General features: G+C 67.1%; 107 protein-coding genes, 2 tRNA genes, 1 other RNA gene and 1 pseudogene (2 of these 111 cut by a window edge). 61 read left to right on the top strand and 50 right to left on the bottom strand.

Translation table 11 applies throughout. From position 1 onward, the window contains the following. Positions 1–392 carry the 5' portion of a response regulator gene (locus tag F804_RS0104390; protein ID WP_022706534.1) on the bottom strand. It extends 343 nt beyond the left edge of the window, so the window shows 392 of its 735 coding nt (coding positions 1–392); the start codon lies at positions 390–392; its stop codon lies beyond the left edge, outside the window. Between the two features lie 127 nt (positions 393–519). Between F804_RS0104390 and mce the strand changes: the two genes are divergently transcribed. Beyond that, complete coding sequence (mce, locus tag F804_RS0104385) at positions 520–924, top strand: methylmalonyl-CoA epimerase (protein WP_022706533.1); 405 nt, start codon at positions 520–522, stop codon at positions 922–924. Next, entirely contained in the window at positions 924–1,193 is a 270-nt protein-coding gene (locus tag F804_RS0104380) for a DUF1467 family protein (RefSeq protein WP_022706532.1), read from the top strand. Before mce ends, F804_RS0104380 begins: the two co-directional genes overlap by 1 nt. Here the strand turns inward: F804_RS0104380 and F804_RS0104375 are convergent. The 3 genes from F804_RS0104375 to F804_RS0104365 are packed head-to-tail and all read right to left on the bottom strand — an operon-like array spanning position 1,150 to position 2,731. Beyond that, entirely contained in the window at positions 1,150–1,875 is a 726-nt protein-coding gene (locus F804_RS0104375; RefSeq protein ID WP_022706531.1) for an EI24 domain-containing protein, read from the bottom strand. The genes F804_RS0104380 and F804_RS0104375 overlap by 44 nt on opposite strands. Further along, positions 1,866–2,435 carry a nitroreductase family protein gene (locus F804_RS0104370; protein WP_022706530.1) on the bottom strand — a complete coding sequence of 190 codons (570 nt, stop codon included), beginning with the start codon at positions 2,433–2,435 and terminating at the stop codon, positions 1,866–1,868. The genes F804_RS0104375 and F804_RS0104370 overlap by 10 nt, the downstream gene beginning before the upstream one ends. Positions 2,436–2,488: 53 nt before the next feature. After that, positions 2,489–2,731, bottom strand: a complete 243-nt coding sequence (locus F804_RS0104365) for a hypothetical protein (protein ID WP_022706529.1) — start codon at positions 2,729–2,731, stop codon at positions 2,489–2,491. 136 nt (positions 2,732–2,867) lie between these two features. Between F804_RS0104365 and F804_RS0104360 the strand changes: the two genes are divergently transcribed. From F804_RS0104360 to F804_RS16865, 3 genes are all read left to right on the top strand, one after another. Further along, positions 2,868–3,653 (top strand): M48 family metalloprotease, encoded by a 786-nt coding sequence (locus tag F804_RS0104360; RefSeq protein ID WP_028725606.1) that lies wholly within the window; start codon positions 2,868–2,870, stop codon positions 3,651–3,653. A 3-nt stretch (positions 3,654–3,656) separates the two neighbouring features. After that, positions 3,657–4,940 carry a DUF2254 domain-containing protein gene (locus F804_RS0104355; RefSeq protein WP_022706527.1) on the top strand — a complete coding sequence of 428 codons (1,284 nt, stop codon included), beginning with the start codon at positions 3,657–3,659 and terminating at the stop codon, positions 4,938–4,940. 155 nt (positions 4,941–5,095) lie between these two features. After that, entirely contained in the window at positions 5,096–5,470 is a 375-nt protein-coding gene (locus F804_RS16865) for a hypothetical protein (protein ID WP_022706526.1), read from the top strand. Positions 5,471–5,489: 19 nt separating this feature from the next. Here F804_RS16865 and ilvN read toward each other — a convergent pair whose 3' ends face one another. The 3 genes from ilvN to F804_RS0104335 form a co-directional block, all read right to left on the bottom strand. Continuing rightward, positions 5,490–6,050, bottom strand: coding sequence for an acetolactate synthase small subunit (ilvN, locus tag F804_RS0104345; protein WP_022706525.1), 561 nt, complete (start codon positions 6,048–6,050; stop codon positions 5,490–5,492). Positions 6,051–6,093: 43 nt separating this feature from the next. Continuing rightward, entirely contained in the window at positions 6,094–7,848 is a 1,755-nt protein-coding gene (locus tag F804_RS0104340) for an acetolactate synthase 3 large subunit (RefSeq protein WP_028725604.1), read from the bottom strand. Positions 7,849–8,010: 162 nt separating this feature from the next. After that, complete coding sequence (locus tag F804_RS0104335; RefSeq protein ID WP_022706523.1) at positions 8,011–8,850, bottom strand: arginyltransferase; 840 nt, start codon at positions 8,848–8,850, stop codon at positions 8,011–8,013. Between the two features lie 211 nt (positions 8,851–9,061). On the opposite strand from F804_RS0104335, the gene F804_RS0104330 reads away from it, so the two are divergent. Further along, positions 9,062–11,842 (top strand): [protein-PII] uridylyltransferase family protein, encoded by a 2,781-nt coding sequence (locus tag F804_RS0104330; RefSeq protein WP_022706522.1) that lies wholly within the window; start codon positions 9,062–9,064, stop codon positions 11,840–11,842. Here F804_RS0104330 and F804_RS15620 read toward each other — a convergent pair. Further along, positions 11,839–13,872 (bottom strand): glycosyltransferase, encoded by a 2,034-nt coding sequence (locus tag F804_RS15620; protein WP_022706521.1) that lies wholly within the window; start codon positions 13,870–13,872, stop codon positions 11,839–11,841. The two genes, F804_RS0104330 and F804_RS15620, sit on opposite strands and share 4 nt — an antisense overlap. 70 nt (positions 13,873–13,942) lie before the next feature. Further along, a complete protein-coding gene (carA, locus tag F804_RS0104320; protein WP_022706520.1) occupies positions 13,943–15,097 on the bottom strand; it encodes a glutamine-hydrolyzing carbamoyl-phosphate synthase small subunit in 1,155 nt (384 codons plus the stop codon). Positions 15,098–15,248: 151 nt separating this feature from the next. On the opposite strand from carA, the gene F804_RS0104315 reads away from it, so the two are divergent. Beyond that, a complete protein-coding gene (locus tag F804_RS0104315; RefSeq protein ID WP_022706519.1) occupies positions 15,249–15,710 on the top strand; it encodes a GatB/YqeY domain-containing protein in 462 nt (153 codons plus the stop codon). A gap of 40 nt (positions 15,711–15,750) precedes the next feature. Then, positions 15,751–15,939 carry a DUF3008 family protein gene (locus F804_RS0104310; RefSeq protein ID WP_022706518.1) on the top strand — a complete coding sequence of 63 codons (189 nt, stop codon included), beginning with the start codon at positions 15,751–15,753 and terminating at the stop codon, positions 15,937–15,939. On the opposite strand, the gene F804_RS0104305 is transcribed toward F804_RS0104310, so the two are convergent. The 4 genes from F804_RS0104305 to lipB form a co-directional block, all read right to left on the bottom strand. Beyond that, positions 15,940–16,437, bottom strand: coding sequence for a DUF2244 domain-containing protein (locus tag F804_RS0104305; protein ID WP_022706517.1), 498 nt, complete (start codon positions 16,435–16,437; stop codon positions 15,940–15,942). 11 nt (positions 16,438–16,448) lie between these two features. Next, a complete protein-coding gene (gene ctaD, locus F804_RS0104300) occupies positions 16,449–18,125 on the bottom strand; it encodes a cytochrome c oxidase subunit I (protein WP_022706516.1) in 1,677 nt (558 codons plus the stop codon). Between the two features lie 136 nt (positions 18,126–18,261). Continuing rightward, complete coding sequence (locus F804_RS0104295; RefSeq protein WP_022706515.1) at positions 18,262–18,645, bottom strand: c-type cytochrome; 384 nt, start codon at positions 18,643–18,645, stop codon at positions 18,262–18,264. Positions 18,646–18,760: 115 nt separating this feature from the next. Further along, positions 18,761–19,414 (bottom strand): lipoyl(octanoyl) transferase LipB, encoded by a 654-nt coding sequence (gene lipB / locus F804_RS0104290; protein WP_281166810.1) that lies wholly within the window; start codon positions 19,412–19,414, stop codon positions 18,761–18,763. A 117-nt stretch (positions 19,415–19,531) separates the two neighbouring features. On the opposite strand from lipB, the gene F804_RS0104285 reads away from it, so the two are divergent. Beyond that, positions 19,532–19,618, top strand: a tRNA-Leu gene (locus tag F804_RS0104285). 66 nt (positions 19,619–19,684) lie between these two features. Here F804_RS0104285 and F804_RS0104280 read toward each other — a convergent pair. From F804_RS0104280 to F804_RS0104270, 3 genes are read right to left on the bottom strand one after another with little or no spacing between them, the layout of a single operon-like run. Continuing rightward, positions 19,685–21,073 (bottom strand): efflux transporter outer membrane subunit, encoded by a 1,389-nt coding sequence (locus F804_RS0104280; RefSeq protein ID WP_022706513.1) that lies wholly within the window; start codon positions 21,071–21,073, stop codon positions 19,685–19,687. Next, on the bottom strand, positions 21,070–24,174 hold the full coding sequence (locus F804_RS0104275) for an efflux RND transporter permease subunit (protein ID WP_022706512.1): 3,105 nt from the start codon (positions 24,172–24,174) through the stop codon (positions 21,070–21,072). The genes F804_RS0104280 and F804_RS0104275 overlap by 4 nt, the downstream gene beginning before the upstream one ends. Positions 24,175–24,180: 6 nt before the next feature. Continuing rightward, complete coding sequence (locus F804_RS0104270; RefSeq protein WP_245540310.1) at positions 24,181–25,284, bottom strand: efflux RND transporter periplasmic adaptor subunit; 1,104 nt, start codon at positions 25,282–25,284, stop codon at positions 24,181–24,183. On the opposite strand from F804_RS0104270, the gene F804_RS17500 reads away from it, so the two are divergent. Continuing rightward, complete coding sequence (locus F804_RS17500) at positions 25,283–25,447, top strand: hypothetical protein (protein ID WP_169447675.1); 165 nt, start codon at positions 25,283–25,285, stop codon at positions 25,445–25,447. The two genes, F804_RS0104270 and F804_RS17500, sit on opposite strands and share 2 nt — an antisense overlap. Further along, complete coding sequence (locus tag F804_RS16860) at positions 25,444–26,031, top strand: TetR family transcriptional regulator (RefSeq protein WP_022706510.1); 588 nt, start codon at positions 25,444–25,446, stop codon at positions 26,029–26,031. The genes F804_RS17500 and F804_RS16860 overlap by 4 nt, the downstream gene beginning before the upstream one ends. 4 nt (positions 26,032–26,035) lie before the next feature. Here F804_RS16860 and F804_RS15610 read toward each other — a convergent pair whose 3' ends face one another. The 8 genes from F804_RS15610 to F804_RS16855 all read right to left on the bottom strand — a co-directional run bounded on the left by F804_RS15610 (position 26,036) and on the right by F804_RS16855 (position 35,148). Next, positions 26,036–29,449: a chemotaxis protein CheB gene (locus F804_RS15610; RefSeq protein ID WP_051142282.1), complete on the bottom strand. Its 3,414-nt coding sequence runs from the start codon at positions 29,447–29,449 to the stop codon at positions 26,036–26,038. Then, on the bottom strand, positions 29,442–29,990 hold the full coding sequence (locus F804_RS0104255) for a PAS domain-containing protein (RefSeq protein ID WP_022706508.1): 549 nt from the start codon (positions 29,988–29,990) through the stop codon (positions 29,442–29,444). Before F804_RS0104255 ends, F804_RS15610 begins: the two co-directional genes overlap by 8 nt. Positions 29,991–30,096: 106 nt before the next feature. After that, positions 30,097–30,924, bottom strand: a complete 828-nt coding sequence (locus F804_RS0104250; protein ID WP_022706507.1) for an alpha/beta fold hydrolase — start codon at positions 30,922–30,924, stop codon at positions 30,097–30,099. Positions 30,925–30,945: 21 nt separating this feature from the next. Continuing rightward, on the bottom strand, positions 30,946–31,734 hold the full coding sequence (locus F804_RS0104245) for an enoyl-ACP reductase FabI (protein ID WP_022706506.1): 789 nt from the start codon (positions 31,732–31,734) through the stop codon (positions 30,946–30,948). A 21-nt stretch (positions 31,735–31,755) separates the two neighbouring features. Then, positions 31,756–32,985: a beta-ketoacyl-ACP synthase I gene (gene fabB / locus F804_RS0104240; protein ID WP_022706505.1), complete on the bottom strand. Its 1,230-nt coding sequence runs from the start codon at positions 32,983–32,985 to the stop codon at positions 31,756–31,758. Positions 32,986–33,011: 26 nt separating this feature from the next. Further along, on the bottom strand, positions 33,012–33,521 hold the full coding sequence (gene fabA / locus F804_RS0104235; RefSeq protein WP_022706504.1) for a bifunctional 3-hydroxydecanoyl-ACP dehydratase/trans-2-decenoyl-ACP isomerase: 510 nt from the start codon (positions 33,519–33,521) through the stop codon (positions 33,012–33,014). Between the two features lie 122 nt (positions 33,522–33,643). After that, entirely contained in the window at positions 33,644–34,519 is an 876-nt protein-coding gene (locus F804_RS0104230) for a glycosyltransferase family 2 protein (RefSeq protein WP_022706503.1), read from the bottom strand. Beyond that, complete coding sequence (locus tag F804_RS16855) at positions 34,519–35,148, bottom strand: hypothetical protein (RefSeq protein ID WP_022706502.1); 630 nt, start codon at positions 35,146–35,148, stop codon at positions 34,519–34,521. Before F804_RS16855 ends, F804_RS0104230 begins: the two co-directional genes overlap by 1 nt. 256 nt (positions 35,149–35,404) lie before the next feature. Here F804_RS16855 and infC point away from each other — a divergent pair, with 256 nt between their 5' ends. The 4 genes and pseudogenes from infC to F804_RS15600 all read left to right on the top strand — a co-directional run bounded on the left by infC (position 35,405) and on the right by F804_RS15600 (position 39,544). Next, positions 35,405–35,893, top strand: coding sequence for a translation initiation factor IF-3 (gene infC, locus F804_RS0104220; protein ID WP_022706501.1), 489 nt, complete (start codon positions 35,405–35,407; stop codon positions 35,891–35,893). An 87-nt stretch (positions 35,894–35,980) separates the two neighbouring features. Then, on the top strand, positions 35,981–36,475 hold the full coding sequence (gene dut / locus F804_RS0104215; protein WP_040595703.1) for a dUTP diphosphatase: 495 nt from the start codon (positions 35,981–35,983) through the stop codon (positions 36,473–36,475). Beyond that, a complete protein-coding gene (locus tag F804_RS0104210; protein WP_022706499.1) occupies positions 36,475–37,518 on the top strand; it encodes a HesA/MoeB/ThiF family protein in 1,044 nt (347 codons plus the stop codon). Before dut ends, F804_RS0104210 begins: the two co-directional genes overlap by 1 nt. After that, positions 37,519–39,544 (top strand): annotated as a pseudogene (locus F804_RS15600) (M3 family metallopeptidase). 76 nt (positions 39,545–39,620) lie between these two features. On the opposite strand, the gene F804_RS0104200 reads toward F804_RS15600, so the two are convergent. Then, positions 39,621–40,103, bottom strand: a complete 483-nt coding sequence (locus tag F804_RS0104200) for an SH3 domain-containing protein (RefSeq protein ID WP_211214610.1) — start codon at positions 40,101–40,103, stop codon at positions 39,621–39,623. 246 nt (positions 40,104–40,349) lie between these two features. On the opposite strand from F804_RS0104200, the gene F804_RS0104195 reads away from it, so the two are divergent. Together F804_RS0104195 and F804_RS15595 are read left to right on the top strand one after the other, a co-directional pair. After that, positions 40,350–41,336, top strand: coding sequence for a 2-hydroxyacid dehydrogenase (locus tag F804_RS0104195; RefSeq protein ID WP_028725596.1), 987 nt, complete (start codon positions 40,350–40,352; stop codon positions 41,334–41,336). 11 nt (positions 41,337–41,347) lie between these two features. Next, positions 41,348–42,496, top strand: coding sequence for an MFS transporter (locus F804_RS15595; RefSeq protein ID WP_022706497.1), 1,149 nt, complete (start codon positions 41,348–41,350; stop codon positions 42,494–42,496). Here the strand turns inward: F804_RS15595 and panB are convergent. Both panB and panC read right to left on the bottom strand, forming a co-directional pair. Beyond that, positions 42,493–43,302 (bottom strand): 3-methyl-2-oxobutanoate hydroxymethyltransferase, encoded by an 810-nt coding sequence (panB, locus tag F804_RS0104185; RefSeq protein WP_022706496.1) that lies wholly within the window; start codon positions 43,300–43,302, stop codon positions 42,493–42,495. The two genes, F804_RS15595 and panB, sit on opposite strands and share 4 nt — an antisense overlap. Positions 43,303–43,313: 11 nt before the next feature. Then, a complete protein-coding gene (gene panC, locus F804_RS0104180) occupies positions 43,314–44,171 on the bottom strand; it encodes a pantoate--beta-alanine ligase (protein WP_022706495.1) in 858 nt (285 codons plus the stop codon). 174 nt (positions 44,172–44,345) lie between these two features. On the opposite strand from panC, the gene F804_RS0104175 reads away from it, so the two are divergent. Next, positions 44,346–46,838, top strand: a complete 2,493-nt coding sequence (locus tag F804_RS0104175; protein WP_022706494.1) for a GcvT family protein — start codon at positions 44,346–44,348, stop codon at positions 46,836–46,838. Here F804_RS0104175 and F804_RS15590 read toward each other — a convergent pair. From F804_RS15590 to uvrA, 3 genes are all read right to left on the bottom strand, one after another. Continuing rightward, a complete protein-coding gene (locus F804_RS15590; protein ID WP_022706493.1) occupies positions 46,835–47,410 on the bottom strand; it encodes a TetR/AcrR family transcriptional regulator in 576 nt (191 codons plus the stop codon). The two genes, F804_RS0104175 and F804_RS15590, sit on opposite strands and share 4 nt — an antisense overlap. Before the next feature lie 282 nt (positions 47,411–47,692). Continuing rightward, positions 47,693–47,767: transfer RNA gene (locus F804_RS0104165), tRNA-Gly, on the bottom strand. 239 nt (positions 47,768–48,006) lie between these two features. Further along, positions 48,007–50,859, bottom strand: a complete 2,853-nt coding sequence (gene uvrA, locus F804_RS0104160; protein WP_022706492.1) for an excinuclease ABC subunit UvrA — start codon at positions 50,857–50,859, stop codon at positions 48,007–48,009. 229 nt (positions 50,860–51,088) lie between these two features. Here uvrA and F804_RS0104155 point away from each other — a divergent pair, with 229 nt between their 5' ends. The 24 genes from F804_RS0104155 (at position 51,089) to trmB (ending at position 76,296) form a co-directional block, all read left to right on the top strand. Then, positions 51,089–54,523 (top strand): pyruvate carboxylase, encoded by a 3,435-nt coding sequence (locus tag F804_RS0104155; RefSeq protein WP_022706491.1) that lies wholly within the window; start codon positions 51,089–51,091, stop codon positions 54,521–54,523. Between the two features lie 249 nt (positions 54,524–54,772). Beyond that, entirely contained in the window at positions 54,773–55,090 is a 318-nt protein-coding gene (ndhC, locus tag F804_RS0104150; RefSeq protein ID WP_425413861.1) for an NADH-quinone oxidoreductase subunit A, read from the top strand. Continuing rightward, complete coding sequence (locus tag F804_RS0104145; protein WP_022706489.1) at positions 55,081–55,614, top strand: NuoB/complex I 20 kDa subunit family protein; 534 nt, start codon at positions 55,081–55,083, stop codon at positions 55,612–55,614. Before ndhC ends, F804_RS0104145 begins: the two co-directional genes overlap by 10 nt. A gap of 2 nt (positions 55,615–55,616) precedes the next feature. Continuing rightward, a complete protein-coding gene (locus tag F804_RS0104140) occupies positions 55,617–56,237 on the top strand; it encodes an NADH-quinone oxidoreductase subunit C (protein WP_022706488.1) in 621 nt (206 codons plus the stop codon). 44 nt (positions 56,238–56,281) lie between these two features. Then, a complete protein-coding gene (locus F804_RS0104135; RefSeq protein ID WP_022706487.1) occupies positions 56,282–57,523 on the top strand; it encodes an NADH-quinone oxidoreductase subunit D in 1,242 nt (413 codons plus the stop codon). Then, positions 57,523–58,749 carry an NADH-quinone oxidoreductase subunit E gene (locus F804_RS0104130; RefSeq protein WP_022706486.1) on the top strand — a complete coding sequence of 409 codons (1,227 nt, stop codon included), beginning with the start codon at positions 57,523–57,525 and terminating at the stop codon, positions 58,747–58,749. The genes F804_RS0104135 and F804_RS0104130 overlap by 1 nt, the downstream gene beginning before the upstream one ends. 31 nt (positions 58,750–58,780) lie before the next feature. Then, entirely contained in the window at positions 58,781–59,377 is a 597-nt protein-coding gene (locus tag F804_RS0104125; RefSeq protein WP_022706485.1) for a hypothetical protein, read from the top strand. Further along, positions 59,374–59,586 carry a DUF5337 domain-containing protein gene (locus F804_RS0104120; RefSeq protein ID WP_022706484.1) on the top strand — a complete coding sequence of 71 codons (213 nt, stop codon included), beginning with the start codon at positions 59,374–59,376 and terminating at the stop codon, positions 59,584–59,586. The genes F804_RS0104125 and F804_RS0104120 overlap by 4 nt, the downstream gene beginning before the upstream one ends. A 28-nt stretch (positions 59,587–59,614) precedes the next feature. Continuing rightward, on the top strand, positions 59,615–60,910 hold the full coding sequence (gene nuoF / locus F804_RS0104115; RefSeq protein WP_022706483.1) for an NADH-quinone oxidoreductase subunit NuoF: 1,296 nt from the start codon (positions 59,615–59,617) through the stop codon (positions 60,908–60,910). A 128-nt stretch (positions 60,911–61,038) separates the two neighbouring features. Beyond that, complete coding sequence (locus tag F804_RS0104110) at positions 61,039–61,446, top strand: DUF5333 domain-containing protein (RefSeq protein WP_022706482.1); 408 nt, start codon at positions 61,039–61,041, stop codon at positions 61,444–61,446. Positions 61,447–61,456: 10 nt separating this feature from the next. Then, positions 61,457–63,478 (top strand): NADH-quinone oxidoreductase subunit NuoG, encoded by a 2,022-nt coding sequence (gene nuoG / locus F804_RS0104105; protein WP_022706481.1) that lies wholly within the window; start codon positions 61,457–61,459, stop codon positions 63,476–63,478. A 4-nt stretch (positions 63,479–63,482) separates the two neighbouring features. After that, positions 63,483–64,235, top strand: coding sequence for a hypothetical protein (locus tag F804_RS0104100; RefSeq protein ID WP_022706480.1), 753 nt, complete (start codon positions 63,483–63,485; stop codon positions 64,233–64,235). 18 nt (positions 64,236–64,253) lie between these two features. Then, positions 64,254–65,285 carry an NADH-quinone oxidoreductase subunit NuoH gene (gene nuoH / locus F804_RS0104095; protein WP_022706479.1) on the top strand — a complete coding sequence of 344 codons (1,032 nt, stop codon included), beginning with the start codon at positions 64,254–64,256 and terminating at the stop codon, positions 65,283–65,285. 3 nt (positions 65,286–65,288) lie between these two features. Next, positions 65,289–65,780 carry an NADH-quinone oxidoreductase subunit NuoI gene (gene nuoI / locus F804_RS0104090; RefSeq protein ID WP_022706478.1) on the top strand — a complete coding sequence of 164 codons (492 nt, stop codon included), beginning with the start codon at positions 65,289–65,291 and terminating at the stop codon, positions 65,778–65,780. Further along, positions 65,777–66,190: a carboxymuconolactone decarboxylase family protein gene (locus tag F804_RS0104085; RefSeq protein WP_022706477.1), complete on the top strand. Its 414-nt coding sequence runs from the start codon at positions 65,777–65,779 to the stop codon at positions 66,188–66,190. The genes nuoI and F804_RS0104085 overlap by 4 nt, the downstream gene beginning before the upstream one ends. Then, positions 66,187–66,786, top strand: coding sequence for an NADH-quinone oxidoreductase subunit J (locus F804_RS0104080; RefSeq protein ID WP_022706476.1), 600 nt, complete (start codon positions 66,187–66,189; stop codon positions 66,784–66,786). The genes F804_RS0104085 and F804_RS0104080 overlap by 4 nt, the downstream gene beginning before the upstream one ends. A gap of 57 nt (positions 66,787–66,843) precedes the next feature. Then, complete coding sequence (gene nuoK / locus F804_RS0104075; protein ID WP_022706475.1) at positions 66,844–67,149, top strand: NADH-quinone oxidoreductase subunit NuoK; 306 nt, start codon at positions 66,844–66,846, stop codon at positions 67,147–67,149. A gap of 7 nt (positions 67,150–67,156) precedes the next feature. Further along, the gene (gene nuoL / locus F804_RS0104070) at positions 67,157–69,247 is read left to right on the top strand and encodes an NADH-quinone oxidoreductase subunit L (protein ID WP_022706474.1); all 2,091 of its coding nucleotides are present in this window, start codon (positions 67,157–67,159) and stop codon (positions 69,245–69,247) included. A gap of 1 nt (position 69,248) precedes the next feature. Continuing rightward, on the top strand, positions 69,249–70,799 hold the full coding sequence (locus F804_RS0104065; RefSeq protein ID WP_022706473.1) for an NADH-quinone oxidoreductase subunit M: 1,551 nt from the start codon (positions 69,249–69,251) through the stop codon (positions 70,797–70,799). Between the two features lie 10 nt (positions 70,800–70,809). Continuing rightward, positions 70,810–72,279 carry an NADH-quinone oxidoreductase subunit NuoN gene (nuoN, locus tag F804_RS0104060; protein WP_022706472.1) on the top strand — a complete coding sequence of 490 codons (1,470 nt, stop codon included), beginning with the start codon at positions 70,810–70,812 and terminating at the stop codon, positions 72,277–72,279. After that, complete coding sequence (locus F804_RS0104055; RefSeq protein ID WP_040595682.1) at positions 72,272–73,042, top strand: biotin--[acetyl-CoA-carboxylase] ligase; 771 nt, start codon at positions 72,272–72,274, stop codon at positions 73,040–73,042. Before nuoN ends, F804_RS0104055 begins: the two co-directional genes overlap by 8 nt. Positions 73,043–73,045: 3 nt before the next feature. Then, on the top strand, positions 73,046–73,825 hold the full coding sequence (locus F804_RS0104050; RefSeq protein ID WP_022706470.1) for a type III pantothenate kinase: 780 nt from the start codon (positions 73,046–73,048) through the stop codon (positions 73,823–73,825). After that, positions 73,818–75,497 (top strand): ribonuclease J, encoded by a 1,680-nt coding sequence (locus tag F804_RS0104045; RefSeq protein WP_022706469.1) that lies wholly within the window; start codon positions 73,818–73,820, stop codon positions 75,495–75,497. Before F804_RS0104050 ends, F804_RS0104045 begins: the two co-directional genes overlap by 8 nt. An 85-nt stretch (positions 75,498–75,582) precedes the next feature. Then, positions 75,583–76,296, top strand: a complete 714-nt coding sequence (gene trmB / locus F804_RS0104040; protein ID WP_022706468.1) for a tRNA (guanosine(46)-N7)-methyltransferase TrmB — start codon at positions 75,583–75,585, stop codon at positions 76,294–76,296. Positions 76,297–76,329: 33 nt separating this feature from the next. On the opposite strand, the gene glmS is transcribed toward trmB, so the two are convergent. Next, positions 76,330–78,147: a glutamine--fructose-6-phosphate transaminase (isomerizing) gene (gene glmS / locus F804_RS0104035; RefSeq protein ID WP_022706467.1), complete on the bottom strand. Its 1,818-nt coding sequence runs from the start codon at positions 78,145–78,147 to the stop codon at positions 76,330–76,332. Further along, positions 78,147–79,490, bottom strand: coding sequence for a bifunctional UDP-N-acetylglucosamine diphosphorylase/glucosamine-1-phosphate N-acetyltransferase GlmU (glmU, locus tag F804_RS0104030; RefSeq protein ID WP_022706466.1), 1,344 nt, complete (start codon positions 79,488–79,490; stop codon positions 78,147–78,149). Before glmU ends, glmS begins: the two co-directional genes overlap by 1 nt. Positions 79,491–79,604: 114 nt before the next feature. Here glmU and F804_RS0104025 point away from each other — a divergent pair, with 114 nt between their 5' ends. Next, the gene (locus F804_RS0104025; protein ID WP_022706465.1) at positions 79,605–80,279 is read left to right on the top strand and encodes an HAD-IA family hydrolase; all 675 of its coding nucleotides are present in this window, start codon (positions 79,605–79,607) and stop codon (positions 80,277–80,279) included. A gap of 31 nt (positions 80,280–80,310) precedes the next feature. Here F804_RS0104025 and bfr read toward each other — a convergent pair whose 3' ends face one another. Beyond that, complete coding sequence (bfr, locus tag F804_RS0104020) at positions 80,311–80,808, bottom strand: bacterioferritin (protein ID WP_022706464.1); 498 nt, start codon at positions 80,806–80,808, stop codon at positions 80,311–80,313. Then, positions 80,756–81,049 (bottom strand): (2Fe-2S)-binding protein, encoded by a 294-nt coding sequence (locus F804_RS17105; protein WP_084686448.1) that lies wholly within the window; start codon positions 81,047–81,049, stop codon positions 80,756–80,758. The genes bfr and F804_RS17105 overlap by 53 nt, the downstream gene beginning before the upstream one ends. Before the next feature lie 116 nt (positions 81,050–81,165). Between F804_RS17105 and queA the strand changes: the two genes are divergently transcribed. From queA to lpdA, 3 genes are all read left to right on the top strand, one after another. Further along, complete coding sequence (queA, locus tag F804_RS0104010) at positions 81,166–82,233, top strand: tRNA preQ1(34) S-adenosylmethionine ribosyltransferase-isomerase QueA (protein ID WP_022706462.1); 1,068 nt, start codon at positions 81,166–81,168, stop codon at positions 82,231–82,233. 81 nt (positions 82,234–82,314) lie between these two features. Beyond that, positions 82,315–83,679, top strand: a complete 1,365-nt coding sequence (locus F804_RS15585) for an MFS transporter (protein ID WP_022706461.1) — start codon at positions 82,315–82,317, stop codon at positions 83,677–83,679. A gap of 89 nt (positions 83,680–83,768) precedes the next feature. Further along, a complete protein-coding gene (gene lpdA / locus F804_RS0104000; protein WP_028725594.1) occupies positions 83,769–85,163 on the top strand; it encodes a dihydrolipoyl dehydrogenase in 1,395 nt (464 codons plus the stop codon). A gap of 52 nt (positions 85,164–85,215) precedes the next feature. On the opposite strand, the gene F804_RS0103995 is transcribed toward lpdA, so the two are convergent. After that, entirely contained in the window at positions 85,216–87,633 is a 2,418-nt protein-coding gene (locus F804_RS0103995) for a penicillin acylase family protein (RefSeq protein WP_022706459.1), read from the bottom strand. Positions 87,634–87,769: 136 nt separating this feature from the next. Here F804_RS0103995 and F804_RS0103990 point away from each other — a divergent pair, with 136 nt between their 5' ends. Next, positions 87,770–88,645, top strand: coding sequence for an NAD(P)-dependent oxidoreductase (locus F804_RS0103990; protein ID WP_022706458.1), 876 nt, complete (start codon positions 87,770–87,772; stop codon positions 88,643–88,645). A gap of 3 nt (positions 88,646–88,648) precedes the next feature. Here the strand turns inward: F804_RS0103990 and F804_RS16850 are convergent, their stop codons facing one another. From F804_RS16850 to ectA, 11 genes are all read right to left on the bottom strand, one after another. Continuing rightward, the gene (locus F804_RS16850) at positions 88,649–89,464 is read right to left on the bottom strand and encodes a CHAD domain-containing protein (RefSeq protein ID WP_169447677.1); all 816 of its coding nucleotides are present in this window, start codon (positions 89,462–89,464) and stop codon (positions 88,649–88,651) included. 83 nt (positions 89,465–89,547) lie between these two features. Continuing rightward, positions 89,548–89,784, bottom strand: a complete 237-nt coding sequence (locus tag F804_RS0103980; RefSeq protein WP_022706456.1) for a ribbon-helix-helix domain-containing protein — start codon at positions 89,782–89,784, stop codon at positions 89,548–89,550. Continuing rightward, a complete protein-coding gene (locus F804_RS0103975) occupies positions 89,777–89,965 on the bottom strand; it encodes a DUF4169 family protein (RefSeq protein ID WP_028725592.1) in 189 nt (62 codons plus the stop codon). Before F804_RS0103975 ends, F804_RS0103980 begins: the two co-directional genes overlap by 8 nt. Positions 89,966–90,050: 85 nt before the next feature. Continuing rightward, on the bottom strand, positions 90,051–91,445 hold the full coding sequence (gene fumC / locus F804_RS0103970) for a class II fumarate hydratase (RefSeq protein ID WP_022706454.1): 1,395 nt from the start codon (positions 91,443–91,445) through the stop codon (positions 90,051–90,053). Positions 91,446–91,541: 96 nt separating this feature from the next. Then, positions 91,542–92,414 carry a dihydrodipicolinate synthase family protein gene (locus F804_RS0103965; protein WP_245540309.1) on the bottom strand — a complete coding sequence of 291 codons (873 nt, stop codon included), beginning with the start codon at positions 92,412–92,414 and terminating at the stop codon, positions 91,542–91,544. Between the two features lie 5 nt (positions 92,415–92,419). Beyond that, the gene (locus F804_RS0103960) at positions 92,420–92,902 is read right to left on the bottom strand and encodes an SspB family protein (RefSeq protein ID WP_022706452.1); all 483 of its coding nucleotides are present in this window, start codon (positions 92,900–92,902) and stop codon (positions 92,420–92,422) included. Positions 92,903–93,003: 101 nt separating this feature from the next. After that, positions 93,004–93,358, bottom strand: a transfer-messenger RNA (tmRNA) gene (gene ssrA / locus F804_RS17100). A gap of 57 nt (positions 93,359–93,415) precedes the next feature. Continuing rightward, positions 93,416–94,849 carry an aspartate kinase gene (locus F804_RS0103955; RefSeq protein ID WP_040595681.1) on the bottom strand — a complete coding sequence of 478 codons (1,434 nt, stop codon included), beginning with the start codon at positions 94,847–94,849 and terminating at the stop codon, positions 93,416–93,418. Positions 94,850–94,852: 3 nt separating this feature from the next. Further along, positions 94,853–95,245 carry an ectoine synthase gene (locus F804_RS0103950; RefSeq protein ID WP_022706450.1) on the bottom strand — a complete coding sequence of 131 codons (393 nt, stop codon included), beginning with the start codon at positions 95,243–95,245 and terminating at the stop codon, positions 94,853–94,855. 23 nt (positions 95,246–95,268) lie between these two features. Beyond that, positions 95,269–96,543 carry a diaminobutyrate--2-oxoglutarate transaminase gene (ectB, locus tag F804_RS0103945; protein WP_022706449.1) on the bottom strand — a complete coding sequence of 425 codons (1,275 nt, stop codon included), beginning with the start codon at positions 96,541–96,543 and terminating at the stop codon, positions 95,269–95,271. 55 nt (positions 96,544–96,598) lie between these two features. Next, the gene (gene ectA, locus F804_RS0103940; RefSeq protein ID WP_022706448.1) at positions 96,599–97,132 is read right to left on the bottom strand and encodes a diaminobutyrate acetyltransferase; all 534 of its coding nucleotides are present in this window, start codon (positions 97,130–97,132) and stop codon (positions 96,599–96,601) included. 224 nt (positions 97,133–97,356) lie between these two features. Between ectA and F804_RS0103935 the strand changes: the two genes are divergently transcribed. Then, positions 97,357–97,860, top strand: coding sequence for a MarR family winged helix-turn-helix transcriptional regulator (locus F804_RS0103935; protein WP_022706447.1), 504 nt, complete (start codon positions 97,357–97,359; stop codon positions 97,858–97,860). A gap of 49 nt (positions 97,861–97,909) precedes the next feature. Here F804_RS0103935 and gndA read toward each other — a convergent pair whose 3' ends face one another. The 3 genes from gndA to F804_RS0103920 form a co-directional block, all read right to left on the bottom strand. Continuing rightward, positions 97,910–99,313 carry an NADP-dependent phosphogluconate dehydrogenase gene (gndA, locus tag F804_RS0103930; RefSeq protein WP_022706446.1) on the bottom strand — a complete coding sequence of 468 codons (1,404 nt, stop codon included), beginning with the start codon at positions 99,311–99,313 and terminating at the stop codon, positions 97,910–97,912. 111 nt (positions 99,314–99,424) lie between these two features. Then, positions 99,425–99,859, bottom strand: coding sequence for a PaaI family thioesterase (locus F804_RS0103925; RefSeq protein ID WP_028725589.1), 435 nt, complete (start codon positions 99,857–99,859; stop codon positions 99,425–99,427). Positions 99,860–100,008: 149 nt separating this feature from the next. Further along, positions 100,009–100,554 (bottom strand): biotin transporter BioY, encoded by a 546-nt coding sequence (locus tag F804_RS0103920; RefSeq protein ID WP_022706444.1) that lies wholly within the window; start codon positions 100,552–100,554, stop codon positions 100,009–100,011. A gap of 240 nt (positions 100,555–100,794) precedes the next feature. On the opposite strand from F804_RS0103920, the gene F804_RS15575 reads away from it, so the two are divergent. The 9 genes from F804_RS15575 (at position 100,795) to F804_RS16845 (ending at position 108,774) form a co-directional block, all read left to right on the top strand. Beyond that, complete coding sequence (locus tag F804_RS15575) at positions 100,795–103,095, top strand: putative monovalent cation/H+ antiporter subunit A (protein WP_051142281.1); 2,301 nt, start codon at positions 100,795–100,797, stop codon at positions 103,093–103,095. A 1-nt stretch (position 103,096) separates the two neighbouring features. Next, positions 103,097–103,516 (top strand): Na+/H+ antiporter subunit B, encoded by a 420-nt coding sequence (locus tag F804_RS0103910; RefSeq protein ID WP_022706442.1) that lies wholly within the window; start codon positions 103,097–103,099, stop codon positions 103,514–103,516. A 1-nt stretch (position 103,517) separates the two neighbouring features. Beyond that, positions 103,518–103,892, top strand: a complete 375-nt coding sequence (locus tag F804_RS15570; RefSeq protein ID WP_022706441.1) for a Na+/H+ antiporter subunit C — start codon at positions 103,518–103,520, stop codon at positions 103,890–103,892. After that, a complete protein-coding gene (locus tag F804_RS0103900; RefSeq protein ID WP_022706440.1) occupies positions 103,889–105,388 on the top strand; it encodes a Na+/H+ antiporter subunit D in 1,500 nt (499 codons plus the stop codon). The genes F804_RS15570 and F804_RS0103900 overlap by 4 nt, the downstream gene beginning before the upstream one ends. After that, a complete protein-coding gene (locus tag F804_RS0103895) occupies positions 105,385–105,861 on the top strand; it encodes a Na+/H+ antiporter subunit E (protein ID WP_022706439.1) in 477 nt (158 codons plus the stop codon). The genes F804_RS0103900 and F804_RS0103895 overlap by 4 nt, the downstream gene beginning before the upstream one ends. A 4-nt stretch (positions 105,862–105,865) precedes the next feature. Beyond that, positions 105,866–106,156, top strand: coding sequence for an MrpF/PhaF family protein (locus F804_RS0103890; protein WP_022706438.1), 291 nt, complete (start codon positions 105,866–105,868; stop codon positions 106,154–106,156). Beyond that, a complete protein-coding gene (mnhG, locus tag F804_RS15565; protein WP_022706437.1) occupies positions 106,153–106,512 on the top strand; it encodes a monovalent cation/H(+) antiporter subunit G in 360 nt (119 codons plus the stop codon). Before F804_RS0103890 ends, mnhG begins: the two co-directional genes overlap by 4 nt. Before the next feature lie 107 nt (positions 106,513–106,619). Continuing rightward, positions 106,620–107,789, top strand: a complete 1,170-nt coding sequence (rnd, locus tag F804_RS0103880) for a ribonuclease D (RefSeq protein ID WP_028725587.1) — start codon at positions 106,620–106,622, stop codon at positions 107,787–107,789. A gap of 7 nt (positions 107,790–107,796) precedes the next feature. Beyond that, the gene (locus F804_RS16845; RefSeq protein WP_169447676.1) at positions 107,797–108,774 is read left to right on the top strand and encodes a GNAT family N-acetyltransferase; all 978 of its coding nucleotides are present in this window, start codon (positions 107,797–107,799) and stop codon (positions 108,772–108,774) included. Here F804_RS16845 and F804_RS0103870 read toward each other — a convergent pair. Beyond that, the gene (locus tag F804_RS0103870; RefSeq protein WP_022706434.1) at positions 108,771–109,490 is read right to left on the bottom strand and encodes a PAS domain-containing protein; all 720 of its coding nucleotides are present in this window, start codon (positions 109,488–109,490) and stop codon (positions 108,771–108,773) included. The genes F804_RS16845 and F804_RS0103870 overlap by 4 nt on opposite strands. Before the next feature lie 251 nt (positions 109,491–109,741). On the opposite strand from F804_RS0103870, the gene gmk reads away from it, so the two are divergent. The 4 genes in view from gmk to rpiA are tightly spaced (at most 60 nt apart) and all read left to right on the top strand, a layout consistent with a single transcriptional unit that may run on beyond the window. Then, complete coding sequence (gene gmk, locus F804_RS0103865; RefSeq protein WP_028725585.1) at positions 109,742–110,374, top strand: guanylate kinase; 633 nt, start codon at positions 109,742–109,744, stop codon at positions 110,372–110,374. After that, positions 110,371–110,898: a gamma carbonic anhydrase family protein gene (locus tag F804_RS0103860; RefSeq protein ID WP_022706432.1), complete on the top strand. Its 528-nt coding sequence runs from the start codon at positions 110,371–110,373 to the stop codon at positions 110,896–110,898. Before gmk ends, F804_RS0103860 begins: the two co-directional genes overlap by 4 nt. Next, positions 110,898–112,010: a sensor histidine kinase gene (locus tag F804_RS0103855; protein WP_022706431.1), complete on the top strand. Its 1,113-nt coding sequence runs from the start codon at positions 110,898–110,900 to the stop codon at positions 112,008–112,010. The genes F804_RS0103860 and F804_RS0103855 overlap by 1 nt, the downstream gene beginning before the upstream one ends. 60 nt (positions 112,011–112,070) lie before the next feature. Continuing rightward, positions 112,071–112,804: the 5' portion of a ribose-5-phosphate isomerase RpiA gene (rpiA, locus tag F804_RS0103850; RefSeq protein ID WP_022706430.1), read on the top strand. Its footprint extends 22 nt past the window's final position; only the first 734 of its 756 coding nucleotides appear in the window; it begins with the start codon at positions 112,071–112,073; its stop codon lies beyond the right edge, outside the window.

Below are 112,804 nucleotides of genomic sequence, written 5' to 3'. Positions count from 1 at the left end.
CTTTCGACCGGCTTGGCAAGGAACCCGTCGGCCCCCGCGCCGATGGCGGTATCGCGCCCGTCGGGATCGCCCGACATGCCGAGGATGACCGGAATGCGCGGCTCGGCCGCGGTCAGCGTGGCGATCAGGTCGGCGCCGTTCCCGTCGGGCAGCCCCAGGTCGACGATGGCCACCATCGGGCTGTAGCTGCGCAGATGGCGCGCGGCCGATCGCAGGCAATCCGCGCGCCTGATCCGCGCGCCTGATCGCAGGCACAGAAGGCGCACGGCCTCGCTCGCGAATCTCGAATCCTCGATCACCAGCACGGTCAGGCCCGTCAGCGGGCGGTCGGGCTGCATCAGCCGCCATTTCGGCAAGGGCTGGGCGGTGTCGGCCTTCTGTTCCGTCAGCATGTCGCAATCCCCCTTGGGCTTCTTCGTCCGGACTAGCAAGGGAATCGCTAAGGATCGGTTAATCGCGCAGCTTTTCCTTTCACCCATCCGCCGTTCGCCCTAGTAATCGGTGCAAACGGAGGATGAGATGATCGGTCGCCTGAACCATGTCGCCATCGCGGTGCCGGACCTCGACGCTGCCGCCGCGCAATACCGCAACACCCTTGGTGCCAAGGTCGGCGCCCCGCAGGACGAACCCGATCACGGCGTCACCGTGATCTTCATCGAACTGCCCAACACCAAGGTCGAGCTGCTGCATCCGCTTGGGCAGGACAGCCCCATCCAAGGCTTTCTGGACAAGAACCCCTCGGGGGGGATCCATCACATGTGCTTCGAGGTCGAGGACATCATCGAGGCCCGCGACCGCCTGAAATCCGAAGGCGCCCGCGTCCTCGGCACCGGAGAGCCGAAGATCGGCGCCCATGGCAAGCCGGTGCTGTTCCTGCACCCCAAGGATTTCAACGGCTGCCTGATCGAACTGGAGCAGGTCTGATGAACCTGACCGGCGGCATCGTCCTGTTCACCGTCCTGTGGTTCCTGACCCTGTTCGTCGTCATGCCCATCGGGCAGCGCAGCCAGGCCGATGACGGAGAGATCGTTCCCGGCACCCATGCAGGCGCCCCCTCGGGCACCCCCTGGCGGCGCAAGCTGATCGTGACGACCCTGATCGCGGGCGCGATCTGGGCCGTCATCGCGGGGGTGATCCTGGGCGGGTTCGTCACCCGCGCGGATATCTCGAACCTGGACGCGCTGATCCGCTGACCATGTGGAACAGATGCGTGAACGACGCCGCCGCCAGCAGCGGGACGGCGATGTTCACGACCGGGATCGACAGCGCGATCGCCGTCAGCACGCCCGTCACGGTGACCGCGACCCCGCGGCTGCGGCGCAGCGCGTGGGCGTCCTGGTCGGACAGGTGACGGCGCGCGGCCATCTGGAAGAACTCTCGTCCCAGAAGCCAGCCATTCGCACCGAAGAACAGCACCGGCGCCAGAGGCCCAAGGAACGGCGTCAGGATCAGCGACAGCACCGCGACGCCAAGCACCGCCGCCATCACGGCCAGCGATTCCAGCAGCCCGTCCAGGAAATCGGGCGAGGCCCCCTGCCTGCGGGGATAGTGCATCCTCTCGACCGCGGCGGCGACGTTTTCGGCGAACAGCCCCGAGAAGCCCGCCGCGACCGGTGCCATCAGGAAGATCCCCATGACCGGCAGCAGCGCAAGCGAGGTCCAGGACAGCGCCTGCCCCAGGTCCAGCGTCCCGATCCAGGGCAGCGTCAGCCCGCCCGGCAGCCAGATCCGGATCGCCCAGAAGATCGCGGCCTGCAGCGCGACGAACAGCAGCAGGGTCAGCGCGATGCCCAGGATCACCAGCTTCAGGACCGAGGGGCGCAGCAGGTCGGCCCACCCCCTCAGCATGGCCCGGACGGGCAGGGTCACAGCCATGTGGTGATCGCGTCGATGTCGGGGCGGGGTCGTTCGGGCGGCGTGCTGCCGCGCGTGCCGATATGGATCAGCCCCGCGATCCGTTCCTGCGGCCCGACGCCCAGATGCGTGCGCCCGAAATCGTGGTTCAGCGCCGCGAAGCCCGTCAGCCAGCACGCCCCCCAACCCGAGGCCAGCGCCGCGTTGACCAGCCCGAGGCACAGCGCGCCCGCCGACAGCTCCTGTTCCCAGGCGGGCACCTTGGGGCTGTCCTTGGGGCTGAAGACGACCGCGACCACGACGGGCGATGCCAAGGCCGAGGCCGCCTTGTCGGCCTGCGCCGGATCCTGGCCATCCGCCAGCACCGCGTCGCGCAGCAGGGGCGCCAGCATGTCCAGACGCTCGCGACCCAAGACGACGAAGCGCCAGGGTTCCAGCTTGCCGTGATCGGGCACGCGGGCGGCAAGGGTCAGCAGGTCCTGCAGGGCCGCCCGGTCGGGGCCGGGGGCGGTCAGCAGCTTGGGGGGGTGGGAACGGCGCGTCGCCAGGAATTCCAGCGCGGCCTCGTTGCGTTCGGGCATGGCATTCTCCTTCGCGGGATCTGTCGCCGATCGCGGTTTGGGCCGCAAGGGCGCTATTCCCGCTCCAGCCGGTAATTCCCCTCGGGCAGGTTCAGCGCCAGCCGCAATTCGGACAGTTGCTGCATGGTGAAGGTGACGCGCACCACCTCCGAGCCGTCATGGCTCATCTGTTCGACCACCACGCGGTCGTCGAAATTCAGGATGACGACATCCTCGTTCAGGGGGCGGGTATTCGGCTCGGCCTCGTCGATCAGGGTGATGACGGTCGCGTCGAAGTCATGCTCGATGGTGAACATCCGATTCTCCTTTGGCCTGACTGCGACAATTGCGCGTCGGGGTCGCGGCGGCAAGCGCGCGGTCTTGCTGACCTGAGGCGCGGCAAGGTAGGTTGGGCGCAACAGGCGCGTTCGGACAGCGAAGGACAGGGCGGCGATGGGCAAGACGTGGGCAAGGGGATGGATGCGGGCCGCGATGGCGCTGGCCGCGCTGGCGGTCGCGGGCTGCGCCCAAGGGCCGGTGACGCCCGCCATCACCCAGTCGCCCGCCGCGCAGACGCCGCCCGCGCCGGTGGTCCTGCCCGCGCCCAGCAGCCGCCATGACGGCACCCCGCAGGGCGCGGCCCGCAGCTTCATGCAGGTCATGTCGCGGATGGAGCCCGCGGTCGAACGCGAATGCGTCGAGCGTCGCAGCCGCGCGATCAACTGCGATTTTGCCTTCGTCGTGGACGACCGCGCCGGGCTGGAGCCCAACGCATACCAGACCGTCGACCGCACGGGTCGTCCGGTCGTGGGCTTCACCCTGTCGCTGATCGCGCAGACGCAGAACCCCGACGAGATCGCCTTCGTCGTCGGCCACGAGGCCGCGCACCACATCCTCGACCACCTGGACCGCAAGAGCGGGGCCGCGACGGCGGCGGCGGTGGTACTGGGCTCGCTCGCCTCGGCCTATGGCGGCGACACCGCCGCGATCGAGCGCGCGCAGTCCATCGGCGCATCGGTCGGGGCCCGCTACTACAGCAAGGAGTGGGAGCTGGAGGCCGATTACCTGGGCGCGATCATCACGATGAACGCGGGCTATAACCCGCTGACGGGGGCGGGGCTGTTCACGCGCATCCCCGATCCGGGGAACCACGTCCTTGGGACGCACCCGTCGCGGGCGCAGCGCATCACGCAGGTCCAGCGCGCGGTCGCGGACGTGCAGGCCGGACGCGCGCGCTGACGGATGGCTGAACATGGCAGCGTCGGCAGGATAAGGTTCCAGCTGCGGCAGCTGCTGCGCAAGCTGTGGGTCAGGGTCAGCTGCTTTGCCGCACTCGGTTTGGGAACGGCGATCGCGGGCTGGGCGCTGCGCGGGGCCATTCCCGACGACCTTGCGGGCTGGATCGGCGCGGATGCCATCGGGACGATCCTGCAGATCATCGCCTCGTCCATGCTGACGGTCACGACCTTCTCGCTGTCGATCCTGACGGCGGCCTATGCCACGGCCAGCAGCGGCACCACCCCGCGATCCGTGCGCCTGATCGCGCAGGACGGGGTCAGCCAGACGGTGCTGGCGACCTTCATCGGGGCCTTCGTCTTCAGCCTTGTCGGGCTGATCATGCTGCAGACCAAGCTGTATGGCGAAGGCGGGCGCGTCATCCTGTTCCTCGTGACGCTGATCGTGATTCTGGTCGTCATCGTGTCGCTGCTGCGCTGGATCGACCGCCTGGCGACACTGGGCCTGGTCGGCGATACCGTCACCCGAGTCGAGGAGGCGACGGCCAACGCGCTGGAACGGCGTCTGAAATCGCCCTGGATGGGGGCGAACCCCCTGCGCGGCGCCCCCCCGCCCGAGGCGGCGGCCCTGCATCCCGACCGTGTGGGGCATGTCCAGAACTGCGACATGCAGGCGCTGTCGGACCTGGCGGGCGAACATGATCTCCGCATCTATCTTGCCGCGATACCGGGCGATCTGGCGCATCCCGCGCAGCCGGTCTGCCATGTGGTCGGGCGCATCGACGACGCCGTCGCGGGCGATCTGCGCGACTGCTTCACGCTGGCGGCCGAGCGCAGCTTCGACCAGGATCCGGGCTTCGGCTTCCGCGTCCTGTCCGAGGTCGCGCAGCGCGCGCTGTCGCCTGCCGTCAACGATCCGGGCACGGCCGAGGTCGTGCTGACGCGGATGCTGCGCATCCTGTCGCCCTGGACCGGACAGGTCAGGCCCGATGTCAGTTTCCCGCGGCTCTATTCACCCGGGCTGGACCCTGCGGCGCTGCTGGGCGACAGCCTGCGCCCGATCATGCGCGACGGTGCAGGGGTGGCGCAGGTCCATCTTGCGATCCAGCGGATGCTTCACATGCTGCTGCTGCAGAACCCCGAGGTCTTTGCCGGACCCGTGCGTGACCTTGCCGCCGAATCGCTTCTTCTGGCCGATGCGCATGTCGCGCTGGACAGCGAAAAGGCCCGCATCAGGGCGCTGAGCGATCAAATGATGCACGATTTGGATTTGGTTGTGGTTACTGGGTGACAGCGCAACCAGCGAGTGAAAAAATCTCCCGATAACTTGAGAAAACTCTAGCTAATCGGCGGAAACCTGCTTTAGTCGGCAAAGATTTGCACAAAATCACCGCCCGCTGATCGAAATCAGGTAACCGGGGCAGGCGATAAGAAGAAAGGACGACCATGATCGGGGTTGTCGTATGGAGCTGCGCCTCTCGGGAAAAGGCGATCATCTGGTGCGAGGATCAGGCAAACCTCGCCTATCTGGAAGGCACCGCGGGGCTTGCCGAGGCGATGCGCTGGCCCGAAGCCGGCGACCTGGTCGAGCTGGAGACGCGCACCAAGGGTGAACTGCGCCACGCCTTCGACCTGCGCATGCTGTCCGAGAAGAGCTGCCCGGAACTGCCCGAGCTGCTGGCCGCCGCCGACGGAGCACCGTCACGCCCCCAGCACCTTCGCGTGGTCTCGTCGCAGCCGGGATCGCGCGAAACACCGGAAAATCGTGCCAAGAAACAGAAACCGGCCTTCGCATGGCCGCGTAGCGGCGCCGCCTGCTAAGGGCAGCGCCGAACGGCGTTCAGGCGCCGCGGGCCAATGCGGCCACGCCCGTGCGGGCCATGTCGATCAGGCCCAGGGGGCGCATCAGGTCGGCGAATGCATCCAGCTTGCTGGGCGCGCCCGACAGCTCGAAGACGAAGCTTTCCAGCGTCGAATCCACCACGTTCGCCCGGAAGATCTCGGCGATGCGCAGCGCCTCGACGCGCTTGTCGCCCTGGCCCTGCACCTTGAACAGGCCCAGCTCTCGTTCGACCGAAGGCCCCTCGACCGTCAGGTCGTGAACGTCGTGTACGACCACGATACGGCCCAGCTGAGCCTTGATCTGTTCGATGACCGAAGGAGTTCCGCGCGTCACCACCGTGATCCGCGAACGGTGGCCCGCATGGTCCACCTCGGCCACGGTCAGGCTGTCGATGTTGTAGCCGCGCCCCGAGAACAGGCCGATCACGCGCGCCAGCACGCCGGGCTCGTTCTCGACCATGATGGCCAGGGTGTGGCTTTCCTCGGTCTGGGCATGCGGGTCGCGCAGGTCATAGGCCGAATGGCTCGACATGCCCTTTTGGATGTTCAGTGCGTTCATATCATTGCCCTGTTGGAGATGTCTGGAAGGGGGGCGGGGCCGGTCAGACCAGCACCGCACCCTCGGATTCGATGACGCCCTGCGTCTCGGCCTCGCCCAGAAGCATCTCGTTATGCGGCTTGCCCGACGGGATCATGGGGAAGCAGTTCTCGTGCTTCTCGACCAGCACGTCCAGGATGAACGGACCGTCATAGTCGATCATCTGCTGGATCGCGTCGTCCAGGTCGGCGGGGTCGCGGACCTGCGCGCCCTTGCAGCCGAAGGCCTCGGCCAGCTTGACGAAATCGGGCAGGCTGTCGGACCACGATTGGCTGTAGCGTTCGCCGTGCAGCAGCTGCTGCCATTGGCGGACCATGCCCAGACGTTCGTTGTTCAGGATGAACTGCTTGACCGGCAGGCGGAACTGGACCGCCGTGCCCATCTCCTGCATGTTCATCAGCCAGCTCGCATCGCCCGCGACGTTCACGACCAGCGCGTCGGGATGGGCCATCTGCACGCCGATGCTGGCGGGCAGGCCATAGCCCATCGTGCCCAAGCCGCCCGAGGTCATCCAGCGGTTGGGCTCGTCGAAGTCGAGATATTGCGCGGCCCACATCTGGTGCTGGCCCACCTCGGTCGTGACATAGCGGTCGCGCCCCTTGGTCAGTGCCTCCAGGCGCTGCAGCGCGTGCTGCGGCTTGATGATCGTGTCGCTCGGGCGATAGAACAGGCAGTTCTTGGCCTTCCAGCCCTCGATCTGCGCCCACCACTGCTTCAGCCCCGCGGTGTTGACCTTGCGGCCCCGCGATTTCCAGACCTTCAGCACGTCTTCCAGGACATGGCCCACATCGCCGATGATCGGCACGTCGGCCCGGATCACCTTGTTGATGCTGCTGGGGTCGATGTCGATATGCGCCTTGATCGAGCCGGGGCTGAAATCGGCCACGCGGCCCGTGATGCGGTCGTCGAAGCGGGCGCCGACATTGATCATCAGATCGCAGCCATGCATCGCCAGGTTCGCCTCGTACAGGCCGTGCATCCCCAGCATCCCCAGCCAGCCCTTGCCCGATGCCGGATAGGCGCCGAGGCCCATCAGCGTCGAGGTGACGGGGAAGCCGGTCGCGTCGGCCAGTTCGCGCAGCAGCTGGCTGGCGGCGGGGCCGGAATTGATCACGCCGCCGCCGGTATAGAAGATCGGGCGCTCGGCCTGTTCGATCAGCTCGACCAGGCGGGTGATCTGGGCCAGATCGCCCTTGCGCACCGGCTGATAGGACCCGGTATCGGTCTGCTTCGGCCCGGCATAGCTGCCGGTGGCGAACTGCACGTCCTTGGGAATGTCGATCAGGACCGGACCGGGCCGCCCCGAGGTCGCCACATGGAAGCCCTTGTGGATCGTCTCGGCCAGCTTGTCGGTGTCCTTGACCAGCCAGTTGTGCTTGGTGCAGGGGCGGGTGATGCCGACGGTATCGGCCTCCTGGAAGCCATCCGTGCCGATCATGAAGGTCGGGACCTGGCCCGACAGGACCACCAGCGGAATGCTGTCCAGCAGCGCATCGGTCAGGCCGGTGACGGCATTCGTCGCGCCCGGCCCCGAGGTGACGAGCACGACGCCCGGCTTGCCCGTCGCCCGGGCATAGCCTTCGGCCATGTGGACCGCGCCCTGTTCGTGGCGGACCAGCACATGGGTGATGTCGTTCTGCTGGAAGATCTCGTCATAGATCGGTAGCACAGCCCCGCCCGGATAGCCGAATACGGTATCGACGCCCTGATCGCGCAGCGCTTCGACAACCATTCTTGCACCCGTCATCATTCGGGACATGTTCTTGCTCCACTTTCGTCCAGATCCCGCCGCAGGCTGGAAAATTCCGCCACGGCGTCGGCGCAAACTAGGGGGGCTTCAGAACGGGGTCAATGGGGTCGCGCGGTTAAAATGACGCAATCGACGCGCGGATTGAAACTTTGTTTCGCGATGCGACGGGCGCTATCGGTTCGATTGCGGCAGGGCGATGCGGGCGACCTGTTCGACGATGGGATCGACGGACAGGGGATGGGCCTCTTCCTCGTGGTCGGCGGGGTCGCCGATATCCTGCCACGCGCCGCCCTTGTAGATCTCCAGCGCCGAGAAGCGGGCCTTGTAGTCCATCTTGCGGCTGCCCGGCACCCAGTATCCCAGATAGACATAGGGAAGCCCCGCCGCGCGCGCGATCTCGATATGGTCGAGGATCATATAGGTCCCGAGGCTGGCGTGATGCAGCGTCGGTTCGTAGAAGCTGTAGACAAGGCTGAGCCCGTCATCCAGCACGTCGGTCAGGCAGACCGCGATCAGGTCGTCATCGGCGTCGCCGGGCGTGGACAGGTCCGACAGGTGGCCGCGATATTCGATCACGCGGGTCTTGATCGGCGTTTCCTCGATCATGGCGGCGAATTCGAAGATGTCCATGTCGGCCATGCCGCCATCGGCGTGCCGGCTGTCGAGATAGCGGCGGAACAGCTCGAACTGCTCCTCGGTCGCCCAGGCGCTGGTGGCGACGCGGCGCAGCCCGCCATCCTTGCGCGCGACCCGGCGCTGTGTGCGCGACGGCGCGAAATCCGCCACCCGGATGCGTGCCGACATGCAGGCCACGCAGCTTTCGCAGCTGGGACGATAGAGCACGTTCTGCGACCGCCGGAAGCCCTGCCGCGACAGCGCGTTGTTCAGCATCGCCGCGTTGTCGCCCTGAAGCGCGGTGAACAGCTTGCGTTCCGCGCGGCCATGCAGATAGGGGCATGGCTGGGGCGCGGTGACATAGAACTGCGGCGCGTGCGGAACGGTGTGGCGCATCCTGCCACCTCGGCTGTTGGGCGGTTGAACGGGGGTCGGGTCGTTCGGCAGCGCGGTGCGATCCGGACGAGCGACGTCGAAAGTCCGGCAAAGCCTAGCAACCTTTGGATGGCAGGCCAAGCATCGAAAAGGGATAGGTCGACTTATCCCCTTGCGCGTCGACGCACGGGCCGCGTTGACTGTTCCGGCGGCTGTCGCGAACATGCCGCCCATGACAATGGCCAGCCGCATCACCCGCATTCCGATCCCCGTCGACACCACGCGCGCGCAGGACGCTGCGGCGCTGTTTCCCGACGCGGACCCGCCGCTGCGCGACCTGATCGCGGGCGCGGCGGGGTCCAGCCCCTATCTGGCCGGGCTGATCCGGTCCGAGGCCGACTGGCTGGCCGCGGGCCCGCGCCCCGAAGGCATCGTCGCCGCCGAGACCGAGGGCTTCGAGGACCTGGACCCCGACGCGCTCGGGGTGGGGCTGCGGCGGGCCAAGCGGCGGGTCGCGCTGCTGGTCGCGCTGGCCGATCTGGGCGGCATCTGGCCGCTCGAGGATGTCACCGGCGCGCTGTCCGATCTTGCCGATCGCGCGGTGGACCTGGCCCTGCGCGCCCATGTCGCGACCGAGCGGCGTCGCGGCAAGCTGCCCGCGACCGAAGCCGATGCGGGCGGCATCTTCGCGCTGGCGATGGGCAAGGGCGGCGCGCGCGAACTGAACTACAGCTCGGACATCGACCTGATCGTGCTGTTCGACGAGACCGCCTATGCCGAAGCCGACCAGATGGAGGCGCGCGCCGCGCTGATCCGGGCGACCCGGCGCATGGCCGCGACGCTGTCGGACGTGACCGAACACGGCTATGTCTTCCGCTCGGACCTGCGGCTGCGGCCCGATGCCTCGGTGACGCCGGTCTGCATCTCGACCGCCGCCGCGCTGGCCTATTACGAGGCCGAAGGCCGGACATGGGAACGCGCGGCCTTCATCAAGGCCCGCGCCGCTGCGGGCGATATCGCGGCCGGCCAGCGGTTCCTACGCGAGTTGCGTCCCTTCGTCTGGCGCAAGCACCTGGATTTCGCGGCCATCCAGGACGCCCACGACATGCGGCTGCGCATCCGCGACCACAAGGGCCTGGGCGGCAAGCTGGAGGTCGCGGGCCACAACCTGAAGTTGGGTCGCGGCGGGATCCGGGAAATCGAGTTCTTCACCCAGACCCGCCAGCTGATCGCGGGCGGGCGCGACCGCGACCTGCGCCAGCGCGACACGGTGGGCGGGCTGCGCGCGCTGGCCGCCAAGGGCTGGGTCCCCCCGGAGGTGGCCGAGGAACTGATCGACCATTACCGCCAGCATCGCGACATCGAGCATCGCATCCAGATGGTGAACGACGCGCAGACCCATTCGCTGCCCAAGGACGACCAGGGGCTGCGCATCATCGCGGCCCTGTGCGCGCAACCCGATCCGCAGGCGTTCCGCGACGGGCTGCGCGACCGGCTGGCCCGCGTCCACGAACTGACCGAGGAGTTCTTCGCCCCGTCGGAACCTGCCGCCCCCGCGCCCGAACTGTCGGACGAGGCCCGCGCGATCATCGACCGCTGGCAGGGCTATGCCGCGCTGCGATCGGACCGCGCCCAGCAGATCTTCCGCCGGATCGAGGCGCCGTTGCTGGACCGGATGGCGCGTTCGGGCCACCCGACCGAGGCGTTGTCGCGCTTCGACAGCTTCCTGTCCGTGCTGCCGGCGGGGGTGCAGCTGTTCTCGTTGTTCGAGGCAAATCCCCAGCTGATCGACCTGATCGTTGATATCTGCGGGACCGCGCCGGGGCTTGCGACCTATCTGGCGCGGCATCCCGCGGTTCTGGATGCGGTGCTGGGGGGCAGCTTCTTCTCGGCCTGGCCGGGCGAGGGGGCGCTGCGCGACGAGCTGTCGCGCGTGCTGGCCCGCGCCGCCGACGCCCCCGGTGGCGGATATGAGCGCGCGCTGGATGCCGCGCGCCGTTGGGCGCACGAGTGGGAATTCCGCATCGGTGTCCACCACCTGCGCGGCCTGATCGACGCAGACGAGGCCGCCGTCCAGTATGCCGATCTGGCGGGGGCCTGCGTCGCGGCGCTGTTCCCGGTGACGGTGCAGGACTTCTCGCGGCGTCACGGGCCACCGCCGGGGCGCGGGGCGGTCGTGGTGGGGATGGGGTCGCTTGGCGCAAGGGCGTTGAACGCGGGCTCGGACCTGGATCTGATCGTGATCTATGACGCGGACGGGGTCGAAGCCTCGGACGGGCCGCGCCCGCTGTCGTCGCGGCCCTATTACGCGCGGCTGACGCAGGCGATGATCACGGCCCTGACCGCGCCCACCGCCGAGGGGCGGCTGTATGAGGTGGACATGCGGCTGCGTCCCTCGGGGCGGCAGGGGCCTGTCGCGACCTCGGTCCAGAGCTTCGAGAGCTATCAGCTGTCCGAGGCCTGGACCTGGGAGCATCTGGCCCTGACCCGTGCCCGCGTCGTGGCGCAGGGCGGCGCCGATCCCGGCCTGGCGGACCAGGTGGAAACGCTGCGGATGCAGGTGCTGCGCGAATGCGGCGGGGCCGAGCGGGTCATGGGCGATCTGGCCGACATGCGCAGGCGGCTGTTCGCGGCCAAGGCGCCGACCGGCGATTTCGATGCCAAGCGCGGTGAGGGGCGGTTGCAGGATATCGACCTGTTCGCCCAGTCCTGCGCGCTGCGCGCGGGCGACCCCGCGCGGGCCACGTTGGCGCAATTGCGGGCGGGCCGCCGCGCCGGGCTGATCGACGCCGACACCGCCGAGGCGCTGTCCTCGGGCTGGCGAAGGCTGTGGCGGCTCCACGCCTCGGGGCGGCTTCTGACCGATGCGCCGCTGGCCGCCGCCACGATCGGCAAGGGCGGACAGGAGTTCCTGCTGAGAGAGACCGGCGCCGAGACGCTGGAGGCACTGGCAGGCGACATGGCCACCCGCGCCGCCGCGATTGCCGCCCTGATCGAAGGTCGGCTGCCCTAGCTTGCGACCCGGTCCCGGTTCGCGCGTTGGGCCTGATCCTGCATCTCGGCGGCGACTTCGGACAGGGACCGCCCGCCGATCTTGCCCAGGACGGGGATCTGGACCAGCCCCTCGGGCAGGGCGGGGGCTTCGGGTTCCTGCGTCTCGACGAACAGGCCATGGGCGGTCTTGTCCCAGTAGAAGGGCTTGGTCACCACCTCGTAGATGGCCTTCCAGCCGGCAAGACAGCCGAGCGGAAAGTAGATGTGCAGCGTCGGCACCCATGCCAGCAGGTGGCGGTGCTTGGGGCCGCGAACGGCGCGCATGCCCACGAAGATCGACAGCAGTTCCGACGCGACGAACAGGCCGAACAGCGCGGGCATGACCCATCCGCCCAGGAACCCCTCCAGCGGGCCGCGCATCGGGTGGGGCAGCCCCGCCGTCAGCAGCCAGAAGCTCCAGAGCACGGGCGCGAGCAGGTATTGCGACAACGAGCCGAAGAACTGGACCTGGAACCCCCAGAAGCGGCGCGGTCCAAGGTCGCGCCACAGCGCGACGGGATCGCGCATATGGACCCCCCATGTCATCGCATACCCCTTGAGCCAGCGCGACCGCTGCTTGACCCATGGCAGGGCGCGGCAGTTCGCCTCTTCATCGGTGGTCGTCTCGATGATCTCGGTCCGGTAGCCGCGACGCGCAAGGCGGACGCTCAGATCGGCATCCTCGGTCACGTTCCAGGCGTCCCAGGCGCCCACCTTTTCCAGCACGTCGCGCCGGAAGAACAGCGTGGTCCCGCCAAGCGGCACGACCAGCCCCAGCTGCGCGACGCCCGGAAGCAGCACGCGGAACCAGGCGGCGTATTCGATGGTGAAGCAGCGCGCGAGCCAGTTGGTGCGCGGGTTGTAGAAATCCAGCGCGCCCTGAAGGCAGGCCACGTCCGCGGGGGCCTCGTGAAAGCGGCGGGCGACCTTGTGAAGCTGGTCGGGGTCGGGGCGATCCTCGGCATCCCAGATGCCCACGATCCGGCCGCGACAGAAGTTCAGCGCATAGTTCAGCGCGCGGGGCTTGGTCTTGATCGGGCCGTCCGGCACGCGGACCACGCGGATCCAGTGGGGCAGGGTCGCGCCCTTCAGCGCGGCCTCGGTCACGTCGTCGCTGGCCTCGATCACCAGCAGCAGGTCGGTCAGGTGGCGCGGGTAATCCAGCCGCGCCAGCCGCGCGACCAGCTTGCCCGCGACGTCGCTCTCCTTGAACAGCGGCACCATGACCGAAATGACCGGCAGGGGCGCGTCCTGCGACATGGCGCCCGGAACGTGCCGCCGAGCCGCGAGGAAGGCCAGCAGCTTCAGCCCGCTTTGGGTGACCAGCGTCAGCGTGGCCCAGATCGTCAGCAGCACCGCGACGGCCACGGGTTGCAGCAGCAGGCCCGCAGCCAGCACCGCGATCGCCCCGATCGCAAGGCGGCTGGTTCGCGCCTGGTCCTGCGTCCGGCAGCTTTCGGCGGCGGGGACCGTCGCCTCGGCCTGGCGGACAAGGCGGGTGCCGCGCAGCGCCAGCACGCTGCGGTGGATCTGATCCTCGCTGCACAGAAGCATGCGGACATGGCCGAAACCCTGCGGCAGCAGCGGCAGGATCGCGTCGAAGCGTTCGGGATGGGCCGTTGCGATCCAGGTGACGCCGCCGATGCGCCGCCAGGGCAGCACCGAATGCGTCAGGCAGAAACCGGCGCCCACCGCGTCGATCAGGCGCGGATCGGGCGGTGTCAGCTGCGGGTCGATGGATGAGGTGCGCCACCTGCGCGACAGCGCGCGCGCAAGCGCCTCGGGGGCGACGAGGTTCTCGGACAGAAGCACCTGCGGCAGGTCGGCCGAGCGCTGCTTCTGCAGGACCGTGGCGCGCAGAAGGTCCGCCGGGTCCAGTGCCCCATCCTCGAGCAGGATCTGCCCGAGCGTGCGGCGGTCCTGCGGCGCGGCGGTCGGGCCACGCAGGACGACGCCCATATCGGGGGCGGGAAGATTTGCGGGCTTGGGCAGCAGGGCGGTCAGGGCCATGGGCGAATCCCTTCTGGAACGCCCTTTCCTGACACGCCCTGGTTAACGGCGGGTTAACCCCGATCCGGGATCAGCCCTTGGCGCGACGGTCGCGCATCGAATCGGCAAAGCGCTTGAACAGGTACAGGCTGTCCTGCGGACCCGGCGCGGCCTCGGGGTGGTGCTGCACCGAGAAGACCGGACGGTCGTTCATGCGGATGCCGCAATTGCTGCCGTCGAACAGGCTGATATGGGTTTCCATGACGCCTTCGGGCAGCGACTGGCTGTCCACCGCGAAACCGTGGTTCATCGAGGTGATCTCGACCTTGCCGGTCTCGTTGTCGCGGACGGGATGGTTCGCGCCGTGATGGCCGTGGCCCATCTTGACGGTCTTGGCGCCAAGCGCCAGCGCCAGCATCTGGTGACCAAGGCAGATGCCGAAGATCGGCATGTCGCGGTTCAGCAGTTCCTTGATCATCGGCACGGCATATTCACCGGTCGCCGCCGGATCGCCGGGGCCGTTCGACAGGAACACGCCCTCGGGCTCGTGGGCCATGACTTCTTCCGCGGTGGCGGTGGCGGGCAGGACGGTGACATCCGCGCCGAAGGCCACCAGCGAACGCAGGATGTTGCGCTTTGCGCCGTAATCCAGCGCGACGACCTTGAAGGGCTTGGGCTCGGGGGTGGTGCCGAAGCCCTGGCCCCATTCCCACGCGCCTTCTTCCCAACGATAGCTTTGGGCGCAGCTGACGGTCTTGGCCAGATCCAGCCCGACAAGGCCGGTCCATTCGCGGGCCTTGGCGACCAGCGCCTCGATGTCGAAATTGCCGTCCGGATCATGGGCCAGCACGACATGCGGGGCACCCAGCTGGCGGATGGCGCGGGTCAGGCGGCGGGTATCGACGCCGCCGATCCCGATGCGGCCGCGGCGGGCCATCCAGTCCGACAGCTCGTCGGTGGCGCGCCAGTTCGACGGATCGGTCGGGTCCCACCGCACGACGATGCCGCTGGCGACGGGGTCCTGTGCCTCGTCATCCTCGGTGGTGACGCCGGTATTGCCGATATGGGGGAAGGTGAAGGTGACGATCTGGCTGGCATAGGAGGGATCGGTCATGATCTCCTGATAGCCGGTCATGGCGGTGTTGAAGACCAGCTCGGACACCACCTCGCCCGGGGCGCCGAAGCCCTGGCCATAGAAGATCGTTCCGTCGGCAAGCGCCAGGCAGGCGGTCGGTTTCTTGGCCATCTTGGCACCTCTGGTCTGAAATCGGTCGACAATTACGGGTCATGGGCCGCAAGGTCAAGCGGGTTGGCGCGCTTGTTATTCATCGAACCACGCCCTAGAAGATCAGCTTTCCGGTGCGACCCTTCCGTCGCCCGCCCCGATGGAGAGCCAGATGGATCTGCGAGCCAAGCTGCAAGCCGCGACCAAAGATGCCATGAAAGCAAAGGACAGCGACCGCCTGTCCACCCTTCGCCTGATCGGTGCCGCCGTGAAGGACCGCGAGATCGCGGCCCGCACCGGCGACGGCGACGGCACCCTGACCGAGGCCGATCTGATCCAGATCCTGTCCAAGATGGTCAAGCAACGCCAGGAATCGGCCCGCGCCTACGAAGAGGGCGGCCGCCTGGAACTGGCCGCCAAGGAGGAGCAGGAGATCACGATCATCCAGGAGTTCCTGCCCCGCCAGATGACCGAGGAGGAGACGCGCGCCGCCATCGACGCTGCCGTGTCCGAGACCGGCGCCGAGGGCCTGCGCGACATGGGTCGCGTCATGGCCGTGCTGAAGGAACGCCACGCGGGCCAGATGGATTTCGGTGCCGCCGGCGGCATGGTCAAGGCGCGGCTGATGAACTGACGCGCCTCCTTGCGCGTTCGGGCGGGCAGGAGGTGACATCATGCCCGCCAGATCCAAGGCCCAGCAACGCGCCGCCGGAGCGGCGCTTTCGGCGAAACGAGGCGAGACGAAGGTCAAGGACCTTCAAGGCGCCTCGAAGGACATGTATGACAGCATGTCCGAGGACGAGCTCGAGGATTTCGCCTCGACCGACCATGACGACCTTCCCGACAAGGTGGATGACGACTGATCAGCGCAGGGCGGCAAGCCGTCGCGTGATCTGATCCGACAGGGCGCGGCGTTCCTCAGGGGTCAGGAACGCGCCCAGCTCCAGTTCGCGGCGCCCGTCCGTCAGCACCAGATAGCTTTCGACCGGGCCGGGGCGGATCAGGGCGCGCACCCAGAAGCTGTTGGCCGTCCAGTCGCGCGCGGCACGGCCCGGGTCGCGGCGAACCAGCGACAGGCTGCGCGCGTCGAAGCGCAACACCTCGTGGACGTGGCCGCTGCGATAGGTCAGGTGCAGCGCGAACCACACCCCCGCCACCGCGATCGCCACGAAGACCAGCAGCGGCCACAGCGCCGCCGTCCCGATCACCGCGATCAGGGGCAGGCTGACCAGCGCCATGGTTGCCCCGATGAACCAGACGAAGCCGCGACGCGGCAGCGACCGGTGCGGCCACAGGACAAGCCGATGAGATACGGCCCCGGAATCATCCGGGGCCGTATCTTCTGTCCAGCGATATGGCATGTGCCGTCCGCTCAGTGGGCCGGGGTGCGGTCCCACTCCTCGCGCTTCGGCAGCTGCTCGAAGGTGTGCTCGGGCGGGGGGCAGGTCAGCGTCCACTCCAGCGTGTCGGCATATTCGTTCCAGTAGTTGTTCTGCGTCACGCGCTTGCCCGCGAACAGGGTGTAGAAGACGACCCCGATGAAGAACAGGAACGACGCGAACGAGATATATGCACCGATCGAGCTGATGTTGTTCCAGAACGCGTATTCGACCGGATAGTCGATATAGCGGCGCGGCATGCCCTGGCGACCCAGGAAGTGCTGCGGGAAGAAGGTCAGGTTCGCGCCGATGAACATCGCCCAGAAGTGCAGCTTGCCCGCCCATTCCGGGTACTGGCGGCCCGACATCTTGCCGATCCAGTAATACACGCCCGCGAAGATCGCGAAGACCGCGCCGAGCGACATCACGTAGTGGAAATGCGCCACGACATAGTAGGTGTCGTGATAGACGCGGTCCAGCGGTGCCTGGCTCAGGACCACGCCGGTGACGCCGCCCACGGTGAACAGGAACAGGAAGCCGAAGGCCCACAGCATCGGGGTCTTGAACTCGACACTGCCGCCCCACATCGTCGCGATCCAGCTGAAGACCTTGATGCCCGTGGGCACCGCGATCGTCATGGTCGCCAGCATGAAGTAGCTCTGCTGGGTCAGCGACATGCCGACGGTGTACATATGGTGCGCCCAGACGACGAAGCCCAGGATCCCGATCGCCGCCATCGCCAGGACCATCGGCAGGTAGCCGAAGATCGGCTTGCGCGCGAAGGTCGCGATGACGTGGCTGATGATGCCGAAGCCGGGCAGGATGATGATGTACACCTCGGGGTGGCCGAAGAACCACAGGATGTGCTGGTACAGCACCGGGTCGCCGCCGCCCGCCGGGTTGAAGAAGTTGGTGCCGAAGTTGCGGTCCATCAGCAGCATGGTGATCGCGCCGGCCAGCACGGGCAGGGCCAGAAGGATCAGCCAGGCGGTGATGAAGACCGACCATGCGAACAGCGGCACCTTGAACAGCGTCATGCCGGGGGCGCGCATGTTCAGGAAGGTCGTGATGATGTTGATCGCGCCGACGATCGAGGACGCACCCGAGACGTGGACGGCGAAGATCGCCAGGTCCATCGAGTAGCCCTGTTCGTTGGTCGACAGCGGCGGATACAGCACCCAGCCCACGCCCGAGCCGGACTGCTGGCTGCCGCCCGGCGCCAGAAGCGAGGCGATGCCCAGCAGCAGGCCCGCGACATACAGCCAGTAGCTGAGGTTGTTCATGCGCGGGAAGCTCATGTCCGGCGCGCCCAGCTGCAGCGGCATGAAGTAGTTGCCGAAGCCGCCGAACAGGGCCGGGATCACGACGAAGAACATCATCAGCACACCGTGATAGGTGATCATGACGTTCCACAGGTGACCGTTCGGGGTGCATTCGGCGGCGGCATCCGCGAAGAAGCGCGCGCCCTCGGTGCACATGTACTGCACGCCCGGTTCCTGAAGCTCCATCCGCATGTACACGGTGAAGGCCACCGAGATCAGGCCGGCAAGGCCCGCGGTGAACAGGTACAGGATACCGATATCCTTGTGATTGGTGGACATGAACCAGCGGGTGAAGAATCCGCGGGTGTCATGATGGTCTTCGTGGCCGTGCGAGGCTGCGTCTGCCATACCCGAACTCCCTCAAGATGTCGTCAGTCCGGCCCGGCAGCCGGCGTATCACGCATTCTTTAGACCAGCCTCGCGCTTCGGGCAATGCGTCACGAAGGCGCGAGGTCACGTTCGCTCACGACCGCGCGACGTGGACCTAGGGGGCGTCGGGGCTGTTCTGGGCAAGGAACGCGGCAAGATCGGCCTGGTTCGCGTTCAGCTTGAAGGTCATCTTGCTGCGCGCGCGATCGTCGCCCGATTTCTCGCGGACCCAGGCGGTCGGGTCGGTGACATAGGCGATCATCTCCTCCTCGGTCCAGACGAAGTCGGGATTGGCCTCGCGGACCGCCAGCAGGCCGTCGCCATAGCGATAGTCCTCCTGATGCGCGGCCGGGCTGCCGATGATGTTCCACAGATTCGGCGCGATGCGCCCGCCGCGCACGATGTCGTTGCCCTGATCGTCCTGGATCATGTGGCAGGACCGGCACTTGCGAAACTCGGATTCGCCGGCCTCGGGGTCGCCCGCCTGCGCGTGGGCCATGGCTGCGGATGCAAGAAGGATGGCGGTGGCTGCCTTTGGCATCTGAAATCTCCGGATGGTTCGGCGGCAGCCTAGCGCCCATGCGGGCGGCGTCCAGCGGTCCCTTGGTCGCAGGTCAGCCGAAGACCTGCTCGAACCCCTTGCGCAGCGCGACATCCAGGTCGCCCATCTCGACGGGCAGGCCCAGATCGACAAGGCTGGTGACGCCGTGCCCGCTGATCCCGCAGGGCACGATCCCGCCGTAATGCGACAGGTCCGGATCCTGGTTGATCGAGATGCCGTGGAAGCTGACCCAACGGCGCAGCTTCACGCCGATCGCGGCGATCTTGTCCTCTCGCGCTGTGCCGTCGAACAGGGGCGGGCGGTCGGGGCGCGGCACCCAGACGCCCACGCGCCCCTCGCGGATCTCTCCTCGGATGCCGAACTCGGCCAGGGCGGCGATGACCCATGCCTCGAGATTGGCGACGAAGGCGCGCACGTCGCGCCCGCGACGGTTCAGGTCCAGCATGACATAGACGATGCGCTGTCCCGGCCCGTGATAGGTGAACTGCCCGCCGCGCCCGGTCTCGTGGACGGGGAATCGCGCATCCAGCAGGTCCTGCGCCCGCGCGCTGGTTCCCGCCGTATAGAGCGGGGGATGCTCGACCAGCCAGACGGCCTCGTCGGCCTCGCCGCGATGAATGGCGGCGACGCGCGCCTCCATGAATGCCACCGCATCCTCGTATCCGGTCAGGCCGGTGCTTTCGATCCATTCCACCATGGGGGCGATGTGGCGCGTGGCGGCGCTTTCGTCAATCGCCAAGCTTGCATGACGGGATGCGCTTTTTTGCATTATACCTCTTTTCAAGGCACGAAGGCTCGGCTAAGACGCCCGCACTGCCCGGATGCGGTCGTGGCGGAATTGGTAGACGCGCAGCGTTGAGGTCGCTGTTCCTTAACCGGAGTGGAAGTTCGAGTCTTCTCGACCGCACCAACATCTTCCTGAAAAATCGGAACGAACTGTCGGGGAACCGGGCCTTTGCGGCCCGGCCCCTGTTCGTCATTCGGCGATGCGCGTCACTGCGGCGCCCGCGCCGGTCGCGATCTGCAGCACGGCCCATTCCTGGGCCGCATCGTTTCGCGCGCTTGCCGCCGACAGCCGCGCCGAGGCACGCTGGCGGTCCGCATCCAGCAGGTCCACCAGGGGCAGGGCGCCCGCCTCGAAGTTCTGGCGTGCCAGGTCGTAGGCGCGATCATACGAGGACGCCGCCCCCTCCAGGGTCGAGACCCGCTGGCGATAGCGGCGCAGGTTCGACTGGCTGGTCTGCACGTCCTCGACCGCGGCGGCGACATCGGAGCGCCATTCCAGATCGGCCTGCCGGGCCTCGGAGATGCGGCGGTTGCGCGTCGCGTTCAGCACGCCCTGGTTGGTGATCGGCAGTGACACGCGGGGGCCGAAGCTCCAGCCGTCGGTGCCGTCGCTGTCCGAAACCGACCCCGTCAACGAGATCGAGGGCAGCATGTCCGCCGTCGCCACCCCGACCTGCGCCAGGGCCTGGCCCAGTTCGGCGCGGGACTGGCGGATGTCGGGACGGTTCTGCAGCAGTTCCGCCGGAACGCCGGTGCCGGGACCCGCCGGGATGCGCAGCGCCCCCGAGCCCGAGGACATGCGCGCCATCAGCGGCCGCGCCTGAACGTTCAGCAGCGTGGACAGCCGGAAGACCTGAGCGTTGAACTGCGCCTCGTAGGACGGCAGGTCCGCGCGGGCGGTCTGCAGCAGGGCCTCGGTCTGGGCGATGTCGTAATCGGTCGCAAGACCGAGGGACTGCATTTCGCGGGTGACCGACAGCGTGCGTTCGCGCGCGCTGATCGTGTCGCGCGTCAGGGCCAGCGCCTGCTGCTGATAGCGGGCGTCGGCATAGGCGGCGATCACCTCGGCGAGCCAGGCGAGGCGCACGACCTCGGCCTCGGCCTCGGCGGCGTCCAGCGCGGATTGCGCCGCCTCGCGTTCACGGCGCGCGCCCCCGAACAGGTCGAAGACGAAGCTGGCCGACAGGCTGGAATTGGTGCTGTAGCTCGTGGTCGTCGCATCGCCGCCCGACTTGCTGCGGGTGACGGTCGCGTCGCTGCCCGATACCTGCGAGGCCCAGGGCCGCGTCGCCTGCGCATCGGCCTGCGCCGCGCGGATGCGTTCGTACGCGGTCAGGATGTCCAGGCTGTTCGTCAGCCCCTGCGCGATCAGGTCGGACAGGACCGGATCGCGATAGTCCGACCAGAAGGCCCGCGCGCCCACCTGCCCGACGGGGGTGTTGTCGCCCTCTTCGAAGGCGGGCTGGACCTTGGGGTCGGGGATGGCCGTCGGCTCGGGGCCGACCGCCGCGCAGGCCGAGATCAGAAGCAGCGCCGTCAGCGACAGGGCCGCGCGCTTGGGAATTGCCCGAACAGTCACGTCGTCTTTTCCTTTCGGGTGAAGATCCGCCGCACGGTCAGCACGGCGACATAGAAGACCGGCACCAGGAAGATCCCGATGACGGCGGACGAGGCCATGCCGCCCAGAACCCCGATACCGATCGAGTTCTGCGCCCCCGCACCCGCGCCGGATGCGATGGCCAGGGGAAGCACGCCCAGCATGAAGGCGAAGGTGGTCATCAGGATCGGGCGAAGACGCTGGCGCGACGCGATGGCGGCGGCCTCCAGCATGTTCTTGCCCTCGGCGATCTGTGCCTCGGCGAATTCGACGATCAGGATGGCGTTCCTGGCCGCAAGGCCGATGGTCGTCAGCAGGCCGACCTTGAAGTAGACGTCGTTCGACTGCCCGAAGACCAGCGCCGCCGCCAGCGCGCCCAGGATGCCCACCGGAACGGTCAGCATGACCGCCAGCGGCACCGACCAGCTTTCGTACAGCGCGGCAAGCGCCAGGAACACGACCAGCGCCGACAGCGCGAACAGGATCGGCGCCTGGTTGCCCGACAGCCGTTCCTGGTAGGACAGCCCCGTCCAGGCCGCGCCGTATCCGCCGTCCATCTCCGCGACCAGCTCCTCCATCGCGCTCATCGCCTCGCCCGAGGACAGGCCCTGCACGGCGGCGCCGCTCAGTTCCAGCGCACGGGTGCCGCCGAAGCGGGCCAGCGCCTGCGGTTCCTGTTCCCAGGACCGGGTCGAGAACGCGCCGAAGGACACCATCTCTCCGTCCGAGTTGCGGGCATACCAGCGGTCGATGTCGTCGGGCTGGCTGCGGGTGTCGGCCTCGCCCTGCACGATCACGGGGCGCAGGTCGTTGCCAAGCGCGAAGTCGTTCACCTCGCGGCCCGCGAAGATCACGGACAGCATGGCGTTCACCTCGCTGATGGACAGGCCGAAGGCCGCGGCCTTCTGCTGGTCGATGTCCAGCTGCAGCGCCGTCTGGGTGGCGGCGTCGTTGCCGCGAAGGCTGGTGACGCGGCCGTCCTCCTGCGCGGTGGCGACCAGCTGGTCGGCGGCCGCCGACAGCGCGTCTTGGCCCTGACCGGTCTGGTCCACCAAGTACATGGTGAACCCCGACGAGGTGCCCAGACCCTGGATCGCGGGCGGTTGCAGCGTGAAGATCTGCCCCTGCCGGTTCGTCGTGAAGAAGAACCCGTTGGCGCGGTTCACAAGGTCCGCCACCCCGTCGCCGCGCGCGTCATAGTCGCGCAGCTTGACGAAGACGATGGCGTTGTTCTGGCCGGTGCCCTGGAAGCTGAAGCCCAGAGCCGCGAAGACGGATTCCACCGTCTCGGTCTCTTGGGTCAGCATGTAGTTCTCGACCTTCTCGACCAGCGCCCTGGTCTGTTCCGTGGTCGAGCCGTCCGGCCCCTGGATCATCACGATTGCCACGCCCTGATCCTCGTCGGGCAGGAACGAGCCCGGCAGCCGGTCGAACAGCGCCGCGATCCCGAAGCCGATGATGACCAGCACGATCAGCGACCGCAGCGGGCGCCGGATCAGGCGCGTCACCGTCCCGACATAGCCGTCGGTGGCGCGGTCCATGTTGCGGTTGAACCAGCGCGCGGGCGCGATGCCGCCCTTGTGGTCGCGCGGCTTCAGCAGGCTGGCGCACATGGCGGGGGTCAGGATGACAGCCACGCCAAGGGACAGCACCATCGCCGTGATGATCGTGACCGAGAACTGGCGATAGATCACGCCCGTGGCCCCGGTCATGAAGGCCATCGGCAGGAACACCGCCGACAGGACCAGCACGATGCCGACCAGCGCCGAGGTGATCTCGTCCATGCTCTTCTCGGTGGCCTCGACGGCGCTCAGGCCGTCCTCTTCCATGACGCGTTCGACGTTCTCGACGACCACGATGGCGTCGTCCACCAGAAGGCCGATGGCGAGCACCATGGCGAACATCGTCAGCGTGTTGATGGAAAAGCCCGCGAAGGCCAGCATCGCGAAGGTGCCCAGCAGCACGACCGGGATCGCGATGACCGGGATCAGCGTCGCGCGCCAGCTTTGCAGGAAGACCAGGATCACCAGGAAGACCAGCACCACGGCCTCGGCCAGGGTGTGATAGACCTGCTCGATGGATTTCTCGACAAAGGGCGAGGTGTCGTAGGGATAGACGATCTCGACGCCCTCGGGCAGCGATCCCTCCATGCCGTCGATGACGTGGCGCACGCGTTCGGCGGTGTCGACCGCGTTCGCGCCGGTGGCAAGGTTCACGGCAAAGCCCGCGGCGGGGTTGCCGTTGTGGCGCGATGCCCCGCCATAGCTTTCCTGACCGATCTCGATCCGGGCGACATCGCCCAGGAACACGGTCGAGCCGTCGGTGGCCACGCGCAGCAGGATGCGCTCGAACTCCTCGGCGGTGGACAGCTGCGACTGCGCCGAGACCGGCACCGTGATCTGCTGACCCTGCGCACTGGGCTGCGCACCCAGATCGCCCACCGTGACGTTGGTGTTCTGTTCCGCGACCGCGGCGGTCACGTCCGAGGGCGTGACCTGGTACTGGACCATCTTCATCGGGTCCAGCCAGATGCGCATGGCATAGCCCGAACCGAAGGTGTTGATGGAGCCCACGCCCTCGGTCCGCTTGACCGGATCCTCGATCAGCTGCGCGACCAGATCGCCCAGTTCGACGGAATCGTAGCCGCCATCGGGCGCGGTCAGCGCGCCCACCAGCAGGATCGAGCTGGTCGAGCGTTCGACCTGCACGCCCTGCTGCTGCACCACGTCCGGCAGCTGCGAGGTCACCAGCTGCAGCTTGTTCTGGACCTGCACCTGCGCGATGTCGGGGTCCACGCTGTCGTCGAAGGTCAACGAGATCGAGGTCGAACCCGGCGTCGAGTTCGAGGTCATGTAGGTCAGCCCGTCGATGCCGGTCATCGCGTCCTCGATCACCGTGGTGACCGAGCTTTCGACGATTTCAGCCGACGCGCCGGTATAGGTCGCGCTGACACGCACCGTGGTGGGCGCGATCTGCGGGTACTGCTCGATCGCGAGGCTGTTGAGGCCCATGACCCCCACCAGCATCGTGACCAGCGCCAGCACCCATGCGAAGACGGGGCGGTGGATGAAGAAACGTGCCATCTGGCCTTACTCCGCTTCGGGCTGCGCGACGTCGCGGACGACCCCGGCCTCGTCGACGGTGACGGGTGCGGTCTGGACCTCGGCGCCCTCGGACAGGCCGGACATGCCGTCCACGACCAGCGTCTCGCCGTTCGCCAGCCCCTCGGTCACGATCCACTGGTTGCGATAGCTGCCATCGGCGGTCAGGTCGCGCTTCGAGGTCTTGCCGTCCTCGACCACCCATGCTGAAAGCTGGCCGATCTTGTCGCGGCTGGCGGCGGTCTGAGGCACCAGGATCGCGCGGGTCACGCCCAGTTCGACCTGCCCGCGCAGGAACATGCCGGGCAGGATCAGCTTGTCGGGATTGTCGAAACGGAAGCGCGTGTCGATGGACCCGGTCGAGGTCGAGACCGTGACCCCCGGCGCGATCAGCTCGCCCACCGCCTGGTAGGTGCGGCCATTCTCCAGCGTCAGGGTCGCGCGCAATTCGTCGTTCAGGCGCAGGCGCCCGTCATTGATGTCGTCCAGCACCGACAGGAAGCGCGACGAGGGTTCGTACATGTCCACCTCGATCGGGTCCAGCTGGGTGATCGTGGCCATCGCATCCGACTGGTTCGCCGTGACCAGATCCCCGATCGAGGCCTCGGCCACGCTGGCGATGCCGTCCAGCGGGCTGGTGACGGTGGTCCAGTCCAGCTCGGCCTGCGCCTGCACCAGCGCGGCCTCGGCGGCGCTGACCTGCGCCTGCGCCTGATCGCGGGTCGCCTGCGCGCTTTCGACCTGGGCCTGGGTCGTCCCCGATCCCAGCAGCGCCTGGTTGCGCCGCAACGAGGATTCGGCCTCGGTCAGCTGGGCGCGGGCCGATGCCAGGTCGGCCTCGGCGGCGGCGACGCTGGCCTGATAGGTGGTGTCGTCGATACGGAACATCGGCGTGCCGCGCGCGATCTCCTGCCCGGGTTCGTACAGCAGCTCGGTCACGATGCCGCTGACGCGGGGGCGGATCTCGGCTGCATTGGCGGCCACGGCGCGGCCGGGCAGGGTGAAGATCCGGGGAACGTCCTGTTCCTCGATCTGCATCACGCCGACGGTCTTGGGGGGCATCCCTTGGGCCGCCACGCTGGAAGCAAGCATGAGCGATGCGCCAAGCGCCGCGCCCGTCATTCGCAAGAAGTCGCGCATCTGTGTCTCCGATTGCGGCCGGACGCTGCGTCGGCCCTTGCGCGGCTCATTGCACGGAATTGCCGACTATGCAATATTTGCCGGAAACGCAAATTCGGAACTGCTGCAAGAATGAACACAAGCCTTCGTGATCGGCGCCGCCGCCAGACCGCCCGAGAGATCCAGACCACCGCGCTGAAACTGGTGATGGAACAGGGGCTGCACGCCGTGACGACGGATGCCATCGCGCATAAGGCAGGGATCAGCACCCGGACCTTCTTCAACTATTTCCCGAACAAGCAGGCCGCGCTGGTCGGCCCGCTGCCTGTGCTCGAGCCCGAGGATTGCGCCTTCATCGCGACTTCGCAAGAACCGGTGCTCGAGGATCTGACCCGCGCGGTGACGGCGCTTCTGGAAACCAGCCCGCCCGATCGCCCGACGCTGCTGATGCTCGAGACGATGCTGGACCAGCTGCCCGAGGTCACCTGCACCTTCCGCGACACGCTGGACACCATCGCCATGTCGATCAGCGGTCACCTGCAGGCGCGGCTGGGGCCGGGGTCGCAATGGCAGGCGGACATGATGGCGCATATGACGATGCATGCGCTTGGCAACGCGGTCCGGCAATGGGCCTCGACCGAGGACATGCCCGAGGACCGCATCCCCGCGATGGTGCGCGAACAGCTTCTGGCGGTCTGCGAGACGCTCTCGGCGCGATGAGCCGTCAGCCGGCGCCGCCCTGCCATTCCAGCCGCGTGTGGCGCCGGGTCTCGGACTGATCCACCTCCAGCTCGGCGCCGATCTGCGCGGCGGCACCCTCCAGCAGGACCGAGCCGAAGCCGCGATCGGGCTGGATGTCGGCGCGCGCCACGTCGTAATCCTCGGTCCAGTTCAGGATCAGGTCGCGGTCTTCGGTCTGCCAGCCGATGCGCAGCGCGCCCTGCACCGGACCCAGCACGCCGTATTTGAAGGCGTTGGTGGCCAGTTCGTGCAGGATCAGCGACAGCGGCACCACGTTCACGGGGCGGATCTGCGTCTCGTCGCCCTCCAGCGTGATGCGCGCCCCGCGATAGGGGGCCAGCGAGGTCTCGATCAGCTGGCGCAGGGGCAGTTCCTCGGACTTGCCCTTGGCCGTGGTCAGGCTGTGCGAGCTGGCCAGCGCCGAGATGCGCGAGGAGACCTCGTCCACGACCTCGCGCGCGTCGTCGGTCTCGCGCGCGGCCATCCGCAGCATGGCCGAGATCTGGGTGAAGAGGTTCTTCACCCGGTGATCCATCTCGCGGATGACGGCTTCGCGCAGCTCGGCCGCCGATTGCGCGGCGGTCACGTCCACCATGACGCCCAGCACGCGGGCATTCGCACCCGTGCCGACCCGTTCGCCCGATGCCTCGAGCCAGGTGCCCGCGCGTTCCCTGGCTGACGGGCGCAGCACCCGGCGGAAGCCCTGTCCGTCGGCGCAGGCCCGCAGGTCCGTCAGCAGATCCTCGCGGTCGTCGGGCGCGATCAGCGCGGCGAATGCCTGCATCGGCAGCTGCGCGGTCTGGCCCACGCCCAGAAGGTCCGAGCTGTCGTCGATGGTCAGGCTGCGCGTGTCCGCGTCGAACTGCCAGACCGCGATCCGCGCCAGGTGGCGGACAGAGTTCAGGCGATCCTCCTGCCGCTCGATCTGGATGCGCAGGTCGCGCAGGGCGGTCACATCCTCGAAGACCAGCATGGCCCCTTCGAGGTTCCCCTCGGGGCCGCGATAGGCTTTGGCGTCGATCCGCCAGACGCGGTCCGAACCGGCCTCGGTCAGCTCGGTTCCCTGCGCCTCGCCCTGGCGGATGACCTCTCGGGCCATGTCCTCCAGCGCAGGGCTGTTGAAGGCGTTCGACACGTCGGCCAGCGGGCGTCCGTAATCGGACCGCCGCAGCGGGAATATCTGCAGGGCGGCATTGGTGAAGTTGCGGACCTTCACCTCGCGATCGACGACCAGCAACGGGATCTTGGTGGCCGAGAAGAAGTTCTGCAGGTCGCTGTTGGCGGCGGTCAGATCGTCGATCTTGGACTTCAGCTCGTCGTTGACGGTGCTCAGTTCCTCGTTGGTGGACTGAAGCTCCTCGTTCATCGACATCATTTCTTCGTTCGAGCTTTTCAGCTCCTCGTTCGCCGTCTCCAGTTCCTCGACCGCGCCATGCAGCTCGATCTGGGTCAGGCGCAGCTCCTCCTCCAGCAGGTCGGCGCGGGATTCGGTGATGCTCAGCTCGTCGGTATCGGCATCGGTATCGGCCTGCTGCTGCGCGGCCTCCTGGAAGACCAGGAGGATGCTGCGGTCGGGCAGGGGTTCGGCGAACAGCGACACGGCCTGAGAGCCGATATCGGATCGAGCGACGAGATCGCGCACGATGACGGCGCGGCCGCTGTTGCCGACCTGGTCCAGCGCGGCGGTCACGGCCTCTTTCAGGCCGGGATGCACGATCTGCTGGGCCAGCACGGGCTTGCGGGCGGTCGGTTCGACCGACAGGAACCGCGACAGGCGGCCCGCGGACCACAGCACCTCGCCCGCGCGGGACACCTGCAGCGAGGCGGGCGCGAAACGGTCCAGCACGCGGCGCTGCGCGGCGGCGACGGCGTGACGGCTGCCGGTCGCCTCGGATCGCTGATCGCTGCGATCGGTCGCGGCGGGCCTGCGGAAGGGCAGGTCCAGCGGCAGGCGGGCGGTCGTCTCGTCGCGCTGGAACAGGCGGGCAGGGCGGTCCAGTTCGTTGAAATGCACCGATTCCCGGCGCACCCCCTCGGACGGCCCGAGGAACAGGAAGCCGCCGGGCCGCAGCGCGTAATGGAACAGCGGCAGCACGCGGGACTGCAGTTCCTCGTCCAGATAGATCAGCAGGTTGCGGCAGGAAATCAGGTCCACCCGCGCGAAGGGCGGATCGCGCAGCACGCTGTGGATCGAGAAGCGCACCCGGTCGCGCAGCTGCGGCGTGATCTGCATCAGCGCGTCGCGATGGGTGGTGTATTCGCCGCGCAGCTCCTCGGGGATGTCGGCCAGCGCGCTGATGGGATAGCTGCCGGTCCGCGCGACCTCGATCATCTTCTTGTCGATATCCGAGGCGAAGACGGTGAAGCGCGGGCGCATGCCCGCCGCGCGCATCTCGGCGTCGATCAGCATGGCGATGCTGTAGGCTTCCTCGCCCGACGAGCAGCCGGGAACCCAGATGCGCAGCTCCTCTCCGTCGCTGTCGCGGACCATGGGGCGGATGGCGCGGTCGCGCAGCGTGCGGAACAGTTCGGGGTCGCGGAAGAAGCGCGTGACGTTGATCAGGAACTCGTTCTGCAGGGCGTCGCATTCGTCGCAGTCGCGTTCCAGATGCGCCAGGTAGGCGCGCGCGGTCTGGATGCCCAGGACCTGCATCCGGCGGCGGATCCGGCGCACCAGCGTGGACATCTTGTAGCCGCCGAAATCATGGCCGCATTGTTCGTGCAGCACCTCGCAGATCCTGCGGGCGTCGGCCATCATGGATTCCTCGGCCACCTCGTCGTCGCGGCTTTCGAAGAATTGCAGGATCGCGGGGACGATGCGGTCGGGCGGCAGCACGAAATCCACGAGCCCCGTCGATTCCGCCGACAGCGGCATCCCGTCATAGCGGGCGGTGCGCGGTTCCTGCACGACGCAGACCCCGCCATGCTCCTTGATCGCCCGCAGCCCCAGGGTGCCGTCCGCGCCGGTGCCCGACAGGATCACGCAGGCCGCGGCCGAGCCCTGCTGCTGGGCGAGGCTTTCGAAGAAATCGTCGATGGGGCGGCGCAGGCCGCGCGGCTGGTCGAATTCTGTCAGGACCAGCTTGCGCCCCTCGATCAGCATCCGTGCGCCGGGGGGGATGGTATAGACGTGTCCGGGGCTGAGTTCGGTCCCGTGTTCGGCCTGCCGGACGCTCAGCGCGGTGCGGCGGTCCAGAAGCTCGGCCAGGACGCTGTCATGCGTGGGATCCAGGTGCTGGATGATGACATAGGCCGCCGGATCGTCGCGGCTGGCATCGCGCAGCAGGTCCTGCAGCGCCTCGAGGCCACCGGCCGAGGCGCCGATCGCCACGACCGCGAAATCGCGCCGCGCGCCGGTGGGCGACATCTCGTCCTTCTGGGGGCTGGCGTCATTCATCGCGGATCGCAAGCCTCGCCAAGGTCGAGATGGACCGCGCGATGATGGCCGAACTGTCGGACATGATCAGCCCGAACTGGCTTGCCGCCTTGCGCACATCCTCCATCCTGGTCTTCAACTCCACGTCGTTGGTCAGCAATTCGTCCTTGCTGCCATGTCGTCCCATGTCGAACTGCGAGGCGATGACGAAGCGAAGCTGTCCGGCACCGTCGCGCAGCTTGGACATGAACACCAGGTTGGCGAAGCTGGATCCATCCGCGCGGTAATTCAGCACGGGAAACCGCCCATCTTCCGAGGATTGATGCGCCAGAAACACGGACATGGCGGTCACCTGTTCGCGCGGCGTGTCCGGACCCTGAAGAAAGCGGCAATTGTGCCCGACGACATCGTCGATGCCATAGCCGGTCAGCTTCAGGAACCCGTCATTGACCATGCACAGCGGCATGTCGCCCGTGCCATGCGCCAGCGCAAGCGGGATCCGCGACCGACTGAACTGGGCGGTCAGGGCCTCGGGCGGGTCGTGAAACTTGGCGCGGTGCATGAAGCTCCCATCTGCCTGGCGAACAGGCGGTCTGGGCCGAGACTATGCCTTCGTCGCAAGCGTCACAAGCTAACTTTTGTTTTCCCGCCCGGGCGATAACCAAGCGTTATGATGCCCGGCAGGCCTCGATCCAGGCGTTCAGGACGGCCAGGGATTCCGGCTCGTCCAGCCATGGGATATGCGCGCGTCCCGGCACGTCGGCCATGATCAGGTCGGGGCGCATCTGGGCCATCCGCTGCGCGGTCGCGCTGGACAGGAGGTCCGAATTCGCGCCCCGGATCAGCGCGACGGGCATGCCTTGGGTCGCGGTCCACAGCGGCCACAGGTCGGGGGCCTCGCCCTCGAACGCGGCAAGGAACGCCTCGCGCAGGGTGGGGTCGTAGTTGATGCGCAGGCCGCGGTCGGTTTCCGTGTAATGGGCGCGCACATCCTGCAGCCAGCGCCCCTGGGGCACGTCCGAGAAGCCGGCCATCATGGCGGGCAGGCGTTCCGCCAGTTCGGCATGGCTGCGCGCGGCGGGGTTGCGCCCGACATAGTCGAAGATCTTGTGCAGCCCGTCGCGTTCGATCACCGGCCCGACATCGTTCAGGCACAGCCCGATCATGCGGTCCCGCGCGGTCGCGGCCATGAACAGCCCGTTCAGCCCGCCGCGCGATGTCCCAAGGATCGCCGCGCGGTCCAGCCCAAGGTGATCCAGCAGGTTCAGCGCATCGCGGCTTTCGCGCGGAACGGTATAGGTCGCGGCGCCGGTGAAATCCGATGCGCCGCGGCCGCGGTAATCCATGCGGATCAGCCGCACGCCGGACAGATGCGGGGCGACATGGTCGAAATCGGCCATGTTGCGCGTCAGCCCGGCAAGGCACAGCAGGGGCAACCCGCGGCCTTCGTCGCGAAACGCGATCCTCGCGCCATCATCCGCAACGAAATGCTGCATGGTTGCCCCCCTTGCGGTTGCTTACAGGTTCTCGCTCTGGGGCATGCCCAGCACGTGATAGCCGCCATCGACGGTCACGATCTCGCCGGTGGTGTAGGCGCCCCAGTCCGACAGAAGCCAGACGGCGGTGCCGCCGATGGCCTCCAGCGTCGCGTTCGCGCGCATGGGGGCATTGGCCTCGGTATGGCGGAAGGTCTTGCGCGCGCCGCCGATGGCGGCACCGGCCAGCGTCTTCATCGGGCCGGGGCTGACCGCGTTCACGCGGATGCCGTCCGGGCCAAGGTCGTTGGCAAGATAGCGCACGCTGCTTTCCAGCGCGGCCTTGGCAACGCCCATGACGTTGTAGAAGGGCGTGACGCGGTTCGATCCGCCATAGGTCAGCGTGATGATCGACCCGCCCTCGGACATCATGGGATGCGCGCGGCGGGCAACCTCGATCAGCGAATAGCAGCTGATCTCGAGGCTGTGCTTGAAGTTCGAGCGGCTGGTATTGATGAACCGGCCCGTCAGCTCGTCCTTGTTGGAATAGGCGATGGCATGGACCAGGAAGTCCAGCTTGCCCCATTTGTCCTGGAGCGAGGCGAAGGCCGCGTCCAGCGATGCGTCGTCGGTGACGTCCACGTCCAGAAGCGTGTCCGACCCGACCGAGGCGGCAAGCGGTTCGACCCGCTTGCCGAAGGCCTCGCCCTGATAGGTAAAGGCCAGTTCGGCCCCCTCGGCGGCGGCCGCCTTGGCGATCCCCCACGCGATGGAGCGGTCATTGGCGACCCCCATCACAAGCCCGCGCTTGCCCTTCAGAAGATCGCCCATGATGTCCTCGTTCTTTCGTAATCAGTCGCGGAAGCGCGACATCAGCAGAGAGGCGTTGGTGCCCCCGAAGCCGAAGCTGTTCGACAGGATCGAATCCAGCCCTGCATTGTCGACGCGGTCGGTCGCAATCTCGCCCGGCTTGATCTCGGGGTCCAGAGTCTCGACATTCGCCGAGGCCGCGATGAAGTCATTCTGCAACATCAGCAGGCTGTAGATCGCCTCGTGGACGCCGGTCGCGCCCAGGCTGTGACCGGTCAGGGACTTGGTCGAGCTGACGGGCGGGGTCGAACCCTCGCCGAAGATGCGGCGGATGGCCTGGATCTCGCCCAGGTCGCCGACCGGGGTCGAGGTGCCGTGCGCGTTCACATAGCTGACCTTGCGGCCTTCGGGCAGGGTGTCCATGGCGACGCGCATCGCACGCTCGCCACCCTCGCCCGAGGGGGCGACCATGTCGTAGCCGTCGCTGGTCGCGCCGTAACCGGTGACCTCGGCATAGATCTTGGCACCGCGCGCCAGGGCGTGGGACAGTTCCTCCAGCACGACGACGCCGCCGCCGCCCGCGATGACGAAGCCGTCGCGGGTCGCGTCATAGGGGCGCGAGGCGGTTTCGGGCGTGTCGTTGTATTTCGACGACATCGCGCCCATCGCGTCGAAGAGGCAGGACAGCGTCCAGTCCAGTTCCTCGCCGCCGCCGGCGAAGACGATGTCCTGCTTGCCCATCTGGATCTGCTCGACCCCGTTGCCGATGCAATGCGCCGATGTCGCGCAGGCCGAGGTGATCGAGTAGTTCACGCCCTTGATCTTGAAGGGCGTCGCAAGGCAGGCCGAGTTCGTGGACGACATGCAGCGCGTGACCATGAAGGGGCCCATGCGCTTGGGTGCGCCCTTCTCGATGACGATCTGGTGGGCGTCGAAGAAGTTCGACGTCGACGGCCCGCCCGAGCCCATGATCAGGCCCGTGCGCGGGTTCGAGATCTCGCCATCCTCGAGGCCGCTATCCTTGATCGCCTGTTCCATGGCGATGAAGTTGTAGGCCGCGCCCGGACCCATGAAGCGCAGGTTGCGCTTGTCGATATGGTCCTCCAGCTTGATCTGGGGCATGCCGTGAACCTGGCTGCGGAAGCCGTGTTCGGCATATTCGGGGGCGAAGACGATCCCGGAACGCCCGTTGCGCAGGCTTTCGGTGACTTCTTCTGCATTGTTACCGATGGGCGAAACGATGCCCAGGCCGGTGATGACGACGCGCCGCATTGGGGTGCCTCCTCGGGTAAATTTCATCAGCTGGTCGACAGGGCGACCTTCATGTCCTTGACCTGGTAGATCAGTTCGCCATCCGCCTCGACGCGGCCGTCGGCCACGCCCATGGTCAGGCGACGGGTCTGCACGGCCTTCGTGAAGTCCACGTGATAGCGCAGCATCTTGCGGTCGGGGCGGACCATGCCGGTCAGCTTGACCTCGCCCACGCCCAGGGCATAGCCGCGGCCTTCCCAGCCGCGCCAGCCCAGGTTGAAGCCGGTCAGCTGCCACAGGCCGTCAAGACCCAGGCAGCCCGGCATGATCGGGTTGCCGGGGAAGTGGCAGCCGAAGAACCACAGGTCGGGATCGATGTCGAACTCGGCCACGACGTGGCCCTTGCCGTGTTCGCCGCGATTCTCCGAGATGTCGGTGATGCGGTCCATCATCAGCATCGGCGGTTCGGGCAGCTGGGCATTGCCGGGGCCGAACAGCTCTCCGCGCGCGCAGGCAAGCAGGTCGTCGCGATCGAAGCTGGTCTTGGTCATCGCCATGCGTGTGGTGCCTTCCATTCCGGCCCGCCCCGATGGGGGACGGGCGTTTTCAAGTTGCCGCACGGTCTATCATCTGGGGTCGGAAAGGCGCAAGCGAAAGGCGGTGCCGCAACGTAAGGCGGTCAGAACCACTGTCCGGGTTCCATCAGGCCCAGATCCATCAGCTGCTGGCTGTTCCATCCGAAGGGGTGCGAATTGCGCCAGACCATGTCGCCCACCTGGTCGCGCGACCCCGGATTGGTCGCCAGCGCCTTGGCCACGCGGAAGGACGCGATGGTCGCGGTCAGATTGTGGTGCCAGGGGCAGGAATAGGTGTTGTATTCCTCGAGGTTGAAGCGGTGGTCGGCGGTGATCCGCAGCCCCGCCTCTGCCCGGAACAGCGCGATGCGGTCGATGCGCCGCCGGTCGGGCGGCAGCAGTTCCTCGTATCGCCAGCGCAGGCCCCCGTGGAAATCCAGCTGCCTGTCGCGGGGATGCCCGTCCGGACCCTTGCGGCCAAGCGCGTAATACCCGGTGCGGTCGAACATCGGGTTGTCCAGATCGACCGCGTCCGGGAACCGCCCCAGGTCGCCCGCATAGAGGTCGATCACATAGGTCAGCATCGCGCCGCGGCGTTCCTCGGTGTGGAAGGCCAGCATCTCTCCGACGCTCCGGCTCTCTCCGAAGGGGTGGAACAGGAATTCGGCGTTGAAGCAGTAATACAGCCAGGTGCCCGCGGGCACGGCGGCGATCACGGCGTTCACCCCGTCCACATGGGCGTCGGGACGGCGCGAATCGTGGCGCAGCTGCGTCACCCGCGCAGCCAGGTCGGGCGGCAGCGAGATCTGCAGCTCGGACATGATCAGGATGTGGCGAAAGCCGCGCGCGACGTGATGGGCAACGGTCTCGGTGACGGCGACGCCATCCTCGACGAAGAGGATGGCGATCGGGCCCTTGGCCAGCTGCGCGCGGGGGCGGGACAGGAATTCCTGCCGGTCGGTGACGGGCAGGACCGGCATCAGCGCATCACCGCCTTCACCTGGTCCAGCGCGGCGCGCAGCAATTGCGGGTTGTCGCTGGCCGACTGGACCAGCCGCTTCAGCGTGGCCTTCTGCGCGTCGGGGATGTCGGCGCCCTCGATCATCTCCTCGATCCGGGCGGCGTCGAAGCCCTCGGGGGTCAGAAGCGTCTCGATCCGGGCGGCGACGGCGGCGGCATTTGCCGTTTCCTCGGCATGTTCGGCGGCGGTCTCGGCAGCGTCGGCGGCCTCCTCGACGGTGGCGGCCTCGGGTTCGGTGGCGGCGGCCTCGGCTGCGCGGTCGGCGGCGGCGATGGCGGCCTCGGCTGCGGCCTCGGCCTCGGCCGCGGCATCCGAGGCGGGGGGAACGCCCGCATCCTCCGAGGCGCGAACGGCCTCGGCTGCGGCATCGGCGGCGATGGCGGCGGCATCCGCTGCGGCGTCGGCTGCCGCATCGGCGGCTTCGGCAGCCTCTTCCTCGGCCGGGTCGGGCGCTGCTTGCAGCGCAGGCTCCGGCTGGGCGGGGGCCTCGGCCAATTGGGTGTCCTGCGGTGCCTGCGACTGGTTCCAGAACCATGCACCCCCCGCCGCCAGCAGCAGAATCACGACGATCAGCCCAAGTTTCTTCATCCGGCACCCCCGGCCATCAAGTTGTCCTTGGGCCATCTATGGCACAGCCCTTCGGGACCGAAAAGCCGCGCGCCCCCCGGATACGGGCGCAGATGCGCCCAAATGCGCAATTTGCACCGTGAAACGCATCAAATCCGGTTGAAAACGCGGGCCGCTCGCCTTAATTTCCCTTCACTTCCGACTTGGCTGCATAAGGAGTATCGCCATAGCTCGTCGACCGCATAACGCACCGCCCACCCGTGACACCGGCCCCCGCGTGAACGAACGCATCCGCGTGGCCGAAATCCGCCTGATCGGCCCTGACGGAGAGAATGTCGGCGTGGTGCCGCCCTCGGTCGGATTGCAGATGGCGCAGGACTCGGGGCTGGACCTGGTCGAGATTTCGCCGAACGCGGCCCCTCCGGTCTGCAAGGTCATGGACCTCGGCAAGTACAAGTACGAACAGCAGAAGCGCGAGGCCGAGGCCCGCAAGAAGCAGAAGGTCATCGAGGTCAAGGAGATCAAGTTCCGTCCGGGAACCGACATCCACGACTATGACGTCAAGATGCGCAACGTGCTGAAGTTCCTCGAGGCCGGCGACAAGGTGAAGGTCACCCTTCGCTTCCGTGGCCGCGAGATGGCCCACCAGGACCTGGGCCTGGAACTGCTGAACCGCGTCAAGTCCGACGTGGACGAGATCGGCAAGGTCGAATCCATGCCGAAGCTTGAAGGCCGCCAGATGGTCATGATGATCTCGCCGCGCTGATCGCCGCGAGATTGCACCGAACTTGGACCGAACTTGGGCCGCGCAGGCATTGCCGCGCGGCCTTTGCTTTTGCAGGATGCGCCCATGATGAACGATCCGCGAATCCTGCCGCCCCCCGCCATCCGGCTGAAAGCCCTGCCCGATGCCGATCCCGTCCTTCCCGCGCCGCGCTATGAAAGCGCGGGCGCTGCCGGTGCCGACCTGCGCGCCAACCTGCCCGCCGCGATCCGCGACGCGGGCATCGTGCTGCCGCCTGGCGGTCGCGCGCTGATCCCGACGGGGTTCGCCATTGCCGTCCCCGCGGGGTGGGAGGCGCAGGTCCGCGCCCGTTCCGGCCTTGCGCTGAAGCACGGCATCGCGCTGCCGAACGCCCCCGGCACCATCGACAGCGATTATCGCGGCCCCTTGGGCGTCATCCTGATCAACCTGGGCGATGCCGATTTCCACGTGGCGCATGGCGACCGCATCGCGCAACTGGTGATCGCGCCCGCCCCGCAGGCCGCGTTCGATCTGGTCGAGGAACTGGACGACACGCAGCGCGGGCAGGGGGGGTTCGGCTCGACCGGAACGGGGCGCGAGTGATGCTGGGCCTGTGGCTGATCGTGGCGCTGCTGATCCTGGGCCGGGTGCTGCGCGCGCCCGGGCGGGTGGTGCTGGCCATGATCGGCACGCTGCTGGCGGCGATGGTGCTGATCCAGCTGGCGGTCCCCGGATCGGCGGTCGCGGATGCGATCGGCGGGTCGGCGGCGGGCTGGCTGGTGCTGGGCGCGGCGATCGCGCTTGGCTGGGGCTATCGCGCGGGCCTTCGCCGCCTGCGCGCCCGCGCCGCACCGCCCCCCGAACCCGAACGTAGTCCCGATGCCGGCCTTACAGACCCCGAGATCGACCGCTATGCCCGCCACCTGGTCCTGCACGAGATCGGCGGGCCGGGGCAGATGCGGCTGAAGGGCGCGCGCGTCCTGATCGTCGGTGCGGGGGGGCTCGGCGCGCCGGTCTGCCTCTATCTTGCGGCGGCGGGGGTCGGGCGGATCACGCTGGCCGATGACGATACCGTCGCGCTGTCGAACCTGCAGCGGCAGGTGATCTTCCGCGACGACCTGCAGGGCGAACCCAAGGCCTATGCCGCCGCCGAGGCGATGCTGCGCCTGAACCCGCATCTGGACGTGACGCCCCTGACGCGCCGCATCACCGAGGACGATATCGACCTGATCGGCCAGCACGACCTGGTCATCGACGGGACCGACAGCCACGCCACCCGCAGTGCGATCAACCGCGCCTGCGTCGCGGCGGGCGTTCCGCTGGTCTGGGGCGCCATCGGCCGGTGGGAAGGTCAGCTGACCCTGTTCGATCCGGCCCGTGGCGGTCCCTGCATGAACTGCGTCTTCCCCGAGGCCCCCGTCCATGACGCCCCCTGCGCCGAGGCCGGCGTGGTCGGCGCGCTGCCCGGCGTGATCGGGTCGATGATGGCGCTGGAGGCTGTCAAGGAGCTGACCGGCGCAGGGCAGGGGATGCGTGGCCGCCTGATGATCCACGACGCGCTCTATTCCGAGACGCGGGTGATCCGCACCTCGGCCGATCCGGCCTGTACCGTCTGCGGCCCCGCCCGCACCGAAAAGGAACACTGAATGAACCCCGAACTGACCCGCTGGACCGGCCCCGAGGGGCTGCCGCGCTTCGACCTGATCGCGGATGCGGATTTCGCCCCGGCCTTCGACCGCGAACTTGCCGCCGCCGAAGCCGCGCACGAGGCGATCGCCGCCAACCCGCAACCCCCGAGCTTCGAGAACACCATCGCCGCGATGGAATTGGCGGACGAGGGGCTGGGGCGGATGCTCTCGATCTTCTATACGCTGGCGGGCGTCGATTCGAACCCCGCGCGAGAGGCGCTGAGCCGCGACTTCGCGCCGCGCCTTGCCGATTACGGCAGCCGCATCAGCATGGATCCCGCGGCTGTACGACCGCGTCAAGGCGGTGGCCGAGGGCGCCGATGCGCTGCCGCCGCAGGATGCGCGGATCACCCGGCTGGCCCTGCGCGACCTGACGCGCGCGGGCGCGGGGCTGGCACCCGAGGGCCGCGCCCGCATGGCTGCGATCCGGGGGCGGCTGGCCACGCTGACGACGCAGTTCACGCAGAACGTGCTGGCGGATGAACGCGACTTCGTGATGCCGGTCGCCGACGACCGGCTGGACGGGCTGCCCGACTGGCTGCTGCGCGCGATGCGGGCCGCGGCGCGCGAACGCGGGCTGCAGGGGCAGGTGGTGACGTTGAACCGCTCGTTGATCGTGCCCTTCCTGGAACATGCGGGCGACCGCGCCCTGCGCGAGGATGCCTTCCGCGCATGGGCCGCCCGCGGGTCGGGGCAGGGTGCGGGCGGGCAGGCGACCGACAACCTGCCGCTGATCCACGAGATCCTTGCCCTGCGCCATGAACGCGCGCAGCTGCTGGGCCATCCCGATTTCGCCTCGTGGAAGCTGGAGACCCAGATGGCGGGCACGCCTGACCGCGTGCAGGACCTGCTGGGTCAGGTCTGGACGGCGGCCAGCGCCCGCGCGGCGCAGGATCAGGCCCGCCTGACCGAGATGCTGCGCGCCGATGGCGTGAACGACAGGCTGCGCGGCTGGGACTGGCGGCTCTATGCCGAACGGCTGCGGCAGGCGGAACATGACGTCGATGCGGACCGTGTCGTGCCCTATCTGACGCTGGATGCGATGCTGGGCGCGGTGTTCGACGTGGCCCACAAGCTGTTCGGGCTGGAATTCGCGCCGATCGACGCGCCCTTGTGGTCGCCCGACGTGCGGGCCTTCCGCGTGACGCGCAATGGGCGGCTGATGGCGATCTTCCTGGGCGATTTCTATGCCCGTCCGGGCAAGCGCTCGGGGGCCTGGTGTTCGTCGCTGCAATCGCAGCACCGGATCGGGGAAGGGCAGCGCGCCATCGTGGTCAATGTCTGCAACTTCACTCCGCCCGAGGCGCCGGGCGCGCCCTGTTTCCTGTCCTGGGACGACGCGCATACGCTGTTCCACGAATTCGGCCATGCGACGCACCACATCCTGTCCGAGGTGGACTGGCCCTCGATCTCGGGGACGTCGGTGGCGCAGGACTTCGTCGAGCTGCCAAGCCAGCTTTACGAGCACTGGCTGGAACAGCCCGAGGTGCTGGATGCCCATGCCCGCCACCACCAGACGGGCGAGGCGCTGCCCGCCGACCTGCGCGACCGCGTGATCGCGGCGGGAAATGCGGACGCGGGATTCTCGACGACAGAGTACCTCGAAAGTGCGCTGGTGGACCTGGCCTTCCATCGCGGCACCCCGCCCGATGACGCGATGGCCGCGCAGGCGCGGGTGCTGGCGGATCTGGGCGCCCCCGAGGCGATCCCGATGCGGCATGCGACGCCGCATTTCGCGCATGTCTTCGCGGGCGACAGCTATGCCGCGGGGTATTACAGCTACATGTGGTCCGAGGTGATGGACGCCGACGCCTTTGCCGCCTTCGAGGAGACGGGCGACATCTTCGACCCCGCCACGGCGAAACGGCTGGAAGAGACGATCCTGTCCAAGGGCGGATCGGCGCCTGCGGATCAACTGTGGATGGATTTCCGGGGCCGCATGCCGGGGGTCGAGCCGCTGTTGAAGGGGCGCGGGCTGTCGTGAGACGTCAAGGGGGTGCCGACCGTCGGTCGGCGCCCTGCCGGGCAGGCCGGGGGCGCGCCGCTGTCGCGGCGCGCGGTCAGTCCCTGACCTCGGCCGGGTCCACGCCCCAGATGGCGGTCTTGGGCACCCAACCGCGCTGACCGCCGCCCGAGACGCGGCACCATTGCGGCTCGCATTCGTTCAGGCGCAGGATCGCCCCGATCTCGGCCCGCGCGACGACATCCGCATCGGTCCGGGGGCGCGTGCGCAGTTCCGTCATGTCCTGCGTGATCAGCGCGGTGCGCACCCCCGACAGCAGCGCGTAATGCACCCACCCGCCCGCGCCGTCCTTGTCCTCGACCCGGCGCCAATGGCCGAATTCGGCCACCACGCGCAGGGGCATCCCGGCATGGCGGAATACCCAGTCGATCCGGTGCGACAGGCTGGGCCCGCGCCTTGCATTGCCCTCGTTGCCCTTCAGGCTGACATAGCGCGGCAGCGGCAGGTTCGTGACCGGCCCGCGCATCTGTTCGGCCTGCGCCTGCTGCGCGGGATCCTGTGCCGCGGCGGGCGCCGCCATGAGCGCCACCCCGATCATCGCGGCCCCGATCATCGCGGCCTGCATCAGCCGCCGCGCCTTGCCCTGTTGGCGTTGAACTGTCGTCATGCGGATGGTTCCCGTCCTGCCTGTCCCGATGGCCTTCGCCTTGGGGTCTTGTGCATGCCCCGTATCGCGGGCAGTTTGCCAAAAGCCACCCTGCAAGGGAAGTGCGCCCCCGACACGAGTTCGAGAAAGTGAGGTCTGCCGATGCCCGCAAACCCGTCCTTGGTCCGTCAGAAGCTGCGCGTGGCCGTCACGCGCCGTCTGCCCGAGGCGGTCGAGACCCGCATGTCCGAGCTGTTCGACGTGATCCTGCGCGAAGATGACCGCAAGCTGACCGAGGACGAGCTGGTCGCCCTGATGCAGGGGGCCGACGTGCTGGTGCCCACCGTCACCGACCAGATCACGGCCAACATGCTGGCGCGCGCGGGCGAGCGGTTGAAGCTGATCGCGAATTACGGGGCGGGGATCGACCACGTGGATGTCGCCTCGGCCCGGCAGCGCGGGGTGCTGGTCAGCAACACGCCCGGCGTCGTCACCGAGGATACGGCCGACATGACCATGGCGCTGATCCTTGCGGTGACGCGCCGCATCCCCGAGGGGCTGGCCGAGATGCAGGCGGGCCGCTGGCAGGGCTGGTCGCCGACGGCGCATCTGGGCGGGCGGCTTGGCGGGCGCCGGCTGGGGATCCTGGGGATGGGACGGATCGGGCAGGCGGTCGCGCGCCGGGCCAACGCCTTCGGGATGCAGGTCCATTACCACAACCGCCGCCGCCTGCGCCCCGAGATCGAGGACGAGCTGCAGGCCACCTGGTGGGAGAGCCTCGACCAGATGCTGGCGCGGATGGACATCGTCAGCGTGAACGCGCCGCACACCCCCTCGACCTTCCACCTGCTGAACGCGCGTCGGCTGAAGCTGATGAAGCCCTCGGCCGTGGTGGTGAACACCTCGCGCGGCGAGGTCATCGACGAGAACGCGCTGACCCGGATGCTGCGCGCGAACGAGATCGCGGGCGCGGGGCTGGACGTGTTCGAGCACGGCCACGAGATCAACCCCCGCCTGCGCGAACTGACCAATGTCGTGCTGCTGCCCCATATGGGCAGCGCAACCGTCGAGGGCCGCGCCGAGATGGGCGAGAAGGTCCTCATCAACATCAAGACCTTTGCCGACGGGCACCGTCCGCCGGACCTGGTCGTTCCCTCCATGCTGTAGGTTCCATGCGAATGTCATCCGAACGCGCCGCGGTCTCGGCGCTCTTTCTGCTGAACGGGTTGCTGGTCGGCGGCTGGTCCCCGCGCATTCCGGCGCTGATGGAGCGGCTGGGGATCGCGGAATCCCGCGCGGGCCTTCTGGTGCTGTGCCTGGGGCTGGGCTCGATCACGGTGATGCCGCTGTTCGGGGCGATGACGGCACGGGCGGGGTCGCGCTCGGCGGTCTGGCTTGCGGCCTGGCTGACGGCGCCCTCGCTTCTGTGGATATCGCTTGCGCCGGGCTTCTGGTCGGTCGCGGCGGCGGTCTTCCTGTTCGGCGGCACGATGGGCGGCATGGATGTGGCGATGAACGCCAATGCCGTCGCGGTCGAGCGGTCGCGCGCACGGGCGATCATGTCGTCCTGCCACGGGTTCTGGAGCCTTGGCGGCGTCATCGGCGCGGGGCTTGGCGGGATCGTGCTGGAGCTTGCGGGCGAACTGGGGCAGGGCTTGGCCGTCACGGCGGTCTTTGCGGCGGGGCTGGTCTGGGCCGGGCCGCGCCTGCTGCGCGACCCTCCGGCGCCCGATCAGCCGCGTGCGCCCCTGCGCCTGCCGCGCAGCCCGCTGCCGTTCCTGCTGGGCATCGTCGCGCTGGCCTCGATGATCCCCGAAGGGGCGATCCTCGACTGGGCGGCGGTCTATCTGCAGAAGGAGATGGGCGCGCCGCTCTCCGTCGCGGGCTGGGGATTTGCGGGCTGCGCGGCGACGATGGCGGTCCTGCGCTTTGCGGGCGACGGGCTGCGCAACCGCTTCGGCGCGGTCCGCACCATGCGGATCAGCGCGCTGACGGCGATGTCGGGCCTTGCGGTCGCGGGGTTCGCGCCTTCGGCCGGGGTGGCCATCGCGGGCTTCGCGCTGGCGGGGATCGGCATCGCGAACCTGATGCCGATTGCGCTGTCGGCGGCCGGAAACCTGCCCGGCATGGCCGCGGGCGTCGGGCTGTCGGTCGTGACGATGATGGGCTATTCCGGCATCCTTCTGGCGCCCGCCGCGATCGGCTGGCTGGCCGAGAGCTTCAGTCTCGGCGCGATCTACCTGGGGCTGGCGCTGCTGCTGCTGGTGCCGCTGGCCATGTCGCGCCTAGCCGCCGCCGCCGATTTCGGCAGCGACACGGCCCCCTAGCGATAGACCTGCGCGTCCTCGGGGAAGCTGCGGTCGCGGACGGCTGCGGCATATTCCGCGATCGCCGCGTCGGCGCGCGGGCCCAGATCGCCGAACTTGCGCACGAAGCGCGGGACGCGGTCGGTCAGGCCCAGCATGTCGTCGACCACCAGGATCTGCCCGTCGCACCGCGCCGAGGCGCCGATGCCGATCACCGGCACCGGCACGGATTGGGTGATGCGGTCGGCCAGCCCCTCCATCACGCCCTCGGCCACGATCGAGAACGCGCCCGCATCGGCCACGGCCTGCGCGTCGGCGACATGGGCGGGCCAGGTATCCTGGTCGCGGCCCTGCGTGCGGAAGCCCCCCATCGTCAGCGTGGATTGCGGGGTCAGCCCGACATGGCCCATGACCGGCACGCCGCGTTCGGTCAGGAAGCGGATCGTGGGCGCCATGCGCGCGCCGCCCTCCAGCTTGACGGCGCCGCAGCCGGTTTTCATGAGGATGCGGGTCGCGTTGCGGAAGGCCTGCTCGGGGCTTTCCTCGTAGCTGCCGAAGGGCATGTCCACCACGACCATCGCGCGTGCACTGCCGCGCATCACGGCCTGCCCGTGGAGGATCATCATCTCGATCGTGACGCCCACGGTCGAGGGCAGGCCGTGCACCACCATGCCCAGGCTGTCGCCCACCAGGATCACGTCGGAATGCGCGTCCACCATCCGCGCCATCGGCGCGCTGTAGGCGGTCAGCGCCACGATGGGCGTGCCGCCCTTCATGGCCATGATCTGCGGGGCGGTGATGCGCTTCTGCGGGGCTTGTGCGGACATGGGGTCCCCCTTCAGGGCCGGACGACGCGCTGGTCGATCAGCAGGACATCGCCGAAGGCGACGGCCAGCAGGATCACGGCGGGTCGGGCCAGTTTCGTGACGCGGGTCAGGTCGTCCGCGTCGCGGATGTCGATCGAACGGATGGTGGCGCGCGGCTCGGACGCGATGATGCCGCGGATGCGCGCCCGCATCGCGGCGGTCGTGACGCCTGTCGCGGCCATTTCCTGCGCGGCAGCCAGCGCGCGCGGAAGGACGGGGGCGGCGGCGCGATCCGCTTCGGTCAGGCGCTGGTTCCGCGATGACATGGCAAGGCCGTCATCCTCTCGCATCGTGGGGACGGGCAGGATCTGCACGGGAATGTCCAGGTCGGCCACCATGCGGCGGATCAGGGTCAGCTGCTGATAGTCCTTTTCCCCGAAGGCCGCCGCGTCGGGCTGCACGATGTTGAACAGCTTGGTCACGACCGTGGCCACGCCGCGGAAATGGCCCGGGCGCAGGCGGCCCATCAGCATGCGGCCCAGACCCTCGACCTCGACATGGGTCTGCGCGCCGGGGCGATAGATATCCTCGACCCGTGGCAGGAACACCGCGTCGCAGCCGGCCTGCGCCAGCTTCCGGCGGTCGCCTTCCTCGTCGCGGGGATACCTGTCCAGATCCTCGTTCGGGCCGAATTGCGTGGGGTTCACGAAGATCGAGGTCACGACCCGCCCGCCGCCCTGCGCATCCACCCATTCGCGGGCGCGTGCGACCAGCGACATGTGCCCCGCATGCAGCGCCCCCATGGTGGGCACCAGCGCCACGGCCTGTCCGGCACGCCGCCATTCGCGCGACAGGTCGCGGATTTCGCCCGTGCTGCGGCAGATCTGCATGTGGGCGGTCCCTTCGCCGGAAAAACTCAGGTCCGGAAATTACCCGCCCCCCGGAGGCGCGGCAAGTCTTGCGGCATGTCGTTTTTCGCCCGCCGATGGTCGGGGCCATTTGACGTTGCGTGCCACGGATGGGGCAACGATGGGCGAACGGGCCACGCAAACGGAGCAGCGGCAATGAAATCTCATGTGAAGGTTCTGATCGTCGGTGGCGGCGCCGTCGGATGCGGGATCGCCTATCACCTGGCACGTGCGGGGTGGCAGCCGATGCTGGTCGAACGCGACGAGCTGACGGCAGGATCGACATGGCATGCGGCGGGCCTGCTGCCGCTGTTCAACATGGGATACGCGACCAGCCATATCCACGACTACTCGGTCAAGCTCTATGCCGGGCTCGAGGCCGAGACGGGCCTGAACGCGGGCTTCACCCGCTGCGGCAACCTGCGCATGGCCCAGACCGATGCGCGGATGGACGAATACATGCTCTATTCCTCGACCGCCGAGACGATCGGGATCGAGCACGAGTTCCTGACCCCCGCCCAGATGAAGGAGCGCTGGCCGCTGCTGCGCACCGACGATCTGAAGGGCGCGCTGTTCCACCCGACCGACGGCTATATCAACCCCGCCGACGTGACGCAGGCGATGGCCAAGGGCGCACGGATGGCAGGCGCCACGATCGAGCGCAAGATCCAGGTGAACGCCTATCGCTGGACGGGATCGGAATGGGTCGTCACCTGCGAACGCATGGCCGAGAAGGGCGGCAACCTGGTTCCCTCGGGCGAGGTGTTCGAGATCACGGCCGAGCATGTCGTGACCGCGACGGGCAACCATTCGCAGCGCACGGCGCGGCTTCTGGGCATCCGCATCCCGGCCATCCCGGTCGAACACCAATTCATCGTGACCGAACCCGACCCCGCGCTGCTGAAATGGCGGGCCGAGGGCAATCCCGAACATCCCGTGCTGCGCGATGCCGATGCCAAGTGGTATGTCCGCGAGGAACGCGGCGGCTGGATCCTCGGGCCGTACGAACGCGGTGCGCCCGCGCGCTTCCCCTACGAGGTGCCCGACAGCTTCCGCGCCGACCTGTTCCCGCTGGATCTGGACCGCATCGAAGAGGAATACATGTCCATGATCCACCGCCTGCCGACATCCGAGACGGTGGGCCTCAAGGACGATTTCAACGGGCCGATCTGTTACACCCCCGACGGCAATCCGCTGGTCGGTCCCGCACCCGGCCTGCGCAACATGTGGCTGGCCGAGGGCTTCAGCTTCGGCATCACCGCGGCGGGCGGCGTCGGTCATTACCTGACGCAGATGATGACCGAGGGCGAGGCCGAGATCGACATGGCATCCCTCGACCCGCGCCGCTTCGGGTCCTGGATGACCACCGAATATGCCGTGAAGAAGAACGAGGAAGCCTACGAGCACGTCTTCATCCTGCACCATCCCGACGAGGAACGAGAGGCCGCCCGCCCGCTGCGCACCTCGCCCGCCTATGACCGGCAGGCCGCGCGCGGCGCGCAATTCGGGCAGGTGAACGGGTGGGAGCGTCCGAACTATTACGCGCCCATGGGCTTCGACGATCACGCCTCGCGCAGCTTCCGTCGCGGCGGCTGGTGGGAATATGCGAAAGCCGAGGCCGAGGCCGTGCGCAATGCCGCGGGCCTGATCGACGCGACGGCCTTCGCCAAGCATCGCGTGACGGGGCCGGGGGCGACGGCCTTCCTAGACTGGCTGACGACGAACAGGCTGCCGAAGGTCGGGCGGATCAACCTGACCTATGCCCTGACCGAGGCCGGAACGACGCGCACCGAATACACCATCGTCCGCCACGCCGAGGACGACTATTACCTGGTGTCGGCAGGCGCCTGGACCGATTACGACGCAGACAACCTGATCCGGGCGGCGCAGGATTTCATGGCCGAAGGCGGCGGCTTCGTCGGCATCCAGGACGTGACGACGCAATGGGGCGTCTTCGCCATCGCGGGGCCGCAATCGCGGGCGATCCTGTCCAAGCTGATCCGCGACCCGCAGCCGGAAACCGCCCTGTCGAACAAGCGCTTCCCCTGGCTGTCGGCCCGCCGGATCGAGCTGGGCATGGTCCCCGTGAACGCGATCCGCGTCGCCTATACGGGCGAGCTGGGCTGGGAGCTGCACCACCCGATCGAGATGCAGAACCACCTGTTCGACCGCCTGATGGAGGCCGGCGAACCGCTTGGGCTGAAGCTGGTGGGTGCGCGCGCGCAGAACTGGCTGCGGCAGGAGAAGTCCTATCGCGCCTTCGGGACCGAACTGGGGCGCGATGCGACCCCGCTCGAGGCCGGGCTGGACCGCTTCGTGGACCTGTCCAAGGATTTCCGGGGCAAGGCCGCGATGGAGGCCAAGGGCATCCGCAGCAGATGCGTGACGCTGCTGATCGACGGGCCTGCCGATGCCGACCCCTGGGGCCGTGAGGCGCTGTTCCTGGACGGGCAGAAGGTGGGTCGCCTGACCTCGGGCGGGTATTCCGCGGCCTTCGGCAAGCAGATCGGGATGGGCTATGTCCGCCCCGACCTGGCCCAGCCCGGCACGCGCCTGAAGGTCCGGATGTTCCGCGAGCTGTGGGACGCCGAGGTGACCGAGGACAGCCCCTACGACCCGCAGAACGCCCGGATCAGGATCGACGGCTAGGCGTCCTCGGGGCGCAGCAGAAGGCGCAGCAGATCGTCGAAGGGTGCGGCGGTCTGCGGCGCGTTCGGGCGCGGCTCGTTCAGGCCCAGCACGGCATAGCCATGCGTCATCGCCCAGATCGCGGTGCGGACGGTTTCCTGCGCGTCGGGGGGAATGAACGCCGCGGTGGCGCGTTCCAGCACGGCCCATGTCTCGGACGCGGCCTGCTGCAGCGCGGGATCGACATGGCGCGCGCGGCTGAACATCATCCGGAACAGCCCCGATTGCGCGGTCGAGAAATCGAGATAGCCCTGGTTGATCCGTGACAGCCTCTCATAGGGGGGGATGTCGCCGGGCAGGGATTCCTCGATCAGCAGCAGGTTGTCGCGCAGGCGGACGAAGCCCCGGATCGCGATGGCGTCCTGCAGCCCGGCCAGCGACCCGAAGTGATGGGCCGGTGCGGCATGGGACACACCCGCACGGGCGGCGACGCGGCGCAGGGTCAGTTCCTCGATCCCGTGTTCGTCCAGGATCTCGAGGCCCGCGGCGACAAGGCGGTCGCGCAGGGACACGCGGCAGAGTTCGCCCGTCATGCGATGCTGCACCGCAGAAGCTTGACACTGTCAAGGCGTGCTGACATTTTAGGCATGGGTGGCCAGCTGCCGCAGCTTCCGATCGGCCCTTCACGATCGTCGGAATGCCGGTACCCCCTGGCGGGCGGCCCGTATGCGGCCTTGGTATTGGATTTCATTCGTCCTGCTTTCCCTCGTACTTGCCAAGGCCGCTTCTGCGGCTCTTCGTGGTAAACGGCTTGTCTGGAAAAGGTCTGGATCAAATACAAAAGGCCGAGCACATGGCCCGGCCTTTTTGTTTTTTGGAGCGGGCGAGGCGATTCGAACGCCCGACCCTAACCTTGGCAAGGTTATGCTCTACCCCTGAGCTACGCCCGCTCCGTTCCGTCTGCGATCCGTTTCCGTTTCCGGTGACCGTCTCGCCTTCGGTGAGTGGGGATTTACGGAACTGAGCCGGGGGCCGCAAGAGGAAAAACGCACCTTCGGGTCGATTTTTCGGAAATTTCTTGTAAGTCATTGAAATTGCTTGATCGGAAAATGAGACTTTTCGCGTGCCCGACAGCTTCCCGTGGGGCCGGAACAGAATCGCCGCCCCAAAGGGCGGCGATCATGGCGGTCTATTCGGCGGCGCGGATGCGCGCGGTCTCCAGCATGGGCTTCAGATAGCGGCCCGTATGGCTGGCCTCGACCTCGGACACGTCCTCGGGGGTGCCGATGGCGACCATCGTCCCGCCGCCATCCCCGCCCTCGGGGCCGATATCCAGAAGCCAGTCGGCGGTCTTGATCACATCGAGGTTGTGTTCGATCACCACGACGGTGTTCCCCTGGTCCACCAGCTCGTGCAGCACCTCCAGAAGCTTGCGCACATCCTCGAAATGCAGGCCGGTCGTCGGCTCGTCCAGGATGTACAGCGTCTTGCCCGTCGATCTGCGCGCCAGCTCCTTGGACAGCTTCACGCGCTGCGCCTCGCCGCCCGACAGGGTCGTCGCCTGCTGGCCCACCTTGATATAGCCGAGGCCGACCTGCATCAGCGCGTCCATCTTCTCGCGGATCGAGGGGACGGCGCCGAAGAACTGCTGCGCATCCTCGACCGTCATGTCCAGCACATCCGCGATGGACTTGCCCTTGAAGGTCACCTCCAGCGTCTCGCGGTTGTAGCGGGCACCCTTGCAGGTCTCGCATTCGACATAGACGTCGGGCAGGAAGTGCATCTCGATCTTGATGACGCCGTCGCCCTGGCACGCCTCGCAGCGGCCGCCCTTGACGTTGAAGCTGAAGCGGCCGGGCTTGTAGCCGCGCGCCTTGGCCTCTGGCAGGCCCGCGAACCATTCGCGGATGGGGGTGAAGGCCCCGGTATAGGTCGCGGGATTCGATCGCGGCGTGCGGCCGATCGGGCGCTGGTCGATGTCGATGACCTTGTCCAGATGCTCCAGCCCCTTGATCTGCTCGCAGGGGGCGGGGGTCTGGCGCGCGCCGTTCAGGCGCAGGCTGGCGGTCTTGAACAGCGTCTCGATGGTCAGGGTGGACTTGCCCCCGCCCGACACGCCGGTCACGCAGACGAACTTGCCAAGCGGGAAATCCGCGCTGACCTTCTTGAGGTTGTTGCCCGTCGCGCCGATCACGCTGATCTTCTTGCCGTTCCCCTTGCGGCGGGTCTGCGGCACGGCGATTTCGCGTTGGCCCGACAGGTACTGCCCCGTCAGGCTGCCCGCATCCGCCGCGATCTGGTCGGGCGTGCCCTGGCTGACGACCGTGCCGCCATGCACACCCGCGCCGGGACCGATGTCGAAGACGTAATCGGCATGCCGGATCGCGTCCTCGTCATGTTCGACCACCAGGACCGAGTTGCCCTGGTCGCGCAGCCCCTTCAGCGTGCCCAGCAGGCGGTCGTTGTCGCGCTGGTGCAGCCCGATGGACGGTTCGTCGAGGACATAGAGAACCCCCGTCAGCCCGCTGCCGATCTGGCTGGCCAGGCGGATGCGCTGGCTCTCGCCGCCCGAAAGGGTGCCCGCCGCGCGCGAGAGGGTAAGGTAATCCAGACCCACGTTGACGAGGAAGCCGAGCCTCTCGCGGATCTCCTTGAGGATGGCGGTCGCGATCTCGTTCTTCTGGCGCGACAGGTGGTTCGGGGCATCCTCGACCCAGGCCAGCGCCTCCTTGATCGACAGCTCGACCACGTGGCCGATATGGCTGCCCGCGATCTTGACGGCCAGCGCCTCGGGTTTCAGGCGATAGCCGTTGCAGGCGCCGCAGGGGCGGTTGTTCTGGTAACGCTCGAACTCCTCGCGGACCCAGGCGCTGTCGGATTCGCGCAGGCGGCGCTCCATGTTCGGGACCACGCCCTCGAAGACGCGGCTGATCTCGTAGATGCGGCCCGCGTCGTCGAAGCGGAACTTGATCTCCTCTCCGCCGGAACCGCGCATGAACAGGTCGCGCACGTCCTGCGGCAGGTCGCGCCATGCGGTCTTCTTGTCGAATCCGTAATGCTTGGCCAGCGCGTTCACGGTCTGCGTCAGATAGGCCGATTTCGACTTGGCCCAGGGCGCGATGGCCCCCTTGGCGATGGACAGCGTGGGGTCCGGCACGATCAGGCGTTCGTCGAAGAACAGCTCGACCCCAAGGCCGTCGCAGACCGGGCAGGCGCCGAAGGGCGCGTTGAACGAGAACAGCCGCGGCTCGATCTCGGGGATGGTGAAGCCGCTGACGGGGCAGGCGAAGTTCTCGCTGAAGGTGATGCGCTCGGGCTCGTCCGTGGCGGTTTCCAGAACCGCGATGCCGTCGGCAAGGTCCAGCGCGGTGCGGAAGCTGTCGGCCAGGCGCGTCTCGAGCCCCTCGCGGACGACGATGCGGTCCACGACCACGTCGATGTTCTGGCGGAACTTCTTGTCCAGGGTGGGCGGCTCGTCCAGCTCGTGGAACTCGCCGTTGACCTTGACGCGCTGGAAGCCCTGCTTGCGCAGCTCCAGGAATTCCTTGCGGTATTCGCCCTTGCGGTCGCGCACGATGGGCGCCAGCAGATAGGCGCGCGTGCCCTCGGGCATGGCCATGACCTGATCGACCATGTCCTGCACCTGCTGCGCCTCGATCGGCAGGCCGGTCGCGGGGCTGTAGGGCGTGCCCGACCGCGCGAACAGCAGGCGCAGGTAATCGTAAATCTCGGTCACGGTGCCCACGGTCGACCGCGGGTTCTTCGACGTGGTCTTCTGCTCGATGCTGATGGCGGGCGACAGGCCGCTGATATGGTCCACGTCGGGCTTGCCCATCATGTCGAGGAACTGCCGCGCATAGGCCGACAGGCTTTCGACGTAACGTCGCTGCCCCTCGGCATAGATGGTGTCGAAGGCCAGCGAGGACTTGCCCGATCCCGACAGGCCGGTGATCACCACCAGCTGGTCGCGCGGGATGTCCAGGTCGACGCCCTTGAGATTGTGTTCGCGCGCACCGCGCACCGATATGAACTTCTGTTCCATTGATACCCCCGGTGGCCCAAGCGCATGAGATAGGCAAAGCGTTCCGAAACGCAAGTTCGAGCGGGAACATTCAGCGAACGAAAAGGATTCTGCACCTGCGGCATTGTGTCTGCCGCATCGCGGCGCAATAGTCGTGCGCGAGGAAGGGTGCGCGTGAAATGTTATCGCTCGCACTTGCGCGACTGGCGGCCACCGCTAGGATGCGGAAATTCGAGGAAGGGGGCTTGGTATGTTCAACAAGATTCTGGTTGCCAACCGTGGCGAGATCGCGATCCGCGTGATGCGCGCCGCGAACGAGCTGGGCAAGCGAACGGTCGCGGTCTATGCCGAGGAGGACAAGCTGGGCCTCCATCGCTTCAAGGCCGACGAGGCATACCGGATCGGCGAGGGGCTGGGCCCGGTCGCCGCATACCTGTCCATCCCCGAGATCATCCGTGTGGCCAAGGAAAGCGGCGCGGACGCGATCCATCCGGGCTATGGCCTGCTGTCCGAGAACCCCGAATTCGTCGATGCCTGCGCGGCTGCCGGCATCACCTTCATCGGCCCCCGCGCCGAGACGATGCGCGCGCTTGGCGACAAGGCCAGCGCGCGGCGCGTCGCCATCAAGGCGGGCGTTCCCGTCATCCCCGCGACCGAGGTTCTGGGCGACGATTTCAACGCCATCAAGGCCGAGGCCGCCGAGATCGGCTATCCGCTGATGCTGAAGGCCAGCTGGGGCGGCGGCGGTCGCGGCATGCGCCCGATCAACGGCCCCGAGGAGCTGGTCGAGAAGGTCCGCGAGGGCCGCCGCGAGGCCGAGGCCGCCTTCGGCAACGGCGAGGGTTACCTGGAGAAAATGATCCTGCGTGCCCGCCACGTCGAGGTGCAGCTGCTGGGCGACACGCATGGGGGCCTGTATCACCTGTTCGAACGCGACTGCACGGTCCAACGCCGCAACCAGAAGGTCGTCGAACGCGCCCCCGCCCCCTATCTGACCGAGGAACAGCGGGCCGAGGTCTGCGGCCTTGCGCTGAAGATCGGGCAGGCGGTCGGCTACGAATGCGCAGGCACGGTCGAGTTCCTGATGGATATGGACAGCGGCCAGTTCTACTTCATCGAGGTGAACCCGCGCGTGCAGGTCGAACATACCGTCACCGAAGAGGTGACCGGCATCGACATCGTGCAGTCCCAGATCCGCATCATGGAGGGCGAGACCCTGGCCCAGGCCACGGGTCATTCCAGCCAGGACCAGATCACCCTGTCGGGGCACGCGCTGCAATGCCGCGTCACGACCGAGGATCCGCAGAACAACTTCATCCCCGATTACGGCCGCATCACCGCCTATCGCAGCGCGACCGGCATGGGCATCCGCCTGGACGGGGGGACGGCCTATTCGGGCGGCGTCATCACGCGCTTCTACGATTCGCTGCTGGTCAAGGTGACGGCCTGGGCGCAGACCCCCGATCAGGCGATCAAGCGCATGGACCGCGCCCTGCGCGAATTCCGCGTGCGCGGCGTTTCCACGAACATCGATTTCGTCATCAACCTGCTGAAGCATCCGACCTTCCTCGACGACACCTATACGACGAAGTTCATCGACACGACGGACGACCTGTTCGACTTCAAGAAGCGCCAGGACCGGGCGACCAAGATCCTGACCTATCTGGCCGATATCAGCGTGAACGGTCACCCCGAGACCGCGGGCCGCGCGCTGCCGCCCGCCCAGGCCCGCCCGCCGGTTCCGCCGCTGCCGAAGGCCGCCCCCGCGCAGGGCACCCGCCAGATGCTTGAAGCCCAGGGCGCGCAGGCCGTGGCCGACTGGATGGCCGCGCAGAAGCAGCTGCTGATCACCGACACCACCATGCGCGACGGGCACCAGTCGCTGCTGGCCACCCGAATGCGGTCGATCGACATGATCCGCGTGGCGCCCAGCTATGCCGCGAACCTGCCGCAGCTGTTCAGCGTGGAATGCTGGGGCGGCGCGACCTTCGACGTGGCCTATCGCTTCCTGCAGGAATGCCCCTGGCAGCGCCTGCGCGACATCCGCGAGAAGATGCCGAACCTGATGACGCAGATGCTGCTGCGGGCCTCGAACGGGGTAGGCTATACCAACTATCCCGACAACGTGGTGCAGTTCTTCGTGAAGCAGGCCGCCGAGACCGGCGTGGACGTGTTCCGCGTCTTCGACAGCCTGAACTGGGTCGAGAACATGCGCGTCGCGATGGATGCGGTGATCGACAGCGGCAAGATCTGCGAAGGCACCGTCTGCTATACCGGCAACATGCTGGACCCCGACCGGGCGAAATACGACCTGAAATACTATGTCGGGATGGCGCAGCAGCTGAAGGATGCCGGCGCGCATGTGCTGGGCCTGAAGGACATGGCGGGCCTGCTGAAGCCCGCCGCCGCACGCACCCTGATCAAGACGCTGAAGGAAGAGGTCGGCCTGCCGATCCACTTCCACACCCATGACACCAGCGGAATGGGCGGCGCGACGATCCTGGCCGCCGCCGATGCGGGCGTGGATGCGGTCGATTGCGCGATGGACGCGCTGTCGGGCAATACCAGCCAGCCGACCATGGGATCCGTCGTCGAGGCCCTGGCCCAGACCGACCGCGACACGGGCCTGGACATCGAGGCCATCCGCGGCATCAGCAACTACTGGGAACGCGTCCGCGAAAGCTATGCCGCCTTCGAATCGGGCCTGCAATCGCCCGCCTCCGAGGTCTATCTGCACGAGATGCCGGGCGGGCAGTTCACCAACCTCAAGGCGCAGGCGCGCTCGATGGGGCTGGAGGATCGCTGGCACGAGGTCGCGCAATCCTATGCCGATGTGAACCGGATGTTCGGGGATATCGTGAAGGTCACGCCGTCCTCGAAGGTGGTGGGCGACATGGCGCTGATGATGGTGGCGCAGGGCATGACGCCCGAACAGGTCGTCGATCCTGCCGTCGATGTCAGCTTCCCCGACAGCGTCGTGGACATGATGCGCGGCAACCTGGGCCAACCCCCCGGCGGCTGGCCCGAGGCGCTGCAGAAGAAGATCCTCAAGGGCGAGACCCCGATCACCGACCGCCCCGGCGCCCACCTGGAGCCGGTGGACCTGGAGGCCGTCCGCGCGAAGCTGTCCGCCGAACTGGGCGACATCGAGATCGACGACGAGGATCTGAACGGCTACCTCATGTATCCCAAGGTCTTCACCGACTACATGCAGCGCCACGAGACCTATGGCCCGGTGCGCACCCTGCCGACGCGCAGCTTCTTCTATGGAATGGAGCCGGGGCAGGAGATCAGCGTCGAGATCGACCCCGGCAAGACGCTGGAGGTCCGCCTGCTGACCATCGGCGAGACGGACGACAAGGGCGAGGTGAAGGTCTTCTTCGAACTGAACGGCCAGCCGCGCCAGGTCCGCATCCCGAACCGCAAGGCGGGCGGCGGCAGCGCCGCGCGGCCCAAGGCGGATCCGTCGAATGACGGCCATGTCGGTGCGCCCATGCCGGGCGTCGTCGCCTCGGTCGCCGTGACGCAAGGTCAGACCGTCGCGCAGGGCGACCTGATCCTGACGATCGAGGCCATGAAGATGGAGACCGGCATCCACGCCGACCAGGACGGAACCGTCAAGGCCATCCACGTCACGCCAGGCGCACAGATCGACGCCAAGGATCTGCTGGTCGAAATCGAATGATCGGATGGGCGCACCCCGCGCGGGGTGCGCCTGCACGAACTGCAGGCAGCCTTCGTCCACCGGGAAAAATGCTTCGATAGGCCGCAGCCCAAGCCCGAAACCGAGCGTTGACCCTCGGACGCCGTAGGTCTACATCGCAACCAGCCAACCCGTCGCGGGGACAGCCACAGGTGTTTCCGCGACCCGAAAGGGGATCAGCTCGTGGATAACCTTCTGCAGGACTATCTTCCAATTCTCGTCTTTGCGGGCATGGCCTCGGCGCTGGCCCTGATCCTGCTGCTGTCCGCGATCGTCATCGCGGTGCGCAATCCCGACCCCGAGAAGGTCAGCGCCTACGAATGCGGCTTCAACGCCTTCGACGACGCGCGGATGAAGTTCGACGTGCGATTCTATCTCGTGTCGATCCTGTTCATCATCTTCGACCTCGAGGTCGCGTTCCTGTTCCCCTGGGCGGTCAGCTTCCAGTGGATCAGCACCACGGCATTCTGGTCCATGATGGTGTTCCTGGGCGTGCTGACGGCGGGCTTTGCCTATGAATGGAAGAAGGGGGCGCTGGAATGGGCGTGATGACCGGAGCGAACACCGCCGGGGCCGATCGCGAACACGCGACCCGCGCGCTGAACTCGGAACTGCAGGACAAGGGCTTCCTGCTGACCACGACCGAGGACATCATCAACTGGGCGCGCAACGGCAGCCTGCACTGGATGACCTTCGGCCTGGCCTGCTGCGCCGTCGAGATGATGCAGACCTCGATGCCGCGCTATGACCTCGAACGCTTCGGGACCGCGCCGCGCGCATCGCCGCGCCAGTCCGACCTGATGATCGTCGCGGGCACGCTGACCAACAAGATGGCCCCCGCGCTGCGCAAGGTCTATGACCAGATGCCGGAACCGCGTTACGTCATCAGCATGGGCAGCTGCGCGAATGGCGGCGGCTACTATCACTACAGCTATTCCGTGGTGCGCGGCTGCGATCGCGTGGTGCCCGTGGACATCTATGTCCCCGGCTGCCCGCCGACCGCCGAGGCGCTTCTGTATGGCATCCTGCAACTTCAGCGCCGCATCCGGCGCACCGGCACGCTGGTGAGGTAACGATGGCCGTCTATCCCGACATCGACGCGCTGGAACAGCTGGCCGAACATATCGCGCTGCGCCGCCCCAACGCCGTGGCAAGCACGCAGGTCGAACATGACGAGCTGACCGTGACCGCCACGGCGGCGGGCATCATCGACCTGATCGACTTCCTGCGCTCGGACAGCTCGTGCCGCTTCTCGACGCTGGTGGACATCACGGCGGTGGACTGGCCACAGCGCGCACAGCGCTTCGACGTGGTCTATCACCTGCTGTCGATGTACCAGAACCAGCGCATCCGCGTGAAGGTCGCCATGCGCGAGGACGAGATGCTGCCGACCCTGTGCGGCGTCTTCCCCTCGGCCAACTGGTTCGAGCGCGAGATATTCGACATGTTCGGCATCCTGTTCACCGGGCATCCCGACCTGCGCCGCCTGCTGACGGATTACGGCTTCGACGGGCATCCGCTGCGCAAGGATTTCCCGACCACCGGCTATGTCGAGGTCCGCTATGACGAGGCCGAGAAGCGGGTGATCTACGAGCCCGTCAAGCTGACGCAGGAATACCGTCAGTTCGACTTCCTCTCGCCCTGGGAAGGGGCCGAATACGTCCTGCCGGGCGACGAGAAGGAAGGCGCGAAATGACCGGGGCCAAGCACGCGGCCCGCATCGGGCAGGAGGGTTGAGAGATGATGGATGGCGATATCCGCAACAACCAGTACGATGACGGCAGCCAGGACCGCCTGACCGGCGAGCAGCGCATCCGCAACTTCAACATCAACTTCGGTCCCCAGCACCCGGCGGCGCATGGCGTGCTGCGCATGGTCCTGGAGCTGGACGGCGAGGTGGTGGAACGCGCCGACCCGCATATCGGCCTGCTGCATCGCGGCACCGAGAAGCTGATGGAGAGCCGGACCTACCTGCAGAACCTGCCCTATTTCGACCGGCTGGACTATGTCTCGCCCATGAACCAGGAACATGCCTGGTGCCTGGCGATCGAGCGTCTGACCGGCACCGTGGTTCCGCGCCGCGCCAGCCTGATCCGCGTCCTCTATTGCGAGATCGGCCGCATCCTGAACCACCTCTTGGGCCTGACGACCGGTGCGCTGGACATCGGCGCGCTGACGCCGCCGCTCTGGGGGTTCGAGGCCCGCGAAGAGCTGATGATCTTCTATGAACGCGCCTGCGGGGCGCGTCTGCACGCGGCCTATTTCCGTCCCGGCGGCGTCCACCAGGACCTGCCGCCCGACCTGCTGGACGATATCGAGGCCTGGTGCGAGCGTTTCCCGAAGCTGCTGGACGATCTGGACACGCTGCTGACCGAGAACCGCATCTTCAAGCAGCGCCTTGTCGGCATCGGCGTCGTCAGCGAACAGGACGCGCTGGACTGGGGCTTCTCGGGCGTCATGGTGCGTGGATCGGGCATGGCCTGGGACCTGCGCCGCGCGCAGCCCTATGAATGCTATGACGAATTCGACTTCAAGATCCCGGTCGGCACCAGCGGCGACTGCTATGACCGCTTCCTCTGCCGGATGCAGGAGATGCGCGAGTCGACCGGCATCATGAAGCAGGCCATCGAGAAGCTGCGCGCCGAGCCTGCGGGCGACGTGCTGGCCCGTGGCAAGCTGACTCCGCCCCGTCGCGGCGACATGAAGCGCGACATGGAAAGCCTGATCCACCACTTCAAGCTGTATACCGAGGGCTTCAAGGTTCCGGCGGGCGAAGTCTATGCCGCGGTCGAGGCGCCCAAGGGCGAATTCGGCATCTATCTCGTCAGCGACGGGACCAACAAACCCTATCGCGCGAAGCTGCGCGCGCCGGGCTTCCTTCACCTGCAGGCGATGGACTGGATGTCGCGGGGCCACCTGCTGGCCGACGTTCCCGCCCTGATCGCCACGCAGGACATCGTTTTCGGAGAGGTTGACCGCTGATGCTGCGCCGCCTTCACCCCGTCCAGCCGGACAGTTTCGAATTCACGCCCGCCAACCTGGAATGGGCGCGCGCGCAGATGACCAAGTACCCCGAGGGTCGCCAGCAATCGGCGATCATCCCGGTCCTGTGGCGTGCGCACGAACAGGAAGGCTGGCTGTCGCGCCCGGCGATCGAATACTGCGCCGAGCTTCTGGGCATGGCCTATATCCGGGCGCTGGAAGTCGCGACATTCTACTTCATGTTCCAGCTGCAACCCGTTGGAACCGTTGCGAACATCCAGATCTGCGGCACTACCAGCTGCATGATCTGCGGGGCCGAGGACCTGATCGAGGTCTGCAAGCGCCGCATCGCCGCGACCCCGCACACGCCTTCGGCCGATGGCAAGTTCAGCTGGGAAGAGGTCGAGTGCCTCGGCGCCTGCGCGAACGCGCCGATGGCCCAGATCGGCAAGGATTACTACGAGGACCTCACGCCCGAGATCCTCGAGAACCTGATCGACCGCATGTCCGCGGGCGAGGTTCCGGTGCCCGGTTCGCAACAGGGCCGCTTCGCATCCGAGCCGGCATCGGGCGCGACCAGCCTGACCGAGACGGCGGGCGGGTCGTCCAGCAATGCCAGCGTGTCGCTTGCGACCGACCTGGGCGAGACGCTGAAGCGCATCGACGGGACCGAGGTTCCGATCCTCACGAAATGGCTGCGCCGCGACCGTCCCGAACCCGCGATCGACCAGCAGGAAGGCGTGGACGAGACGCCGGATGACGAACCGCGTCCCGCCGCCGGCAAGCCTGCCGACGAAACCGGCGTGACCGAGCAGGAGGCCGAAGCCGCCAGCGCCGCGCGTCCGCGTTCCGACCGTGAACCCGAAGGCTCGCGCGATGCCGAGGCCCGCGGGGACGACGTGGCCCCTGGCGCGACCGCCGACGCGGGCCGCCGTCCCGAGGGGCTCGATGCCCCGAGGGAAGGCACTTCGGACGATCTCAAGATGATCCGCGGCATCGGGCCCAAGCTCGAGCAGATGTTGAACGGCATGGGCTTCTGGCATTTCGACCAGATCGCCGCATGGGACGAGGAAGAGCTTGCCTGGGTCGATGCCAATCTGGAAGGGTTCAAGGGCCGGGCCTCGCGCGACGAATGGGTCGCGCAGGCGAAGATCCTGGCCTCGGGCGGCGAGACCGAATTCGCAAGCCGCGCGGGCAAGGATGGCCGGTATGACGAAGAGGAGTGAGCCGACACTCGCCTGAGCAGGGGATCTGGGAATGAACGCGACGGATTGCAGCAGGAAATGCTGGATCACCGGGGGCATCATCGGCCTTCTGGTCTGGATCTGCGTGTCGGGCATCGGCTCGATGCGCTGGTTCGAGGGGCTTTTCCTCGGTCTCGTTGCAGCGGCCCTGATGGGGGCGATCCTGGTCTGGCTGATCTGCAGCGGTCATCCCGCGCAGGACGGTTCGGAATGGCATCCCGCCCCGTCGCGTCCCGCGCCCAAGGAACCCGAAGCGATGGTCGCGGCGGATCCCGTGGCACCCGAACCCGTCGCGCCCGGTACGTCCCAGGCGCCGCGCGGGGCGGAACGGAACGACATCTATTCCGGCACTGCGGCCCAGCCCGACGATCTGAAGCTGATCCGCGGCGTCGGCCCCAAGCTGGAAGAGATGCTGCACGAACATGGCGTCACCCGCTTCGCCCAGATCGCGGAATGGGATGACGCCGAGATGGATCGCTTTGCCGAGATCATCGGCCGCATGGGCGGCCGGATCCGCAGCGACGACTGGGTCGGCCAGGCGCAGGTGCTGGCCCGGGGCGAGGAAACGGAATTTTCGAAGCGCGTCGAGGAAGGCAGTGACCACGGATGACGACCAGGCAGGAACAGGACGCCGCCCAGATGCGGCTGGTGGGTGCGGTGATCGCGCTGACCATGCTGTCCTGGCTGCTGGTCCAGTGGCTCGGCGCGCGCTACGACTGGCAGGCCCGTTGGGCCTTCCTGGCGGATCTGGCCGCCATCGGTGCATTTGTCTGGTCGCTGATCGTGACCTGGCGCGTCTGGCGTCGCCGCAACGCGTGACGCTTGGATAAGAGGATCGGATAACGAGATGCTGAAGGACCAGGATCGCATTTTCACCAACCTTTACGGGATGGGTGACCGCAGCCTGAACGGCGCGAAGAAGCGTGGCCATTGGGATGGCACCGCCGAGATCATCGGCCGCGGCCGCGACAAGATCGTCGAGCAGATGAAGGCGTCCGGTCTTCGCGGGCGGGGCGGCGCAGGCTTTCCGACGGGTCTGAAATGGTCCTTCATGCCGAAGGAATCGGACGGTCGCCCGGCCTATCTGGTCATCAATGCCGACGAATCCGAACCCGCGACCTGCAAGGACCGCGAGATCATGCGTCATGATCCGCACACCCTGATCGAGGGTGCGCTGATCGCCAGCTTCGCGATGAATGCGCATGCCTGCTACATCTATATCCGCGGCGAATACATCCGCGAGAAGGAGGCCCTGCAGGCCGCCATCGACGAATGCTACGATTCGGGCCTGCTGGGCGCGAATGCCGCCGGTTCGGGCTGGGATTTCGACCTCTATCTGCATCACGGGGCAGGGGCCTATATCTGCGGCGAGGAGACGGCGCTGCTGGAAAGCCTGGAAGGCAAGAAGGGCATGCCGCGCATGAAGCCGCCCTTCCCGGCGGGGGCGGGTCTGTATGGCTGCCCGACGACGGTGAACAACGTCGAATCCATCGCGGTGGTGCCTACGATCCTGCGTCGCGGTCCGGAATGGTTCGCGGGCTTCGGGCGTCCGAACAACGCGGGCGTCAAGCTGTTCGGCCTGACCGGGCATCTGAACACCCCCTGCGTGGTCGAGGAAAGCATGTCGATCAGCATGAAGGAGCTGATCGAGAAGCATGGCGGCGGCATCCGTGGTGGCTGGAAGAACCTCAAGGCGGTGATCCCCGGCGGCGCGTCCTGCCCGATCCTGACGGCCGAGCAGTGCGAGGACGCGATCATGGATTACGACGGGATGCGCGACCTGCGCTCCAGCTTCGGCACCGCCTGCATGATCGTGATGGATCAGCAGACCGACGTCATCAAGGCGGTCTGGCGCCTGTCCAAGTTCTTCAAGCACGAGAGCTGCGGCCAGTGCACGCCCTGCCGCGAAGGTACCGGCTGGATGATGCGCGTCATGGAACGCCTGGTCACCGGCGAGGCCGAGGTCGAAGAGATCGACATGCTGTTCGACGTGACCAAGCAGGTGGAAGGCCACACGATCTGCGCGCTTGGCGATGCGGCGGCATGGCCGATCCAGGGCCTGATCCGCAATTTCCGCGAGGAGATCGAGGACCGCATCAAGGCCAAGCGCACGGGCCGCATGGGCGCGATGGCGGCGGAATGATCGCACGAACCGTCATATCGGCCAGGATGCCAATGGCGTGGCCTCACGCCGGGGTGAGCGGGTGTGACACCACCAAACGGCCTTCGGGTGGTTATGTCCATGGACATGCCACCACGAAGGAGAAGACCATGACCACCATCCGCACGATGCTTGCAGCCCTGTCGATCAGCCTTGCCACCGGTCCCGCCCTTGCGCTGGAACCGCTGAGCCAGGAGGCCTATGTCAACGACCGCCTGAAGCAGGCGCGCGTGGCAGACCTCGTGCGTCGCGGCTGCGGCAGCATCGACGCGCGGCTGATCCGGGCCTTCAACGAGGCCCGCAAGCTGAAGCGTTATGCGCTGGACAAGGGCTATACCGAAGAGCAGATCGAAGCCTTCCTCGACAGCGATGCCGACCGGGATCGGATCTATCGCGATGCCGACCGCTACATGCGCGAGAACGGCGTCGAGAACGGGAACGAGGAAAGCTTCTGCCGCCTCGGGCGGAACGAAATCGCACGGCAGACGGTCGCGGGATCGCTGCTCAGCGCCAGGTAAGGATTGAAACATGGCCGAATTGCGGACAATCAAGATCGACGGCAAGGAAATCGAGGTCGATCCCAACCTGACCCTCATCCAGGCATGCGAGCAGGCCGGGATCGAGATCCCGCGCTTCTGCTATCATGAACGCCTGTCGATCGCGGGCAACTGCCGCATGTGCCTGGTCGAGGTCGTGGGCGGTCCGCCCAAGCCCGCGGCCAGCTGCGCCATGCAGATCAAGGACCTGCGGCCGGGGCCCGAAGGCGCCCCGTCCGAGATCCGCACCAACAGCCCGATGGTGAAGAAGGCCCGCGAGGGCGTGATGGAATTCCTGCTGATCAACCATCCGCTGGACTGCCCGATCTGCGACCAGGGCGGCGAATGCGACCTGCAGGACCAGGCGATGGCCTATGGCGTCGATTTCAGCCGCTATCGCGAGCCCAAGCGCGCCGCCGAGGAGCTGAACCTTGGCCCGCTGGTCGAAACCCACATGACCCGCTGCATCAGCTGCACCCGCTGCGTGCGCTTCACCACCGAGGTCGCGGGCATCAGCCAGATGGGCCAGACCGGCCGCGGCGAGGACAGCGAGATCACCAGCTATCTCAACGAGACGCTGGCCTCGAACCTGCAGGGCAACATCATCGACCTTTGCCCGGTGGGCGCGCTGGTCAGCAAGCCCTATGCCTTCACCGCCCGCCCGTGGGAACTGACCAAGACCGAGACCATCGACGTGATGGACGCGCTTGGCAGCAGCATCCGCGTGGACACCAAGGGCCGCGAGGTCATGCGCATCCTGCCGCGCAACCATGACGGCGTGAACGAGGAATGGATCAGCGACAAGACCCGCTTCGTCTGGGACGGCCTGCGTCGTCAGCGCCTGGACAAGCCCTATATCCGCGAGAACGGCAAGCTGCGTCCGGCCACCTGGCCCGAGGCGCTGACCGCCGCGACCCGCGCGATGTCGGGTCGCAAGGTCGCGGGCCTGGTGGGCGACCTGGTCCCGGTCGAGGCCGCCTACAGCCTGAAGACCCTGATCGAGAGCATGGGCGGCAAGGTCGAATGCCGCACCGACAATGCCCGCCTGCCCATCGGCAATCGCGGCGCCTATGTCGGCGATGCCACGATCGAGGATATCGACAGCGCCCAGTTCATCCAGCTGATCGGCACCAATCCCCGCGAAGAGGCCCCCGTCCTGAACGCCCGCCTGCGCAAGGCCTGGGCGCGCGGCGCACAGATCGGGCTGGTGGGCGAGGCGGTCGATCTGACCTATGACTATGCCCATGTCGGAACCGATCGCGCCGCGCTGGCCGGTCTGGCTGACCGCGAGATCGGCGATGAGACGCGCGAGGCGCCGTCGCTGGTGATCGTGGGGCAGGGCGCCATCCGCGAGGCCGATGGCGAGGCCGTGCTGGCCCATGCGATCAAGCTGGCCGAGAACAGCAACTCGAAGCTGCTGATCCTGCACGGGGCCGCGTCGCGCGTCGGCGCGATGGATGTCGGTGCCGTGACCGAGGGCGGCCTGGCTGCCGCAATCGACGGGGCCGAGGTGATCTACAATCTGGGGGCCGACGAGGTCGAGATCGACGCGGGCGCCTTCGTGATCTACCAGGGCAGCCACGGCGATCGCGGGGCGCATCGCGCCGACCTGATCCTGCCCGCCGCCTGCTATACCGAGGAAAACGGCCTGTTCGTGAACACCGAAGGCCGCCCGCAGTTGGCGATGCGCGCGAATTTCGCGCCGGGCGAGGCCAAGGAGAACTGGGCCATCCTGCGCGCCCTGTCCGCGGAACTGGGTCAGCGCCTGCCCTGGGACAGCCTTGCGCAGCTGCGCGCGCGGCTGATCGCCGAGGTGCCGCATCTGAAGCAGATCGACCAGGTCCCGCAGAACGACCGGCAGCCGCTGGAGCTGCGCGACATGGGCAAGGCCGCCTTCGTGAACCCGGTCAAGGATTTCTACCTGACGAACCCGGTCGCGCGGTCCTCGCCGCTGATGGCCGAGCTGTCGCGCATGGCCGCGGCACGCCGGACCCAACCGATCGCGGCGGAGTGATCCGATGGTCCGGTTGCCCATCCTGAAGACCCTGGCGATGGCGGCGATCCTGCCGCTGACCGCCTGCGGCGATGCCGAGGATGACGCGCGCCCCAAGGCCAAGCCGGCCCAGATGCAGGCCCGCATCGCCAGCCCCGGCACCAAGGTGGGCGAGGCCCCGCTGAGCCTTGCGCGGGTCTCGACGAAATCGGGAGAGATCCTGATCCTCGAACCCGATGGGACGGTGACCGAGATGGACTTGGACACCCCCGCGGGCCGCGACGCCTTCGCGGTGACCGAGGCCGACCTTGCGGCGCTGAACGCGAACCTGGATCTGGATCTGGGCGGCTTGGTGGCAGCCGCCGCCCCGCCCGAGAAGACCGCGCAGGAAAAGGCGCTGGAGGAATTCGCCGCCCGCACGCAGCCCGCGCTGCCGGTGCTGCGCGAGGATGCCGAGATCGCGCCCGGGATGTTCATCGCGGCCAAGGTCGACGCCCTGGGCGACGCGAACGGCCTGGTCGAGGTGACCGCCAACCTGCAGCAGGGGGTGGACGCAGATATCGCCTTCTCGTATGCCACCTGCGCATTGGCCGGCTGGGCACGCGAGAACGGGGCGGCCTATGGGCGGCACATCCGCACGCTGCAGGCGGAACGCAACGGAAAACTGCTGATCGGATCGGCCTTCACGATGTCGCAGGACAAGCCCCTGGGCCTGCGCGTGATGGAAACGGAACAGACCCTGCGCGATTGCAGGGCACGCGGCATCCCGGTCGCGTGATAATAAGGGACGGGCATCATGGCTGAATTCTGGGCATCTTCCTGGGGCATCGCGATCATCCTGCTGGCGCAGGGTCTGGCCGTCATCGCCTTCGTGATGCTGTCGCTGATCTACCTGGTCTATGGCGACCGCAAGATCTGGGCCGCCGTGCAGATGCGGCGCGGCCCGAACGTGGTCGGTCCCTGGGGCCTGCTGCAGACCTTTGCCGACGCGCTGAAATTCGTCGTCAAGGAAGTGGTGATCCCGGCAGGTTCGGACAAGTTCGTGTTCTTCCTGGCGCCGTTCCTGTCGATGACGCTGGCGCTTCTGGCCTTCGTGGCGATCCCCTTCGCGCCGGGCTGGGTGATGGCCGACATCAACGTGGGCATCCTGTTCATCTTCGCCGTCTCCTCGCTCGAGGTGTATGGCGTGATCATGGGCGGCTGGGCCTCGAACTCGAAATACCCGTTCCTCGGCTCGCTCCGGTCCGCGGCGCAGATGATCTCCTACGAGGTCAGCCTGGGCCTGATCATCATCGGGGTGATCATCTCGACCGGGTCGATGAACCTGACCGCCATCGTCGAGGCCCAGAGCGGGGCGGGTCTGCTGTCCTGGTACTGGCTGCCGCATCTGCCGATGGTCGTGCTGTTCTTCGTCAGCGCCCTGGCCGAGACCAACCGCCCGCCCTTCGACCTTCCCGAGGCCGAATCCGAGCTGGTCGCGGGCTTCATGGTCGAGTATTCCTCGACGCCCTACCTGCTGTTCATGGCGGGCGAATACATCGCCATGTGGCTGATGTGCGCGCTGATCACGCTGCTGTTCTTCGGCGGCTGGCTGTCGCCCATTCCCGGCATCCCCGACGGGGCGCTGTGGATGTTCCTGAAGATGGTCTTCTGGTTCTTCATGTTCGCCATGGTGAAGGCCATCGTGCCGCGCTACCGCTACGACCAGCTGATGCGGATCGGCTGGAAGGTGTTCCTGCCGCTGTCGCTGGCATGGGTCGTGATCGTGGCATTCCTTGCCAAATTCGAAGTCCTGGGCACCTTCTGGGCCCGTTGGGCAGGAGTCTGACAGATGGCATTCGACGTCGTTCGCGCCACCAAGTATTTTCTGATGGTGGATTTCATCAAGGGCTTCGGCCTGGGCCTGCGCTACTTCTTCGCGCCCAAGCCGACGCTGAACTATCCCCATGAAAAGGGCCCGCTGTCGCCCCGCTTCCGCGGCGAACACGCGCTGCGCCGCTATCCCAACGGCGAGGAACGCTGCATCGCCTGCAAGCTGTGCGAGGCGATCTGCCCCGCGCAGGCCATCACCATCGATGCCGAACCGCGCGAGGATGGCAGCCGCCGCACGACGCGCTATGACATCGACATGACCAAGTGCATCTATTGCGGGTTCTGCCAGGAGGCATGCCCCGTCGATGCGATCGTCGAGGGGCCGAATTTCGAGTTCGCCACCGAAACGCGCGAGGAGCTGTTCTACGACAAGGACAAGCTTCTGGACAACGGCGCCCGTTGGGAGGCCGAGATCGCGCGCAACCTTGCCATGGATGCGCCCTACCGATGACCGATGCGTTCCAGCAGATGTTCCAGCAGATGCTTGCCCAGGGGCAGGAAATGGCGCGGGCCTTCAATCCCGCGCTGGAACATTTCGACATGCGCGCCTACGAGAAGATGTTCCCGACCATGCCGGCCGACATGCTGGAGATGTGGTTCGGCAAGACCTTCAACCGCGACGGCCTGGACGCAAGGACGCGCCTGCTGATCACCATCGCGGCCATGACCGTGCAGGGCGCCCATGCCGAGCCGCAGCTGCGCATGACCATCCGCCACGCCATCGAGGCCGGGGCCACCCCGCGCGAGGTGGCCGAGACGATCTATCAGATGGGGGTGTTCGGCGGCATCCCCGCGATGCAGAAGGCGCTGGAGATTGCCCAGGCCGTCTTCACCGAATCCGAGGGGACCGATCAGTCATGACTTTTGCCTTCTACCTGTTCGCGATCTCCGTCTGCACGGCGGGCTTCATGGTCGTGCTGGCGCGCAACCCGGTCCATTCGGTGCTGTGGCTGATCCTGGCGTTCCTGTCGGCGGCGGGGCTGTTCGTCCTGCTGCAGGCGGAATTCGTCGCCATGCTGCTGGTCATCGTCTATGTGGGCGCGGTCGCGGTCCTGTTCCTGTTCGTCGTGATGATGCTGGATGTCGATTTCGCCCAGCTCAAGGGCGAGCTGGCGCAGTACCTGCCGCTGGCGGGGCTGATCGCCGTCGTCCTGCTGGCGCAGCTGGGCATCGCCTTCGGGGCATGGGAAACCGCCGACGGCGCGCAGGCGCTGCGGGCCGTCCCGGTCGAGGGGCAGCAGCTGAACACCAACGCCATCGGGCTGGTGATGTACGACCGCTACATGCTGCCGTTCCAGCTGGCGGGGCTGATCCTGCTGGTCGCCATGATCGGGGCCATCACGCTGACCATGCGCCACCGCCGCGACATCAAGCGGCAGGACGTGATCCAGCAGATGCACCGCGACCCGGCCAAGGCGATGCAGCTTCGCGACGTGAAGCCGGGACAGGGCTTGTGATCCGCGTGCGCGCGGACCTGAAATTCAACGGGTGACCGACCCGGAGGGACAGATAAGATGATCGGATTGACACATTTCCTTGTCGTGGGGGCGATCCTCTTCGTCGCCGGGATCTTCGGCATCTTCGTGAACCGCAAGAACGTGATCGTCATCCTGATGTCGATCGAGCTGATGCTTCTGGCGGTCAACATCAACTTCGTCGCCTTCTCGTACCATCTGGGCGATCTGGGCGGGCAGATCTTCACAATGTTCGTGCTGACCGTCGCCGCCGCCGAGGCCGCGATCGGCCTTGCGATCCTGGTGGTGTTCTTCCGCAACCGCGGCACGATCGCGGTCGAAGACGTCAACGTGATGAAGGGGTAAGGACGACATGACGCAATTCATCCTCTTTGCCCCGCTGATCGGCGCGCTGATCGCAGGCTTCGGCTGGCGGCTGATCGGGGAACGCGGCGCGCAGGTGCTGACGACCGCGATCCTGTTCGCGGCGGCGCTCGCCTCCTGGATCGTGTTCCTGGGCTTCGACGGGCAGCTGCGCCAGTACCCGGTGCTGGACTGGATCGTCTCGGGCGATTTCACGACCGAATGGGCGATCCGCCTGGACCGCCTGACCGCGATCATGCTGATCGTGATCACCTCGGTCTCGGCGCTCGTGCATCTCTACAGCTTCGGCTACATGGCCCATGACGAGAATTTCGGCGATGACGAGCCCTATCGCGCGCGCTTCTTCGCCTATCTGTCCTTCTTCACCTTCGCCATGCTGATGCTGGTGACCGCCGACAACCTGCTGCAGATGTTCTTCGGCTGGGAGGGCGTGGGCGTCGCGTCCTATCTGCTGATCGGCTTCTACTTCAAGAAGCAGTCGGCGGGCGCTGCGGCGATGAAGGCGTTCATCGTGAACCGCGTCGGCGATTTCGGCTTCCTCCTGGGGATCTTCGGGCTGTGGTGGCTGACCGGCTCGATCCAGTTCGACGAGATCTTCGCCCAGGTCCCGATGATCGCCGAGACGCAGATGCATTTCCTGTGGACCGACTGGAACGCGGCGAACCTTCTGGGCGTGCTGCTGTTCATCGGCGCGATGGGCAAGTCGGCGCAGCTGCTGCTGCACACCTGGCTGCCCGACGCGATGGAGGGTCCGACGCCCGTGTCGGCCCTGATCCACGCAGCGACCATGGTCACGGCGGGCGTCTTCCTGGTCTGCCGGATGTCGCCGCTGTTCGAATTCGCGCCGCAGGCCAAGATGTTCATCGTCATCGTGGGCGCAAGCACGGCCTTCTTCGCGGCGACGGTGGGTCTCGTGCAGAACGACATCAAGCGCGTCATCGCCTATTCGACCTGTTCGCAGCTGGGCTACATGTTCGTGGCGGCGGGCGTCGGTGTCTATTCCGTGGCGATGTTCCACCTGTTCACGCATGCCTTCTTCAAGGCGATGCTGTTCCTGGGCGCCGGTTCGGTCATCCACGCGATGCATCACGAACAGGACATGCGCAATTACGGCGGCCTGCGCCACAAGATCCCCGTGACCTTCTGGGCCATGATGATCGGCACGCTTGCCATCACCGGCGTCGGCATTCCACTGACCCATATCGGCTTCGCGGGCTTCCTGTCCAAGGACGCCGTGATCGAGAGCGCCTATGCCTCGGGGAACGGCTATGCCTTCTGGATGCTGGTCGTGGCGGCGCTGTTCACCAGCTTCTACAGCTGGCGCCTGATCTTCATGACCTTCTTCGGCCAGCCGCGCGGCGATCATCACGCGCATGACCACGCGCATGAGAGCCCGCGCGTCATGCTGATCCCGCTTGGGGCGCTTGCGCTTGGCGCGGTCTTCTCGGGGATGGTCTGGTACAACAGCTTCTTCGAGGAAGAGGGCGTCCAGCGCTTCTTCGGCCTGCCCGAGATCGCGGCCTCGCATGACGCGGGCCACGGCGACGACCACGCCGAACCCGCGAAGGACGAGGCCCATGGCGACGAGCACGCCGAGGGTGGCGCGACCCATGTTGATCCCGCGACCGTGGGGCAGGGGGCGATCTACATGCATCCCGACAACCACGTGATGCACGATGCCCATTACGTCCCGGCATGGGTCAAGATGTCGCCCTTCTTCGCGATGCTGATCGGCCTGGGGCTGGCATGGGTCATGTATATCCGTCGCCCCGAGGCGCCTGCGCGACTGGCGGCACAGCAGCCGGGCCTGTACCAGTTCCTGCTGAACAAGTGGTATTTCGACGAACTGTATGACGTGGTCTTCGTCCGCCCGGCGCGCTGGATCGGCGCGCGGCTGTGGACGCGGGGCGACGGAGCGATTATCGACGGCGCCATCAACGGGGTCGCCCTGGGAATCATTCCGCGCCTGACCCGCTTCGCGGGCCGTGTGCAGTCGGGCTATCTGTTCCACTACGCCTTCGCGATGGTCATCGGCATCGTGGGCTTGCTGATCTGGGTGATGATGCGGGGCGCGCACTGACATGACGAACCTTCTTTCGATCATCACCTTCCTGCCGATCGTGGCAGCGGGCATCCTGGCCCTGTTCCTGCGCGGCGACGACGCGGCCGCGCAGAAGAACGCCAAGTTCCTCGCCCTGATCGCGACCGGCGCGACCTTCCTGATCTCGCTGTTCCTGCTGGCGGGCTTCGAGCCGTCGCAATCCGGCTTCCAGTTCGTCGAGGATCACGCCTGGATCATGGGCCTGCGCTACAAGATGGGCGTGGACGGCATCTCGATCCTGTTCATCCTGCTGACGACCTTCCTGATGCCGCTGACGATCCTGTCCACCTGGGACGTGACCACGCGGGTCAAGGAATACATGATCGCCTTCCTGGTGCTGGAGGGGCTGATGATCGGCGTCTTCGCGGCGCTGGACCTGATCCTGTTCTACCTGTTCTTCGAGGCCGGTCTGATCCCCATGTTCCTGGTGATCGGGATCTGGGGCGGGGCGAACCGCATCTATGCGGCGTTCAAGTTCTTCCTCTATACCTTCATCGGGTCGGTCCTGATGCTGGTCGCGATGATCGCGATGGCCCGCACCGCGGGGACCACCGACATCGTGGCGATGCTGGATTACGACTTCCCCTCGCAGACCATGACGATCCTCGGGATCACGGTGATGGGCGGCATGCAGACGCTGCTGTTCCTTGCCTTCTTCGCCAGCTTCGCGGTCAAGATGCCGATGTGGCCGGTCCATACCTGGCTGCCCGATGCGCACGTGCAGGCACCGACCGCGGGTTCGGTCGTGCTGGCCGCGGTCCTGCTGAAGATGGGCGGCTATGGCTTCCTGCGCTTCAGCCTGCCGATGTTCCCGGTGGCGGCCGACCTGCTGCAGGGGCTGGTCCTGTGGATGTCCGCGATCGCCATCGTCTATACCTCGCTGGTGGCGCTGGCGCAGTCCGACATGAAGAAGCTGATCGCCTATTCCTCGGTTGCGCATATGGGATACGTGACGATGGGGATCTTCGCGGCGAACCAGCAGGGGCTGGACGGCGCGATCTTCCAGATGCTGTCGCACGGCTTCATCTCGGGGGCGCTGTTCCTGCTGGTGGGCGTGATCTACGACCGGATGCACACGCGGGAAATCGACGCCTATGGCGGGCTGGTGAACCGGATGCCGGTCTATGCGCTGGTCTTCATGTTCTTCACGATGGCCAATGTGGGCCTGCCCGGCACCTCGGGCTTCGTGGGCGAGTTCCTGACGCTGATGGGCACGTTCCGCGCCAATACCTGGGTGGCCTTCGTGGCCGCGACGGGGGTGATCCTGTCGGCGGCCTATGCGCTCTGGCTCTATCGTCGCGTGACCATGGGCGCGCTGATCAAGGAGAGCCTGCGCGGCATCGCCGACATGACCCCGCGCGAGCGCTGGCTGTTCGTGCCGCTGGTCGCGATGACCCTGATCCTTGGCGTCTATCCGCGCCTCGTGACCGACATCACCGGCCCCTCGGTCGAGGCGCTGCTGGTGAATTACAACGACGCGCTGCCCGAAGCGCCCGAAGACGAGATGGCGGCGGCTGCCGCCAGCCATTGAGGAAGGCAAGATGACCGGACTTGATCTCTCGACCGTCCTGCCCGAGTTGTGGCTTGCGATCTATGCGCTGGCGGCGCTGATGGCGGGGGCCTATCTGGGCAAGGACGCCATCGCGCGCCCGATCCTGTGGACCAGCGTCGCGGCCATGCTGCTGACGGGGCTGTACCTGGGCGTGGCGGACCGACCCGACCAGACGGCGTTCTCCGGCATGTTCACCGACGATGCGTTTGCGCGCTTTGCCAAGGTGACGATCCTGCTGTCGGGCGCCGCCGTCCTGGCCATGAGTGCGGATTACATGCAGCGCCACAAGCTGATGCGCTTCGAATACCCGATCCTGATCGTGCTGGCTTCGCTGGGGATGATGGTGATGGTGTCGGCGGGCGACCTGCTGACGCTGTATATGGGGCTGGAGCTGCAATCCCTCGCGCTCTATGTCGTGGCCGCCATGCGCCGCGAGAGCGTGAAATCCTCCGAGGCCGGTCTGAAGTACTTCGTGCTGGGCGCGCTCAGCTCGGGGCTGCTGCTCTATGGTGCGTCGCTGGTCTACGGCTTTGCGGGCACGACCAGCTTCGCGGGCATCATCGAGGTCGTGCAGGCGGGCAGCCTGCCCCTGGGCCTGCTGTTCGGCCTGGTCTTCCTGCTGGTGGGCCTGGCCTTCAAGGTCAGCGCGGTGCCGTTCCACATGTGGACGCCCGATGTCTACGAGGGCTCGCCCTCGCCGGTGACGGCGTTCCTGGCGACCGCGCCCAAGGTCGCCGCGATGGCGCTGATCGCGCGCCTGATGTTCGACGCATTCGGCAACGTTCCCGGCGACTGGAGCCAGATCATCGCGGCCCTTGCGGTCCTGTCGATGTTCGTGGGGTCCATTGCGGGGATCGGCCAGCGCAACATCAAGCGCCTGATGGCCTACAGCTCGATCGCGCATATGGGCTTCGCGCTGGTGGGCCTGGCCGCGGGCAGCGCCTATGGCGTGCAGGCGATGCTGCTCTACATGGCGATCTATGCGGTGATGAACGTGGGCACCTTCGCCTTCATCCTGTCGCTGGAACGCGACGGGCAGCCGGTCGTGTCGCTGGACAGCCTGAACCGCTTTGCGATCAGCAACCCGCTGACCGGCGTGGCCGTGCTGTTCCTGATGTTCAGCCTTGCGGGCGTGCCGCCCTTCCTGGGCTTCTTCGCGAAATACGGCGTGCTGTCGGCCGCGGTCGATGGCGGCAAGGCGTGGCTGGCGGTCGCGGGCGTCATCGCCTCGGTCATCGGGGCGTTCTACTATCTCCGCATCGTGTACTACATGTTCTTCGGTGCCGATACCGACCATGCCGAGAGCCGCATGGGCCTTGTGCAATGCGGGTCTCTGCTGGTGCCCGCGGCTGCGCTGCTGCTGGGCGCGGTGACGATGCTGGGCATCGACGATGCGGCGGCGACGGCCGCGCAATCGCTTGTGGGCGGGGCCGAGGCCGCGACCGTGGCGGGTGAGTAATCCGTCGACCGAAGCATGGCCCGAGGGCGTGGCACGCCACGTCCTCGACCGTGTGGACAGCACCAATGCGGAAGCGTTCCGGCGCGGCCCCGACCTGACGGGGCCCGCTTGGATCATGGCCTATCGCCAGGAGGCCGGTCGCGGCCGCCGCGGGCGTGCCTGGCGCGACCCGCAGGGCAATTTCGCGGCGACGCTGGTCCTGCGTCCCGAAGGTGGGGCGGGGGACGCGGCGCGGCTGTCCTTCGTGACGGCGCTGGCGGTCCATGACGCGTTGCGCACCCTTTGCGGTCCGCAGCCGGGCTTCGCGCTGAAATGGCCGAACGACGTGCTGCTGAACGGCGGCAAGCTGTCGGGCATCCTGCTGGAGAGCACCGGCGCGGGCGATCGGCTGGGCCTGCTGGCCATCGGCATCGGCATCAACCTGTCCGAGGCCCCCGACACCGCCGAGGTCGAGGCACAGGCCATGCGCCCCGTCAGCCTTCTGGCCGAGACGGGCATGACCGTGACCCCGGACGAGATGCTGGACGCGCTGGCCCCGGCCTTCGACCACTGGCACCGCCAGATGCGCGCATACGGCTTTGGGCCGGTGCGCAATGCGTGGCTGGCCCGTGCCGCCAAGTTGGGCGAGACCATCGTGGCCCGCACCGGCACGGCCGAGTTCACGGGCCGCTTCGACGGCATCGACGACAGCGGCGCGCTGATCCTGACCGGCCCGCGCGGGCGTCATGCGATCCCTGCCGCCGACATCCATTTCGGGGGCTGAGACATGCTTCTCTGCATCGACACGGGCAACACGAACACGGTCTTCTCGGTCTGGGACGGCACGAAGTTCCTGGCCCATTGGCGCATCCGCACCGATCACCGCCGCACGGCGGACGAATACTATGTCTGGCTGTCCACGCTGATCGCCGTCCAGCGGTTCGAGCTGCAGATAGACGCCTGCATCATCAGCGCCACCGCACCGCGCGTGGTGTTCAACCTGCGCGTCCTGTGCAACCGCTACTTCGACACGCGCCCGCTGGTCGTGGGCAAGCCCGACTGCCTGCTGCCCGTGCCGCCGCGCGTCGATCCGGGCACGACGGTGGGGCCGGACAGGCTGGTGAACACGGTCGGCGCCTATGACCGCCACGGGCCGGACCTGATCGTGGTCGATTTCGGCACCGCCACGACGCTGGACGTGGTGGATGTGGACGGCGCCTATATCGGCGGCGCGATCGCGCCGGGGGTGAACCTGTCGCTGGAGGCGCTGCACATGGGGGCCGCGTCACTGCCGCATGTGGACATCACCATGCCCACGCAGGTCATCGGCACGAATACCGTCGCCTGCATCCAGTCGGGCGTGTTCTGGGGATATCTGGGCCTGGTCGAAGGCATCGTCGCGCGTATCCGCGCCGAACGCGACCGCCCCATGAAGGTCATTGCAACCGGGGGGCTTGCCCCGTTGTTCGATCAGGGATTTGACCTGTTCGACGCTATCGAAGACGATCTTACAATGCATGGGCTTCGGCTCATCCACGATTACAACAAGGAGATGGGCAATGGCTGACCGCCTGATCTATCTGCCGCTTGGCGGCGCGGGCGAAATCGGCATGAACGCCTATGTCTACGGATATGGCGCGCCGGGCAAGGAACGGCTGATCCTGGTCGACCTGGGCGTCACCTTCGGGGACATGGAAAGTGCACCGGGCATCGACCTGATCATGCCGGATATCGCCTGGCTGGAGAAGAACAAGCACCGCCTCGAGGCGATCTTCGTGACCCACGGCCACGAGGATCACCTGGGCGGGCTGGGCCACCTGTGGTCCCGGCTGGAGGTTCCGATCTATGCCCGCCGCTTCACCGGATCGCTGATCCGGCTGAAGCTGGAAGAGGCGGGCCACCCCGCCGATACCGTCCGCATCGTCGAGGCACGCCCCGAGGTGACCGAGCTTGGCCCCTTCAAGGTGCAATATGCGCCGATCAGCCACTCGATCCCCGAAAGCAGCGCGCTGATCATCGACACGCCTGCGGGCCGCGTGCTGCACACGGGCGACTTTAAGCTGGACGGCACGCCGGTCGTCGGCGACGCGTGGGATCCGGTCGCCTGGAAGCAGATCGCGACCGAGGTCGATGGCGGGATCAAGGTCCTGACCTGCGACAGCACCAACATCTTCTCGACCCATCCGGGCCGGTCCGAGGCGCTGCTGGCGAACCCGATCCTGGAATGGGTCATGGCGCAGCCGAACATGGTCGTGGCCACCACCTTCGCCAGCAACATTGCGCGCCTGAAGACGCTGGCCGATGCGGCCAAGGCCGGCGGTCGCAAGATCTGCCTGCTGGGTCGCGCCATGCGCCGCATGGTCTCGGTCGGGATCGAGACGGGGATCCTGTCGGACTTCCCCGACACCATCGGCCCCGAAGAGGCCGCGAAGCTGCCCCGCAACGAGGTGATGCTGATCGTGACCGGCAGCCAAGGCGAACGCCGCGCCGCTAGCGCGCAGCTGTCGCGTGGCCGCTACCTGGGGCTGTCGCTCAAGACGGGGGACAGCTTCCTCTTCAGCTCGAAGACCATTCCCGGCAACGAGAAGTCGGTCGGGCGCATCATGAACGCGCTGAGCGAGATGGGCGTCGAGGTCTATGACGCCGATGACGGGCTCTATCACGTGTCGGGCCACGCGAACCGCCCCGACATCGAGACGATGCACGAGGTGCTGAAGCCCGCCACCGTCATCCCGATGCATGGCGAACACCTGCACCTGCGCGAGCATGTGATGCTGGCGCGCGGCAAGGGCACGTCGGCCGAGGTGATCGTGAACGGCGCGATGGCCGATCTGACCGGCACCGCCCCCAAGATCGTCGACCAGATCGAGACGGGCCGCCTGTACCTGGACGGCAACGTGCTGATCGGCGCGATGGACGGCGTCGTGCGCGACCGCATCCGCATGGCCCTGAACGGCCAGGCGACCGTCAGCGTCATCATCGACGAGGATGACAATGCGCTGCCCGACGCCTGGGTCGAACTGATGGGCCTTCCGGTCCGTGGCCGTTCGGGGACCGAGCTGGACCAGATGATCGAGGCCGAGCTGGCCGAGTTCCTGGAGCGCGCCGACCGCCGCACCGTCCGCGACGACGACAAGATGGAAGAGGCGGTCCGCAAGATCACCCGCCAGGTCTCGATGGAGGAGATCGGCAAGAAGCCCGAGGTCACCGTCATCGTCAGCCGCCTGATGGCCGACTGAGCGCTGCGGGGGCCGGTGGGAAACCACCGGCCCCTTGCGCAAGGGGGCTTGCAATGACTGCCGCCTTGCGCCAATTCGCTTGCCCATGAGCGACGAACCCAAATCCACATTCGATCCGAACCCGCCCCGGCGGAACTTCTATGGCCGCCGCCACGGCAAGACCCTGCGCCAGAGCCAGAAGGGATACCTGTCCGAGGATCTGGGCGAATTGCGCCCGCGCGGCATCACGCACCAGGACAACCCCGACCGTACGCCCATCGACCCTTCCGCGATCTTCGGCGACGACCGCCCGGTCTGGCTGGAGGTCGGCTTCGGCGGGGGCGAGCACATGGTCCACATGGCCAAGACGCATCCGCAGATGGGCATCATCGGCTGCGAGCCCTTCATCAACGGCGTCGCCATGCTGCTGGGCAAGATCCGCGAAGCGGGGGTCCAGAATGTCAGCGTGCATCCCGGCGATGCGCGCGACCTGATGGACGTGCTGCCCGATGCCAGCATCGAGCGCGCGTTCCTCATGTATCCCGACCCCTGGCCCAAGGCGCGCCATCACCGCCGCCGCTTCGTGACGCCCGAACATCTGCTGCCGCTTGCGCGCGTGATGAAGGCAGGCGGGATTTTCCGCGTGGCCAGCGACATCCCTGATTACATCCGCCAGACCCGCGAAGAGGTGCCCCCCGCGGGGTTCGAGATGATCGCCGATACCGATCAGCCTTGGGACGACTGGATCAGCACCCGCTATGAACAGAAGGCCCTGCGCGAAGGGCGCGCGCCCCATTACGTGACCTTCCGCCGCCTTTAATGAAAAGGCCCGCCATGATCGGCGGGCCTTATGTCACTCGACCGTGACGGATTTCGCGAGGTTCCTCGGCTGGTCCACGTCGGTCCCCTTGGCGACCGCCGTGTGATAGGCGAGATACTGCATCGGCACCGCGTACAGCATCGGCTGGAACACGCCCCCGCCCGACGGCAGCGTCAGGCTGGCCGTCACGCCTTCGCCCGCAGCGGCGATCCCGCCCGCATCCGAGATCAGCAGCACGCGACCGTGGCGGGCCATGACCTCCTGCATGTTCGAGATGGTCTTGTCGAACAGCGCATCATGCGGCGCCAGCACGACGACCGGCACGTCGCCGTCGATCAGCGCGATGGGGCCGTGCTTCAGCTCGCCCGAGGCATAGCCCTCGGCGTGGATGTAGCTCAGCTCCTTCAGCTTCAGCGCGCCCTCCAGCGCGACGGGATACAGCGCGCCCCGGCCGAGGTACAGCACGTCGCGCGCCGTCGCCAGCCAGTCGGCATGCTTGCGGCAATCGTCCGTCAGCGCCAGCGCCTGCGACAGCAGCGCGGGGACCGAGCGCAGGTCGCGCAGATGCGCCGCCAGCGCCTGATCGTCGATCCGCCCGCGATCATGTGCCGCCTTCAGCGCCAGGACGGCCAGCACCGCCAGCTGGCAGGTGAAGGCCTTGGACGAGGCCACGCTGACCTCGATCCCCGCCAGCGTCGGCAGGGCCACGTCGCTGTCGCGCGCGATGGCCGAGGTGCCCACGTTCACAAGCCCCACGGTCCGCGCGACATGGGCGCGGGCATAATGCAGGGCGGCCAGCGTGTCGGCGGTCTCGCCCGACTGGCTGATGGCGACGAACCAGCTGCGATCCGACAGGGGCGGCTCGCGATAGCGGAACTCGGAGGCGACATCGATGTCGCAGGGCAGGCCGGCAAGCTGTTCGAACCAGTATTTCGCGACATGCCCCGCCAGATGCGCGGTGCCGCAGCCCACCAGCGAGATGCGGTCCACATGGGTGAAATCCAGCCCCTCGGGCAGGATGATGCGGTCGTCCTTGACGTAATGGTTCAGCACGTCGCCGATGACGGCGGGTTGCTCGGCGATCTCCTTGGCCATGAAGTGGCGATAGCCGCCCTTGTCGATGGCCGTGGCGCCCACGTCGATGCGGTTCGTCGCACGCTGCACAGGCTGGCCCGCCGCGTCGAAGACATCGACGCCCGCGCGGGTCAGGACGGCATGGTCGCCATCCTCGAGATAGGTGATGCGGTCGGTGAAGGGCGCCAGCGCCACCGCGTCCGAGCCGAGAAACATCTCGTTCGTGCCGTGGCCGATGGCCAGCGGGCTGCCCTTGCGCGCGGCGATCAGCAGATCGGCCTGCCCCTCGAACAGGAAGGCCAGCGCGAAGGCGCCGTCCAGCCGCGACAACGTCCTGCGCGCGGCCTCCAGCGGGGACATGCCCTGCTGCAGGTAATGCGCGGTCCACAGCGCGACGGTTTCCGTGTCGGTCTGTGACTGGGGCTGGATGCCCAGTTCCTGCAGTTCCGCGCGCAGTTCGCGGAAATTCTCGATGATGCCGTTATGGACGACGGCGACGGGGCCGGACTGGTGGGGGTGGGCGTTCGCCTCGGTCGCGGCGCCGTGGGTGGCCCAACGGGTATGGCCGATGCCGACATGGCCGGGCAGGGGATCGTGGACCAGCCGGTCCGACAGGTTCACCAGCTTGCCGACCGCGCGGCGGCGGTCCAGCCGCCCCGATGCGTCCACCGTCGCGACGCCCGCGCTGTCATAGCCGCGATATTCCAGCCTGCGCAGCGCCTCGACCAGTTGGGGGGACACTTCGTGGCTGCCGAGGATTCCGATGATGCCGCACATCAGCGCGTCTCCTTCTTGGCACGCAGCGCGGCCATCAGGCGCGTCGCAAGGCCGGGTTTCGTGGCCTGGCGCGCGCGTCCGATCGCCAATGCGCCGTCGGGCACGTCCTCGGTGATGACCGAACCCGATCCGGTCATCGCGTCCGCGCCGACGGTCACGGGGGCGACCAGCATCGTGTCGCTGCCGATGAAGGCGCGCGCGCCGATGGTGGTGCGATGCTTCATCACGCCGTCATAGTTGCAGGTGATCGTGCCCGCGCCGATATTCGTGGCCTCGCCCACATGCGCGTCGCCCAGATAGGTCAGGTGCCCGACCTTCACGCCCTCGTCCAGGACGGTGTTCTTGATTTCGACGAAGTTGCCGACATGGACGTCGCCGCCCAGTTCCGCGCCGGGGCGCAGGCGGGCGAAGGGACCGACCGTCGCGCCCGCGCTGAGATGGCAGCCTTCGAGATGGCAGAAGGGCAGCACCTCGGCCCCCGATTCGATCGTGACGCCGGGGCCGAAGACCACGTTCTGCCCGATGATCGCATCGCGTCCGATCACGGTGTCCTGCGCGAAGAACACGCTGCCGGGATCGGACAGGGTGACGCCGTCATCCATCGCGCGGGCGCGGGCGCGGGACTGGAACAGCGCCTCGGCGCGGGCCAGCTCGGCGCGGGTGTTGATGCCGAGGGTCTCTTCCTCGTCGCAGGTGACGACATCGGCGCGGCGGCCTTCGGCGCGGGCCAGCGCCACCAGGTCGGTCAGATAGTATTCGCCGGCGGCATTGTCGTCCGACAGGCGCACGATCAGCAGGCGCAGCAGGTCCGCGTCCAGCGCCATGACGCCCGAATTGCACAGCGCGATCTGGCGCGTGGCCTCGTCGGCATCCTTGTATTCGACGATCCGTTCCAGCCCCTTGTCGGTCACGACCAGGCGGCCATAGCGGCCCGGATCCTCGGCCTCGAAGCCCAGCACCACGAGGTCGGCATCGTGGCTGGACAGCGCGGCCAGCGTATCCTCGCCGATGAAGGGGGTGTCGCCATAGAGGATGACGACCTTGCCCTGGAACCCTTCCAGCTGGGGCAGGGCCTGCTGGACGGCATGGCCGGTGCCCAGCTGTTCGGCCTGAAGCACGCATTGCACCTCGGGGTCCAGCTTGGCGACCGCGCGCGACACGGCGTCAGATCCGTGGCCCGTCACGACGACGATCTGTTCGGGGTCCAGGCTGCGCGCGCCCGACAGCGCGTGCCCCACCAGCGGCACGCCGCCCAGGCGGTGAAGGACCTTTGGCAGGTCAGACTGCATGCGGCTGCCCTGACCCGCCGCAAGGATTACCACTGCCACCGCATTTTCCGACATGCCGACCCCATCGCCTGTTTGCTTTCTTGCCCCGGCGTTCTAATCGGGGCGGGGTGCGCTGGAAAGCCCCGGCGCATTCACCTTTGTTTTCGGATCGTTTCGAAGGAGGCATGAATGGCGGGAACGGTGGTCTTCGATCTGGACGGGACGCTGGCCGATACGTCGGGCGATCTGATCGCGGCGGCGAATGCGTGCTTTCGCGGGCGTGGCCTTGGCGATCTGCTGGATCCGGTGGCCGACGCGCTGATCGCGTTCCATGGCGGGCGCGCGATGCTGCGGGCCGGATATGCGCGCGCGCCGCAGGACGTGCTGATCCCCCCCGAGGCCGAGGACCAGGATTTCCACCGCCTGCTGGATCACTATGGCGCGGCCATCGCGGTGCACACGCGGCTCTATCCCGGGGTCGAGGCTGCGCTGGACCGGCTGGCGGCGGACGGGCACATCCTGTCGGTCTGCACCAACAAGCCCGCGGGCCTGGCCGAGGATCTGCTGCAAAGGCTGGGCATCCGCGACCGCTTCGCCGCGATGATCGGCGCGGACACGCTGCCGGTGCGCAAACCCGATCCGCGCCCCTACCAGGCGGCGGTCGAACAGGCGGGCGGCACCGTGGCGCGGTCCTTCCTGATCGGGGATACGGAAACCGACCGCAAGACGGCTGCCGCGGCGGGCGTGCGCGTGGCGCTGGTCAGCTTCGGCCCCGAGGGTGCTGCGATCGGCCGGCTGGCGCCCGATGCGATGCTGGACCATTTCGACGCGCTGCCGGGCCTGGCGCGCGACTGGCTGGCATAGGCAAGGGGGCCGCGGCCCCCTTGTCCATGTTTCAGGCGTCGTCCTTCTCGGCCTGATCCGCGGGGCTTGCGTTCAGGTGGCCATAGTTCTGGGCGCCGATCGTCTCGTACAGGCCCAGCTGGGTCTCGAGGAAGTCGATATGGCCTTCCTCGTCCTGGATCAGGTTCTCGAACAGGTTCTTGCTGACGTAATCGCCCACGCTCTCGCAATAATCCCGCGCCTCGATATAGAGGGTGCGGGCCTCGTGTTCGGCGGCAAGGTCGCTTTCCAGCGTTTCCTTCAGGTCCTGCCCGATGCGCAGCGGGTCCAGCTTCTGCAGGTTCGGATGCCCTTCGAGGAAGATGATTCGCTCGATCAGGCGATCGGCGTGGTGCATCTCCTCGATCGATTCCTCGCGCGATTTCTTCGCGATCTTGCCGAAGCCCCAGTCTTCCTGCAGGCGATAGTGGAGCCAGTACTGGCTGACCGCGGTCAGCTCAGACCGAAGCGCGGCGTTGAGATATTCGATGACCTTGGGGTCGCCCTTCATGGCTGCGTTCCTTGTAGCTGTCTGTTCCGGGCCGCAAAATCGGCGGCGCGACACCCAGCTTATCGCAGGCACGCATGGTGTCCAGAAACAGTGGCATGCAACCACCGCAATCGGCACGCTTGCCAAGGGCATGATAGATCTTGCCCGGCGTGATGATGGTCTGGGGATCGGCCTCGCGCATCCAGTCGATGGCTGCGCGGATGTCCCGGTCGGAAATCTGGGTGCAGTGACAGACGATCATGCGGGCTCCTTCCGCGCAATCTCTGACCAATTCCATCGGAAAAGTAAAGCCCGACTTCTTTGGTCGGTCATCAAGCCTTCTTGACGGAGGGCCGGGGCTGGCGCAGAAGCCCGCACATGAAGCTTTCGGATTTCGATTTCGACCTGCCCGAGGGGCTGATCGCGACGCGCCCCGCGCGCCCGCGCAGCCATGCGCGACTGCTGCTGGCGGAAGGTGACGCCATCGCGGACAGGCACGTCTTCGATCTGCCGCAGATCCTGCGCGCGGGCGACGTGCTGGTGCTGAACGACACCAAGGTCATTCCCGCGCGCCTGGCCGGCACGCGCACCCGCCAGACCCCGGAGGGCGAGGCCGTCGCGAAGATCGAGGTCACGCTGCTGGAGCCCGCATCCGAGGGCTGGCATGCACTGGCCAAGCCCCTGCGCAAGCTGCGCGAGGGCGAGGTGATCCGCTTCGGTCCCGACCTGTCGGCCACCGTCGCCCAGATCGCGGATGGCGGGTTGCGGCTGGTCTTCGACGCAGAGGGAGACGCCTTCGACCGGGCGCTGGCGCAGGTCGGCGCGATGCCGCTGCCGCCCTATATCGCGGCGCTGCGCGCGCCCGACGAACAGGACCACGACGATTACCAGACCGTCTGGGCCGAGAACCAGGGCGCCGTCGCGGCCCCCACCGCCAGCCTGCATTTCGACGCGCCCCTGCTGGAGGCGCTGCGCGAACGCGGGGTCGAGTTCGTGCATGTCACGCTGCATGTCGGTGCCGGGACCTTCCTGCCGGTCAAGGTCGATGACGTGACGACCCACCGCATGCATTCGGAATGGGGCCAGGTCACCCCTGATGCCGCCGCCCGCATCAATGCCGCCAAGGCGGAGGGTCGCCGCGTCATTCCCGTCGGCACCACGGCCCTGCGCCTGATCGAATCGGCCGCCGATCCGGCGCTCAACCCGGCTGCGGGCGATGCGCCCATCGCGCCCTTCGCGGGCAAGACCGACATCTTCATCTATCCGGGGCATGCCTTCCGCGTGGCCGACGCGCTGATGACGAATTTCCACCTGCCGAAATCGACGCTGCTGATGCTGGTTTCGGCGCTGATGGGGCAGGACCGGATCCGCGCGATCTACGACCATGCGGTCGCTTCACGCTATCGTTTCTTCAGCTATGGCGATGCGTCGCTTTTGATCCCCTAGGGTCGTTTAAAGGTCATGGCGGCTGTGTTATCGGCGCTAGGCGAAGCGTTCCGATTCCCCTGCTGACAAACGAGCCTGCCCATGACCTCCGTGCTGCGCACAACCTGGCCCCTTTTCCTGGGCATCCTGCTGCTGATGGTGGGCAACGGGATGCAGGGCACGCTGCTGGGCATCCGCGGCGGGATCGAGGGTATCCCGACCTTCCAGATGTCGCTGGTCATGGCCGGCTATTTCGGCGGCTTCCTTGTCGGCAGCCTGACCGTCCCCGGCCTGATCCAGAACGTGGGCCATGTGCGCGTCTTCGCGGCGCTCGGATCGCTGATTTCCGCCACGCTGATCCTGTTCCCGGTCGAGCCGCACTGGATCGCCTGGACCATCCTGCGCTTCCTGATCGGCTATTGCTTCTGCGGGGTGTACATCTCGGCCGAAAGCTGGCTGAACGCGGGTTCCACCAATGCCAATCGCGGGCAGGCGCTGTCGGCCTACATGATCGTGCAGCTGCTGGGCATCGTGGTCGCGCAATTGCTGCTGAACACGGCCGATCCCGCGGGCTTCCTGCTCTTCGTCATCCCCTCGGTTCTGGTTTCGCTGGCCTTCACGCCGATCCTGCTGTCGGCCAAGCCCGCACCCCAGTTCGAGACGATCAAGCGGATGAGCTTTGCCGAGCTGTATCGCGCATCGCCCCTGGGTTGCGTCGGCGTCTTCCTGATGGGGGGCGTGCTGGCCGTGCTGTCGGGCATGTCCTCGGTCTGGGGGGCGCAGGTCGGGCTGTCGGTGGCGCAGATCTCGCTGTTCGTGGCGGCAAGCTATGCGGGCGGGCTGGTGCTGCAATATCCCGTCGGCTGGATCTCGGACCGGACGGATCGCCGCCGCGTCGTGCTGATCATGGCGGCGGTCGGCAGCATTTGCGGGCTGGCCGTCATCGCCATCCAGCCGGGCACCCTGGGCCTCGTGATCGCGGGGGCGATCATGGGCGGGGCCGCGAACCCCATCTATGCATTGCTGCTGGCCTACACGAACGATTACCTCGACCAGTCGGACATGGCCTCGGCTTCCGCGGGCCTGATGTTCATCTATGGCGTGGGGTCGATGGCCGGACCGATCCTGACGGGTTGGCTGATGGGCGTCGTGGGGCCGGACGGGTTCTGGATCTACATGGGCGTGCTTCTGGCGCTTCTGACGGCCTATGCCGGGTGGCGGTCGACGCAGCGCGCCAGCCTCACGGTCGAGGAGCAGGGCAACTATGCCGTCATCGGCCCGAACGCCACGACGGTCATCGTCGAGGCGCTCATGGACGAGGCGCAGGATTCCACCGAGGAACAGCCCGAGGACGAGGTGCAGGAGGACCAGCCCGAGCTGGACGGCGAGGGGCTGGACCGCGACGCGCTGGAACCGTCCGAGCCCGCCGAGGACCAGGAACCCGACGCGGAACCCCGCCAGTCCTGACGATCGCCGCCGGGCCCGGAACAGGGCCCGGCTTGCTGCCACCCCCGAAATGATTTAACGCTGAACTAAATCTCAGTCAGCCGGGGGACATGATGGCCCAGAATTTCGACATGGTGGTGATCGGCGCCGGACCGGGCGGCTATGTCGCCGCGATCCGTGGCGCGCAGCTGGGCCTGAAGGTGGCCTGCATCGAACGAGAGCATCTGGGCGGGATCTGCCTGAACTGGGGCTGCATCCCGACCAAGGCGATGCTGCGGTCGTCCGAGGTGTTCCACCTGATGCATCGCGCCAAGGAATTCGGCCTGAAGGCCGACGGTATCGGCTATGACCTCGATGCCGTGGTCAAACGGTCGCGCGGCGTCGCCAAGCAGCTGTCGGGCGGGATCGGGCACCTGTTCAAGAAGAACAAGGTCACCACGATCATGGGCGAGGCGACCCTGGCCGGCAAGGGCAAGGTCACCGTCAAGACCGACAAGGGCACCGAGGAGATCACCGCGAAATCCATCGTGCTGGCCACCGGCGCGCGTGCGCGCGAGCTGCCGGGCCTCGAACCCGATGGCAAGCTGGTCTGGAACTACAAGCATGCGCTGCAGCCGCCGCACATGCCCAAGAAGCTGCTGGTCATCGGCTCGGGCGCGATCGGGATCGAATTCGCCAGCTTCTACAACACGCTCGGCGCCGACACGACCGTGGTCGAGGTCATGGACCGTGTCCTGCCGGTCGAGGATGCCGAGATCAGCGCCTTCGCCAAGAAGCAGTTCGTCAAGCAGGGCATGACGATCATGGAGAAGGCGACGGTCAAGAAGCTGGACCGCAAGGGCGACAAGGTCACCGCGCATATCGAGACCGGCGGCAAGACCCATACGATGGAGTTCGACACCGTCATCTCGGCCGTGGGCATCGTGGGCAATACCGAAGGCCTGGGCCTGGAAGAGGCCGGGATCAAGGTCGACCGCACCCATGTCGTGACGGACGAATACTGCCGCACCGGCGTCGAGGGCGTCTTTGCCATCGGCGATCTGGCGGGCGCGCCCTGGCTGGCGCACAAGGCCAGCCACGAGGGCGTGATGGTCGCGGAACTGATCGCGGGCGGCAAGCCGCATCCGATCAAGCCGGGCAGCATCGCGGGCTGCACCTATTGCCATCCGCAGGTCGCATCCGTCGGCATGACCGAGGCCAAGGCCAAGGAAGCGGGCTATGACATCAAGGTCGGCAAGTTCCCCTTCATCGGCAACGGCAAGGCCATTGCGCTCGGCGAACCCGAGGGGCTGGTCAAGACCATCTTCGACGGCAAGACGGGCGAGCTGCTGGGCGCGCACATGGTCGGCGCCGAGGTGACCGAGCTGATCCAGGGCTATGTCGTGGGTCGCCAGCTGGAGACCACCGAGGAGGACCTGATGGAGACCGTCTTCCCGCACCCGACCCTGTCCGAGATGATGCACGAATCCGTGCTGGACGCGTATGGGCGCGCGATCCACTTCTGATCGCCGCAGGGGGTGAATGCGAAACGGGGGCCGGTCGGCCCCCGTTTTCTTTTCAGGGCTTGGGCGTCAGCGTGGTGATGCCCGTGGCGGCCGCCCGCGCCAGTTCGGGGTCCAGCGACATGGTGACGTATTCGCCCCGGCGCCACAGGCCCGACAGGTCGTCGTAATGCCGCGACAGCGGATGGCCCGATTGCCCCGTCGAGGTCACGAAGACCGAGCTGTCGGGATCGGCCAGATCGAACACGCCCCGGAACCCCGCGCCGTCACGCGCCAGGAACGGATCGTCGCCGCGGCCCTTGGTCGCGGAACGTGCCACGGTGAAATCGCCGCCGGACACGGATTGGTTGATATTCACGATCCAGCCGAGCGCAGGCACCGCGCCGAGGCCCGGATGGATGTGCCGCGCCTGGTGCTGATCGCCCCAACGCCAGCTTTCGACATCGGGACCGAAACGCGCGGCAAGGTCCAGGATCGCGCGGTCCAGCGCCTGCCGGGCGATGGTGGTGCAATCCTCGGTGACGGCGCTTTGGACGATGTCGCACCAGCGCGACGCGCCCATGCGGTTGCGATAGACGGCATCGATGAAGTTCGGCTGGAGGCGGAACAGGTCGTCGGCCAGGGGACCGATCTCGTCCCGGATCAGGCGGTCCTGCAGCGCGGCCATCCATGCCGAATAGATCAGCGGCTCGGGCAGGTGCTCGCTCATGGAGCCGTCCCATTCGGCCAGCAGGGCAAGCGCGTCCTGGCGCTGGCGTTCGGGCGTGCCGGGGGCTGCGGGATCGTCGGTGAACCACAGGTCCGCGCCCACCAGCGGCAGCAGGGTGCGGGCGGCGGGGCTGACGATGTCCAGCTGCGCCGCGATGAAGCTGTCGCGCGAATGGATGTCGCGGTCCTGCAACAGGCGGGTCAGGCGGGTGTGGCGCATGGCCGAACGTCCCGGTTCCTCGGTGGCGATGCTGACGCCGTCGCGACCCTCGATGGGGTTGCGCGACAGGGCAAGGACGCCGCGCCATGCGGCCTGCGGCAGCCAGCCGGGGCTGGGCATCGCGCCTGCGGTCGGGTGATCCTCGGCCCGTTCGGGCATCGCGCCGGCCATAAGATGCGTCACGCCCTCCCGGTCGGCCAGCATCGCGTTCAGCGCGGGGGCGGTCATGTGGCCCAATGCCTCGGTCGCGGCGGCGACATCGGGGGCGCGCATCACGCCGATCAGGGCGGACATGCTGGCATCCTTGCGCGACAGGCCCGTCCAGCGCAGGGCGGGGACATGGCCGATGGGCGTCACGTCGCGCAGGCCGGGGGCAAGGCTGGGCACCACGGGGCCGTTCGCGGTTTCGCGCAGGGTGATGGTGCGCGGCGCATCGTCCAGCACGCGGATCGTCTCGGACCGGGTGTCGAACCCCGTCCAGCCGCCGATGCCGCGGTAGCGGTCGCTGTTGCCGGGCTGGACCTCCTCGATCGCGATATCCGCATCGTCGACCGCAGCGGGCGACAGCGACCAGGACAGCGAAGGGCTGCGGCCCGCGAAGATCACCGGCATGCCCGGAATCGTCGCGCCGATCACGCCGCCTTCCTGCAGCTGCAACCGCGCAAGATAATAGAGCGACGGCGCGGTCAGGCTGCTGTGCAGGTCGACCGCCAGCAGCGTGCCGTCCGCCGCCGTGCGGTCGGGCGCGGCGCCGAAGGCATTGCCGCCCAGCTGCGGGCCGGGCGCAAGATAGCCCATCGCCTCGGGGGTGTCCTGCGGGCCGGTGCGGCGTTCGGGAACGCCCAGGCGCGCGTTCGGGAACAGCGAGGCATAGGCCGGAAGGTCGGCAGGGATGCCCGGACGCGCCGCGATCTCGATCCCGTGCTCTGCATCGGCCAGCGACAGGCGGGCGCGCATGATCTCGTCGGTGGCGGCACCCGTCGCGCCTGCGGCCATCAGCTTGAGGATCGCGAGGGAATCGGTCGGCGTCCAATAGGTGATGACATCCGGGAACAGGAAGAATTCCGGCGCGCCGCGCCCCATCGCCCCGTCGTTCACGATGCCGATCCACTGGTTCACCCCGGCGGCATAGGCGTTCAGCGCCTCGCGGGTGGGCTGGTCCTGCGACGCCAGCGATGCCTGCGCGTTGCGATAGAGCCCGAGCCTGCGCGCAAGGTCGTCGGCGGACAGGGCCTGCGGGCCCATCACCTCGGCGAGGCGGCCTTGGGCTGCGCGGCGCAGCATCGTCATCTGGAACAGGCGATCCTGCGCGTGGGCAAGCCCCAGGGCGAAGAACACGTCGGCATCCGTCTTGCCGAAGATATGGGGCACGTTCTCGGTCGAGCGGACGATCTCGACCGGGGCGGATATCCCCTCGACCCGGTACGAGGCGTCGTAATCGGGCAGGGACCTGACGGCGAAATACCAGGTCAGAAGCGCAGCCACGACCGCAAGGACGATCAGGCCGACTGTCAGCCTCAGAAGCCAACGGAACACGGTAAGCATGCGGGGCGCGATCCTCGGATCTGGCACGGCCGGTGTCTCTTGACCCCGTCGCGCATGGGTGGTGGTGTGCTGCATAGGACAGCCGCGCGGGCATTTCAACGCAAGGCGACAGGCACTTATCCGACATGGGGGACGTATGGCTAAGACGGCATTTCTGGGATTGGGCGTGATGGGCTTTCCGATGGCGGGGCATCTGGCCGCCGCGGGACATGACGTGACCGTCTACAACCGCACGTCAGCCAAGGCCGAAGCCTGGGCGGGACAGCATGGCGGACGCCACGCCGCGACCCCGCGCGAGGCCGCGTCGGGCGCGGAATTCGTGATGGCCTGCGTGGGCAATGACGACGATCTGCGCGCGGTCTGCCTTGGTCCCGACGGTGCCTTTGCGGGCATGTCTGCGGGCAGCATCTTCGTCGATCACACCACGGTTTCCGCCGAGGTGACGCGCGAACTGGCCGCCGCCGCGCGCGAGGCCGGGATCGGCTATGTCGATGCGCCGGTGTCGGGCGGGCAGGCGGGCGCCGAGAACGGCCAGCTGTCGGTGATGTGCGGCGGCGATCAGCGCGAATACGACCGGGCCGAGCCGGTGATGGACGCCTATGCCAAGATCTGCCGCCGTCTGGGCGAGGTCGGCGCGGGCCAGATGACCAAGATGTGCAACCAGATCGCCATTGCGGGGCTGGTGCAGGCGCTGTCGGAATCGCTGAACTTCGCGCAGACGGCGGGCCTCGACGTTGAGAAGGTGGTCGAGGTGATCAGCCAGGGCGCCGCCGGAAGCTGGCAGATGCAGAACCGCCACCAGACCATGGCCAAGGGGGAATTCGATTTCGGCTTCGCGATCGACTGGATGCGCAAGGATCTGGGCATCTGCCTGAAGACCGGCGACGAGCTGGGCGCGCCCCTGCCGGTGACCGCGCTGGTCGATCAGTTCTACAAGGATGTCCAGCGCATGGGCGGCGGGCGTTGGGACACCTCGGCACTGATCGCGCGGCTGGCCGATCCGAAGGGCTGATGCTCAGGGGATGTCGGTCCACCAGACCGGCGCCCCGCGCAGCTTGCGCCATGCCTTCGCGGCCTTGGCGCGGGCGCGCTCCTCGGATCTGGTCGCACCCTTCGGCAGGTCGGCCCCCTTGGCGCGCATCGTCACCAGATCGTTCACGACACCAAGCGCGTCCTGCATCCTGGACATGCGCTTCTGCATGGGCGCGGCGTCCTTGTCGAACAGCCGCCCGAAGAACTCCGACAAGTAACGCATGTCCTTGGACCGCTTGCGGAAGTCGTGCAGTTCCTCGGGGTCCAGCCGGTCGAGGTCCGGCCCGAATGCCAGAAGCTCGGTCCAGGCGACCTGAAGCGCCCGCGAGGCGATGACCGGCAGCGGCGCATCGGCCAGCCTGCGCCGCGCATCGCCGCGGATCGCGCGGATGCGGTCGTGCAGCACGCGCTCGACCTCTATCCGCAGGGACAGCTCCTGCGTATCGCGCAGCTGGTCGCGCAATTCGCCGCGCAGGCGTGCGGCATCCGCGCGTGCATCGTCGGTGCCAAGCGCCTCGGCCTGCACATCGGCGTCGCGCAGCGGCCCAAGCTGCTGCCCGCGTGCCTTGAGGATGCGGGCAAGCTGCTTCTGCGCATCCCTTGACAGCATGTCCCGGAACCCCCGGACAAGCGCGCGCATCCGGCGCAGCGCGACACGCGCCTGGTGCACGGATTCGGGGTCGTCGGATGTCAGGATGTCCGCGCGGTGACGGTCGTGCAGGGCTGCGTTCTCTCGCAGCAGGCGGCGAAAGCCGTCCAATGCGTTGGTATCCGTGGCAAGCCCTGCCGATTTAGCCATTTTCGCGGCCTTGCTGCCCATCTGGTCCCCTCCGGTCTGGTGGCCCCAGCCTAGCAACAGGGGGCGGGCATGGGCCAGCGCCTTCAGTCGCGCGATTGCGCGCAGGCCAGCACGAACAGGCGCAGCGCGGTGGCAAGGCCCACCTCGGGGGGGCGGGCGTGGTCGATCTGCCCGATCAGCAGGGCGCGGGTCGTGCCCCTAGCGCGGGCCTCGGCCTGCAGTGCCTGCCAGAACGCATCCTCCAGCGAGACCGAGGTACGATGCCCGTCGATCGTGACCGAGCGTTTGGCGGGCGCTGCAAGGGGCGGCAGGTCAATCATCCGCGCAGTCATCCTTGCGATGCGCGTCCCAAAGGCTGCGGATGCGGGTCTCTTCGGCCTCGCGGGCATCGCGCAGGTGCTTGGGTTCGCCAAAGCGGGCGGCGTTGCGGTCGCCCTCGGCGCGTTTGGCGTCGCGGTCGCGGGATTTGCGGGCCTGTCGCAGGTTGATGATGCGGGTCATGGGGTCCGGAATGGGAAAGGGGCGCGCCAAGCATAGCGCGCCCCGGTGGTCCATCGTCAAGTGGCCCGTCATGGGCCGGTCGGGATCAGCCCTTGGGGCCGATCATGTCCTCGGGGCGGACGATGCGGTCGAAGGTCTCGCCATCGACGAAGCCCAGTGCGATCGCCTCTTCGCGCAGGGTCGTGCCGTTCTTGTGCGCGGTCTTGGCGACCTTGGTGGCGTTGTCATAGCCGATGGTGGGGGCCAGCGCCGTGACCAGCATCAGCGATTCCTTCATCAGCTTCTCGATGCGTTCGACATTGGCGGTGGTGCCCACGACCATGTTGTCGGTGAAGCTGCTGGCCGCGTCGCCCAGAAGCTGCATCGACTGCAGCACGTTGTAGGACATCATCGGGTTGTAGACGTTCAGTTCGAAATGGCCCTGCGATCCGGCAAAGCCGACGGCGGCGTCGTTGCCCATGACATGCGCGCAGACCATGGTCAGCGCCTCGGCCTGGGTGGGGTTCACCTTGCCCGGCATGATGCTGCTGCCCGGCTCGTTTTCCGGCAGGATCAGCTCGCCCAGGCCCGAACGCGGGCCGGAACCCAGAAGGCGCATGTCGTTGGCGATCTTGAACAGCGAGGCCGCGACCGTCTTGAGCGCGCCCGAGAACATGACCATCGCGTCATGGGCGGCCAGCGCCTCAAACTTGTTGGGGGCGGTGACGAAGGGCAGGTCGGTGATCTTGGCGATCTCGGCCGCGATGGCCGTGTCCCAGCCCTTCTTGGTGTTCAGGCCGGTGCCGACGGCGGTGCCGCCCTGCGCCAGTTCGTAAATGTCGGGCAGGCAGGCCTTCACCCGCTCGATCCCCTTGCGGACCTGGTGGGCATAGCCGCCGAATTCCTGGCCAAGCGTCAGCGGCGTCGCATCCTGCGTATGGGTGCGGCCGATCTTGATGATGTCCTTGAACTCGTCCGACTTGGCCTCCAGCGCGGATGCCAGCTTGTCCAGGCCCGGCAGCAGCACGTCGCGCGCCTGCATGGCGATGGCCACATGCATCGCGGTCGGGAAGGTGTCGTTCGAGGATTGCCCCATGTTGCAGTGATCGTTGGGGTGGACGGGCTTCTTGCTGCCCTTCTCGCCGCCCATGATCTCGATCGCGCGGTTCGAGATCACCTCGTTGGCGTTCATGTTCGACTGCGTGCCCGAACCCGTCTGCCAGACGACCAGCGGGAAGTTGTCGTCGAACTTGCCCTCGAAGACCTCGGTCGCGGCCTGTTCCATGGCGGCTGCCAGATCGGCGGCCAGATCGCCATTGTCGCGGTTCACGCGGGCGGCGGCCAGCTTGATCGCGCCAAGCGCACGGATCATCGGGACGGGCTGGCGTTCCCAGCCGATGGGGAAGTTCATGATGGAACGCTGCGTCTGCGCGCCCCAGTATTTCGAGGCGTCAACCTCCAGCGGGCCGAAGCTGTCGGTCTCGGTGCGGGTATCGGTCATGCGAAGGCTCCCTTGGCGTTTCGCGGGGGTTTTACCCGCGCGGGATCGGCAGCGCAATTCGTATGCGATTGCATGCCGGATGATAGCGCCAGCAGATCAGTCTTGAAGCGCCTCGATCGCGGCCAGCAGCGTGGCCATCGCGTCATCGGGCAGGGGGCGCAGCGGCGCGGGCGGGCGGCTGGGCGTCAGCCCCATCGGGCCCGAGGCCGCGTGGCAGGTGCGAAATCCCCCGAAGCGGCGGAACAGGTCCCAGATCGGTTCGAACCGGCGGTCCAGTTCGGCGACGCGCGCCCGGTCGCCCGCCTGCGCGGCGCGCGCCAGTTCCAGCGTCTGCGCGGGCCACATGCCGCCCGCGACGCTGTACCAGGTATCGGCCCCCGCCAGCAGTGCCGCCGGACAGCCCCAATCCGCGCTGTAGCCTATGAGGAAACCTTCGGGCATGGCGGCGCGCAGGGCCGCAACCTCGGACGCGTCGCCCAGCAAGGGCATCTTGACCGCCGTGACGGTCGGGATGGTCGCCAGCCGCGCCAGCAGCGCCGTCGAGAAGGTGAAATGCGTGGTCGAGGGGTTGTTGTAGATGCAGATCGGCAGGTCCGAGGCATCCGCCACGCGGGCGAACAGGTCGAACACCTCGTCCTCGAACAGGGGGGCATAGGACATGGGCGCCAGCAGCAGGCCCGCCGCACCGCTGTCCGCCGCGTGACGCGCCAGCCGCGCGGCCATGTCGGCCCGCAATGCGCCGATGCCGGCGATCACGGGAATGCGGTCACCCGCGGCGTCCAGCGCCTCGGTCAGCACGTCCTTGCGCTGCGCCTCGGTCAGATAGGCATATCCGCCGGTCGATCCCAGCACGCCCGCGCTGTCCAGCCCCGCATCCGCCATGCGGCGGATCAGGGGCGCGACGGCACCGGGGACGGGATCGCCATCGGGGTCGGTCGGCGTGATCGGAAACCCGCTGAGACCCCGCATCGACATCACTTGCGCCAGCGGTCCAGGCGCACGACCTCTCCGCCGCCCGAAGGGGGCGTGTCGTCGCCGTCATCCTCGGCGTCCAGCTCGAACTCGGCGTCCTCTTCCTCGTCCTCCTCGTCGTCGTCATCGTCCTGCGTCTCGAATCGCAGGCCGAACTCGACCGAGGGGTCCACGAAGGTGCGCAGCGCGTCGAAGGGGATGACCAACGGCTCGGGCTGGTTGCCGAAGTTCAGCGTGATGGTGAAATGATCGTCCTCGATCACGAGGTTGTCGAACCAGTGCTGGATGACGATCGTCATTTCCTCGGGATAGCGCTGGCGCAGCCAGTCGGCCATCTCGACGCCCTCGTCGCGGGTGTCGAAGGTGATGAAGAAGTGGTGGTCGCCTGGCAGCCCCTCATCCGCGATCTTGCGCAGCACCTCGGCGATCAAACCCTGCATCGCCCGATGCATCATTCCGCCATAATCGATCCCAGCACGGGCCATTCCGTCACCTTTCGTTCCTTGCCCCCAAGCATAGGGATATGGCGGGGGATGAAAAGGGGGCCACGGGCCGAATTCGACCGGTTCGCGAGAGAGGGGGAAAAGGTGCAGGATTCTGTTGCAAGGCTCCTGCGGGCCCCGCCTTACGCGGCTAAGCGCAAGGAGTTAGGTTTCGGTTACCCGAGCTGCTTACGCAGCCAGAGCGACCGGAGCACGGTTGTCGTTGGCAACTGTACAATTCGCACCGATAACGGTGGTAGCTCACCGGGACAAAGCAAACACCTTTAGACGTTCGTCGATCCTGTTTCGGCCCCATGGTCCCCCAACGAGGGTATCTGGTGGAGCCGCCGGGTACCGCCCCCGGGTCCGATCCGCTTATTACGTGCGCGTTTATGTCCATAGTCCGGGTAGCCCCGAACAGGATTACACATAAGCGTCGCAGTTCCGGGCCGCAAGGGGATCACGCGAAAAGGGCGCCCCGAGGGACGCCCTTCGAAAAATCGTTTCGGCCGTGGATCAGGCGGCCTTGCGGATGAACTGGTCGTTGCCTTCGACCAGCGCGCCATGCAGGGCCTTGATCGCGGGCTTCAGCATGTCGCGTTCCACAATGTACTGGACCTCGACGGGGCGGGGCCCCTGGGTCGCGCCGATCGCCTCCAGCCCGTTGTCGGCCAGCGCCGCCAGACCGCGCGACAGGACCGCGAGGCCCGTCAGGTCGCGCCCGACCGCCGCCGCCATCGCCACCGCGCGAGAGGTCACCTGCGCCGAAGGATAACGCTCGGCCAGGTCCTTCTCGACCCGGCGCAGCACCTTCAGGCTGGTATCGACGTAATGCGTGATCGTGTTCGCATTCGAAACCTTGCTGACGATGCGCACCTTGTGACGCGTCAGCGCCTCGAGGATCGCCGCGTCATAGCCCTTGGCACCGACCATGTCCTGCTCGAACAGCTCAAGCGCGAACAGGTCGAGGCCGGTGACGATCTCGACAGCCGCTTCCTCGGCGGGCTGATCGTCGATCAGCGTGCCGGGGTCGTGCGGCTCGAACGCGTTGGTGACGCGCAGCGAGACGCCGGACTGGCGCAGCGTCTTGGCGGCCTTGGGGTGGATCGCCTCCATCCCCAGGTTCGACAGCTGGTCGGCCACGTCGTAATTCGTGCGGCCCAGCTTGCGGACGGCTTCGTGCCCGACAAGGTTCGGATCCGCCGAGGACAGGTGGAATTCCTTGTGGATGATCGCTTCCCGCGCGCCGGTCAGTGCAGCCAGCTTCGAGAAGGTCACCTCGGAATAGCCCCGGTCGAACTCGCGCATCAGCCCCTCGCGGCACTGGGCATAGCCCGTGACGATGGGCATCTCGGATGCGGGATCCACGCCTTCCATCGCGCCGGTGATGCGTTCCTCGAGGCTGACCTCGCCCTCGTCGCGCCAACCCGACAGGTCGACGAAACGGGCGGTGACGCCCGCGCGCTGCAGCATCAGCGTGGTGACGAAGGCGGAATGCGCCTCGCCCAGGCCCGACAGCAGTTCGCGCGTCTGCAGCATGTGTTCCGACAGGCGGAAATGGCCATAGGAGCACAGGCGCTGCAGGTCGATCAGGCAGTTCTTCGCGCCGACCAGGCGATCGCGCACGAAGGCATCCGCACGCTCGATATCGCCGGGATGGTCGAGGACGTTGCGATGGGCAGCGATCATCGCATCGCTGGCGCGATCCAATGCCGCCATCCAGGCGTGGTCGTCCTCGCCCGCCGCAAAGGCGGCATAGACACCGGGTTCGCCCGACTTCTTGTGTTCAAGAAGCAGGTTCGTGATGCCGCCGAAGGCCGACACCACGAAGACGCGGTTGTACAGGTCGTCGCCCGTGCGGTCCCCGATCAGCAGCGTGTCGCGCAGCTCGTGCACGCGCGACATGGACGTGCCGCCGATCTTTTCGACCGTGTGACTGGCACTACCCATGGCTTATGCCGACTCCTCGGCGGGGGCATAGCTGCCGTCCTCGCGGTGGACCTCGGTCCCCGTGACGGGCGGGTTGAAGCAGCATGCCATCACCAGCGTCTCTTCGGCGCGCAGGGTGTGGTGGTCGTGCAGGTTCAGCGCATACATGACGCCGGGCGTGATCTCATGCGTCTCGCCGGTGGCCAGATCGGTGATCGAGCCCTTGCCCTGCATGCAATACACGCTCTCGAAGTGGTGCTTGTAGTGGAATGTGTGTTCCGAGCCCGCTTCCAGCGTGGTGATGTGGAACGAGAACCCCATCCCGTCATCGGCCAGCAGCATGCGGACCGAGTTCCACTGGGCGTCGGACACCGAACGGTCGGTGCCCTTGAGTTTGTTGAAATCGCGTACAATCATGATTTTTCTCCCGCTTTGCGGTCTTACTTCAGCACGTCGCGTGCAGCGTTCAGAAGAATGTCGAAGCCCTTCTCGAAGGTCGCGACCGGCGTCGTCAGCGGCGCCAGCACCTTGACCACCTGGTCCTCGTTCCCCGAGGTCTCGATGATCAGGCCGTCCTTGAAGGCGCGCTTGCAGATCGCCTCGGCCAGTTCGCCCGTGCCGACATCGACGCCGCGCATCAGGCCACGGCCCTTGAGGTAGGCGCCGGGGATCATGTCGGCCAGCTGCGTCAGGCGCTTCTCGATCAGGGCGGCCTTGTCGGCCAGCTCGGCCTCGAATGCCTTGTCCGACCAGAACTTCTCGATCGCGACGCGGGCCGTGACGAAAGCGTGGTTGTTGCCGCGGAACGTGCCGTTGTGTTCGGCGGGGCCGAAGACGTCATGTTCGGGACGCACCAGCACCATCGCCAGCGGCAGGCCGAAGCCCGAGATGGATTTCGCCAGCGGCACGATGTCGGGCATCACGCCGATCTCCTCGAACGAGAAGAACTTGCCGCTGCGGCCGCAACCGGCCTGGATGTCGTCGATGATCAGCAGCGCGCCGTGGCGCTTGGCGATGTCGGCGACGGCGCGGACGAACTCGGCCGACGCGGCGTTCAGCCCGCCCTCGCCCTGGATCAGCTCCAGCATGATCGCTGCAGGCGCGTCGATCCCGCCCGAGCTGTCGCTCAGCATCTGGTCCAGCAGCGCGGCGCTGTCCACGCCATCGGCATAGCTGTCGAAGGGCATGCGCGTCACGCCATGCGTGTCCATACCTGCACCGCCGCGGTGATAGCCGTTACCGGTCGCGGCCAGCGCGCCCATGGTCACGCCGTGGAAGCCGTTGGTGAAGGTCACGATATTCGTGCGACCGGTCACCTTGCGGGCGATCTTCATCGACGCCTCGACGGCATTTGCACCGGTCGGGCCGGTGAACATGACGCGATGGTCCATGCCGCGCGGCTTCAGGATGTTCGCCTCGAAGGCTTCGAGGAAGCCTGCCTTTGCATCGGTATGCAGGTCCAGGCCATGCGCCACGCCATTGCCGGCGATATGGTCGATCAGCGCCGCCTTCATGTCGGGGTCGTTATGGCCATAGTTCAGCGAGGAACAGCCGGCGAGGAAGTCGATATACTCGTTCCCCTCGCTGTCGCTCATGATGGAGCCCTGGGCCCCGGTGAACATGGCGGGGATGCCACGGCAATACGAGCGGGCCTCGCTCTCGCGGCGTTCGAAGATCTCGGTCGAATTCTGGATGGCGTTCATGTCTTTGGGCATGACAGCTCCTTTCGCACTTTGTGCGTCAAAGTAATTTCAGCGCGGACGGGTGGTCTCAGGCGGCCTTGGCGGTCGCTTGGCAGGGCAGGGTGATGGTCACCATGTGCTCTGTCGCGTGGCGCCCGTCGAAATGGTCGTCGCGCGTGTAATGCGGGTCGTCGCTCAGCTTGCCGCCGATGTCGCGGGCAAAGCTGCGGAACAGCGCCCAGGAGGCGTCGTTGTCCCGCGTGATGGTGGTGTTCAGGACTTCCGCGTCCACCGTCTCCTCACGGTCGATCAGGTCGCCCAGCATCTTCTTGGCCAGACCCAGCCCGCGAGCCTTGGGGCTGACGGCGACCTGCCAGATGAACAGCGCGTCCTCGTTCGGGATCATGTGACCCGAGATCCAGCCGAGGATCTCTCCGTCGATCTCGGCCACGACGCAGGTGTCGCGGAAATGTTCGGCCTGCACCAGGTTGCAGTACATCGAGTTCTCGTCCAGCGGCTTGCAGGCGCGCACAAGCTCCCAGATGGCCGACCCATCGGTCGGTTCGGGCTTGCGCAGCACCAGCTGCTGGCTTCGGTCAATGTCCTGCACATCCTTGGGCATAGGCTTCTCGTCCTCAGTTGCTTCGGCATACTAAATAGTTAAAGCACCCTTTGGTTGCAACAGAATCGACTGAATTCGCTGGATTTCTTCCTAAGGGGTTAATCGCAAACGGTTTATTGTTTGCCTTTTGACGTGGCAGTCCCGCGAATATCTTAGTCAAGCAAAATATTCGGACAACGCAGTTCCCCGTTGGCAAGGTTCCGCCGCAATGGCATATTCGGAATATGAACCAGAATGTCGTCGATCCGCGTACCGACGCGGCACTCATCGCCTTGCGCCGGATCCTCCGCGCGACGGAACAATACGAACGGGATCTTGCGCAGTCCGTGCGCCTGACCCCGGCCAAGCTGCGCGTGCTGCAGATCCTCGGCGGGGCCGAGGGGCGAAGCGCCACGCCCACGCGGCTGGCGGGGCGGATGGGCGTCAGCCAGGCGACGGTGACGGCCCTTGTCGATCAGCTGGACAAGCTGGGCTATACGCGCCGCGAAAGGTCCAGCGCCGACCGGCGGCAGCTGAACGTCATCCTGACCGAGGCCGGGGCCGAGGCGCTGTCCAGCGCGCCCGATGCGCTGCAGCAGAACTTCGTCCGCGGCTTCCGCTCGATGGAGGATTGGGAGCAGTCGATGCTGGTCGCATCGCTGGAACGCGTCGCCTCGATGCTGAACGCGCAGGGGCTGGACGCATCGCCCGTCCTGACATTGGGGGAAATCGGCCGCCCGCGCGGCTGATCCTTCGACAATCGATGCAGAAAGGGGGGCCGCAGCCCCCCTTCCTCGTTCAGCCCGCGTTCATCGCCCAGGGGCCGTGGCTGTTCTCCACGTCGTCCAGACGCTCGAAGCCATGCGCACCGAAGAAGTCGCGCTGCGCCTGGATCATGTTCGCGGTGCCGCGCGCGGTGCGCATCATGTCGAACCACATCAGGCCCTGCGCCAGCGCGGGCATGGCATGACCGGCGGCGATGGCCTTCGACACGACCTCGCGCAGGGCGGGTGCGCCCTTCTCGATCAGGTCCGCGAAGAAGGGGGCCATGATCAGGTTGCGGTTCGGATCCTCGGCCAGGGCCTCGGCCATGTCGTTCAGCATGGACGAACGGATGATGCAGCCCGCGCGCCAGACCTTGGCGATCTCGGGTAGGTCCAGCGTCCAGCCGAAGCGTTCCGAGGCCGCCGAGATCATCGTGAAGCCCTGCGCATAGCAGAAGATCTTGCCCGCGATCAGCGCCTGTTCCAGCAGGGCGGGGTCGATGTTGCAGGGCTGGGGCGCCGCGCCGAAGCGGTCCTGGCCTGCATGGCGTTCGTCCAGCCGCGCCGAGACGTTGCGCGCCATCACGGCGGCCTCGATCACGGGGATGGGCGCTGCAAGGTGCTGCGCCTCGATCGCGGTCCAGCGACCGGTGCCCTTCTGGCCCGCGCGGTCCAGGATCACGTCGGGCATGGCCTTGCCGGTATGGGGATCGGCCGCCGCCGTCACCTTGGCCGAGATCTCGATGAGATAGCTGGACAGCACGCCCTCGTTCCAGCGCGAGAACACGTCCGAGATCGCGCCCGCATCCATGCCGTCGCCGTCGCGCATCAGGCCATAGACCTCGGCGATCATCTGCATGTCGGCATATTCGATGCCGTTATGGACCATCTTGACGAAATGGCCCGCGCCCGCATCGCCCATGCGCGCGGCGCAGGGTTCGCCATCCTCGGCCTTGGCGGCGATCGCGTTCATGATGTGGGACACGCGGTCCCAGTCGGCCGCATCGCCGCCGCCCATGATGGCGGGACCGTGGCGCGCGCCTTCCTCGCCGCCCGAGACGCCCATCCCCAGGAAGCGGAAGGGCAGCTCTGCTGCGTCGCGGCGGTTCGTGTCGTGGAAATCGGCATTGCCCGCGTCGATCACCAGGTCGTCGGCATCCAGCAGGGGCTTCAGCGCCTCGAGCTGCGCATCGACGGCCTCGCCTGCCGGGACCATCAGGATGATGGCGCGGGGCGGCGTGATCTGCGCGACCAGCTGTTCCAGGGTTTCGGTGGGGATCACGCGCGAGGCGAGGTCGCCCGCCGTGTCGTGGAACTTCTGCGTGACGGCCGCGGTGCGGTTCCAGACCGCGATCGGAAAGCCTTTCTCGGCGATGTTCAGCGCCAAGGCGGCCCCCATCGTCCCAAGGCCGATCAGCCCGATTTCTGCCTGCGCCATGGCGTCTCCCTTTCACGAAGTGAATCTTTGCCGGATGCGTTTACGCCAAGGGCGGGGCGGTGTCACGGCATCCGAACCTGATCGTTCGATCAAAAAACGGATGAAGCCCGGTCAGCCCAGCCTGATCAGTGTCTGGAGGCCCGTGGCGACATGGCTGCGCGTGCCGCCATCCTCGGCCCAGACATCCAGCTGACACACGCTGAGCGTGCGGCCCGACTTGATGACGCGGCCCCTGGCCTCGACCGCCTGGCCGCGGGCGGGGTTCAGCAGGTTCAGCTTGAACTCGGTCGTCAGCACCTCCTGGCCCGGATCGAACAGGGTGAAGGCCGCATAGCCGCCCGCGCTGTCGGCAAGGGCGGTCGTCGCACCCGCGTGGAAGAAGCCGTGCTGCTGGCTCAGCTGCGGGCGGAAGGGCATGCGCAGGACGACCTCGCCGCAGCGGATGGTCGAGATCTCGGCCCCGAGATGCTGCATGAGGCCCTGCGCGGCAAAGCTGTCTTCCAGCCGCGCGACGATTTCGGGGTTCAACGGGCCGGAACAATCCATCTGTTCCCTCCTGGTGGTTCTGCCGACAGATTGCGGCAGAAGATCGCCTGGGGGAAGGGGGCAGGACGCAGGGTCGCGAAAAAGCGGACATGAAAAAGGCGCGGCGGACATCGCTGCCCGCCGCGCCCTTGAACGTTGTCTGGTCGCGATCAGCGACGCAGGCGGTTCGCGGCCTCCAGCAGCATCGCGCCGACGCCGATCTTGACGATGTCGCCCAGCAGGAAGGGCATGACGCCCACCGCGATCAGCTTGTCCGCGGGCACGAAGGCCGACAGCCAGATCAGGCCGGGGACATAGATGGCGACGGTGCCCAGGCCCATGGCCAGCGCGCGCATGCCGAGGCCGCGCCCCTGTGCCAGCGCGCCGGTGACCAGCATCGACAGCGCCATGCCGATCAGGAAGCCCGTCGTCGGGCCGGCCAGATAGGCAAGACCCACCCCGCGTTCGGGGCTGCCCGCGAAGACCGGAAGCCCCGCAAGGCCCGCCGCCATGTAGGCGCCCATCGCCGCCAGGCCCAGTCGCGGGCCAAGCGCCGCGCCGATGATCAGGACGGCCAGCGTCTGCAGGGTCATGGGCACGGGCCAGAACGGAACCTGGATCTTGGCGCCGATGGCGATGAGGACCGCGGCGGCCAGCGTGATCGTGACCTTGCCCGTCAGGCTGTTCGGGGCGGCGATGCCCTTGGCAAGCTGCATGACAAATCCTTTCATGACATTCGAGAATCGCGCGGATGAACCCCGCGCGAGGGTTGCGGCATCGTGACGCAACGGAACCGTGGGGCGCAAGTCCCCGTTTGTCGCAGCCTGCCAAGGCGTATCGGCGGCGCGGATGAAATTCGCGTCAGGATGCGCATCAGGGCCGTGCCGCTCTGTTTCAGGCCAAAAAAGGATGCTAGACAGGCTTTTCAATCACATGCCGCGATGGGGGATCGAGACATGGCCGGGGATTATCCGAAGGTCGAACGCGTGATGGGAGGTCCCGCCGGCTGGGTGTCGATCCTGTTCCCCGCGATCCTGTTCACCTATTTCCTGAACCTGCTGCCCGAGGTGGTCGAAGGGCCGGTGACGGCGGGCTTCGACTGGGTGCCCGCACTGGGCGTCCAGATGTCGGTCCTGCTGGACGGGCTGAGCATGATGTTCGCCCTGCTGATCACCGGGATCGGCACGGCGGTCACGCTGTATTCCTGCCACTATCTGGGCGATCACCCGCATTACCCGCGCTTCGTCTGCTATCTGCTGATGTTCATGGTGGGGATGCTGGGGCTGGTGCTGGCGAACGACCTGATCGCGCTGTTCGTCTTCTGGGAGGTCACGACGATCTCGTCCTACCTGCTGATCGGGTTCAACGCCGACCAGGCATCATCGCGGCGATCCGCGCTGCAGGCGCTGCTGGTGACCGGGGCAGGGGGGCTGATCCTGCTGGCCGGGCTGATCGTGCTGGGCAGCATCGCGGGCACGTTCCGCATATCCGAGATCCTGACGCAGGGCGACATGATCCGCGCGCATCCCGCCTATGGCGCGATCCTGATCCTGTTCTTGGCGGGCGCTTTCACGAAATCCGCGCAGGTGCCGTTCCACTTCTGGCTGCCGAACGCGATGGCCGCGCCGACGCCGGTCTCGGCCTATCTGCACTCGGCGACGATGGTGAAGGCGGGTGTCTTCCTGATGGCGCGGATGAACCCGGTGCTGGGCGGCACGGATGCGTGGTTCTGGATCCTGATCCTGTTCGGCGGGGTCACGGCGGTCTTCGCGTCCGTCATGTCGATGCGCCAGACCGACATCAAGCAGGTGCTGGCCTATACCACGCTGATGGCATTGGGCACGCTGACCATGTTCATCGGCGCGGGCACGCATTACGCGATCATGGCGGGCATGCTGTTCCTGCTGGTGCATTCGCTCTACAAGGCGGCGCTGTTCCTGATGATCGGCATCGTGGACCACTCGACCGGTACGCGGGACGCGACGGTCCTTCGCGGCCTGTCGAAGGCCATGCCGCTGACGGGCATCGCCGCCGCGCTTGCCGCGCTGAGCATGGCGGGCATCCCGCCGCTGCTGGGCTTCGTGGGCAAGGAATACATGTACAAGGCGGGCATGGACCTGCCGGGCCTGGGCGCGATCTGGGTCACCCTGATGACCTTCGCGGCATCGGCGCTGATGTTCGCGGCGGGCGGCATCGTCGCCTGGCGCCCGTTCCGCGGCGAGCTGGCCGAGACCCCGCATCACGCGCACGAGGGATCCTGGCCCATGCTGGCGGGGCCGCTGGTCCTGGGCGCGCTGTCGCTGATCTTCGGGCTGTTCCCCGGCATTCCGGGCCATTTCCTGATCGGCCCCGCGACCAATGCCGTCGAGGGCGCCGTCCACGAGGTGCACCTGCACCTGTGGGGCGGGATCAACATGGCGCTGTTCCTGTCGATCCTGACCTTCATCGCGGGCTGGCTTCTGTATCGCAACCACGAGGGGATCCGCGCGCGCCTTGCGGCCTTCGAGGCCCGCAGCCCGATCGATTTCGACGCGGGCTGGGACCGGCTTCTGGACGGGTTCAAGGATTTCGCGGGCTGGCTGACGGGGATCGTGCAGAACGGCAACCTGCAACGCTATCTTGCGGTGACCTTCACCACCTTCGCGGTGCTGGTCGGCGGCACCTACCTGGTGCGCGGCGCGTTCGAGGTCGGCCCGCGCCTGATCCAGCTGGGCGCCCATCCGGTGCAGTGGAGCGTGCTTCTGCTGATGATCGCGGGGTCGTTCCTCGTGGTGTCCACCACCAGCCGCATGACGGCGGTGGCGGGGCTGGGCGTGGTCAGTGTCGGCGTCGCGATGGTCTTCATCATGTTCAGCGCGCCCGATGTCGCCATCACCCAGCTGCTGGTCGAGGTGCTGATCATCGTGCTGGTCACGCTGGTCATGCTGCGGCTGCCCTATCTGCCGCCCAGAAGCGAGCTGCATTTCCGCTTCGGACACGCGATCATCGCGACCTCGGTCGGGGCGGTCGTCACGCTGGTCCTGATCGCGATGCTGTCGGGTCCGTTCGACCGCAAGCTGACGGATTACTTCGAACAGACCGCCTATCCCGAGGCGCATGGCCGCAACATCGTCAACGTGATCCTGGTCGATTTCCGGGCACTGGACACCTTCGGCGAGATCACGGTGGTCGCCATCGCCGCCATCGGCGCGCTGGCCCTGCTGCGCGGCATCAAGACCCGAAACACCGGCAACCAGAACGGCAGCGAGGAGGCCTGACTTGCAATCCCTGATCCTGACTACGGCCACGCGGCTGCTGGTGGCGCTGCTTCTGGTCTTCTCGGTCTATGCGCTGCTGCGGGGGCACAACCTGCCGGGCGGCGGCTTTATCGGCGGGCTGATCGGGGCCACGGCCTTCATCCTCTATGCGATCGCGGCCAGCGTCGACGAGGCCAGGGCCGCGCTTCTGGTCGATCCGTCCAACATCGCGGTCGCGGGGCTTGGCGCGGCGGCGATCGGGGGGCTGGCATCGGTCCTTGCGGGCAAGCCGTTCCTGACCGGCCTGTGGCTGTTCCTGGGCGCAAGCGAGGGGGGCAAGGGCCTGCCCCTGTCCACGGTGCTGATCTTCGACACGGGCGTCTATCTTGCCGTCTTCGGCGGCATCCTGACGCTGGTCTTCGCCCTGGAAGAGGAAACCTGAGATGGAGCTTCTCCTTGCCATCACCACGGGCGTCCTGACCGCCGTCGCGGTCTATCTGATGCTGTCGAAGAACCTGCTGCGCTATCTCTGGGGGCTGGTGCTGCTGTCGAACGCGGTGAACTTCGTCATCTTCCTCGGCGGTCGCCTGACCCCCGGCGCGCCGCCCCTGATCGACGAGGGCGACTATGCCCCCGCGGGCGAGGTCGCGAACGCCCTGCCGCAGGCGCTGGTCCTGACGGCCATCGTCATCAGCTTCGGGCTGATGGCCTTCGCGCTGGCGCTGATCTATCGCACCTACATGACCCTCGGGACGGTCACCAGCACCGAGATGCGGATTGCAGAACCCCGACCCCGCAAACCGGAGTCCGATGAATGAGCTGGCTGCTTGTCTATCCCATCGTCATCCCGCTGCTGACGGCGGTCCTGACCTATATCCTGCGACACAACCCGGCGGGGCGGTGGATTTCCGTGGCGGGCACGCTGGCGCTGCTGCTGACCAGCATCATGCTGCTGGCCTCGGTCATCCGCGACGGGGTGATCGCCGCGCAGATGTCGGATTGGGGCGCACCCTTCGGGATCACGCTGGTCGCCGACTATCTGGGCGCGGTCATGGTCGTCATCACCGCCATCACCGGCCTTGCCACCGTCGTCTATTGCATCGGCGAGATCCCCGAGCGGCTGGAGCGTCAGGGCTTCTTCGCGCTGCTGCAGGTGCTGCTGATGGGCGTCTGCGGGGCCTTCGTGACGGGCGACCTCTTCAACCTCTATGTCTGGTTCGAGGTGATGCTGATTTCCAGCTTCGGACTGCTGGTCATGGGCGGCACGCGCGAACAGCTTGACGGCGGGGTGAAATACGTCGCCCTGAACCTGGTATCCACGGTGATGTTCCTGGCGGGCGTCGGCATCCTCTACGGGATCACCGGCACGCTGAACATGGCCGACCTGCACCTTGCCGTCCGAGAGGTCGAGAATACCGGCCTGCTCAGCTCGGTCGCGGTGATGTTCATGGTGGCCTTCGGGGTCAAGGCCGCGCTGTTCCCGCTGTTCTTCTGGCTGCCCGCATCCTATCACACGCCGCCGATCGCGGTCTCGGCGATCTTTGCGGGCCTGCTGACCAAGGTGGGCGTCTATGCGCTGATCCGGGTCTTCACGCTGATCTTCGACCAGGATGTCGGATACACGCATACGCTGATGCTGTGGCTGGCGGTCGCGACCATGGTGATGGGCGTCCTGGGTGCCGCGGCGATGAACGATTTCCGCCGGATCCTGTCGTTCCACATCGTCAGCCAGATCGGCTACATGGTGCTGGGGCTTGCGCTGTTCACGCCGCTGGGGCTTCTGGGGGCGGTCTTCTACCTGGTGCACCATATCATCGTGAAGGCGAACCTGTTCTTCATCGCGGGCGTGGCCAAGCGCATCGGCGGATCGACCGACCTGTCGAAGCTGGGCGGGCTCTATGCCCATGCGCCGGTGCTGGCCTTCCTGTTCCTGATCCCGGCATTCTCGCTGGCGGGCTTCCCGCCGCTGTCGGGCTTCTGGGCCAAGTTCCTGGTGGTCAAGGCCGCGCTGGATGCGCAGATGTGGGTCGTGGCGGGCATCGCGCTGGCGGTGGGCCTGCTGACGGTCTTCTCGATGACCAAGATCTGGGGCGCGGCCTTCTGGCCCGACCACCCCGAGGGCGCGAAGCCGCGCCTTGGCGACATCCCCGTCTTCGAGCGTCTGGCCATGATGCTGCCCATCGGCGCGCTGGCGCTGCTGACCTGCGTGATCGGCCTCTTCCCCGAACCCTTCGTCAACTTTGCCGAGATCGCCGCCGGGCAGCTTCTCGACCCGAGCGACTACATCTCCACCGTGCTGGGGGTGCAGCCATGAACCATTTCGCCGTAAACCTGATCCTTGCGATCGCCTGGGTGGCCCTGACCGGCAGCCTGACGCTGACGGGCCTTCTGACGGGCTTCGTGCTGGGCACCGCCGCGATGTGGCTGGTCCGGCCGCTGTTCCCGCGCAGCCGCGGCTATTTCGCGCGACTGTATTTCTGGTGCCGCCTGGTGGTCATGTTCGTCTATGAACTGTTCGTCAGCAGCCTGTCGGTCGCCAAGGACGTGCTGACGCCGGGTCAGAACTCGAAGCCGGCCCTGCTCGAGGTGCCGATCTCGGTGACGACGGACCTGCAGATCGCGCTTCTGTCGAACCTGGTGTCGCTGACGCCGGGCACGCTGACGCTGGACGTTTCCGAGGATCGCAAGACATTGTATGTCCACGCCATGTTCGCATCGGACCCCGAACAGATCCGCTGGCGCATCCGCGAACATCTGGAACTGTGGATCCGGGACGCGACGGAGTAAGCCGATGACCATTCTCGATTATGCCATCCTTGTCGCCTTCGTCTTCGTGATCCTTGGGATCGTGCTGGCGGCGGTCAGGCTGTTCCGCGGCCCGACCCTGGCCGACCGGATCGTGGCGCTGGACATGATGACCGTGCAGCTGGTGGCCTTCGGGGCGCTGATGGCGCTTCTGTCGCGCGACGCGGCATTCCTGGACGTGGCGGTCGTGCTGGCGCTGGTGGGCTTTCTGGCCACGGTGTGCCTGGCCCGTTACCTTGAACAGCGCATCCTGCTGAAGGCGGAGGAACGCGAATGATCACCGAGCTTGTCATATCCGCACTGGTCGTCATCGGCGGGCTGTTCTGCTTTGCCGCCGGTCTGGGCGTGCTGCGCCTGCCGGACGTGTTCAACCGGATGCATGCCTCGACCAAGGCCGCCACGCTGGGGTCGGGGATGATCCTTGTGGCCGTCGCGGTGCTGTTCGGCGAAAGCACGATCATCGCGCGCGCCGTCGCGGCGATCCTGTTCCTGCTGCTGACCGCGCCCGTCGCCGCGCATCTGATCGGGCGCGCGGCCTTCCGCACGGGCGTCCCCATGGTCGAGGATACCGCCTGCGAACCCGGCGTGGCCGAGGCCCTGCGCAAGCGCGCGGGCGGGCAGAAGCTGCCCTGACGGTCCGTCATCCTGCGCGCGGGCTTTCCAAACCGGCCCGCGCGTCGTAGATATCTGGCGAATGGCGGACGAACCGCCCGAGCCGAAAGAGCCAGATGAGCCAAGACATAACGACGATCACCCGCACCGAAGATCTTGCACGTTTCTGCGAAGCTGCGAAATCCGCCCCCTATGTCACCGTCGATACCGAGTTCCTGCGAGAGCGGACCTACTGGTCCAAGCTGTGCCTGATCCAGCTGGCGATCCCGCCGGCATCGGCGCCCAAGGAACCGGGCGGAGAGGCGGTCCTCGTCGATCCGCTGGCCGAAGGGCTCTCGCTCGTACCGCTCTATGATCTGTTCCGCCACGAGGCGACGGTGAAGGTCTTCCATGCCGCGCGGCAGGACCTGGAAATCTTCTTCCACGACGCCGAGGTGTTCCCCAGGCCGCTGTTCGACACGCAGGTCGCCGCGATGGTCTGCGGTTTCGGCGAACAGGTCGGCTACGAGACGCTGGTACGCAAGATCGCCAAGGCGAACCTGGACAAGTCGTCGCGCTTCACCGACTGGTCGCGGCGTCCGCTTTCGGATGCGCAGAAATCCTATGCGCTGGCCGACGTGACCCATCTTCGCGGCATCTACGAATTCCTGGCGCAGGAACTGCAGAAGACCGGCCGCGACGCCTGGGTCGACGAGGAGCTTGGCGTCCTGACCGACCCCGAGACCTATATCACCCGCCCCGAAGAGGCATGGCTGAAGGTCCGCACCCGCACCAACTCGCCGCGTTTCCTTGCGATCCTGCGCGAGCTGGCCCGCTTCCGCGAGGCCTATGCCCAGGAACGCGACATCCCCCGCAGCCGGGTCTTCAAGGACGACGCCATGATCGAGCTGGCCTCGACCAAGCCGATGTCCGAGGGTGATCTGGGCCGCGCGCGCCTGCTGCTGCGCGATGCGCGCAAGGGCGACATCGCGGCGGGCATCCTTGCCGCCGTCAAGGCGGGGGTCGAGGCCAAGGACCTGCCCCAGCCCAAGGGCGAGGAGCCGGGCAAGCCCGGCAATCCCGCGCTGTCGGACCTGCTGCGCGTGCTGCTGAAGGCCAAGGCCGATGCGGCGGGCGTCGCGCCCAAGCTGATCGCCTCGGCCTCGGACCTGGATGCCATCGCCAGCGGGACGCGCAACCTGCCCGCGCTGTCGGGCTGGCGGGCCGAGGTCTTCGGCGACGACGCGCTGCGGCTGGCCGCGGGCGATATCGCGCTGTCCGCCCAGAACGGTGCGGTCCGGATCGTTCCCGCACGGTGACATCATGATGCAATCGCTTCGACTGACCCGCCCCTGGCCCGAAGATGTCGAAGCGATCACTGCCGCGCTTGGCGATTGGGAAACGACGCGCTGGCTGACCGTCGTGCCCTTCCCCTATGCCGAAGACGACGCACGCGCCTTCATCGAGGAGGCGGGCCCAGACGAATACGCGATCCGCATGGGTGCGTCGCTGGTGGGCATGCTGCGCGTGGGCGAAAGCTTCGGCATCTGGATGGCGCCGGGCTGGCAGGGCAGGGGGATCGCCCGACGCGCCGCCATCCTTGCGCTGACGCGCTTCTTCGCCGGGGGCGGGCAGGCCATCGCCGCGCAGCACCTTGACGGAAACACGCGATCCGCGCGGATGCTGGACTGGCTGGGCTTCCGTCCCACCGGTCCGCTGCAGATCGCATCGAGGCCGCTTGGCCGCGACGCCCCCGCGCAGGGGCTGCGCCTGACCCGCGCCGAATTCGAGGCGCGCCATGCCATCGACCTGCGGACGGCGCGGTTGCGCCTGAACGCCATCGGCCCCGACGATCACGAGGCGCTGCACCGCATCGTCACCCGCCACTCCGTCGCGCGGATGCTGCTGCGGTTCCACCCGGACATGACGCCAGCCGATACCGCCGCGATCCTGTCCGAGGGCGCGTTGTTTCCGCCCCTGCGCCTGGCCGTCCGGATGGACGGGCGCGTGATCGGCGCGGTCGCGGTCAGCGCAGGCAGCGTGCCGCGCCTCAGCTATTTCCTCGATCCGGAACTGGCGGGGCGGGGGATCGGGCAGGAAATGGTCGCGGCGGCATTCGACGAATATGTCGCCCGCTTCGATCCGCAGCAGGTCGAGGCCGATGCATTCCTCGACAACCTGCCCTCGCGCAAGGTTCTGAAGAACCTCGGCTTTCAGCGGGTCGAGGATATCCGCATCAAGTCGCTGGCACGCGAGGATCGGGACATGGCCGCGCTGTATCGCTGGCGCCCCTCGGTCAGCTAATCTTCGGACCTGCCGATGACGCGGAACATCGCGCGGCGTTCCTCGGGGCTGCGGGGGCTGCGCGCGGGGACATACTGGTCGGGATCTTCCGCGAACCCGATCTGCGAGGGCGAGGGCGTCAGCGTGCGACCGCCCTCGATGATCGGCATCACCTCGTCCCCGGTCAGGTCGAAGCGACGGGGCGCGACGCCCGGCTCTCCCTCGGCGATGAGACAGCCGAGGGCGCGCGTCACGTCGCCCAGATCCGACCGCAGCGGCAGCAGCAACATCTGCGCATTCAGTTCGGGGCGCGCATAGTCGCCCCGCGCATGCAGCGTCAGCCGTGCGATCTGCGGGGCCTTGAACACGCTTTCCAGCACATCCGAGAACCGCCCCCGCGAGCTGGTGTTGAGGAAGGCGCAGATCGGCATGCCGCGCACCTCCATCCCCATCAGGTCAATCATGTGACGTCCCGCAAGGCGCAGGCGACCCGCGCCGGGCGCGATGCGTTCCAGGATGAAGGCGTGGTCCAGCGCACGCGCGATCCCGCGCGGGTCCACATCGCTGCGCGCGGGCACGGCGCGACCGTTGCGCAGGCTTTCCCAATAGTCGCGCAGCTCGGCCAGGATGCGGTCGGGGCGGCAGGGCTCGTAATCGACCAGACGGACGACACGATCGGATCCCGGCGCGTCGATCGCACCCGGCTTCGCTTCGGATCTGTCTTCCCGGTCAGGCAATCGAGGCCTCATTCACTATATGCAATAATACAGATGTGTCGCAACAACTGGTATGCCGTGGCCATAGATAACGCCACAACCTGTCGCGACACGAGTCAATTCCTGAACAAATAGTTAAACTTCTACTTCCAAAGTTGAAAGTCTTTCTTGCGCGATATGCTTGCGAATAAGGCATGGACTTGACCAGCGCGTGGCGGCGGGGCATCCCCATGCGCAGGATTCAAGCGACTGCCAGAAGGAAAACCCGCATGATGGACCGTACCGGACTGATGGTCATCCTGTCGTCGCCATCGGGCGCGGGGAAGTCCACGCTGGCCCGTCGTCTCATGGACTGGGACCCCTCGCTCAGCTTTTCTGTTTCGGCCACGACGCGCGCACCGCGCCCGGGCGAGGTGGACGGCGTCCATTATCACTTCACCTCGCGCGAGGAATTCCTGTCGCTGGTGCAGAATTCCCAGATGCTGGAACATGCGGAGGTTTTCGGAAATCTCTATGGCAGTCCGCGCGGCCCCGTCGAAGAGGCGATGCTGGCAGGGCGCGACACGCTGTTCGACGTGGACTGGCAGGGCGGCCAGCAGATCCGCGCCTCGGCGCTTGGCGGGCATGTGGTGTCGATCTTCGTCCTGCCCCCCTCGCTGCCCGAGCTGGAGCGGCGGCTGCGCACCCGCGGGCAGGACAGCGACGAGGTGATCGCCGGCCGCATGGACAAGAGCCGGGGCGAGATCAGCCACTGGGCCGAATACGATTATGTCCTCGTGAACGACGATCTGGACCGGACCGAGGAACATCTGCGCGCCATCCTGACCGCCGAACGGCTGCGCCGCACGCGGCAGGCGGGTCTGGGCGCCTTCGTCAAGGACCTGATGGCCGAGGAGAGCGCATGATCTGGGAACTGGACGGCATCGCCCCGCGGATCGACCCCGACGCCTGGGTGGCCCCCGACGCCTCGCTGATGGGCCGCGTGGTGCTGGAGGAAGGGGCCTCGGTCTGGTTCGGGGCCGTCCTGCGCGGCGACAACGAGGAAATCCGCGTCGGGCGCGGCAGCAACGTGCAGGACCTGTGTTGCCTGCATACCGACATGGGCCATCCGCTGACCATCGGGCCGGATGTGACCATCGGCCACCGCGCCATGCTGCACGGTTGCACCATCGGCGCGGGGGCGCTGATCGGCATGGGTGCTACGATCCTGAACGGCGCGGTCATCGGCGAAGGCGCCCTGATCGGCGCGGGCGCGCTGATCCCCGAGGGCAGGGAAGTGCCCGCAGGGGCGCTGGTCATGGGCGCGCCGGGCAAGGTCGTGCGCGAACTGGACGCCGATGCGCGGCAGCGGCTGATCGAGTCGGCCCAACGCTATCGCGCGAACGCGGCGCGGTTCCGCGACGGGCTGAAGCCCGCGGGCGGGCGGTGATGATGCCGCCGGGCACCGCGCGCCGCGTCGGGGGGTTCCTCGATGGCGTGCCGATGCCCATGATGGCGGTCGATCACCGCGCAAGGGTCATCGCGGCCAATCCGGCCGTCGTGCGCCTGCTGGGCGCCGACCTGATGGACCGCCCCTTCGTCACCGTCCTGCGCCATCCCGCCATCGTCGAGGCCGTGGACTGGGTCCTGGAACCCGACCGCCACCGTGCCCCCACGCTGGATCCGGGCCTGCCGCCGCCGGTCGACGGGGGCGTCACGCTGCGGGCGCAATTCCCCGCCGACGGGCGCGACATCCTGGCCGAGGTGACGGTCTCGCCCCTGCCGTCCGTCTTCGGGCGCGGCGCGATGATCGCGCTGCACGACCGCTCGGTCGCCGAGGAGGCCGAGCAGATGCGCCGCGATTTCGTCGCCAATGTCAGCCACGAGCTGAAGACCCCGCTGACCGCCATGACCGGCTTCATCGAGACGCTGCGCGGGCCCGCGCGCGAGGATGCGCGCGCCCGCGACAGGTTCCTCGACATCATGGAGCGCGAGGCCGCGCGCATGAACCGCCTGATCCAGGACCTGCTGTCGCTGAGCCGCGTCCAGGCCGAGGAACGTCAGCGCCCCTCGACGCGCGTCGATCTGGCCGGACTGCTGCGCAGTGTCGTGGCGACCATGTCCCCGCGCGCCGAGGCTGCGGGCGTCGACATCCACGTCGCGGGGCTGGAGGATGCGGTCGCGCTGCCGGGGGATGCCGACCAGCTGACGCAGGTCTTCCAGAACCTGATCGAGAACGCGCTGAAATACGGCGGATCGGGCGGATATCTGGGGCTGCGGCTGGAACGCATCGCGCACGAGCCGATGCTGCGCGGCCCCGCCTGGGCCGTCACCGTCGAGGATCGTGGCGAGGGGATCGAGGAACAGCACCTGCCGCGCCTGACCGAACGCTTCTACCGCGTGGACACGCACCGGTCGCGGGCGCAGGGCGGCACTGGGCTGGGGCTTGCCATCGTCAAGCACATCATCAACCGCCATCGCGGTCGGCTGCGGATCGACAGCCGCCGGGGCGCGGGCAGCCGCTTTACCGTGATCCTTCCCGAACGCAGCTCTCGCGGCTAGTGGCCCTTCGCGTGCCGATCGCCTATAACGGCGCGGCACATTCACGCGAGAGGGACCGCCATGTCTGACGCAACCGGCTTCGATCCGGCCAAGCTTGCCGCCGCAAACGCCTCGGTGCGACTGGTCGAGGATGGGATGAAGCTGGGTCTGGGGACCGGCTCGACCGCTGCCGTCATGGTCGAGATGCTGGCCCGCCGGGTCGAGGCCGAGGGCCTGAGCCTGCGCTGCGCGGCCACCTCGAAGGCGACGGCGGAACAGGCGCTGTCGCGCGGCCTCAAGGTCGAGAGCCTGGACGATATCGGCTGGCTGGACATGACCATCGACGGCGCCGACGAGGTCGATCCCGACCTGCACCTGATCAAGGGCGGCGGGGCCGCGCATCTGCGCGAGAAGATCGTCGCGGCGGCCAGCGACCGCATGGTGGTGATCGCCGATCCCGGCAAGGTGGTGGAACGGCTGGGCGCCTTCCCCCTGCCGGTCGAGGTCCTGGGCTTCGGTTTCGAAAGCAGCCGCACCCTGATCCGCCGCGTGCTGGACGACCTGGACCTTGGCGGTCGCGACGTGCTGACCCGCATGAAGGGCAGCGACCCGCTGATCACCGACGAGGGCAACCTGATCCTGGACCTGCATCTGGGCGCGATCCCCGATCCCGCCGCGCTGGCACGCGCGCTGTCGGCCATTCCGGGCGTGGTCGAACACGGCCTGTTCCTGGGCATGTGCGATGTCGCGATCATCGGAAAGCCCGACGGCAGTGTTGTCGAACTGGCCCGCGATGCCGATATCGATGCCGACAT

This window comes from Paracoccus zeaxanthinifaciens ATCC 21588 (assembly GCF_000420145.1).
GTDB lineage: Bacteria > Pseudomonadota > Alphaproteobacteria > Rhodobacterales > Rhodobacteraceae > Paracoccus > Paracoccus zeaxanthinifaciens.
This window is presented reverse-complemented; position numbering and strand designations above follow the sequence as displayed.

What these genes read in the sequence shown, in the direction of transcription:
- F804_RS0104365 (WP_022706529.1), bottom strand. Translation starts at nt 2,731, where the DNA reads ATGTTCACCATCGAGCATGACTTCGACGCGACCGTCATCACCCTGATC.
- F804_RS0103965 (WP_245540309.1), bottom strand. Translation starts at nt 92,414, where the DNA reads ATGCGGGGTCTCAGCGGGTTTCCGATCACGCCGACCGACCCCGATGGC.
- F804_RS0104025 (WP_022706465.1), top strand. Translation starts at nt 79,605, where the DNA reads ATGGCGGGAACGGTGGTCTTCGATCTGGACGGGACGCTGGCCGATACG.
- F804_RS17105 (WP_084686448.1), bottom strand. Translation starts at nt 81,049, where the DNA reads ATGATCGTCTGTCACTGCACCCAGATTTCCGACCGGGACATCCGCGCA.
- F804_RS15570 (WP_022706441.1), top strand. Translation starts at nt 103,518, where the DNA reads ATGGAGCTTCTCCTTGCCATCACCACGGGCGTCCTGACCGCCGTCGCG.
- F804_RS15590 (WP_022706493.1), bottom strand. Translation starts at nt 47,410, where the DNA reads ATGACGGGCGAACTCTGCCGCGTGTCCCTGCGCGACCGCCTTGTCGCC.
- queA (WP_022706462.1), top strand. Translation starts at nt 81,166, where the DNA reads ATGAAGCTTTCGGATTTCGATTTCGACCTGCCCGAGGGGCTGATCGCG.
- F804_RS0103995 (WP_022706459.1), bottom strand. Translation starts at nt 87,633, where the DNA reads ATGCTTACCGTGTTCCGTTGGCTTCTGAGGCTGACAGTCGGCCTGATC.
- F804_RS0104080 (WP_022706476.1), top strand. Translation starts at nt 66,187, where the DNA reads ATGACTTTTGCCTTCTACCTGTTCGCGATCTCCGTCTGCACGGCGGGC.
- F804_RS0104315 (WP_022706519.1), top strand. Translation starts at nt 15,249, where the DNA reads ATGGATCTGCGAGCCAAGCTGCAAGCCGCGACCAAAGATGCCATGAAA.
- F804_RS15575 (WP_051142281.1), top strand. Translation starts at nt 100,795, where the DNA reads ATGGCCGGGGATTATCCGAAGGTCGAACGCGTGATGGGAGGTCCCGCC.
- F804_RS16845 (WP_169447676.1), top strand. Translation starts at nt 107,797, where the DNA reads ATGCAATCGCTTCGACTGACCCGCCCCTGGCCCGAAGATGTCGAAGCG.
- dut (WP_040595703.1), top strand. Translation starts at nt 35,981, where the DNA reads ATGAACGATCCGCGAATCCTGCCGCCCCCCGCCATCCGGCTGAAAGCC.
- F804_RS0104340 (WP_028725604.1), bottom strand. Translation starts at nt 7,848, where the DNA reads ATGTCCCGAATGATGACGGGTGCAAGAATGGTTGTCGAAGCGCTGCGC.
- F804_RS0104210 (WP_022706499.1), top strand. Translation starts at nt 36,475, where the DNA reads ATGCTGGGCCTGTGGCTGATCGTGGCGCTGCTGATCCTGGGCCGGGTG.
- F804_RS0104125 (WP_022706485.1), top strand. Translation starts at nt 58,781, where the DNA reads ATGAACGCGACGGATTGCAGCAGGAAATGCTGGATCACCGGGGGCATC.
- panC (WP_022706495.1), bottom strand. Translation starts at nt 44,171, where the DNA reads ATGCAGATCTGCCGCAGCACGGGCGAAATCCGCGACCTGTCGCGCGAA.
- F804_RS0103955 (WP_040595681.1), bottom strand. Translation starts at nt 94,849, where the DNA reads ATGGGTAGTGCCAGTCACACGGTCGAAAAGATCGGCGGCACGTCCATG.
- lpdA (WP_028725594.1), top strand. Translation starts at nt 83,769, where the DNA reads ATGATGGCCCAGAATTTCGACATGGTGGTGATCGGCGCCGGACCGGGC.
- F804_RS0104250 (WP_022706507.1), bottom strand. Translation starts at nt 30,924, where the DNA reads ATGCAGCATTTCGTTGCGGATGATGGCGCGAGGATCGCGTTTCGCGAC.
- F804_RS0104370 (WP_022706530.1), bottom strand. Translation starts at nt 2,435, where the DNA reads ATGCCCGAACGCAACGAGGCCGCGCTGGAATTCCTGGCGACGCGCCGT.
- F804_RS0104375 (WP_022706531.1), bottom strand. Translation starts at nt 1,875, where the DNA reads ATGGCTGTGACCCTGCCCGTCCGGGCCATGCTGAGGGGGTGGGCCGAC.
- F804_RS0103855 (WP_022706431.1), top strand. Translation starts at nt 110,898, where the DNA reads ATGATGCCGCCGGGCACCGCGCGCCGCGTCGGGGGGTTCCTCGATGGC.
- fabB (WP_022706505.1), bottom strand. Translation starts at nt 32,985, where the DNA reads ATGCGGCGCGTCGTCATCACCGGCCTGGGCATCGTTTCGCCCATCGGT.
- F804_RS0103920 (WP_022706444.1), bottom strand. Translation starts at nt 100,554, where the DNA reads ATGCAGCTTGCCAAGGGCATCGCCGCCCCGAACAGCCTGACGGGCAAG.
- mce (WP_022706533.1), top strand. Translation starts at nt 520, where the DNA reads ATGATCGGTCGCCTGAACCATGTCGCCATCGCGGTGCCGGACCTCGAC.
- fabA (WP_022706504.1), bottom strand. Translation starts at nt 33,521, where the DNA reads ATGGCGATGACCAAGACCAGCTTCGATCGCGACGACCTGCTTGCCTGC.
- F804_RS0103890 (WP_022706438.1), top strand. Translation starts at nt 105,866, where the DNA reads ATGACCATTCTCGATTATGCCATCCTTGTCGCCTTCGTCTTCGTGATC.
- F804_RS0104100 (WP_022706480.1), top strand. Translation starts at nt 63,483, where the DNA reads ATGGTCCGGTTGCCCATCCTGAAGACCCTGGCGATGGCGGCGATCCTG.
- uvrA (WP_022706492.1), bottom strand. Translation starts at nt 50,859, where the DNA reads ATGGAACAGAAGTTCATATCGGTGCGCGGTGCGCGCGAACACAATCTC.
- gndA (WP_022706446.1), bottom strand. Translation starts at nt 99,313, where the DNA reads ATGGCGCAGGCAGAAATCGGGCTGATCGGCCTTGGGACGATGGGGGCC.
- F804_RS0103975 (WP_028725592.1), bottom strand. Translation starts at nt 89,965, where the DNA reads ATGACCCGCATCATCAACCTGCGACAGGCCCGCAAATCCCGCGACCGC.
- F804_RS0104230 (WP_022706503.1), bottom strand. Translation starts at nt 34,519, where the DNA reads ATGCCGGTCCTGCCCGTCACCGACCGGCAGGAATTCCTGTCCCGCCCC.
- F804_RS0104135 (WP_022706487.1), top strand. Translation starts at nt 56,282, where the DNA reads ATGATGGATGGCGATATCCGCAACAACCAGTACGATGACGGCAGCCAG.
- F804_RS15595 (WP_022706497.1), top strand. Translation starts at nt 41,348, where the DNA reads ATGTCATCCGAACGCGCCGCGGTCTCGGCGCTCTTTCTGCTGAACGGG.
- F804_RS15610 (WP_051142282.1), bottom strand. Translation starts at nt 29,449, where the DNA reads ATGAATGACGCCAGCCCCCAGAAGGACGAGATGTCGCCCACCGGCGCG.
- ilvN (WP_022706525.1), bottom strand. Translation starts at nt 6,050, where the DNA reads ATGAACGCACTGAACATCCAAAAGGGCATGTCGAGCCATTCGGCCTAT.
- fumC (WP_022706454.1), bottom strand. Translation starts at nt 91,445, where the DNA reads ATGACCGATACCCGCACCGAGACCGACAGCTTCGGCCCGCTGGAGGTT.
- F804_RS0104120 (WP_022706484.1), top strand. Translation starts at nt 59,374, where the DNA reads ATGACGACCAGGCAGGAACAGGACGCCGCCCAGATGCGGCTGGTGGGT.
- mnhG (WP_022706437.1), top strand. Translation starts at nt 106,153, where the DNA reads ATGATCACCGAGCTTGTCATATCCGCACTGGTCGTCATCGGCGGGCTG.
- F804_RS0104295 (WP_022706515.1), bottom strand. Translation starts at nt 18,645, where the DNA reads ATGGCCCACGCGCAGGCGGGCGACCCCGAGGCCGGCGAATCCGAGTTT.
- trmB (WP_022706468.1), top strand. Translation starts at nt 75,583, where the DNA reads ATGAGCGACGAACCCAAATCCACATTCGATCCGAACCCGCCCCGGCGG.
- nuoF (WP_022706483.1), top strand. Translation starts at nt 59,615, where the DNA reads ATGCTGAAGGACCAGGATCGCATTTTCACCAACCTTTACGGGATGGGT.
- F804_RS16860 (WP_022706510.1), top strand. Translation starts at nt 25,444, where the DNA reads ATGAACACAAGCCTTCGTGATCGGCGCCGCCGCCAGACCGCCCGAGAG.
- F804_RS0103935 (WP_022706447.1), top strand. Translation starts at nt 97,357, where the DNA reads ATGAACCAGAATGTCGTCGATCCGCGTACCGACGCGGCACTCATCGCC.
- F804_RS0103925 (WP_028725589.1), bottom strand. Translation starts at nt 99,859, where the DNA reads ATGGATTGTTCCGGCCCGTTGAACCCCGAAATCGTCGCGCGGCTGGAA.
- F804_RS0104275 (WP_022706512.1), bottom strand. Translation starts at nt 24,174, where the DNA reads ATGGCACGTTTCTTCATCCACCGCCCCGTCTTCGCATGGGTGCTGGCG.
- F804_RS0103980 (WP_022706456.1), bottom strand. Translation starts at nt 89,784, where the DNA reads ATGATTGACCTGCCGCCCCTTGCAGCGCCCGCCAAACGCTCGGTCACG.
- nuoG (WP_022706481.1), top strand. Translation starts at nt 61,457, where the DNA reads ATGGCCGAATTGCGGACAATCAAGATCGACGGCAAGGAAATCGAGGTC.
- F804_RS0104155 (WP_022706491.1), top strand. Translation starts at nt 51,089, where the DNA reads ATGTTCAACAAGATTCTGGTTGCCAACCGTGGCGAGATCGCGATCCGC.
- F804_RS0103950 (WP_022706450.1), bottom strand. Translation starts at nt 95,245, where the DNA reads ATGATTGTACGCGATTTCAACAAACTCAAGGGCACCGACCGTTCGGTG.
- carA (WP_022706520.1), bottom strand. Translation starts at nt 15,097, where the DNA reads ATGGCCAAGAAACCGACCGCCTGCCTGGCGCTTGCCGACGGAACGATC.
- F804_RS0104305 (WP_022706517.1), bottom strand. Translation starts at nt 16,437, where the DNA reads ATGCCATATCGCTGGACAGAAGATACGGCCCCGGATGATTCCGGGGCC.
- F804_RS0104175 (WP_022706494.1), top strand. Translation starts at nt 44,346, where the DNA reads ATGAAATCTCATGTGAAGGTTCTGATCGTCGGTGGCGGCGCCGTCGGA.
- F804_RS0104270 (WP_245540310.1), bottom strand. Translation starts at nt 25,284, where the DNA reads ATGCTTGCTTCCAGCGTGGCGGCCCAAGGGATGCCCCCCAAGACCGTC.
- F804_RS0104140 (WP_022706488.1), top strand. Translation starts at nt 55,617, where the DNA reads ATGGCCGTCTATCCCGACATCGACGCGCTGGAACAGCTGGCCGAACAT.
- F804_RS0104330 (WP_022706522.1), top strand. Translation starts at nt 9,062, where the DNA reads ATGACAATGGCCAGCCGCATCACCCGCATTCCGATCCCCGTCGACACC.
- nuoN (WP_022706472.1), top strand. Translation starts at nt 70,810, where the DNA reads ATGACCGGACTTGATCTCTCGACCGTCCTGCCCGAGTTGTGGCTTGCG.
- F804_RS16855 (WP_022706502.1), bottom strand. Translation starts at nt 35,148, where the DNA reads ATGAAGAAACTTGGGCTGATCGTCGTGATTCTGCTGCTGGCGGCGGGG.
- ectA (WP_022706448.1), bottom strand. Translation starts at nt 97,132, where the DNA reads ATGCCCAAGGATGTGCAGGACATTGACCGAAGCCAGCAGCTGGTGCTG.
- F804_RS0104310 (WP_022706518.1), top strand. Translation starts at nt 15,751, where the DNA reads ATGCCCGCCAGATCCAAGGCCCAGCAACGCGCCGCCGGAGCGGCGCTT.
- F804_RS0104045 (WP_022706469.1), top strand. Translation starts at nt 73,818, where the DNA reads ATGGCTGACCGCCTGATCTATCTGCCGCTTGGCGGCGCGGGCGAAATC.
- F804_RS0104200 (WP_211214610.1), bottom strand. Translation starts at nt 40,103, where the DNA reads ATGGCGGCGCCCGCCGCGGCACAGGATCCCGCGCAGCAGGCGCAGGCC.
- gmk (WP_028725585.1), top strand. Translation starts at nt 109,742, where the DNA reads ATGGACCGTACCGGACTGATGGTCATCCTGTCGTCGCCATCGGGCGCG.
- F804_RS15620 (WP_022706521.1), bottom strand. Translation starts at nt 13,872, where the DNA reads ATGGCCCTGACCGCCCTGCTGCCCAAGCCCGCAAATCTTCCCGCCCCC.
- F804_RS0104085 (WP_022706477.1), top strand. Translation starts at nt 65,777, where the DNA reads ATGACCGATGCGTTCCAGCAGATGTTCCAGCAGATGCTTGCCCAGGGG.
- F804_RS15585 (WP_022706461.1), top strand. Translation starts at nt 82,315, where the DNA reads ATGACCTCCGTGCTGCGCACAACCTGGCCCCTTTTCCTGGGCATCCTG.
- nuoL (WP_022706474.1), top strand. Translation starts at nt 67,157, where the DNA reads ATGACGCAATTCATCCTCTTTGCCCCGCTGATCGGCGCGCTGATCGCA.
- nuoK (WP_022706475.1), top strand. Translation starts at nt 66,844, where the DNA reads ATGATCGGATTGACACATTTCCTTGTCGTGGGGGCGATCCTCTTCGTC.
- ctaD (WP_022706516.1), bottom strand. Translation starts at nt 18,125, where the DNA reads ATGGCAGACGCAGCCTCGCACGGCCACGAAGACCATCATGACACCCGC.
- F804_RS0104050 (WP_022706470.1), top strand. Translation starts at nt 73,046, where the DNA reads ATGCTTCTCTGCATCGACACGGGCAACACGAACACGGTCTTCTCGGTC.
- ndhC (WP_425413861.1), top strand. Translation starts at nt 54,773, where the DNA reads ATGGCCTCGGCGCTGGCCCTGATCCTGCTGCTGTCCGCGATCGTCATC.
- glmU (WP_022706466.1), bottom strand. Translation starts at nt 79,490, where the DNA reads ATGTCGGAAAATGCGGTGGCAGTGGTAATCCTTGCGGCGGGTCAGGGC.
- F804_RS0104130 (WP_022706486.1), top strand. Translation starts at nt 57,523, where the DNA reads ATGCTGCGCCGCCTTCACCCCGTCCAGCCGGACAGTTTCGAATTCACG.
- ectB (WP_022706449.1), bottom strand. Translation starts at nt 96,543, where the DNA reads ATGCCCAAAGACATGAACGCCATCCAGAATTCGACCGAGATCTTCGAA.
- nuoI (WP_022706478.1), top strand. Translation starts at nt 65,289, where the DNA reads ATGGCATTCGACGTCGTTCGCGCCACCAAGTATTTTCTGATGGTGGAT.
- F804_RS0104145 (WP_022706489.1), top strand. Translation starts at nt 55,081, where the DNA reads ATGGGCGTGATGACCGGAGCGAACACCGCCGGGGCCGATCGCGAACAC.
- bfr (WP_022706464.1), bottom strand. Translation starts at nt 80,808, where the DNA reads ATGAAGGGCGACCCCAAGGTCATCGAATATCTCAACGCCGCGCTTCGG.
- panB (WP_022706496.1), bottom strand. Translation starts at nt 43,302, where the DNA reads ATGTCCGCACAAGCCCCGCAGAAGCGCATCACCGCCCCGCAGATCATG.
- F804_RS0104110 (WP_022706482.1), top strand. Translation starts at nt 61,039, where the DNA reads ATGACCACCATCCGCACGATGCTTGCAGCCCTGTCGATCAGCCTTGCC.
- F804_RS0104245 (WP_022706506.1), bottom strand. Translation starts at nt 31,734, where the DNA reads ATGGGCGATCTTCTGAAGGGCAAGCGCGGGCTTGTGATGGGGGTCGCC.
- F804_RS0104360 (WP_028725606.1), top strand. Translation starts at nt 2,868, where the DNA reads ATGGGCAAGACGTGGGCAAGGGGATGGATGCGGGCCGCGATGGCGCTG.
- nuoH (WP_022706479.1), top strand. Translation starts at nt 64,254, where the DNA reads ATGGCTGAATTCTGGGCATCTTCCTGGGGCATCGCGATCATCCTGCTG.
- F804_RS0104335 (WP_022706523.1), bottom strand. Translation starts at nt 8,850, where the DNA reads ATGCGCCACACCGTTCCGCACGCGCCGCAGTTCTATGTCACCGCGCCC.
- F804_RS0103900 (WP_022706440.1), top strand. Translation starts at nt 103,889, where the DNA reads ATGAGCTGGCTGCTTGTCTATCCCATCGTCATCCCGCTGCTGACGGCG.
- F804_RS16865 (WP_022706526.1), top strand. Translation starts at nt 5,096, where the DNA reads ATGATCGGGGTTGTCGTATGGAGCTGCGCCTCTCGGGAAAAGGCGATC.
- glmS (WP_022706467.1), bottom strand. Translation starts at nt 78,147, where the DNA reads ATGTGCGGCATCATCGGAATCCTCGGCAGCCACGAAGTGTCCCCCCAA.
- F804_RS16850 (WP_169447677.1), bottom strand. Translation starts at nt 89,464, where the DNA reads ATGGCTAAATCGGCAGGGCTTGCCACGGATACCAACGCATTGGACGGC.
- F804_RS0103895 (WP_022706439.1), top strand. Translation starts at nt 105,385, where the DNA reads ATGAACCATTTCGCCGTAAACCTGATCCTTGCGATCGCCTGGGTGGCC.
- F804_RS0103990 (WP_022706458.1), top strand. Translation starts at nt 87,770, where the DNA reads ATGGCTAAGACGGCATTTCTGGGATTGGGCGTGATGGGCTTTCCGATG.
- F804_RS0103960 (WP_022706452.1), bottom strand. Translation starts at nt 92,902, where the DNA reads ATGGCCCGTGCTGGGATCGATTATGGCGGAATGATGCATCGGGCGATG.
- F804_RS0104065 (WP_022706473.1), top strand. Translation starts at nt 69,249, where the DNA reads ATGACGAACCTTCTTTCGATCATCACCTTCCTGCCGATCGTGGCAGCG.
- F804_RS0104355 (WP_022706527.1), top strand. Translation starts at nt 3,657, where the DNA reads ATGGCTGAACATGGCAGCGTCGGCAGGATAAGGTTCCAGCTGCGGCAG.
- F804_RS17500 (WP_169447675.1), top strand. Translation starts at nt 25,283, where the DNA reads ATGAGCGATGCGCCAAGCGCCGCGCCCGTCATTCGCAAGAAGTCGCGC.
- F804_RS0104380 (WP_022706532.1), top strand. Translation starts at nt 924, where the DNA reads ATGAACCTGACCGGCGGCATCGTCCTGTTCACCGTCCTGTGGTTCCTG.
- F804_RS0103860 (WP_022706432.1), top strand. Translation starts at nt 110,371, where the DNA reads ATGATCTGGGAACTGGACGGCATCGCCCCGCGGATCGACCCCGACGCC.
- F804_RS0104255 (WP_022706508.1), bottom strand. Translation starts at nt 29,990, where the DNA reads ATGCACCGCGCCAAGTTTCACGACCCGCCCGAGGCCCTGACCGCCCAG.